We start from the raw sequence: 110,946 nt of genomic DNA, 5'->3' as shown, positions 1-110,946 counted from the left end.
CGACATGATCCAGCCGGGCATGGTGATGGTCGTGCGCGAGTTCGGTGTCGATTCGGCCTGGATTCCGACCGCAATGACCGCGTTCCTGCTCGGCGGCGCGTTGTTCCCGTGGCTGATGGGCCCGCTGTCCGACCGTGTGGGCCGCCGGCCGGTGATGCTCGGCGGCGCCTTGTTCTTCGTGCTCAGCTGCCTGGCGACGCTGGTCTCGACCGGCATCGAAAGCTTCACCGTGCTGCGGGTGCTGCAGGGGGTGGGCCTGTGCTTTATCAGCGCGGTCGGCTACACCACCGTGCAGGAAGCCTTCGAGGAGAAGGCCGCGGTGAAGGTGATGGCGCTGATGGCCAATGTCGCACTGATTGCGCCGCTGGTCGGCCCGGTGGTTGGCGCGGCGCTGATCGCCGTTTGGCCGTGGCGGATGACCTTCGCGCTGATCGCCGCAGTGGCAGCGGTGGCACTATTTGGGCTGTGGCGCAAGATGCCGGAGACGCTGGAACACAAGACCGTCGAGCTGTCGCTGCGCTCGCTGAAGGCCGACTACCTGGCGCTCTTGAAGAACCGCCGCTTCATGAGCGCCTCGCTGACGATTCCGTTGTTGGCGCTGCCACTCTTGGGCTGGATCGCGCTGTCGCCGGTGTTCCTGATCGAACAGGCCGGCATGAGCCCGGTCGAGTATGGCCTGTGGCAATTCCCGGTGTTCGGTGCGCTGATCACTGGCAACCTGGTGCTGGTGCGCATCACCGACCGTCTGCCGCTGGGGCGCTCAGTGCTGATTGGTCTCGTGCCGCTGTTGTCCGGCATGGCGCTTATGTTCGCCGGTTGTCTGTTCTCCAGCGTGCCGCACTACTTCATCATTGCCGGCATCAGCTTGATGGCCTTGGCCGAGGGCCTGTCGTTCGCGGTGCTGTACCGGTTCGCGCTGACCTCAAGCGGCGTCAGCAAAGGTGCGACCGCCGCCGCGATCGGCATGGTGGGCATGGTGGTGTACGTGCTCGGCATCGAAGGCTTCTCGCGCCTGCACCAGCATTTCGGTGACGCGGGCTTTGCCGCGATGGCGCTTTCGGTGTCGCTCTGTTACGCCTGGCTGGCGCGCCGCGTGGTGGCGCGGGCGATGGCCGATCGGGCCGAGCAGGGCGAGGCTGCACTCGAGCCCCAACTGGCCGGCCAGGACGCCTGAGCTGCAGTCAGCATCGTTGAAAAGCTTGGCCGAACCGGCTGGTTCGGCCAAGCTTTTTTCGTTTCCGGCCGTCGCGTCGAGCGCTGCCGGCTTGCTGCTATAATCGACCGCTTGAGATTCCGAAACAGGGTGTTCCTTAGATGACAACGCAACGCAAGATTCTGGTGACGAGCGCGCTGCCGTATGCGAACGGCGCGATTCACCTCGGGCATATGGTCGAACACATCCAGACCGACGTCTGGGTGCGCTTCCAGAAGATGCGTGGCCACGCCTGCCACTACGTCTGTGCCGACGACACCCACGGCACGCCGATCATGCTCGCCGCCGAGAAGCAGGGCATTACGCCCGAGCAGCTGATCGAGCGTGTGAAGACCGAGCACCTGTCGGATTTCACCGGCTTTCACATCGGCTACGACAACTACTACAGCACCAACAGCCCGGAAAACAAGCAGTACGCCGAGCACATCTACCGTACGCTGCGCGACAACGGCAAGATCGTGTCGCGCACCATCGAGCAGCTGTTTGACCCGGAAAAGCAGATGTTCCTGCCGGACCGCTTCGTCAAGGGCGAGTGCCCGAAGTGCGGCGCCAAGGACCAGTACGGCGACAACTGCGAGGTATGCGGTGCCACCTACAGCCCGACCGAGCTGAAGAACCCGTACTCGGCCGTGTCTGGCGCCACCCCGGTGCTGAAGAGTTCCGAGCACTACTTCTTCCGTCTGGGCGACTGCGCCGACTACCTGCAAGACTGGACCGCCGGCTCCAGCCTGCGCGCAGACGGCGTGACGCAACCGCACCTGCAGCCCGAGTCGCTCAACAAGATGAACGAGTGGATCGAGGGCGGCCTGCACGACTGGGACATCTCGCGCGACGCACCGTACTTCGGCTTCGAGATCCCCGACGCACCGGGCAAGTACTTCTACGTCTGGCTCGACGCGCCGATCGGCTACATGGCGTCGTTCAAGAACCTGTGCGATCGCATCGGCCTTGATTTCGACGACTACTTCCGCGCCGGCTCCGACACCGAGATGTACCACTTCATTGGCAAGGACATCTTGTACTTCCACGCACTGTTCTGGCCGGCGATGCTGAAGTACGCCGGCTACCGCACCCCGACCGGTGTGTTCGCGCACGGCTTCCTGACCGTTGACGGCCAGAAGATGTCCAAGTCGCGCGGCACCTTCATCACCGCCAAGTCCTATCTCGACTGCGGTCTGAACCCGGAGTGGATGCGCTACTACATTGCCGCCAAGCTCAACAGCCGCATCGAGGACATCGACTTGAGCCTCGACGACTTCGTGGCGCGGGTGAACTCCGACCTGGTCGGCAAGTTCGTCAACATCGCCAGCCGTTCGGCCGGCTTCATCGCCAAGCGCTTCGGCGGCAAGCTGGCCGAATCGGTCGCCGACATGGAGATCCTGGCGAAGCTGCAGGCCGAGGCCGCCGGCATCGCCGCCTCGTACGAAGCGCGCGAATACGCGAAGGCGCTGCGCGACGTGATGGCGCTGGCCGACCTGGTGAACGGCTACGTCGACGCCAACAAGCCGTGGGAGCTGGCGAAGCAGGAAGGGCAGGACGCACGCCTGCAGGAAGTCTGCACCGTGCTGATCAATGCCTTCCGCCTGCTGACGATTTACCTGAAGCCGGTGCTGCCGAAGCTGGCCGAAGGCGTCGAGGGCTTCCTCAACGTGGCGCCGTTGAGCTGGGCCGACGCCGACAGCCTGCTGCTCGGCCATACCATCAATGCCTACCAGCACCTGATGCAGCGCATCGACCCAGTGCTGATCGAAAAACTGATCGAAGCGAACAAACAAAGCATGGAAGCACAAGCACAGGCCGTCGACGCCGCCCAGTACGAACCGCTCGCCGATACCATCGGCATCGACGATTTCGCCAAGCTCGACCTGCGCGTCGGCAAGGTGCTGGCTTGCCAGTTCGTCGACGGCTCGGACAAACTGTTGCAGTTCACCGTCGATCTGGGCTTCGAGCAGCGCAACATCTTCTCGGGCATCCGCAAGGCCTACCAGGAGCCGGAGAAGCTGATCGGCCGCCACGTGATCGTGGTCGCCAACCTGGCGCCACGCAAGATGCGCTTCGGCGTGTCGGCCGGCATGATCGTGTGCGCCTCGGGCGTGGACGATGGTGAGGGCTTGTTCCTGCTGGACGTGGACGAGGGCGTGAAGCCGGGCATGCGCGTAGGCTAAGCGCCGCCGGGCCTTACCAGACAGGGCCGCATCGGCCCCGATACAACGCCCCGCCGGGATTTCCGGCGGGGCGTTGCTTTTGTTAGTCTAATGTCATTAAATGGGAGGCTGCCATCGCGCAGCTTTGCGCCAATTTGGCAATGCCACATAGTTGTCATCTTGGCTTGCTAGAGTGGCTCAGGTGAGGTGCTGTTGGCGTCTCATCGCATGGATTTTTATAAATTTGCTTGAAAATCAATGATGTAGTAGAATGTTTAATTCGAAATAAAATGAAAGGATATGAATGAAAATCAACCAACTGAAACCGGGTCATAAAATCACTGAGCATAAAGATGGCGAAGCCGCTATCCAGTTTGAAGTCGTACAGGTCAAGCCTGTCGGCCGTAAGTTCGAAATAACGTTCCTCTCGCGTCTGGGTCTCACCAGCGCCGTCTATCCCGCCGAAGCCTTCGTCGCGGCCCTGTAAGTCCGTTTTCGCACTTTCACTGTACTTCCCACAGCTTCTCCCTGATTACGTCGCGTCGACGCGGTCGATGCACGTCTTCACCGCCTATGCCCATCTGGTACGCGGCCGACGGCTCGCCTTGGCAGCCCAGTGTGATCGGCGTAGGCTGAAGACCCATCCGTAATCAGGAATCGCTAAGCAACAATGGCTGTCCTTCATCTGATCATCTACGGTAAGGTCCAGGGCGTGTACTACCGCGACAGCGCGGTAGCGACTGCGCGCGAGCTGGGCGTCAAGGGCTGGGTGCGTAATCGCAATGACGGCACGGTCGAGGCCGTGGTCTGCGGCGAGGTCGACGCGGTCCAAGCGTTTGTCGTCTGGGCGCATCGCGGCTCGCCAGCCTCGCGGGTCGAACGCGTCGAGCAGCAGGAACTGGCCGACGCGCCGGAGCTGCTCACCTTTGAGCGCCGCTCGACAGCCTAGCCGGATGAAAAAACCCGCCTTGTGGCTAATGCCGTTCACTTAAGGAAAAAGCACCGCCCACCAAGGTGGAAAAACGGTGCTTTTTTGTTACTTCCAAGCGTTCTTCGAAGCTAAAATCCGGACTGAACGGCTTAAGTGAACGGCATTACGCCTTGTGGCGGGTTTTTTGTTGGCGGGCTTACTGGCCGACAGGGGCCGGTTCGTCCAGGCGTTGGGGGCGTTTGCCCTGCCACAGCAGCAGCCAGGTCACCAGATTGAACGGCAGGGTGAAATAGGGCAGGCCGGAAGCGCCGAACAGTAGACAGGCCGGCACGCCCAGGGCGATGCCGATGAAGCGGGTGGCGACGCTCTGGCCGAACACGGTCAGGCCTTGAGCGATCAGTGCCAGGTTCACCGCGAGGCCGATCGCTTGGCCTGCGGCACCCGGCACCACCGCATCGAGCGCATAGGCTGCCAGCCAGCCGCAGGCAGCGCCGATGCCGAGCCACAGGCCCTGTTCACGCGATTGGAGGATGATCGCGAGCCACACAGCGAGGCCCCCTGACAGGCTGCCGATGAAGTTGACTTGGCCGATGCCACAGGGCAGGAATTCGGCGAGCCCCTTGGCACAGCCGCCGCCCGGCTGCGGCAGGCCGAGCAGCATCGACAGCTGCCACGCGCCCCACATCGCCACGACGAACTGGATCGTTAGTGCCGGAAGCTTGCCCCAGGCCACCCAGCGCGCACTGACGAAGGTGGTGGCGACGCTGACCAGTGCCAGGTAGCCGAACAGCGCCGGGCTGGGGGCGAACAGCGTGAAAAGGCCGGCACCGGTCAGCGCGGCATTGTAGCCGTAGAGGCCGTCGAGCGCCTTGCCGACGGGCAGTCGGGCGAGGCGGGTGGTGACGAGGGTGACGAGGCTCGCGCAGGCCATGCCGACGGCCGCCCACGGTTCGACGCTGGCGAGCGCGAGCAGGATGGCGAGGCCGGTCAGCGGGGCATCCTGAAAGTGAATCTGGCCGATCTGCTTGAGCAGTTGCGACAGCGGAGCGGGCAGCGATAGCGACTTCATTGCGGGTGACGATCCGGAAAAAGGCACAGCCGCCCAGTGCGGCCGCGTCCGGATTGTATGGAAAATGGAAATATTTTCCAAGAAAAGAATGGGGTATCGATCCAGACCCATAAAACAGACATGGCGCCATCCCGATCGGGGTATAGCGCCATGCGATGGGTTTCCGAAATGGTTCAGTGGTAAGCCGGGTCGCGGCGGAACACCCAGTGATCGCCCTGCGATGCCTCGCTGTCGAACGCGTAGCCCTCGAGGTTGAAGTCCTTCAGCGCATCTGGGGTGGTTGCGCCATGCTTTGCTGCCCAGCGCGCCATCAGGCCGCGCGCGCGCTTGGCATAGAAGCTGATGATCTTGTAGTGGCCGTTTTTCAGGTCCTGGAACACCGGAGTGATCAACCGGCCGGCCAGCCGCTTCGGTTTCACCGATTTGAAATACTCGTCGGACGCGAGGTTCACCAGCACCTGCTCTTCTTGCTCGGCGAGGCGGGTGTTCAGCTCGTCGGTGACGAGGTCGCCCCAGAACGCGTAGAGATTGGCGCCACGCGGGTTGGCGAGCCGGGTGCCCATTTCCAGACGATAGGGCTGCATCAGGTCGAGCGGGCGCAGCACGCCATAGAGGCCCGACAGGATGCGCAGGTGGCGCTGCAGGTAGTCGAGTTGTGCCGGGTTCAGCGTCGCTGCGTCGAGACCTTCATACACATCGCCCATGAACGCGAGCACCGCCTGCTTGGCGTTGGCCGGGGTGAACGGAGTGTGCCAGCTGTCGTAGCGGCCGGCGTTCAGCACCGACAGCGGCTCGCTGATGCTCATCAGCTTGCCGATCTCGGCCGGGCTCTTCTGGCGCAGTACGTCGATCAGCTCGGCGCTGTGTTCGAGGAAATCCGGCTGGCTGTGACGGTCGGTCACCGGCGGGGTGTCGTAGTCCAGCGTCTTGGCCGGTGAAATCACCATCAGCATGCTGTTGTCTCCGTTTGTCCGATAGCCACATATTGTAGCGGCGTTGCGGCCAGACTTGGATACAATGCGGCGCTGATTCAGAACATCAGGAGATGGCGATGCGGGTGCTGGTGCAGCGGGTGCGCGAGGCGAGCGTGACGGTGGACGATGAGGTGGTCGGCGCGATCGGTGCCGGGCTGCTGCTGCTGGTCGGGATCGAAGAGCCCGATGGCGACGCCGACATCGACTGGCTGGTGCGCAAGATCAGCCAGCTGCGCATTTTCAATGATGAGGGCGGCGTGATGAACTGCTCGGCGCTCGATGTCGGTGCCGAGGTGCTGGCGGTCAGCCAGTTCACCCTGTTCGCCAGCGTGAAGAAGGGCAACCGGCCCTCGTACAGCCGTGCCGCCCGTCCGGAGCTATCACAGCCGCTGTTCGACCGCTTCGTGTCCGCGCTGTCCGCCACGCTGGCGCGACCGGTGCCGACCGGCGTGTTCGGCGCCGACATGCAAGTGGCGCTCGTCAACGACGGCCCGGTCACCATCTGGCTCGACAGCCGAGCACCCGAGTGAGGTTCATGCCGAGCTCGTTCCGCTGACAACCCGGCCTTCACGCCGCTCTAGCGCGCAAGCGAAGCGCCTTGTTTGCCATGAAACCCTAGCAAGAACATGAAGGCAAACTGTCGGCGGCTTTCGTGCTTTTCGTTGGATTCGTGGCAAGGCGCTTCTCTTCAGTGAACGGTCGTGTCCTGTCGGCTTTGTTCGCGCTGAATCAGTGATGACAAAGGCTGTCTACAGCAGTAAGTAGACGCAAAAAATTAGATTTGGCAGGGGACCCCACAATGATCAGTATTTTCGATATCTTCTCGATCGGTATCGGACCGTCCAGTTCGCACACCGTCGGGCCAATGAAGGCGGCGAAGGAGTTTGTCGACGGCCTGGCCGCGCGCGGTGAGCTCGATCGCGTCGCGCGCCTGCAAGCCGAGGTGTTCGGCTCGCTGGCACTGACCGGCCTCGGTCACGGCACCTTCGACGCAGTGCTGCTCGGCCTCGAAGGCCAGCACCCGCGTACCGTCGATCCGCAGCACCTGCAGCGTCGCGCCCGCGAGCTGAAAACCGGCGACGTTGAGCTGCGACTGGCCGGTGAGCACCCGGTCGGCTTCCGCTTCGAGCGCGACTTCCTGGTGCATATGCAGGAATTCCTTCCCAAGCACTCCAACGGCATGCGCTTCACCGCCTACGGTGGCGCCGACCAGGTGCTGGCGAGCCAGGTCTATTACTCGATCGGTGGTGGCTTCATCGTCACCGACGAGGCGTACGGCCAGCCGCAGCCGGATGCGCTGCCGGTGCCTTACCCGTTCAAGACCGCCGCCGACCTGTTGGCGCACTGCCGCCGCGAGGGCAAGAGCATCGCGCAGATCATGACCGCCAACGAAATGGCGCTGGGGCGCAGTGAGGACGAAGTCCGCCGCGACGCGCTGGAGATCGCCGCGGTGATGCAGGAGTGCGTGCAGAACGGCTGCAGCCACGACGGCACGCTGCCGGGCGGCTTGAGCGTCCGCCGCCGTGCACCGGGCCTGTTCCGCAAGATGATCTCGCAGCAGCTGGCCGGCCGCCTCGACGCGATGCTGTGGCCGATGCTGTATGCGATGGCGGTGAACGAGGAAAACGCCTCGGGCGGCCGCGTGGTCACCGCGCCGACCAACGGTGCCGCCGGCATCGTGCCGTCGGTGCTGACCTACTACCGCAACTTCTATCCGGGCGCCAATGACAGCGGCGTGGTGAACTTCCTGCTGACCGCCGGCGCGATCGGCCTGCTGTACAAGATGAACGCGTCGATCTCCGGCGCCGAGGTCGGCTGCCAGGGCGAGGTCGGCGTGGCCTGCTCGATGGCGGCCGGTGCCTACGCCGCGGTGATCGGCGGCACGCTGGAACAGGTGGAGAACGCCGCCGAGATCGGCATGGAGCACCACCTGGGCATGACCTGTGACCCGGTCGGCGGCCTGGTGCAGATTCCGTGCATCGAGCGCAACGGCGTCGCAGCGGAGCAGGCGATCAAGGTCGCCCAACTGGCGCTGCTGGAGGATGGCCAGCACAAGGTGTCGCTCGACACGGTGATCGCGACGATGTTCCAGACCGGCAAAGACATGAAGCACACCTACAAGGAAACGTCGCTCGCGGGCCTCGCGATCGCGGTGCACCTGCCGGTGAACGTGCCGGAGTGCTGAACCGTTCAACGCTGGATAGTAAAAAGCCCCGCTTCGGCAGGGCTTTTTGCGTCTGGACGGCTCGCTCAGCGCAGCCACGGAATCTCGTTCGCCGCGTAGCGGTGCGCGCGGAACACGCCGTTGGTGGCGCCTGGCAGGTAGGCGCGCGCCGCTTCGTCCGGGTATTCGGCGAAGTGGGGGATGATGTATTCCCACACTACCTCGCCGGCCGGGGTCACCTCGAACAGCCGGCCGAAGTTGGACTCGGTGATGAAGGTGTTGCCATTGGCAAGTCGCTGTGCGCCGCCCATGAACGGGCTGTAGAAGGCGTAGCCCGGGGTGTCCTTGTACTGCCAGACGATGGTCTTGCTGACCGGATCGACTTCGATGATGCGCGAGTGCGGCATCGACTGATGCGGACGGAAGCTGCCGTTGTCGAAGACCAGCACGTGGCCGTTGGCCAGTTCGCTCGGGCAGTGCTGCTGGGCAACGATGTCGCTGCCGAGGCGCCACAGTACCGCGTCGGTGTGCTTGTCGATGGCGATCACGCTGCCGACGCTGCGCAGGCTGAGCAGCACCTTGCCGTTGCTGGCTGGGGTAACCGCGTTGCACATCGGCCAGTGGTAGCGCTCGAAGACCGGGTGCAGCGGGTAGTCGGCCGGGGCGAGGTGTTCCCAGCTGCGCCACTCCCACTGCGTGCGGCCCTCGCGGTCCACTTCCTTGATCACGTCGGCGTAGATCACCCCGCCTGGTGCCTCGCTGCCGGGGATGCCGCCCTGGATCTGCGCGGCGATGGCGGCCGGCAGCGGCTCGACGGTACTGTAGAGCAGGTGGCCGTTCGGCAGCCATTGCGCGTCGTGATGGTGGTAGGGGTCGGTATGCTCCCAGACGGTCTCGCCGTCCGGGGTGACCTCGGCGAAGGCGCCGCCGTGCCAGACCGCCCAGCCGGAGAACAGATCGGGCGAGTCGGGGTGGTTGCCGTTGTAGCCGAGGTTGCCGTTGGGCAGCAGCACCGCGTCGCGGCCGGGGCGGTGGGGCAGCTGCCACTGGTGGACGTCGCGGCCGTCGGCGTCGATCAGGAAGGCGCGGCCACCGGCGGTTTGCGGGGCGAACAGGGTGTAGCCGCCGGCCGAGCGGGCCGGGTCAGCGGCGATCAGGCCGGTGCCGTGACGGCGCAGCGTGATCGGGTCGAGCGTGGACATGGACTATCTCCGTGAGGAAGGCAAGGTCGGCCGAGTAGGGGACCTCTGAATGCTTCAGGTAGAGGCAGTTTTATATGGCGTGCCAATGTGGCTCGTCCAATGCCGCCTGATGCCATGCATATGGCAAATCGGTCCGAGCGGAAGGTGGATGCAAAAACGCCCGTCGCGAGGACGGGCGTTGCAGGGGATGGGGAGGGCTCAGGCGCGCTGGCCAGCCAGGCGCGGTGCCGGCTCGGTGGCCGGAGCAGTTTCCTCTTCGGGCAGCGGATGCGCCTCGGCGAGGAATTCGGTGCGCCAGCCACTGGCGACGCCCCAGCGGAAGAAGCCCAGCGCCAGCAGCGCGACCAGGCCCATGTCCCAGCCGAACGGGATCGCGCCGGTGCCGCCGAACTCGCGGCTGCCGAAGTAGGACACGGCGGCCATCGCCAGCAGATAGACCACCAACCAGCGGGTGGCACGCCAGTCGCGCGCGAAGTTCGGCCAACCGGCCTTGGCCTGGTAGTAGGCGTAGATCGGCAGGGCGAAGGCCATCAGGATGATGATCTGACCGGTTAAGGGCCAGCGCGCCCAATACAGCACCAGCGAGGCGCACACGAAGGCGAAGGCCGAGATTGCGCCGATGCCCGGCACGCGCAGCGGACGCGGCAGCTCCGGCGCAGCGCGGCGCAGCGCCATGGTGCTGACCGGCCCGGTCAGGTAGGAGATCACCGTCGCGACCGAGATCACCGCAGCCAGCGAGCCCCAGCCGCGGAAGAAGAACAGGAACACGAAGGAGATCAGCAGGTTGAACCACATGGCCGGGCGCGGCACGTTGTAGAGTGGGTGCAGGCGGCCGAAGCAGGCCGGCATGGTGCCGTTTTTCTCCATCGCGTAGATCATCCGCGCGGTGGTGGCCATGTAGGTGGAGCCGGTGCCGCTCGGGCTGACGAAGGCGTCGAGGTACAGCACCAGGCACAGCCAGTTCAGGTTCAACGCCAGCGCCAGCTGCGCGAACGGCGAGCTGAAGTTGAGGTGGCTCCAGCCCTTCGCCAGCGCCTCGGGCGACAGGCTGCCGACGAAGGCGACCTGCAGCAGCACATAGATCACCGCGGAGAGCAGGATGGAGAACACCACCGCGAACGGGATGCTGCGTGCCGGATTGCGCACTTCGCCTGCCAGGTTGATCGGGCTCTGGAAGCCGTTGAAGCTGAACACGATACCGCTGGTGGCGACTGCGGTCAGCACTGCCGACCAGCCGAACGGCGCGAAGCCACCGTGTTCGGCCGCGTGGAAGTTGCCGGTGTGGAAGCCGCTGGTGATCAGTGCGACGGCGGTCAGCGCCGGGATGGCCAGTTTGAACAGGGTGATCAGCGAGTTGGCCTTGGCAAACAGCTTCACGCCCCAGTAGTTGAGCAGGAAGTACACGATCACCAGGACTGCTGCGAGAGCGAGGCCCGGGGGGGTCAGCTCGTCATGCGCGCACAGTGCCTGTGCCCAGGCCCACGGCCAGGAGCTCATGTACTGGATCGACGCCTCGGCTTCGACCGGGATCACCGAGACGATGGCGATCCAGTTGGCCCAGGCGGCGATGAAACCGACCAGCGAGCCGTGCGAGTAGCGAGCATAGCGCACCATGCCGCCCGATTCCGGGAACATCACGCCCAGTTCGACATAACTCAGTGCGATGGCCAGAATCACCAGCATGCCGATGACCCAGGCGAAGATGGCGGCCGGCCCGGCGATCATCGCGGCCTTCCAGGCGCCGAACAGCCAGCCCGATCCGATGATCGAGCCGAGTCCGGTCATCATCAGCGGCCAGGCGCCGATGCTGCGGTGTGTGTGATGGTTCATGGTCCTCTCCTCTGGTCTCCTACCGCGGTCGGGATTGTGTCCCGATCGTTGTTTGAGCCAGTGTGCCCGCTAAGTTGCTGATATGATGGATAAATTCAGCGTTTTTTGCGGTGTTTTAAGAAATTTGAGGCGTTACTCTAGTGGAAAGCGGGGGGGAGGCCTTGTAACAATTTGTAAATGCTTATATGTAAATAAATTAAAGATTCTTTTGGTGAAATGGTCGCCCGCGTGACTATTGGTGAGATTGGAAACGACAACGCCCCGCCGGAGGGGCGGGGCATCTGGGTGTGACGTGGGGCTAGGTGTTGCTAACAAGACCCAACGAAGTGGCCTTGGTCAGGTGTGCAGGGCCGCTGGCAATGCCAAGGAGACTGTTACTTGGTGCCGGTGCTGCCGAAGCCGCCGGCACCGCGCTCGCTCTCACCGAACTCCTCGACCACGTTGAAGTCGACCTGCACCACCGGCACGATGATCATCTGCGCGATGCGCTCGAGCGGCGGCAACACGAACGGCTTGTCGCCGCGGTTCCATACCGACACGAACAGCTGGCCCTGGTAGTCTGAATCGATCAGCCCGACCAGGTTGCCCAATACGATGCCGTGTTTGTGGCCCAGGCCAGAGCGTGGCAGGATCATCGCTGCCAGTGCCGGGTCCTCGATGTGGATGGCGATGCCGGTCGGCACCAGTGTGGTCTGTCCCGGCTCGATCACCAGTTCGGCATCGACGGCGGCACGTAGGTCGAGGCCGGCCGAGCCCGGGGTGGCGTACTCGGGCAGGTTGTCCTTCAGGCGGTGGTCGAGGATCTTGACGTCTACGGTCGGTTTCATGGCTTGTATATTCCTTGCTAAAAACACAGTTCGGCCAACCTTGAAAGGTTGGCCGAACCATTAATGGGGTCGGTTTCAAGCGTCGCTGGTCAAGTCCGGCGAAGCGGTCCCGCCTGTCGCGCTGTCGTAGGCCGTATTAAGTTGTACTGCGCAGCAACGCCGGGAGGGCAGGCCTGCGGCGCTCAGCGGCGTGCGGCGAGGCGGGCGGCCAGATGCCGCACGATCGCGTGCGCCACCTCGCGCTTGTCGGCGGCAGGCAGTGGATAGGTGCCGGCATCGTCGAGCAGCACCACGTCGTTGACGTCGCTGCCCATCGCCTGCTGTGCAAGGTTGGCGACCAACAGCGGTACCTTCTTGCGGCGGCGCTTGGCGTCGGCGAACTCGAGCAGGTTCTGGCTCTCGGCGGCGAAGCCGACGCAGAACGGCGCGTTCGGCAGGTTGGCGACGAAGGCGAGGATGTCGGGGTTCTCGACCAGCTCGATCACCGGCGCCTCGTGGCCCTCCTTCTTGATCTTGTGCTCGGCGCGGTTCACCACGCGGTAGTCGGCCACCGCCGCCACACCGATGAATACCGAACAGCGGCCCACTTCGGCCAGCACCGCCTCGTGCATTTCCAGGGCGGTGGTGACTGGGATGGTGCGCACGCCGACCGGCGGCGGCAATGCGGTCGGGCCGGATACCAGCACCACGTCGGCACCGGCGTCGCGGCAGGCGCGCGCCAGCGCGTAGCCCATCTTGCCCGAGCTGATGTTGGTGATGCCACGCACCGGGTCGATCGGTTCGAAGGTGGGGCCGGCGGTCATCAGCACCGTCTGGCCGGCCAGGCGCTTCTCGGTGAACACGCCGTCGAGCAGGTCCACGATGTCCTCCGGCTCCAGCATGCGACCGTCGCCGACCTCGCCGCAGGCCTGCTCGCCGGCGGCCGGGCCGAACACCTGCACGCCGTCGGCGATCAGCTGCGCCACGTTGCGCTGGTTGGCCGGGTTCTGCCACATCTGCTTGTTCATCGCCGGCGCGACCACCAGCGGGCAGGTGCGCGCTGCGGCCAGCGTCGAGATCAGGTCGTCGCAGGCGCCATGGGCGATCTTGAACAGCATGTCGGCGGTGGCCGGTGCGATCAGGAACACGTCTGCACGGCGCGACAGCTCGATGTGGCCCATCGCGTTGTCGGTGCGCGGGTCCCATACGCTGGTGAACACCGCGTTGCCCGACAGCGCCTGGAAGGTGACCGGCGTGACGAAACGCTCGGCCGACTCGCTCATCACCACCTCGACTTCGTGACCGGCCTTCTTCAGGAGCCGGACCAGTTCGGCCGACTTGTATGCGGCGATGCCGCCGGTGACGCCAAGGAGAATCCGACGCGAGGTCATGCGGGCCTTCCTGCCACGAGGGGCTGTGTGAGAACGGGGTAAAGTGTAGCGGATTCGGGCCGCCGAGGTCAGCCGAAGCGACCAGCCGTACTCTGGAACGAATCGATTCCGTAGTCTATAACGGCTGAATTTACAAATGTTTACGATTTTGTCATGGCGGCGGGGTGGTGCGCGGTGCTATAGCAAGTCTAAGGGGGACGAGATGTCGATTGCAGAGTGGCCGCAAGACGAACGGCCACGTGAAAAACTGTTGGCCCGTGGCGCGGTGGCGTTGTCCGACGCCGAGCTGCTGGCCATTTTCCTGCGTACCGGACTGCCCGGCCTGTCGGCGGTGGACATGGCACGCGAGCTGGTCGCCGATTTCGGCTCATTAGGTGCCTTGTTTTCGGCCAGCGTACAGGACTTTTCGGCGCGGCGCGGGCTGGGGCCTGCCAAGTATGCGCAGTTCATGGCAGTGAAGGAGCTGGCGCGGCGGGTGTTGGCCGAAGAACTGCAGGCGCCCGATGCCCTGTCGAGCCCTGAGGCCGTGCGCGACTACCTGCGTTGGACGATAGGGCGGCGCGAGGTCGAGGTATTTATGGTGCTGTTTCTTACGGCACAAAATCGCATCATCGCTGTCGAAGAAGTAGCACAGGGGTCGGTCAGTGAAACCCGGGTCTATCCCCGCGAGATAGTGCGACGCGCCTTGTTGCACAACGCTGCGGCGATGATCGTGGCACACAACCACCCAGGCGGCTGTCCGGAGGCTTCGGCAGCCGACCGTGCATTGACCGCCACGCTGAAGGCGGCGCTTGAATTGGTTGATATCCGGTTACTGGATCACTTCATCGTGACCGCCGGGCACGCCGAGTCGTTCGCCGAGCGTGGCTGGTTGTAAGAGCCTGTTCCCGATTTCTAATCTAAAAGGGCGTGGGTAGGCTCCAAGAGCGGCTGACAAAGTCCCGTGACTCTCAGTCTTGGTCTGGCGTGCGGTCGCAGCGATTGCGACAACGCAGCGGTACAGGCCAAGGAGGTTTTGTCAGAGGCTCACTATCACGGCGCCGTTGCCGTGTCTTGCCACCGTCGTTGTTGCGGAGGAGGGTCGTGCCATGGATATTCTGCATTTGCTGAATCAGGCGGACTACATACAGGTGAACAACCAGTTTGTCAGCCTCGACTTTCGCTTCGATGACACCGATTTCGCCGACGACGACGACGTGGCATTGCAGGCAAGGGTCGAAGGTCAGGATCTGGTGCTGACGGTCGGCGAGCTCGAAGAGGCGACCCCGCTGGCCGACGGCGGCTTCTGGCTGGAAGGCGTCGGTTATCTGCGCTTCCTGTCCCGTGCCGGCCTGCACTGATCGTGCTTGCGCCAGTGCGCAGTTCTGCAAGGCCCAAACCGGCCGATGGCCGGCTTGGGCTGTATTTTGTCGAATGTAGTCATTCGGCTATAGATCGATTCCTTTCTGATCAAGCAGTTAGTCTTTCCGACCCGCACAGGCATTGAGTCGACGTGATGATTCTTGGACAATAGAGTCTTATTTTAGAGCATTCTAATATTGTGCCGAATGCGTAGCCATTCGGCAGGGATCGCCTTTGGCGCCCCGCAGCCATCGCCGTGACAAGCATCACTCGCTGTCACGGCGTCGCATTTGCGGGGGGCGGGCGGTTCTGCAGGAGGGACCATGCCCAAGGTAGTGGTAGTTGGTAGCATCAATATGGATCTGGTCGCCCAGGCCAGCCGTTTTCCGGAACCGGGCGAGACGCTGAGCGGCGAACGTTTCGTCACCTGCCCGGGCGGCAAGGGCGCCAACCAGGCGGTGGCGGCGAGCCGGCTCGGTGCGCAGGTGGTGATGGTCGGCGCGGTCGGTGACGACGCGTTCGGCCGTGAGCTGGTCGACGGCCTCGATCGCGAGGGCGTGGTGACGCGCCATGTGAAGACGGTTGAAGGCACGGCCACCGGTGTGGCGCTGATCACCGTGGCCGGTGGCGAGAACTCCATCATTGTCATTCCGGGCGCGAACCACGCACTCACCCCGGCCGACGTCGAGGCCGCCGAAGCCGATATCGCGTCGGCCGACGTGGTGCTGACCCAGCTGGAGGTGCCGCTCGCCACCGTCAGGACCGTCGCCATCCTGGCCGAAAAGCACGGCGTGCCGCTGATCCTCAACCCGGCCCCGGCGGCGCAGCTGCCGGCCGAGCTGCTGGCGCGCGTCACGCTGTTGACCCCGAACGAGCACGAGCTGGCACTGGCGCTGAACCAGCCGGGTACGCCGTTCCCGGACCTGTTGGCACAGCTGCCGGGCAAGGTGGTGATGACCCGTGGCGAGCACGGCGCCTATCACGTGGATACCCAGGGCGCCGTCTATCACCAGCCGGGCTTCAAGGTCGACGTGGTCGATACCACCGGCGCTGGCGACACCTACAACGCCGCGCTGGCGGCGCATCTGCAACTGGGGCTGAAGCCGGCGATGCGTGCCGCCGCCGCGGCCGCCGCCCTATCGGTGACCCGTTTCGGCGCCCAAGGCGGCATGCCGACGGCTGATGAACTCGCCGCCTTCCTCGCAGAGCAGACCGCATGAAGAAACACGGAACCCTGAACGCCCAGCTGTCGCCGTGGCCGAGCTCGGCCACGGCGACAGCGTCGTCATCGCCGACTGCGGTCTGCCGATCTCGGACGGCGTCGAGCGCATCGATCTGGCGCTGACGCCCGGCATTCCCTCGTTCTTCGATGTGCTCAAGGTGGTGCTGCAAGACATGCAGGTGGAGAGCGCGGTGCTGGCCGACGAGATCCACAGCCATAACGCCAAGGTCAGCGCCTGCGCGGGCGACATGCAGCAGGCCGGCATCGCGGTGAGGCTGGTCAGCCACGAGCAGTTCAAGGCGCTGACCCGCAACGCCCGCGCGGTGATCCGCACCGGCGAGGCCACGCCGTACGCCAACGTGATCCTCTACTCGGGCGTGGTCTTCTGATGGCGGCGCAGCAGAATCCGCTGGTCCAGATGACCGGCATCGCCAAGTCGTTCGGCCCGGTGTCGGTGCTGCGCGGCGTGTCGTTCGAGCTGGTGGCGGGCGAAGTGCACGCGCTGATGGGCGAGAACGGCGCTGGCAAGTCGACTTTGATGAAGATCCTCACCGGCCTGTACCGCGCCGATGCCGGCGAGATCCGCGTCGATGGTCGGCCGGTGACGATGAGGAACCCCAAGCAGGCCGAGGGGCTCGGCATCGCGATCATCCACCAGGAACTCAACCTGATCCCCGAGCTGACCGTCGCCGAAAACCTGTTTCTCGGCCGCGAGCTGACCCGTTTTGGCGTGCTCGACCGCGCCGCGATGCGTCGACTCGCCGGCGAATACCTGGGCCGGCTCGGTTGCACCATCGACCCGGACACCGAGGTGGCGAGCCTGTCGATCGGCCAGCAGCAGATGGTCGAGATCGCCCGGGCACTGAGCCTCGACGCGCGCGTGCTGATCATGGACGAGCCGACTGCCGCGCTGACCGAGCGCGAGATCGATGCGCTGTTCGCGGTGATCCGCTCGCTGCGCGAAGCTGGCGTCGGCATCGTCTACGTGTCGCACCGCATGGAGGAGATCTTCGCGCTGTGCGACCGCATCTCGGTGCTGCGCGACGGCGAGTTCGTCGGCACCGAGACCATCGCCACCACCGACCTCGACACCATCGTGCACATGATGGTGGGCCGCCAGATCGGCGAGCGCTTCCCGAAGCGCAGCAACGGCGTCGGCGAGGTGCGGCTGAAGGTGGAACAGCTGTGCGACGACAGCCGCATCGACGGCATCAGCCTCGACGTGCACGCCGGCGAAGTGGTGGCGATCGCCGGGCTGATGGGGGCCGGCCGCACCGAGGTCGCGCGCACGCTGTTCGGCTTGAACCGTCGCACCGCAGGCCAAGTGTGGCTGGACGGCGCACCGTTCGCGGCGAAGAGTCCGATCGAGGCGATCGAGGCAGGCCTCGGCTTCGTCACCGAGGACCGCAAGAGCCAGGGGCTGGTGCTGGAGTTGTCGGTGCGCGAGAACATCACGCTGCCGGCGGTGCCCACCGTTGGCCGAAGCGGGGTGGTGGCCGGCAAGGCCGAGAAGCATCTGGTCGCGCGTTTCATCGAGCAGCTGAAGATCCGCACCCGCGACGCCGAGCTGGAAGTGAAGTCGCTGTCCGGCGGCAACCAGCAGAAGGTGGTGCTCGCGAAGTGGCTGGCACTGAAGCCGCGCGTGCTGATCCTCGACGAGCCGACCCGCGGCGTCGACATCGGCGGCAAGGCCGAGATCTATCACATCATCAACCAGCTCGCCGCCGACGGTGTGGCGGTGCTGGTCATTTCATCAGAACTGCCGGAAGTGCTCGGCATCTCCGACCGCATCGTGGTGATGCACGAGGGTCGGGTTGCCGGCGAATTGGCGACCGCCACTGCCACGCAGGAAGCGGTCATGCACTTGGCAACAGGGGGACAGTAAGTGGCGGTCAAACAGACCCAGAAATTGATCCAGAAACTCGGGCCGCTGATCGGAAAGATGGGCGTCGACACCGCCAAGAAGCTGATCGACGGCCAGAAGGTCGAGAAGTCGATCCCGGTGCCGCTGGAGCTGGTGAAGCAATAAGCGCCGTTCGGCTCACATGCAAAAGCGCGCCCTTGGGGCGCGCTTTTTGTTGCAGCAAGGTTGACCGAATCTGCTTGCCTAGCCGAAGCCGCGTTCCTTCAGAGCCAGATAAATCATCCCTGCCGTCACCGCATCGTTCAGCGCGTCGTGCTGGGGCAGTGTGGCCGGGAGCTGCAGGTCGGACAGCAGCGTCTTCAGCCGCAGGTCGATGGTGCTGCCTGGGTTATGTTGCAGCTTGTAGTCGTAGTAGCGGCCGGATACCTCAATCTGGCGGTTGGGCAGGTTGACGCCGATCAGCGGCTTGACGATGCGATTGAGCACCGCGACGTCGAATTCCAGATAGTAGCCGACCAGCGCGCGGCCGCCGATGAAGTCGAGCAGTTGTTTCACCGCCTCGACCGGCTCGAGCGCCGCATCGATGCCACGTGTGGAGGTGCTTTGCGTCTCGTCATTGGCGCCCTCGGGCTCACGGGTCGGCTTCACCCGTACGTGAAACGACTCGCTGGTGAGGAGCTCGTTACCGTGAATCCGCACCGCGGCAATCGACAGCAGTTCGGCGTCGCGGACCTTCAGGCTGGAGGTTTCGCAGTCGAGGCAGACCAGTTCGTCTGGCTGCTCGTCAAACAGGAAGTGGTAACGCGGGTCGGTCAGCCGCCGTTCGGCCAACCTTTTTTGTAGTGAGTGCCACATCAGAAGGCTCCTAAAACGATGGTGATGGCGCACTAGGCTTTTTAAATTGTTTTACCACAGATAGAGCAATTTTTGATAGATATTGTATTGAAAATATGCAGTGCATTAGCCTGATCGCATAACCGGCCGACGAAATGACTGCTAGCGTGTGCCGGGGTCCAAGAGGGGGAAGGGACCGGCGGGCACAAGCGATGATTCAGCTTACGCCGCCGTGGAAGAAGTGGTAAGGCGTGGTTGGCGGGCCATTTGCTGCCACAACAGGGCGGCCGCTCGACGCCGCCCGTTGCGGCAAGACTTGGGTAGCGTTTCCCTTGCGGACCGCTCCGCTCAAGCGGTGAATATCGCAGGGCGGAATGGCTATGCCTGGCCTAGCTTTGCAGAAACATCGCGTTGCCGGTAACGCCTAATCGGCCAGTTCGACGAGCGCCTCTCCGAGCGCGTCGACCAGTCGGTCGACGTCGCTGCGGCGCGTGTCCGGTGCACACAGTGTCATGTTGTGGAACGGGGTGATCAGCACGCCACGGTTGAGCAGATAAAGGTGCAGCGCCGCTTCGAGCTCGTGGTCCATCGCCGCCTCAGCCTCTCGACCGGTGCGCGGGCGCTCGGCGCAGAATTGGAATTCGCAGCGCGCACCGATCTGCGTCACGCACCATGGCAGCCGATGTTGGTCGAACAGTGCAGTGAGCCGTTCGGCAAGGTAGGCGGCGGTATCCTGCATCGTCGCGTATGCGTTCGGGGTCATCACTGACTCCAGGTTGGCGCGCATCGCAGCCAGCGTAAACAGGTTGGCCGACAGCGTGGTGCCCATGCCGGAGTGGCCGGCCTCCTTCTGCGCGAGAAACGCCTCGGCGCGTTCGGCGACCGCGCGGCTCATGCCGAACACCGCCGCCGGCAGCCCGCCGGCCACCGGCTTGCCCAGCGTCAACAGGTCGGGCACGACCCTGAGTTCGCCGCTCCAGCCGCCCCAGCCCGCGCTGATCGTGTGCGTCTCGTCGAGGATCAGTAGCGTGTCGTAGCGCTCGGTCAACGCGCGCAGCCCCTCGATGAAGCCCGGCTCGGGCAGCACCATGCCGATATTGGTCAGCGCCGGCTCGGTCAGCACCGCGGCGACATCGCCTCGCGCAAGCAGTGCCTCGACGCCGGCAAGGTCGTTGAATTCGGCGACTACGGTATGCGCAGCCAGGTCGTTCACCTGACCGACCAGGCCCGGGCGCGGCACGGTGTCCCCGCCGTGCAGCCGCACCAGCGTGTCGTCGGCGGTGCCGTGGTAGCAGCCGTCGAACACCAGGATCTTGTCACGGTCGGTCAGCGCGCGTGCCCAGCGGATCACGAAGCGGTTGGCGTCGGTGGCGCTGGTGCACACCTGCCACACCGGCAGGCCAAAGCGTTCGGCGAGCAGCGCGCCGACCCGTGCGGCGTCGGGCGAGGGCAGCATGGTGGTGTAGCCGCCAGTGGCGTGCTGGGCGATGGCCGCGGCCACCGGCGCCGGGCTGTGGCCGAACATCGCGCCGGTGTCGCCCAGGCAGAAGTCGAGGTATTCATGGCCGTCGACGTCGACGAGGCGGTTGCCGGCCGCGCTGCTGACGAACAGGGAGAATGGCGTGCCCCAGTCGCTCATCCAGTGCATCGGCACGCCGGAGAGCAGATGTGGGCGGGCCTGGCTGGCCAACTCGGCCGACTTGGGGTGGGTGGTGGTGAAGCGCTCGGCTTCGCGGCGAGCGAGCGCGGCAAGGCGCTCACGGTCGATACGGTGCTCGGACATGGTGTGGTATCGCTCAATGCAGGTGGCGCGGGCGACGCCGGCATGGCGCCGCGCAAGGATGTGGCGGGCAGGGAGCGATCAGCGCGGACGTTCTGGAAGCGGAGCCGCGCAGTAGGCGGGAGGCGGCAGGCAAGGAGCACCGCCAGCGAGCGGCGGCGTTTGGATTATTAAACAGCGGTTCGACATCGGCGACTCCTTCGGAGGCGGCGCCCCTTGCTCAGATTGGCAGGGGCGCCGGTTGCCGTCAGAACCTGTTTACGATCTGCTGTACTCGGGTGATCCTGCGTTGAAATGAGGCTCAAAATGCTCATGTACTCCATGTACATTCCGCTTTTTCGCCTCATTTCGCCTTGTCTGACCCTTCGTTCGCAAGATCGTAAACAGGCTCTCAGTGGCTGTTTAATATGTTAACCGGAATTCCGGGTTGTTGGACATCCGTTGCGGCGCGCCGTCGCGGAACAGCACCAGCTGGTTGGCGGCCAGCGGCGTCCAGTGCTCGTTGTCGGTCAACGGCTGGGTGGCGATGACCGCCACGCGGTCCTTCGGCGTGGTGACAGTGGAAAAGTCCACGCTGATGTCGTCGTCGACCAGGTGGGCATTGGTGAACGGTGCCTGGCGCACAATGTAGTGCAGCTGCGTCGAGCAATGCACGTACAGCGCCTCGCCGTTGCTTAACATGAAGTTGAACACACCGAAAGCGCGGATCTCGGTGGCGATGGCGTTGATGCGTTCGAACAGGGTGTCCTCGTCCGGCTGCTCGTCGAACTCCTGGCGCAGCGTCTCGAGCAGCTGGCAGAATGCCGCCTCGGAGTCGGTGTCGCCGACCGGCCGGTAGTACTGGCCCTTGGCCGGGGCGTAGTCGATCAGGTTGCCGTTGTGGGCGAATACCCAGTAGCACCCCCACATTTCGCGGATGAAGGGGTGGGCGTTGGCCAGGTTCACCGTGCCCTGCGTCGCCTTGCGGATGTGGGCGATGACGTTTTCCGACTTGATCGGGTAGCGGCGCACCAGCTCGGCCACCGGCGAGTCGACCGACGGTCGGTCGTCGTTGAACATACGCACACCGTGGCCCTCGAAGAAGGCGATGCCCCAGCCGTCGGCGTGGTGGTCGGTCAGACCGCCGCGGCGGTGGAAGCCCTCGAACGAGAACAGGATGTCGGTCGGGGTATTGCAGTTCATGCCCAAAAGCTGGCACATCGGAGCGGCTCCAAAACTTGTAATTCGAAGGCTAGTCCCTATCTTAACGTCTTTGTCTCAATCGGGTGACGCGCATGACGACCATTGTGGTGGTCCGCAAGGGCAACGAAGTGGCGATCGCCGCCGACAGCCAGACCACGTTCGGCGACGACCACAAACTGTTGGCCGGCTATGACCGCTTCCACAACAAGATCTTCCAGGTCGGCCAGAGCCACCTGGCGATCTCCGGCTCGGCCGCCCACGACCTGGTGCTGCAGACCGCGCTGAAAGGCCTGAAGAAGAGCGACTTCGCGACCCGCCAGGGCATCTTCGACACCTTCCGCAAGCTGCATCCCAAGCTGAAGGACGCCTACTACCTGCGTCCCGAAGAGGAAGAGGACGATCCCTACGAGTCTAGCCAGATGATGGTGGTGATGGCCAACCCACACGGCATTTTCGGCGTCTACCCGATGCGCGAGGTGTACGAGTTTTCCCGGTTTTGGGCGATCGGCTCCGGCCGCAAGTTCGCGATGGGCGCGCTGTTTGCCGCCTACGACAGCGACTTGTCGGCACTCGAGCTCGCCGAGCTGGGGGTGAAGGCCGGCTGCGAGTTCGACGTCAGCTCCAGCCTGCCGATGACATCCTACGCCCTGACGCTTAGCGAGGAATCCAAATCATGACTGACAAGATCCAACACCCCGATACCCTGCAACGCTTCCTGTTCGATGGCTCGCCGGTGCGCGGCGCGCTGGTGCGCCTCGATGCGGCCTGGCAGGAAGTGCTGAGCCGCCGTGATTACCCGGCGCCCATCCGTAACGCCTTGGGCGAGCTGCTCGCCGCCGGTCAACTGTTGGCCGCCAACCTGAAGTTCGACGGCACGCTGGTGCTGCAACTGCAGGGCAAGGGTGCGCTGAAGGTGCTGGTGGTCGAGTGCAACGCCGACCGCACCGTGCGTGCCACCGCCAAGTGGGAGGGCGAGGTCGCCGACGTGGGCCTGCGCGACCTGGTCGGCGAGGGCGGCATGTTTGTCATCACGCTCGACCCGAAGAACGGCAACGATCCGTGGCAGGGCATCGTGGCGCTCGAGGGCGGCAGCATCGCCGAGATGTTGTCCCACTACATGCAGCGCTCCGAGCAGCTCGACACCTGGATGATGCTGGCAGCCGACGGCGAGACCGCCGCCGGCCTGCTGCTGCAGCGCCTGCCGGATGGTCACGGCGATGCCGACGGCTGGCCGCGCGTGCAGACGCTGGCCGATACGCTGACCCGCGAGGAGCTGCTCGGCCTCGACGCCGATGTGCTGCTGACCCGCCTCTACCATGAGGAGCAGGTGCGGGTGTTCGACGCCGAGCCGGTGAGCTTCCTGTGCAGCTGCTCGCGCGAGCGGGTCGGCGACATGCTGAAGATGCTTGGCGGCGAAGAGGTCGGCGACATCGTGCTGGAGCAGGGCAGCGTCGAGATCGGCTGCGACTTCTGCAACCAGCAGTATGTGTTCGACGAGGACGACGTGCGCGAACTGTTCGACTACGACGTGACCGAAGCGGTACGCCAGGCGCGCCACTAAGCCGGGCCAAGCTTGGTCGAACGGCCGCCCGAAAAAAACCGCCACGGCAAGCCCGTGGCGGTTTTTTTGTGCCCGGCGGGCAGGGGCGGGGAGGGGTCAGCCGAACAGCACGTCGGCGTAGGCCGCGCCCTTTTTCTTGAACACGCTGGCGGCGAACGGGCACAGCGGCAGGATCTTCATCTGCCGCTCGCGGGCGTGGACGACGGCGGCCTCGACCAGCTGGTAGCCCAGCCCCTGGCCAGCATAGGCGGGGTCGACGTCGGTGTGGTCGATGATCATGCGGTCGTCGCCCAGCGGCGAATAGCTCATCTCGGCGGCAAGCTTGCCCGCATCGAGGATCACGAAGCGGTGCTGCTCGGGCTGATGGGTGGCGGCGAGGTCGCTCATGCGGTTTCCTGGAGGAGTCGAAGGGGAACGGCGGGTTCAGAAGACATCGGCGCAGGCTTCACCTTTCTGCTTGAGCACGCTGGCGACGAACGGGCAGAGAGGCTGGATCTTGCGGCCGCTGGCCCGGGCGAAATCGACGGCGGCTTCGACCAGACGGTGACCGAGCCCCTGGCCACCGTAGGCCGGATCGACCTCGGTGTGGTCGATGATCAGCTGGCCATCACCGGTCGGCGAATAGGTCATCACGGCGACGATCTGCTGCTGGTCCTGCACCACGAAGCGGTGCAGCTCCGTTTGATGGATGATCGTCAGTGCGGTCATGCATGTCTCCTTACAGGGCGGGTCCCTCCCTTGTCGCACGTTCCGGTGCGGAACTCAACCGTGCGCGCCAGCGGAGCGGGTTTGACGTCCGCTGACGTGCTGCATCTCCGCGACAGGGAGGCCGCACCTGGCCTGAGCGGGCGGCGATCAGCCGGGCAGCGGGATGAACTCGCTCTCGCCCGGCACCGGGGCGAAGCGGCCGGCCGCCCAATCGGCCTTCGCTTCCTCGATGCGTTCGCGGCTGCTGGCGACGAAGTTCCAGTACATGTGGCGTCGTCCGTCGAGCGGCGCGCCGCCCAGCAGCATCACCCGCGAGTTGGCCTGTGCGGTCAGTGTCAGCGCCTGGCCGGGTTCAAACTGGGCAAGCTGGCCGGCCTTGATCGGTTCACCGTTCACCGATACCGCACCGCTGACCACGTACAGTCCCTGTTCCTGGTAGTCGGCGTCGAGTTCCAGCGTCGCGTCATCGTCGAGGATGGCGGTGGCGTACAGCGTCGGCGAGTAGGTGTGCACCGGTGAGGTCAGCCCGCCCATCCGGCCGATCAGCACGCGTAGCTGCACGCCGTCCTCCTGATAACCCGGCAGCTGCTCGGCCGTATAGTGCTGGAAGTCCGGTTCGACGTTCTCATACACCACCGGCAGCGCTATCCAGGTCTGGATGCCTTGCACGACCGTTTCGTTGGCGCGGATATCGGGTGGGATCCGCTCCGAATGGACGATGCCGCGTCCGGCCGTCATCAGATTGATTGCGCCCGGTTCGATGCGCTGCACCGTCCCGAGACTGTCGCGGTGCACCAGCGCACCGGAGAACAGATAGGTCACGGTGGCCAGGCCGATGTGTGGATGCGGACGTACATCGCCCTCGGTCGTATTCGGCTCGAAGTCGGCCGGCCCCATGTGGTCGAAGAACACGAACGGGCCGATGCTGCGCGTCTCGAGTACCGGCAGCAGCCGGCGCACCGGGAAGCCGATGTCGTGGACCTTGGGCTCGATCAGCAGGCGGATCGCGGTCATGGTTCATTCCCTTTCTATCGGCGGCAAGGCCGTTGAGCAATGTCGAATTGGTTCACTCACAGTGTAGCGGGCTGGTGTCGCCATGCTGCAGCCGGCCTGTATCAAGGGGGCGGCCCCCGATTCTTCCCGGCAGCGGTCTTGCGGGCCGGCTGTCAGAAACGGCCGTTGCGGAAGTCATCGATCGCTTGTTCGACCTCGTTACGGCTGTTCATCACGAACGGCCCCCACTGCGCGATCGGTTCTCTCAGCGGCCGGCCGGCAACCAGCAGCAGCCGCGCGCCGTCGGTGCTCTGTAACGTCACACCGTCGGCATCGGGCTGGTTGGCCAGCACCGCCATCTGTTGCTGGCGTACCCGCTGGCCACGACCGCCCACCAGCGCCTCGCCCTGGTAGACGTAGACGAAGGCGTTATGGCCGGCCGGAATGGTCAGCGTCTCGTGACCGTCGGCCGGCAGCGTCAGATCCAGATACAGCGGTTCGGTATCGGGGCGCTCTACCGCACCGACGTGCCCGTCGCTCTGGCCGGCGATCAGCTTGATCTCGTTGCCGGCGGCGCTGGTGTAGCGCGGAATCTCGGCGTCCGGAATATCACGATAGCCCGGTTCGGCCATTTTGTTATGCGACGGCAGGTTGACCCACAGCTGGAAGCCATGCATCAGTCCGTCTTCCTGCTCCGGCAGCTCGGAATGGATGATGCCGCGACCGGCGGTCATCCATTGTACGCCGCCGGCGGTTAGCAGCCCTTCGTTGCCGGCGTTGTCCCGGTGGCGCATGCGGCCGTCGAGCATATAGGTGACGGTCTCGAAGCCGCGGTGAGGGTGATCCGGAAAGCCAGCCAAATAGTCGTTTGGGTCATCCGAGCGGAATTCGTCGAGCATCAGGAACGGGTCGAGGCGATGTTGCAGGTCGGCGGTCAGCACCCGCGACAGCCTGACTCCGGCGCCGTCCGATACCGGCGTGCCGGTTACCAGGCGCTCCACTTCGCGGCTCTTGAAGTCAGTGGGGTTCATAGTGGGTCCTTTCTGGCCCGGGGGCCGTCGTGTCTGGGTTCAGCGTTGCGTTTCGGCCTGGCGTACCAACAGCAGCAGGCCGCCCGCCATCGCGAAGTTCTTCATCAGATTGATCATCTGGGCGTGGTCGGCGAGGTTCGTGTGAAAGATCAAGGCCGTCAGGATCGAAAAGCCCGCCAGCAGCAATGCGATCCATCGGGTCTGGAAGCCGATCGCCAGTGCGAGGCCACCGCCGAGTTCCAGCAGGATGACGAGAGGCAGCAGAAAGCCCGGCACGCCCATGTGCGCCATGTAACCCTGGGTTGCAGCATAACCCGCGCCGAGCTTGCCAAAGCCTGAGATGACGAATATCTGGGCCATCAGAATGCGGGAAACGATGGTGATCAGTCTGTCCATAGTAGGGCTCCGTGTCGATCCATCCGGTGGCCAACAGGGCGTCCGGCTGTAGAACTATTATTGGTACAGATTTATCGATAAAAAAGCGCAAAAAATGCCAGTAAACAATCTGATAATTGAATATATTTAGGGGGCCGTTTGCGGGGGTGAACAAACAAAACGGGCTGCCCATGGGGCAGCCCGTTGCGGTCGAGTCGATGGTACGTCGAGCAGCTTAGTGGTTGCGGTAGTTGTCGGGGTTGGCAGCGATCGCCTTGGCGGCGTAATTGTTGGCAGCCTGGCGCTCGGCATCGGTTTTTTGCAGTTGAACTTGCGTTTGCAGTTGGCGGCCATTCAGCGCCTGGATGCGCTCTTCGCCGTGGTCGGCGTAGGCGAAGCCGGTGGCGAGGGTCAACAGGGAAGCAGCAATCAGGGTAGCGGTTTTCATCATGATTTCCTTCAGTCAGTTTGCGGTTTGCCGCAGCGCGTAGGTTGGCCGATTGGGGTCGGTCTTTATGTATCGCACTACGATGGAGTGGACTGTACACCCTGGAAATGTGATGAAAAAAGCGCAAATTTCTGGTCAAAGTTATCGGGTTTTTAGATATGAATGAATTGTTTCCCCGTACCTCGCTGGAGCAGTGGCGGGTGTTGATGGCCATCGTCGAGTACGGCGGCTATGCCCAGGCGGCCGAAGTGCTGCATCGCAGCCAGTCGTCGGTCAGCTATGCGGTGGCGCGGCTGCAGGAGTCGCTCGGCGTGACGCTGCTCGAGCCCGAAGGGCGGCGCATGAAGCTGACGGCGGTGGGCGATGCACTGTTGCGCGACGCGCGGCCACTAATCGACGCCGCACTACGGCTGGAAGGGCGGGCGCGGGCGCTCGACCAGGGCTGGGAGCCGGAGGTGACACTGGCGGTCGACGCGCTGTTTCCGACCCGACTGCTGCTGAAAACATTGAGCGAATTCGCCGGCACCTGCACGCAGACCCGGGTGCAGGTGCACGAGGTGGTGATGTCCGGCGCCGACGAGGCGCTGTATGCCGGCAAGGTCGAACTGGCGGTGGTGCGGCGGGTGCCGCAAGGCTTCATCGGCGACTGGCTGATGGACGTGGAACTGGTGGCGGTGGCCGCGCCGGGTCATCCGCTGTTCCAGTTGGAGCGGGAGCTGAGCCTGTCGGATCTGGTGATGCACAACCAGGTCGTGCTGCGCGACTCCGGAGAGCGCCATCCGCGCAACGACGGCTGGCTTGGCGCCGAGCGGCGCTGGACGTTCGGCAACCCGCAGACCATGATCGAGGTGGTGGAGGCGGGGTTGGGCTTCGCCTGGCTGCCGATCGACAGGGCTGCGGAAGGCTTGGCTAAAGGGCGATTGGTGCAGTTGCCGCTCAAATGCGGCCAGTCGCGCAAGGGGGATTTGTCGCTAGTGTATGCCGATCCGGAGCATACGGGGCCGGCGGTGAAGGCGCTGGCGAACTGCCTGCGCTCGGTAGTGGCAGCGGAGTAAGAGTCACTAACAAAACGAAGTTTCTGCGAAGCTAAAACCCCCTGGCGTTGTTGTGCTGTCTTGCCGCCGTACTACTTGTACTGTCTGCGGCAGCACGCCTAGCCAAGGCCGCTACGCTGGAGTTTGTTAGCGACTCTACATCCTGTTCGGCCTCTGCATGAGTCGTTGGCAGGGCGAGTCCTCAGGGGACCAGCCGACGCTGCAGAAAGCGCGGGGGAACAGCTTCTGTCAGTGAAAAGGCCGCCCGGCCTACTGCCGGACGGCCGATCAACAGGAGCGAGCTGAGCGCATCATCGCTGCTGCCCCAGCAGGTATACTTCCAGTGCCTTGCCGGCCGACAGGATATGGAAGCGGATGAACTCGGCCGCTTCCTTCACCTTGCCCTGGCGGCACATTTCCAGCATCTGGGTATGTTCGGCGTGCGCCCGTTCCTTGGTGTGGGTGAACAGGATCTGCATCCGCGTGTAGCGGTCGGTCTTGTTATGCAGCTGCTCAATCAGCGCCAGCGTGTTGGGACGGGCGGCAGCACGGTACAGCGCCAGGTGGAAGCGCGAGTTCAGCTCGCCCCAGTGGCGGATGTCGTCGGTCTTCAGCGCGGTTTCGAACTCGGCCAAGGTCGCCGCTGCGGCGTCGAGGTCGGCCTTGGTCTGCTGTGGGATCGCCGCTTCCAGCAGGGAGCTCTCCAGCATGGCACGGATTTCTAGCAGTTCCAGCACGTCGCTAAGCGACAGCTTCGACACCACCGCACCCTTGTGATCGATGATCTGGATCAGTCCTTCGGCTTCGAGCTGGCGCAGCGCCTCGCGCACCGGCACGCGGCTGACGCCGTATTCATTGGACAGGGCTTCCTGACGCAGTTGCTGACCGTCGGCGAACTCGCCGGACAGGATGCGTTGACGCAGCGACTCGGTCACCGCACTGGTGAGTGTTTGCCGCTTGATAGGCTGCAATGTAGTTGTCATGGTGGGCAGTCTCTGGCTATCGGATACATGCTAATGTATTCGATCCTATACGAACTGTTGCTTGTCAGACAAGTGTCAATCTTGGATTTCTTTAGATTAAATAGTCACTTCGGTGTAGCTGAATTGCGCTTAAGGGCGGTTTTGCACGAATTGTTTGCGCATCGAACATTGTCGCCGGTTGGGTTGCTGGACTGTATACGATCGCCTGGATATCGGATTGTCTGATGGCGTTGTAAAGCCATGAGTTTCGCTGCTTGAGGCTGCCCGCCTTATGTTTGCCTTGTTTACATCTTTGCGACAAGACTTTACCAGAATGCGTCTATGTCGCTCCAGCTTGCGATAAGGTTTAGGTAGGGTGTGGCGGGAGTTGTGCCATCCTGTCCTGGCTGGTGGGTCCGTTTGGGTGGAGAAACCGGCATCATGCAAGGTGCTGTTCGTGTGGGCTGCTTCGGCGTCGATATGGGCGAGCTGCCAGAGCCATCACCATGGTTGATCGGCTGCGGCTCGCGTCGAGCGCTATCGTGGGCAGCCAGCATCGTTATTTCCGGCCAGAGGGCCGCAGGGGGAGAGGATGATATTCGCGCAGAAATGGAAAAAGCCCTTGCTGAGCAAGGGCTTTTTCTTTAACTGGGGTGGATGATGGGACTCGAACCCACGACAACCGGAATCACAATCCGGGACTCTACCAACTGAGCTACATCCACCGCTGAAACGGTGTATCGACGCGGTTACGCGACGAGTAATACTGGTGGGGTGGATGATGGGGTTCGAACCCACGACAACTGGAATCACAATCCAGGACTCTACCACTGAGCTACATCCACCACCGAAACTGGCGCACCCGACAGGACTCGAACCTGTAACCCCCGGCTTAGAAGGCCGGTGCTCTATCCGGTTGAGCTACGGGCACGTGCCCATCGAGACAACTTCAAATTCTGTGGTCGGGGCGGTGGGATTCGAACTCACGACCCTCTGCTCCCAAAGCAGATGCGCTACCAGACTGCGCTACACCCCGACAAGAGGCCGCAACTATAAGGGGCCACGAACCGGCTGTCAACACCCATTGAGGATGAAGGGCAAAAAATGCGAAAATTAGTTTTTTTACGGCTTCCTTTCCGGAAGCCTGCATCTTAGGGAAATATCAGCAATGGCGGCACAACGCATTGATGGCAAGGCAGTAGCAGCTGCTCGTATCGAACGCGTGCGCGAAGGCGTGCATCACCGGCTGAACAGCGGGCGTCGGGTTCCGACGCTGGCGGTGATTCTGGTGGGGGATAATCCGGCGAGCGCCGTCTACGTCCGTAACAAGAAACTGGCCTGCGAGAAGGCCGAGATCCGCTCGCTGTCCTACGAGCTGCCGTCCTCCACCAGCGAAGCCGATCTGCTGGCCCGCATCGACGAGCTGAACGCCGATCCGACGGTCGACGGCATCCTGGTGCAACTGCCGCTGCCCTCGCACATCGACGCGCAAGGCGTGATCGAGCGCATCGACCCAAAGAAGGACGTGGATGGCTTCCATCCGTACAACGTCGGCCGTCTGGCGATCAAACAGCCGCTGCTGCGCCCGTGCACCCCGCGCGGCGTGATGACGCTGCTGGAGGCCTATGGCATCGATCCTAAGGGCAAGAAGGCGGTGGTGGTCGGCGCGTCGAACATCGTGGGTCGTCCACAGGCGCTGGAGCTCCTGATGGCACGCGCCACGGTGACCATCTGCCACAGTGCTACCCAGAACCTGCAGGAAGAGGTTGGCTCGGCCGACATCCTGGTGGTAGGCGTGGGCAAGCCGAACTTCATCCCGGGCGCCTGGGTGAAGCCGGGTGCGGTAGTGATCGACGTGGGCATCAACCGCCTCGATGACGGCTCGCTGTGCGGCGACGTGGAGTTCTCGGCGGCGGCCGAGCGTGCCGGCTATATCACGCCGGTGCCGGGCGGGGTAGGCCCGATGACGGTAGCTACGCTGCTGGAAAACACGCTGGATTCGGCCAACCTGCGCGATTGAGCGCGGGGCTGCCGTGCTGACCGAGAAATCGGTACGGCAGCGGATCCTATACGGGTGCGCCATTGCTACCCCCGGTAGCGGTGGCGTTTTGCTATTCTAGGCCGGTGTGCCGAACACCGGCCCCAACATCGACAAAGAGAACGACAGACAATGAGTAACGCCACGCATTCGGCGACGCTGCTGATCAGCGCCCCGGACAAGAAGGGGCTGGTCGCCGCGATCGCCAACTTCCTGATGACCTACAATGCCAATATCATGCATGCCGACCAGCACCAGGACAATGTCGAGGGGCTGTTCCTGATGCGGGTGCAGTGGGACTTGCGTGGCTTTACGCTGCCGATGGACGATTTTGCCGCCGCTTTCGAGCCGATCGCGCGTGAACACGACATGAGCTGGAAAGTGTCGCTGTCGAGCCGCAAGCCACGCATGGCGATCTTCGTGTCCAAGTACGAGCACTGTCTGGTCGACCTCTTGCACCGCTGGCGCATCGGCGAGCTGGACTGCGACATCCCGCTGGTGATCTCCAACCACGAAGACTGCCGCCGTCTGGTCGAATTCAACGACATTCCGTACCACGTGATTCCGGTCACCAAGGAAAACAAGGCCGAGGCCGAGGCCGAGCAGTTCCGCCTGCTGGAGGAGGCCGGTGTCGACCTGGTGGTGCTGGCGCGCTACATGCAGGTGCTGTCGCACGAGTTCGTCACCCGTTACCCGAACAAGGTGATCAACATCCACCATAGCTTCCTGCCGGCGTTTGATGGCGCCAAGCCCTATCACCGTGCATTTGCGCGCGGCGTGAAGCTGATCGGTGCGACCAGCCATTACGTGACTGAGGATCTCGACGAAGGTCCGATCATCGAGCAAGAAGTCACCCGCATTTCGCATCGCGATGAGGTCGACGACTTGGTGCAGAAGGGCCGTGATCTGGAAAAAGTAGTGCTGTCGCGCGCGGTGCGTTGGCACCTCGACCAGCGCATCCTGTCTTATAGTAACAAAACTGTTATCTTCGACTGATCCATGCGTGCCCTGATCGACGACGCCATCAATCTGGTCCGGCTTAAAGTCGCACCGCTCGAACACTATCAGTATCCGTTCTGGAAGTTGGCCATCGCGCTGACGCTGCTCGGCGTCATCGCCGGTGCCGGTGTGCCGGAACTCGGCAGCGGCGGCGGCCGGGTGCTGTTCTTCGTGCTGTTTACCTGGCTTGAGACAGTGCTGTTCGCCCGCTTCATCGGCTGGTGGTTGCGCCAGGCCGGCTGGCGCACTCCGCTGCCTCTGTTGGGGCTGGTCGTCGCGTGTAACGGCCTGCAGCTGCTGATGCCGCTGCTCAGCTGGCTGCCCGACGATGTCGCTCAGGCGATCTCGCTGGCGTTGTCGCTGGCCAGCCTGTATGTGCTGGTCAATGCGCTGTCACGGGTGACCAAGGTCGCGCGGGTGCGCGTGGCGCTGGGGGTGCTGGCGTTCGCGCCGGTGGCGCTGGGGCTGATGATGCTGACGCTGACGTTGTCGGCCAGCCTGGGCTGGGTCAATGTGCCATCCGACCTGCTTAGTGACACCACCAGCTCTCAGGGCGCTTCCTCGGGGGCGGACGACAGCGCGCTCTGAACGGCTTCGATCAGGCCTTGCTGTGAAAACGGCGCGTTCACCCAAGCGTGAAACGCGCCGTTTTTGTATAGGACAAACGCCGGCAGGTGGAACAGTTCGAACTCGTGGGCGAGCGCGCTGCTGACCGCCACGTCGACGTAGGCGAGCGCATTGAGCTGATCGGGCCGCCAGCGCGGCAGCATACGGTACCAGGTCCTGCAGGCGCCGCAATGCGGTTGGCCGAACATCACCAGTACCGCGCCCTGGCTAGCCGCCAGGTGCGGGTGGAAGTTGAACTCGTCGAGCGGCAGCCAGTCAGGCGAGGGCGTCGGCATCCTGTGTGTCTTCTGCCGGTACGTCGAGCTTGGCGATGTAGCGGGCGAGGCCCAGGAGTGCGCGCAGCGCTTCGCCCTTTGGCCCTTCTTCGCCGCGCAGGCGGGCGTAGCGGCGCAAGATGGCGCGGCTGTCGTTGAACAGGTCGAGCGGGCTGTCCGGTGAACCGACCACCGACATGCGAGACAGCTCGCCCTGCGGGCGCGGTGTGCCTTGTGCGAGCACCAGGTAGACCTTGTGCGCGGTGTGTGGGGTGATGTGGTCGAACAGGTAAAGAATGGAGTGGGCGCGCAGGCTGGTGCTGTCGCGCAGTTCGCGCAGCAACGCCTGCGGGCGCAGCTCACCGCGGCTGGCGTTGCCGCCGGGCAGGGCGAAACGGCTGCCGGCGCGGGCGGTGACCAGCACGCCGTCGGGCAGCTCGACGATCGCCGTGGCGCGACGGGGTAGCGACGCCGGCAATCTGGGTTCGGTACGTTGTTCCATCAGTGATTCGGGGCTGTTGCGGTCAGCCCGTCCAAAAAGAGGCCGCGATACCGGGCGGCATCCGGTAGATAATCGATAATTGGTAATGCTGTCGTGGCAGACGGGCGCCCGCCACGAAAAACGGGAGGGTGTCCCCTCCCGTTCTGTCGACGGTGTCCGTGATCAGGCGCGCTTCTTGAATTCGCCGGTACGGGTGTCGATTTCGATGCGGTCGCCGATTTCCACGAAGGCGGCCACAGAGATTTCCAGGCTGGCGCCCTTCAGGCGGGCCGGCTTCATTACCTTGCCCGAGGTGTCGCCCTTCACGGCCGGCTCGGTGTATTCCACTTCGCGCACCACGGTGGTCGGCAGTTCGACCGAGATGGCCTTGCCGTTGTAGAAGGTCACGTCGCAGACGTCTTCCATGCCGTCGATCAGGTATTCCAGTGCGTCGCCCATGTTTTCGGCTTCAACTTCGTACTGGTTGAATTCGGTGTCCATGAACACGTACATCGGATCAGCGAAGTAGCTGTAGGTGCACTCCTTGCGGTCGAGCACGACGACGTCGAATTTTTCGTCGGCCTTGTACACGGCCTCGGAAGCGCTGCCGGTCAGCAGGTTCTTCATCTTCATCTTCACGACGGAAGCGTTACGGCCGGATTTGCTGAATTCGGCCTTCTGCACGACCATCGGGTCGTTGCCCAGCATAAATACGTTGCCCGAGCGGAGTTCCTGTGCGGTTTTCATTTACGTCAAAGTCCTGTTTGGAAAACGATTTCCGAAAAAACTCGCTATTGTAGCCAATTTTCGGCGTTGTGTACCAGATGCCCGGCGAGGTCGCCGTGCGCTCGCTGCCGTTTTGCCCAATCGAGGGCATGCTGGGTCAGCGCCGGCAAGGCCGCGGCAAGGTCCGGCCAGAGGGCCGAGGCGTCCCCGCCAGTGTTGAACGCAAGGTTGAGATCGCGCACCGTCGCGGCCTGCGGAGCGGGCAGACCGGCGATGTAGCGCTCGAGGAAGGCGTCGAGTTTCACCAGGTGCGCGCCTTCGTCCTGCGGGTAGATGTGCCAGACGAACGGTCGTGCCGCCCACTGCGCGCGCACGAAACTATCCTCGCCGCGCACGATGTTGGCGTCGCAACTCCACAGCAGCCGGTCGTAGCCGGGCTGGTCGGTGAACGGCAGCACTTTCACGGTGAGGTTGCCGTGCTGCACCAGCGTACCAGCCTCCAGCGCCTGGTCGAACAGCGGGGCGATGCTCGTTAGCGCCCGGCCTGTCGGCACCAGGGCGGTTACCGGCGTGGCGCTCAGGCTCCAGGTGTCGACGAGGCCGGCCAGCGCGTCGGTCTCGTAGCTGAACACGCTGACGCGCAGCTCGCCTTCGCGGCGAGGCGGGAGCCCCAGCGCCTGCCAGTACGCTGCCTGTGCAGCCTGGTCGGCCTGCCAGGCGTCGCGCGCCTCGAAGAGGCCTGCCTCGCACAGCAGTCCCCCGGTTTGTGCGGTGAAACCGGGGAAGAAGAAGCGCTTCATCAGGCCGAACCGTGGCTGTGGTGACGCGAGGTTGTGGCAGCCGTCGATCCAGTCTTCGGCGGACAGGTATTCGAGGTTGTACCAGGCGGGCGTCGGGCGGCGGCGCTGCATGGCGGCCAGATACGCGTCGGGCAGGGTGCAGGCGAACGCCTCAATCACGACCTCGGCGGCATCGACGTCGTCGGGAAAGCCGTCGCGCGGCCACAGCCTGACGGTGATGCCTGCGACCTGCTGCTCGGCCAATGCGGTGTCGAGGCTGGGGCAGAGCCGGGCGAAGCTATCCAGATCGTCGATCCACAGCCGGACCACCTGGCCGTGTTCGTGCACAAGCTGACGCGCCAGCCGCCAGGTGACGCCGATGTCGCCGAAGTTGTCGACGACGGTGCAGAAGATGTCCCAGGTGCGGGCGGAGTGGTTCATGGCAGGATAGAGATTGGCCGAAAGCGCCATTATCCGCGCTTTGGCCGGCGGCGGAAAACGTCCGCCGCCCGGCGGGATGGAAGGCTGTCGGTCGGGTGGTGAACCTGTTCCATCGTCTTTTTGCGGCTGTGGCCGGCGTCTGCCGGATGTCGCGCGAGGAGAGGGGCCGCCGCAGTTTGGAGAACGCCGCGTAGCTCGGGTTGCTCAGGAACAGCGCCACGGCATTGGCCATCGAGGAGTCGATGGTGCGACTGCGGTGCCTGCGCCACCGCCGGGGCCTTGGTCGACGCTGAAGCCGCCGCGCGGTGGATAGCGAAATGGCAAGTATTGGCCAAGGACGGGGAGGTTCACTGGAGAAAAGACGCCGACGCTATGATCGTCGACTGCTTGGAGAGTCAGCTCGCCAAGCCTGGATGACGAACCGCCCTCGAAGCAGGAGGGCGGTTTTGTTGGCAGCACCGTGTTCGGCCAACCAAGGATGACCAAGGTTGGCCGCAAGCCTTAGAACGTGTTCATGATCTGCTGCACTCGGGTGATCCTGAGTTGAAATGCCGCTCAACATGCTCATGTACTCTATGTACATTCCGCTTTTTCGCGCCATTTCGCCTTGGCTGACTCTTCGTTCGCGAGATCGTGAATAGGTTCTTACACGTGCAACAGCAGGTAGCGCCGCTCCCATGGGCTGATCACGTCGAAGAACTCGCGGTACTCGGCGTCCTTGATCGCGGCATAGGCCTTGACGAAGTGCTCGCCGAACAACTCGGCCAGCGGCTCGCAGCGGCTGAGCATCTCGATCGCATCGTCGAGGTGGCGAGGCAGCTGGTGCGGCTGCTCGTAGGCGCTGCCGGACAGCGGCTCGCTTGGCTGCAGCCGCTCGCGCATCCCCAACAGCCCGCAGGCCAGGCTGGCGGCGATCGCCAGATACGGGTTGACGTCGACGCCTGGCAGGCGGTTTTCGACGCGGCGGGCCTCGGGGCCGGAGTGCGGCACGCGCAGCCCGCAGGTGCGGTTGTCGTAGCCCCAGGACAGGTTGATCGGCGCCGAGGTGTAGCGCGACAGGCGGCGGTAGGAGTTCACGTACGGCGCGAAGAACGGCATCGCCGGCGGCAGGTAGCGCTGCAGGCCGCCGATGTAGTGCAGGAACGCATCGGACGGGCTGCCGTCGGCGTTGGAGAAAATGTTGTGGCCGGTTTCCTTGTCGATCACGCTCTGGTGGATGTGCATCGCGCTGCCCGGCTGGCCCTGCATCGGCTTGGCCATGAACGTCGCGTACATCTTGTTGCGGATCGCCACCTCGCGCACGGTGCGCTTGAACAGGAACACCTGGTCGGCCAGCTCCAGCGGGTCGCCGTGGTCCAGGTTGATCTCCATCTGCGCGGTGCCCATCTCGTGGATCAGCGTGTCGAGCGCCAGGCCCTGCGCCTCGCACCAGTCGTAGATCACGTCGAAGATGTCGTCGTATTCGTTCACCGCGTCGATGCTGAAGCTCTGCCGGCCCGCCTCGGTGCGGCCGGTGCGGCCCACTGGTGGCGACAGCGGAATATCCTCGTCCGGTTGCACCTGAACCAGATAAAATTCCATTTCCGGTGCGACAACGGCTTTTAATCCCGCGACGTCATACAGTTTCAGAATGCGTTTCAAGACGTTGCGTGGCGACAGCTCGGCCGGCGTGCCGTCGAAGGCGACGCAGTCATGGATGATCTGCGCTGTTGGCTCGTTGGCCCAGGGAACCAGACGCACTGACTTGGGGTCTGGGATCAGCCGCATGTCGGGGTCGGCGGTGGAGGTGAAGTCTTCGTCGGGGTAGTCGCCGGTGACGGTCAGCGCCAGTACGGCTTCGGGCAGGCGCAGCCCTTCGGATGGGCGGTATTTGTTGCGCGGCACGATCTTGCCGCGGGCGAGGCCGGTCATGTCCGGGATCAGACACTCGACTTCGGTGATGTGGTGTTCGTCAAGCCATTGGTCTAGCGGGTGCGGGGTCGTCATAAGGCCTCTGTGATTACGGATGGGCGCCGGCGCTGGTGTCGCGGCGGGCGTGGTTGAGCAGGCCGTCGACGCGATTGGCCAGCGTCAGGAAGGCGCGGCGCTCGTCGAGTCGGTCGGCGGTGATGAAGCGGGGCAGGCGACGGGCGCCGAGCCATGGGATGTGCAACATGAGGGTGTCCTTGGTTTGAGTCGTGGTGCGTTGCCTGACGTAAAAATTTCAACAGGCATGTCGCTATCCTAGTCAGGTGCGGCGGGCTTGGGCAATGTTTTGTGGGCAGGGGGGCTCCATGGCTGTTTGCCGCGATGCCGATCGGACTGGAGCCCTGTGCCAGCTGGCTGGAAGTGCTCGCAGCCGCCCCTTGGGCAATCTAGGCTTTGTAGAGGGAAACGGTACTTTTCGACGCTTTTCTCGGCGTGTGAAGTCGCCGTTGTATCAACGAGACACGTTTATTATTTTTTACGGTTGCCAAGGAAACGGTGCGGTGAATCGGCCCCGTTTCCTTGGCGGCCTCCTTATCAAATCGATTGCAGGCTAATTGATGAATTCAAACGAAACTCCCGCCTCCGGGCCGGCCGCCGCGCCGGTCAAACCCCATCGCTGGCGCTGGCTGCGCCGCATCTTGCTGTCCATCGTGCTGCTGGTTGCCGTGGTTGCCGGCGTGCTCGCCTGGGTCGTGCCGGACAGAGCGCGCGAGGCGGCGCACGACTGGGCGCACGGCATAGGGCGCGAGCTGACCATCGGCAAACTCGACATCAATCCGTTTACGATGACCGCGACGCTGTCCAACGTGAAGCTGGCCGAAGGCAACGGCCAGCCGCTGTTCGCCGCAAAAGAGGTGCTGCTTGAGGCGACGCCGCGCTCGCTGTTGTTGGGGCGCTGGCACGCTGCCGAGTTCCGCTTGGTCGAGCCGAAGGTCGCGGTGATGCGCGACAAGGCCGGGGTGTGGAACTGGGCGCGCTTCATCCATGACGCGAGCGGTCCGGAAAAGCCTAAGCCCAAGGAGAACAAGGAACTGCCGAAGGTCATCGTCGACCTGATCGACATCCAGAAGGGCGAGGTCAGCTACCGCGATGAACTGGCCGCGCCGGGCGTGGTGAACACGCTGAGCCCGATCCAGTTCAAGCTGACCAATCTGACGACGCTGCCGGCCAACGGCGCATACCAGCTCGCCGCCGAGCTGATGGACGGCGCCAAGCTCAACTGGCGGGGCGACCTGCGCCTGCAGCCGTTGATGTCGAAGGGCAAGCTTACGCTCGACGGCCTGCAGATGGGCACCGTGTGGCCGTTCGCCAAGCCGTTCCTCACCCTGTCGGTGCCGCCTAAGGGGCGGGCGTCGGCATCCGCCAGCTATGCTTTCTCGCTCGCCGGCGCCAAGCCCGAGTTCAAGATTGCGCCGTTCGCCGCGCAGCTCAAGCAGCTGGAGCTGTCCGCCCCGCAGACCCGCGAACCGTTGACGCTGGCTGAGCTGGCGGTGAGCGGCGGGCGCTTTGATCTGGACAAGCAGACCGTCGACATCGACCAGGTGCGGCTTGCCAACGCGCGGCTGAATGCGCGTCGCACCCCCGGCGGGCTGATCGACTGGCTGTCGGCGCTGCCGAAGCAGAAGAACACCAAGCCGACGCCACCGTCGCCGTGGCGGGTGAAGGTGAAGTCGCTGCAACTGACCGGGCTTAACGGAGAGGTGGTCGACGAGGGCTTTGCCACCCCGCTGTCTGCCAAATACACCGTCGACAAGGTCGAGGCCGGTTTCGCGATGGCGCCGGATAGTGGCTGGCAGATCGATGGGCTGACCGTGGTCGTCTCGAACGTGGCGGTCGCATCCGGCAACGGGGCGCCGCTCGCCACTGTGCGCCGCGTCGAGCTGGCGCCGAGCGTGGTGAGTTCGGCCAAGCTCGCGGTGAAGCTCGGCAAGGTGTCGGTAGACGGTGTCGAGGCGTCGGCCGAACGCGACCGTGCCGGCAAGATCAACTGGCTGCAGGCCATGAGCCCGGCAGGCGGCGCGGCTAAGCCGGCGCCGGCCAAGTCGGGCGAGCCGGGCTGGAAGGTGAGTCCGCCGCCGCTGACGCTCAGCGGCAGCCGACTCTCCTGGCGTGATGCCAGCCTGCCGCGACCGGTGACGCTGACGCTGCAGGACCTCGGTGGCGAACTGGCCGCGCAGGACAACGGCGGGGTGGCCGGCCGGCTCGCCGGCAGGCTGGGCGGTGGTCAGCTCGGCGTCGACGTGACCTTGCCGGAGAGCGGCGATGGCCGCTACGTGATCCGCGCCAACGCCGTGCCGCTGGTGCCGGTGGCGCCGTACCTCGTCAGCGGCACGCCGCTCAGGCTGACGAGCGGCACCGCATCGGCCAACCTAGACGTGCGCCAGGCCAAGGACGGCATCGGCGTCACCGGCGACGCGCGCATCAACAAGCTCGTGGTGTACGAGCCGGGCCGCAGCGATCCGCTGATCGCCTGGCGCGAGCTGGCCGCGCTAGGGCTGACCGTCAACGCTGGCAAGACGCTTAGCGCGAACATCCGCGAGTTGCGCCTGACCGACCCGCGTGCGCGGCTGATCCTCAACGAGCAGCGCCAACTCAACATAGTGACGCTGTTTAGCAAGCCGGGGCCGCCAGTGACCAAGTCGGCGCCGAGCGGCCCGACGCCGGTGGTCGACGTGCGCTCGGTGACAGTGAAGAACGGCGAGCTGGACTTCGCCGACCTGTCGATGCAGCCGCAGTTCGGCACCCGCGTGCACAATCTGAAGGGTACGGTGCAGGGCCTGTCGACCCGGCCGGGGCGGCGCGGCACCATCACGCTCGACGGTGACGTCGACCAGTACGGCGACCTGCGCGTGCGCGGCGTGCTGGCGCCGCTGGCGGTCACCAGCGACACCGACATCAGCATGCGCTTCCGCAACATTCAGATGGGCGGCCTTAACCCGTACACCACCACCTTCGCCGGCTGGCAGGTGAAGGACGGCCGGCTGTCGGCCGACCTGCGCTACAAGATCGACAAGCGCCAGCTGGACTCGCAGAACCAAGTAGTGATCAATTCCATCGTGCTCGGCGACGAAGTGCCCAACTACAAGGGCACCCACGTGCCGCTGAAACTGGCGGTCGCGCTGCTTGAGGACAGTGACGGGCGCATCGACCTGGACCTGCCGGTGAAGGGCAGTCTCGACGACCCGCAGTTCAGCTATGGCCACCTGGTATGGCAGGCGATCACCAATGTGATCACCAAGGTCGTCACCGCGCCGTTCCGTGCGCTCGGTGCGCTGTTCGGCAGCGAGGGCTTCGACGCGGTGTACTTCGTGCCGGGCGAAGCGACGGTGCAGCCGCCCGAACGCGAGAAGCTCGACAAGATCGCCCAGGTGCTCGCCAAGCGGCCGAAGGCCGCGATCGAGATCTCCGGCACTTATGATTCGGACACCGAGCACAAGGCGCTGGCGCGCGCGCGCATCGACAAGGCGATCTTCGCCAAGGCCGGCCGCAAGCTGGCCACCGACGATCCACTGCCGATCCCGGACATGGAAGACCCGGACATCCAGTCGGCGGTGCGCAGCGTGTTTGGCCAACGTATCGGTTACGCCAAGCTTGCGGCCAGGATGGTCGGCGGCGAGAGCGGCGCGGCGCGCTACCGAGCGATGCACAAGGAGATGATCGAAGCCGAGAAGATCGACGACGCGTCGCTGAAGGCGCTGGCCGACGCGCGTGCCAAGGCGACCCGCGCTGCGCTGGTGTCGGCCGATGCGAGTCTTGCACCGAGGCTCACGATTGGGGCGCCGCATGCCGATAAAGCCGGCAAGGAAGGCGTGCCGATCGGCCTGAAGATGAGCGTGCAGGCGGCGGCCGCCCCGGCTGCCAATGTGCCGGCAGCGGCGGCGCAATGAGCGGCATCACGACGAGGAAAAAACCAGATATAGTGTAATGACCGGCTTTTGATGCGGACATATTGTTGGGAGCCGGCGGCCCTCGCGATGCGAGCCTGCCGGCTTCTTCAGTGTTTGGAGCAGACAAGGAGGCGTGCGTGAAGCAGGAGAATGTGGCGGCAATGGCCGAGCAGGACATCTCGCGCGAGGTGCTGCTGGAGAAATACGCCAAGAACGGTGAACAGACCGTGTCGGAAGTCCGTCGGCGCGTCGCCCGTGCGCTTGCGGCGCTGGAGGCCGACCCGGCCCGCTTTGAGCCGCTGTTTTACGAGGCACTGGAAAACGGCTTCATCCCTGGTGGTCGCATCAATTCGGCGGCGGGCACCGACCTGCGCGCCACGCTGATCAACTGCTTCGTGCAGCCGGTCGGCGACTCGGTCAGCGAGCCCGAAGGCGGCAAGGTCGGCATCTACGAGGCGTTGTTGCAGGCGGCCGAGACGATGCGCCGCGGCGGCGGCGTCGGCTACAACTTCAGTCGCATCCGTCCGAAGGGTGCCAAGGTCCGCGGCACCGACAGCCGCGCATCCGGCCCAGTGTCGTACATGCGCGTGTTCGACCGCAGCTGCGAGACGGTCGAATCGGCCGGTGCGCGTCGCGGCGCGCAAATGGGCGTGCTCAACGTCAGCCACCCGGATGTCGAGGACTTTATCCACGCCAAGGACCAGGGCGACCTGAAGAACTTCAATATCTCGGTCGGCGTGTCGGACGAATTCATGCAGGCAGTGGTCGACGATGCCGATTGGCAGCTGACCCACCATGTCGAACCGGCCTCCGAGGCGTTCGCCGGCAGCTTCCAGCGCGAGGACGGCCTGTGGGTGTACCGCACCATCAAGGCGCGCTCGCTGTGGCAGCAGATCATGGCGTCGACCTACGACCACGCCGAGCCGGGCGTGCTGTTCGTCTCCAAGATCAACCGCGACAACAACCTGTCGTACTGCGAAAGCATCGAGTCGACCAACCCCTGCGGCGAGCAGCCGTTGCCCGACTACGGTTGCTGCGATCTTGGCTCGATCAACTTGGCCCGCTTCATCCGCCTGCCTTTCTCCGTCAAGGCGAGCTTCGACTTCAAGGCCTTCGACAAGGTGGTGCGCGCGTCGATCCGCATGCTCGACAACGTGCTTGACCTGACCGTGTGGCCGCTGAAGGAGCAGGAACGCGAGGCGATGAACAAGCGTCGCGTCGGTCTGGGCTTCACCGGTCTCGGCGACGCGCTGATCATGCTGAAGACCCGCTACGACAGCGAGGCTGGCCGCCGCTTCGCCGCCAAGGTATCCGAGGCGATGCGCGACTCGGCGTACGACGCGTCGGTGGACCTAGCGATCGAGAAGGGCTGCTTCCCGCTGTTCGATGCTGACGCCTACTTGGCCGAACCGCACTGCGCCAGCCGGCTGCCGGCGGCGATCAAGGCGCGCATCAAGCAGCATGGCATCCGCAACTCGCACCTGTTGTCGATCGCGCCGACCGGCACGATCTCGCTCGCGTTCGCCGACAACGCGTCCAACGGCATCGAGCCGCCGTTCTCGTGGTTCTACACCCGCAAGAAACGCATGGCCGACGGCTCGCAGCAGGAATACCGCGTCGAGGACCACGCCTACCGCCTGTACCGCCTTCAGGGCGGCGACGTCGACAACCTGCCGGACTACTTCGTGTCGGCGCTGGAGATGAGTGCGCTCGACCATATGCAGATGGTCGCCGCGGTCGCGCCGTACATCGACACCGCGATTTCCAAGACCGTCAACGTGCCGGCCGACTACCCCTTCGAGGATTTCGAGAGCCTGTACCTCGAGGCGTGGAAGGCCGGCCTGAAGGGCATCACCACCTACCGGCCGAACAATGTTCTGGGCTCGGTGCTGTCGGTCGAGCCGGCCGCCGCCGCGCCGCAGGATCTGTCGGCGAGCCAGGCCGACCCGGACCGCCGCATCACGTTGATCACCGCGCCGAGCCCGGCACTGGCCAGCCTGAAGTGGCCGAACCGGCCGAAGCTGAAGGACGGCAATCCGTCGTGGACCTATATGGTCGAGCACGAGAGCGGCGACTTCGCCGTGGTGGTCGGCCACATCGAGAATGGCCGCACCCATCCGTTCGAGTGCTGGGTGAACGGCAGCGAGGCCACCCGCGGCCTCGGCGCCATCGCCAAGACCTTGTCGATGGACATGCGCTGCCGCGACCGCGCCTGGCTCGGCGCCAAGCTCGACGTGCTATCGCGCACCGTCGGCGACAAACAGTACCGGATGGAGGTCGGCACGACCACGCTGTACGCCAGTAGTGCTGCCGCGGTACTTGGCCAAGTGGTGCGCTACCGCGTCGAGCAGCTTGGCGCCCTGCCGGCCAAGGCCGACGACCCGAGCCCTGTGATGGACGCGTTGTTCGCCCGCAAGGAGCCCAAGTCGGGCACCGACGGCACGATGAGCTGGTCGGTGGACGTGTCCAACCCACAGACCGACGATGACTTTGTGCTGTTCGTGAAGGAGCTGGTGCTGCCGAACGGCCAGCACCGCCCGTACTCGATCTGGATGGCCGGCAGCTACCCCCGTGAGCTGGATGGCCTGTGCAAGATGCTTAGCCTCGACATGCGCGTGATCGACCCGGCGTGGATCGGCATGAAGCTGAGGAAGCTGTTGAGCTACGCCGAGCCGCAAGGCGACTTCTTCGCCCGCGTGCCGGGCAGCGACAAGTCGGTCAGCTGGCCGTCCACCGTCGCCTACATGGCGCGGCTGGTGATTCACCGCTATGCGATGCTCGGCATCCTCACCGAGGAAGGCTTCCCGGTCGAGGAAATGGGCGTGATGGTGCCGGAACAGGGCGACCTGTTCGAGAGCGCCAGCGTCAGCGCGGTCAAGCCGGTGGCCGGCAAGCCCTGCCCGGAATGCGGCCATCACGCGCTGATCAAGAAGGACGGCTGCGAGTTCTGCACCGCCTGCGGCCATGTGGGGGCGTGCGGCTAAGGTTGGTCGGACGGTTCCCAATGAAAAGCCCTTGGATTTCACGATCCAAGGGCTTTCTAGTGTCAGATGTTAGTTACTAACTTTTCAGCTTGTAGTGTCAATTTGGCATGCTTTGCAATATTAACCAAATCAATATGTTACTCAGAGTTTAAAGTGACATTAATAGTGAAAATCTTAGTATAAAGGGAGCGAATTTAAATTAGGTGAAGGCTGGATGCAAAATATTAACAGATTTTTCATTTCAACAGAGCTCCTAAGTTATACTAAAAGACATTTTTTTGCATCCAGGCTGCAAGATCTGCGAGGGCAACTATTGCTCCATCCTTCGTATGCTCTTTGGGGTAAGCTCCAAACCCGACCCAGGATTTGCCTTCAGTCCAGCAGTGATCCTTGCTTGGGGCGTCTATCCAAGAATTAAGGCCATCATTGGTCTCTTTAGTGAATTTTACCATTGCTTCATCTAGGTTTTGTTTTTCAGAGCCTCGGCGAACATAAGCTCTGATGAAAAAGCCAACTGAGCCTTCTTCGGAGAATGTTGCATCTTGATAATAGGCAAGTACGACATTTGATTCATTTCCCCAGTTGGCAGGGAAAAAACGTAATGCCTGTATATTGTCAGTTATATTATCACCTTTCCAGGTATCAGAGCGCATTCTTATTGAAGTGTCAACTCCGATACTGGTTAGCGTTTTAGCTACAGTGGCCTGTCCTTCAATTTTTAACTCATCCTCGAATTGTGCTAACAGCTCTTCTGCACGCTTCAAGTGATGGAAGTTCTCCATGATGAATGATATGGATTCGTTTTTCATTGATGGTTGACCTGATGGATCAGAGAGGGATCGGAGGTGGAAAAGAAATTCTTGGTAAAAGAATTGCCATTTGCTCATTGGCGATGAAGCCACATCCTGACCATAGAGAGATAGAGCTTTTTTAACTAATTCACCATAGGATACTACTGGCCAAGTATTGGGGGTATCACCATCAAAGCAATTTGGGCGGAGAACACATTTAATAACTGGGCCGCCAGAAGAATACTCCTCAAGTAATTTGTCGTAGACATGGAAGGGATTGTTTCCGGCGCTGGCATAAACCTGTTCTCTATTCCCAGGACAAAATGGCCATCAGAGATAACAAGATCAAGGCGCTTTGAGGACTCTGACTCTCTGTCCCAAGCGCTTACCTCTCTTTCCGCATGAACTGAACTCCATTCAATCGAATCGAGCTGTTGGGGGTCTGCCAGTCCACGATCAACCAAACAGGAAAAAAGTGCTTTTGCAAGCCAGCGCGGCACTCCTGGTTCACTGCCCATGAACAGGGCCATGAGGTCAGAGGTGGGATTTTCTAGGTATCCAAGTCCGCCAACGTCAAAAAATTTTTTTCTGGCATTGGTGGCGTTGGCAACCCCTCTAGTTTTATTAAAAATATTTCGAATGGGCTCATGAAGTACCTCGTTTGTCGCTTTGAATTAGATCATGGAACGTAGTTAATTAAACTAAGGTTTTCACTAGTAGTTTCACTTTCAATTTTTGTAAAATGCTGATTTTGCTCAATTTACAAAACTGGTAAAAATAACGCTACAAGCTGAAAGGTTAGTGCCTGCTTGCAGATATACGGTGACCATCGCTAATTTTCCGCTACGCTCCTCCATGTGCAGTGACGCTTTGTGGATCGCGATCGTTTGGTACGGTGTGTCACCTTAAATACCTTCGCATGATGGGCGGAGCCTGATCAAAGGACTAGGCCTTGAGCCGGTAGCCGGTTTTGAAAATCCACGCGACGATCGCCATGAACAGCGCGAGAAACACGACTGTCATGCCGAGGCTGACGCCGACGTGGACATCCGCGAGGCCGTAAAAGCTCCAGCGGAAGCCGCTGATCAGATAGACCACCGGGTTGAACAGCGCAACGGTTCGCCAGAATGGCGGCAGGATATCGATTGAGTAGAAGCTGCCGCCGAGGAAGGTCAGCGGTGTGATGATCAAAAGCGGGATGACCTGCAGCTTTTCGAAATTGTCCGCCCAGATGCCGATGATGAAACCGAACAGGCTGAAAGTCACCGCTGTCAGCACGAGAAACAGCATCATCCAGAGGGGATGGACGACCTGGAGCGGCACGAACAGCCCCGCCGTCGCGAGAATGATCAGGCCGAGGATGATCGACTTGGTCGCTGCCGCCCCGACATAGCTGATCACGATCTCGAGATACGAAACCGGCGCCGACAGAAGCTCGTAGATCGTCCCGGTGAACCGGGGGAAGTAGATGCCGAAAGAGGCGTTGGCGATGCTTTGTGTCAGCAGCGACAGCATGATGAGCCCCGGCACGATGAAAGCGCCGTAGCTGATGCCATGGCTTTGGGGGATGCGCGAGCCGATGGCCGCGCCGAAGACGATGAAATAGAGCGATGTCGAGATGACCGGCGAGACGATGCTCTGCATCAGCGTGCGGCCGGTACGCGCCATCTCGAACCGGTAGATGGCGTTGATCGCGTGGATGTTCATTTTTTCTCCCTCACCAGGCTGACGAAGATGTCTTCGAGCGAGCTTTGCGTGGTCTGGAGATCCTTGAAGCGGATGCCGGACCTGTTCAGGTCTTGCAGCAGCGCGATGATGCCGGCTCGCTCGCCCTGCGTGTCGTAGGTGTAGGTCAGTTCAGTGCCGTCGCCCGACAGGTCCAGTTGGTAGCCGGCGAGTTCGGTGGGAAGGCGCTCGAGCGGTGCGTCCAGCTGCAGCGTCAGCTGTTTCTTGCCGAGCTTGCGCACCAGCTCGGCCTTGTCTTCCACCAGGATGATCTCCCCCCTGCGGATCACCCCGATGCGGTCGGCCATCTCTTCGGCTTCCTCGATGTAATGCGTGGTCAGGATGATGGTGACGCCACTGTCCTGAAGCGAACGCACCAGCTGCCACATGTCCCGTCGCAGTTCGACGTCGACACCCGCGGTCGGCTCGTCGAGAAACAGCACCGTGGGCTCGTGCGACAGCGCTTTAGCAATCAGCACGCGACGCTTCATGCCACCTGACAGCGTGATGAGCTTGTTGTCCTTTTTGTCCCACAGCGACAGCGCCCGGAGCACTTTTTCGATGTGGGCCGGGTTTTTGCGCTTGCCAAACAGGCCGCGGCTGAACGACACGGTCGCCCACACGGTTTCGAACGCGTCGGTGGTGAGCTCTTGCGGCACGAGGCCGATCATGGCGCGGGCCGCGCGGTAGTCGGTTGCGATGTCGTGGCCGTCGACGAGCACGCGGCCTTCGCTGGGGTTGATGATGCCGCAGATCGTGCTGATCAACGTCGTCTTGCCCGCCCCATTGGGGCCCAACAAGGCGAAGATCTCCCCGCGGCGGATCTCCAGGTTGACATGCTTCAGGGCCTGGAAGCCGGACGCGTAGGTCTTGGAGAGATTCGTTATGGTGATGATGGGCTGCATAGGTATGACGATAGCAGACGGCAGGCCGCGTTGGCGGCCTGGAATGGCCACCTTCTGCTTACGCGCAGCCTAAGCTCAGGCAGAACGCTGCAGCGGTGCCCATTGCTGCAGTGCACGGGTCACGTCGGCGACGACCTCGGCCCAATCGCCGCCCGGCGGCTGGCGGAACAAGCGCATCTGTTCCGGATACCACGGCGTATCGCTGCGGCCGGTCAGCCAGCGCCAGTCGGTCCGGTAGTCCGGCAGCAATACCCAGCAGGGCTTGCCCAGCGCGCCGGCGAGGTGGGCGACGGCGGTGTCGACGCTGATCACCAGGTCGAGGTTGGTCACGAGTGCGGCGGTGTCGGCGAAGTCCTGCAAGGCGGCGCCCAGCGGCAACAGCGGCAGGCCCGTGGGCGGTTGCTCGGCCTCTTGCTCGCCGGGGCCTTTCTGCAGGCTGACATACTGCACGCCGGTCACCGTCGCCAGGGGGGCCAGCGCGTCGAGGCAGGGTAGTGAGCGCTCGGCGTCGTTCTCGAAGTGCGCGTTGCCCTTCCACACCAGGCCGACGCGGGGCTGGCCCTCGGGCAGCAGGTGGGACCAGTGCGCGACCCTCTCCGGCTCGGCCGCGAGGTACGGGATGGCGGCGGGGATGTCGTCGAGGAGGTGCGTGCGGCAGTGATGGGGCAGGCTCATCGGCAGCGTCCAGAAATCCCAGCCGGAGGAGGGCACGGCGTCCTGGAACGACAGCACCTCGTCCGCGCCGGGCAGGCTGGCGAACAGGGTCTTCAGGCCGGGGTGACAGACGACGGTGACTCGCGTCGCACCCATCCGCTTGAGCACGGCGGTGTAGCGGCAGAACTGGATCATGTCGCCGTGGCCGGCCTCGAAGCCGACGACGATGGACTTGCCGGCCAGAGGCTCGCCCTGCCAGCGCGGGCAGGCGAAGAATGCTTGCTGCCGGAGCAGCGCGTGGTTGGTGCGCGCTTCGAGGCAGTGCCAGCCTTCCTCGAAGCGGCCCTGGCGCAGCAGCACATAGCCCAGGTTGAAGCGGGCCTTCTCATCGGTGCTATCGAGTGCCAGTGCGGTGCGGTAGCAGCGCTCCGCCTCGTCTTCCCGCTTGGCGCAGGCCAGCAGCACGCCCAGGCTGGACCAGACGGCAGACGAGTCCGGCGCCACCGCCAGCGCCTGCCGGTAGATTGTCTCGGCGTCGGCAAAGCGCTTGCGGTTCATCAGCAGCACGCCAAGGTTCAGGTAGACCTGGATGCAATCGGGGCTGCTCGCGATCGCCTGCCGGTAGCAGACCTCCGCGTCTGCCACGGCGCCGGAAAGCTCGTACAGGTAGCCCAGATTGGCGAGCGCCTCGGCGAAGCCAGGCGCGAATCCCAGCGCCCGGCGGAAACTGGCCGCGGCTCCCTCGGCGTCCCCGGCCTCCATGCATTGATTGCCTTCGTGGAACGCGGCTTCGGCCTGGGCGAAATGAGCTGACATTGGGTTGTGATCCGGGTGAGGTGGCGGTACGCACGAGAGCCTGCCAGTGTATCAGCGCCAGTAGTGCGTCGCCGCTCTCGGCGGCAAGCGGGAAGGAAAGGCTATCCGGCCGTCAGGAGAAGTCGACCAGCATCGGCGGCACGTGGCGGCGCAACAGCGCGTTGCGCGCGCTCCATTGTTCCTGCGCTTCCAGGACTTCGATGAAGCGCACTTCGCCGGCGGCGAACACGGCGATCGGCACGCCGTCGCGGTACAGCACGCGGTTGCCGGTCAAGGCCGGGAGCTTGGGGCCCGGCGTGAGGATGCCGACCAGGTTCAGCGGGTCGGCGCCCGACAGCGATAGCCACTCACCTTTGTGCGGCGTGCGGCGCACTTCGCGCAGCAGCCCCACCGCCTCGGGCAGCGCGTACTGCTCGCCGGAGAAGCCGGCGACGAAGCGGCCGCCGCGCAGTTCGCCGCGCGCCTCGAGCCGGCGGTAGACGCGCAAGAGGTCGCGCCATGGCGGCAGCCAGTCGGCCTCGCGCTCCAATAGCCGCCAGAACACCACGCCGTAGCGGCGCAACAGGGTGCGCGCGACATGTTCGGTCGCCTCCGCATCGTTGGCCGAAGCAGAGCTGCGCCGCGCCAGCGCCCAGCGGCCGGCGTCCGCCATGCCGAACTGCACGGTGCGGTGGTGGCGCCGGCGCGTGCTGCCGCCGCTCGGCCGTCGCCGCTCGGACGGCACGAGCAGGGCGCGTAGTCCGCCGAAGCTGTCGGCGTTCACCAGGCCCACCGCGACCAGCTCGGCCAACGCTTCCTCGACCTGCACGCCGAGCAGGTGGGTGGCGTCGACCAGTTCGTCGAAGAACGACGCGCCGTGTTCCCGGATGGCATCGGCCACGGCCTGCGCGCGCACGCTCAAGGCCGGCGGCTCGGGGGGAGCCGAGAGCTGTGTCCACAGCTGACCGTTGCGCCGCGCGAACAGGGTAATCGGGGTGGTGCGGATCGGCCCGGCGCCCTTGGTCTTACCTGGCCTGTCCGGACTCACCGAGCGCGGGGTCAGCCGCGCCCACGACAGGCGCCCGGCCAGGCACAGGTCGTCGAGCCAGGAGGGCTCGTAGGCGGGGATGCGCGAGGGCAGCAGCTCGGTCTCCCAGGCGCCGGCCGGCGCCTCGTAGCCTTCGAGCTGTGCGGCCATCGCCGCGACCGCGTCCGGCCCCTCCATGCGGGTGTCCGGCGTGACGTGCTGCCAGTCGAACAGAAAGCGCAGGAAGTCGCGCGCGGCGACCGGCTCGATCTGCTCGCGCAGCTGCTTGACGGTGTAGCGGTGGATGCGTGCCAGCAGCCGCCGTTCGCACCATTCGTCGTCGACGGCATCGTCGCTGAAACGGCCGCGCAGCGCGAAGCCTTCACCTTCGAGCGCGGCGAGCGCGATCTCGATGTCGCTCGACGCCATGCCGAGCGAGGCGGCGCAGGCGGCAAGCCGGACCGGGCCGAGGCCCTCGAGCCGGCCACGGACGATCTCGACCAGCGCGGTGTCGGGCGACAGGTCCTGCGCCACCTCGCTGGCCGGCGGGGTAATCGCCGGCTGCGGGGCGAGGTCGGGCCACTGCGCCCGGAACTGGCTCAGCCGCTCGGCAGTGATCCACAGCGTTGCGCCGCCGTGCTGCACTCGTGCTACCCGCCGCTGCTTGGCGAGCGCTGTGAGCCAGTCGTGCCAGTTCGGCTGCGCGGCGACCTCTGCCTCGGTGACGAAGCCGAGCCAGACTAGCGCGTCGTGCAGTTCGTCGGCATTGGCTGCATCCGGCCAGGCCTCCTCGCGCACCCGCGCGATGGCGGCCGGATCGAGGCGGCCGAGGTCGGCGGCGGTTTCCGGGTCAAGCCAGCGCCGGCTCATCACCGCCTGGGTGCGGCGCTCCTCCAGTGGTGCGTCGTCGAGGAAGGCGTAGGGCTTGGCGTTGAGCACCTCGAACGCGAGCGGCGACGGTTCGGTCAGCTCGCGCGCCACCACCCTGATCGCGCCGGACTCGATGCCGGCCAAGAGCCGCTCGAAGCCTTCCACGTCCATCGCGTCGTTCAGGCAGTCGGCGAGGGTCTGACGCACCAGCGGGTGGTCGGGAATCTCGCGTTCGCCAGCCAAGTTCTCGGCGCAGGCGAGCTGGTCGGGGAAGATCGCCGCGATCAGGTCTTCCGCATCCATGCGCATGAATTGTGGCGGCACCTTCTTGCCGCCGCGAAAACGCGGCAGCGCCAGCGCGATCGATGCCACCCAGCGCCAGCGCGTGATGAACATCGGTGCGTCGAGCAGTGCCTGGATCAGCACCAGCCGTGCAGTGGCCGAGTGCAGGTAGCGGGCCACCTCGGCAAGGTCGAAGCTGTGCGCGGTGGTGAGCGACAGCACGATGTTGTCCTCGGTGGCGGCCGCTTGCAGCTCGAAGTTGAACCTGCGGCAGAAGCGCTTGCGCAAGGCCAGCCCCCAGGCGCGGTTGACGCGGCTGCCGTATGGCGAGTGGATCACCAGCTGCATGCCGCCGACCGCATCGAAAAAGCGCTCGAAGATCAGGGTGTCCTGCGTCGGCAGCGCGCCGAGCGCGGCGTGCGCGGATGCCAGATAGTCGGCGAGCTGGCGTGCGGCCGGCTCGCTGATGTCCAACTCGTCGACGAGCCAGCGCAGCACGGACTCGCCTGACGCATCGTCCGCCAGCCGGGCGGCCGCGTCGGCGTGCAGCCGTGCAACCGACTGCGACAGCTCGTCGCTGCGGCCCGGCGCCTCGCCGAACCAGAACGGGATAGTCGGCGGCAGGCCGTGGGCGTCTTCGACCCGCACCGTGCCGCGCTCAATGCGCAGGATGCGGTAGGCGTTGTTGCCTAGCTGGAAGATGTCGCCGGCCGCGCTTTCGACTGCGAAGTCCTCGTTCACCGTGCCGATGAACTGGTTTTCCGGCTCCAAGATCACCTGATAGTCGGCGTTGTCCGGGATAGTGCCGCCGCTGGTCAGCGCGGTCAGCCGCGCGCCGCGTCGGCCGCGCAGCACCTTGTTGACCGCGTCGTGGTGGATCAGCGCACCGCGTCTGCCGCGCCGGGTGCTGTAGCCTTCGGCCAGCATCTTGAGCACCGCGGCGTAGTCGTCGCGCGCCAGCGCCCGGTACGGCCAGGCGCGGGTAAAGCGCGCGTATAGTTCGTCCTCGCCCCAGTCCAGCGCGGCGACCTCGGCGACGATCTGCTGCGCCAGCACGTCGAGAGGTTGCGGCGGGACGATCAGCCGGTCGAGCTCGCCGCGTTGCACGCAGGCGAGCAGCGCGGTGCATTCGGCCAGATCGTCGCGCGACAGAGGGAACAGTCGCCCCTTCGGCGTGCCGCTTACCGCGTGGCCGGAGCGGCCGACCCGCTGCAGGAACGCCGCGATCGAGCGCGGCGAGCCGAGCTGGCATACCAGGTCGACATCGCCGATGTCGATGCCGAGTTCCAGCGAGGCGGTGGCGACCAGCGCGCGCAATGCGCCGCCCTTGAGGCGCTGCTCGGCGTCGAGTCGCGCCTCCTTCGACAGGCTGCCGTGATGGGCGCTGACCTCGGTTTCGCCGAGACGCTCGGACAGGTGCCGCGTCACCCGTTCGGCCAGCCTTCGCGTGTTGACGAAGATCAGCGTGGTGCGGTGCATCAGAATCAACTCGGCAAGCCGGCCGTAGGTCTGCTGCCACACCTCGCCCGACATTACCGCCTCGAGCGGCGAGTCCGGCACCTCGAGCGCGAGGTCCCGCTCGCGCACGTGGCCGGTGTCGATGACGGTGCAGCCGGGTTCCGACCCCTCGTTCGCGGTGGCGCCGACCAGGAAGCTCGCGACCTCGGCGATAGGCTTTTGCGTTGCCGACAGGCCGACCCGCACCAGGCGGTCGCCGGCCAGCGCGGCGAGGCGTTCGAGCGACAGCGCCAGGTGCGAGCCGCGCTTGTTTGGCGCGAGCGCGTGGATCTCGTCGACGATCACCGTGCGCGTGGTCGACAGCATCTTGCGGCCGGACGCGGAGCCGAGCAGCACGTATAGCGACTCGGGCGTGGTGACGACGATGTGCGGGGGGCGACGGCGCATCTGCTCGCGCTCCGCCTGCGGGGTGTCGCCGGTGCGCACCAGCGTGCGGATCGCCACGTCGGGCAAGCCCTGCGCCTGCAAGGCGTCGCGGATGCCGGCGAGCGGGATGTCCAGGTTCTTCTGGATGTCGTTCGACAGCGCCTTGAGCGGGGAAACGTAGACCACCTGTGTTTCATCCGGCAGATCGCCGGCAAGCCCTTCGCGCACCAGCGCGTCGATCGCGGCGAGAAAGGCCGCCAGCGTCTTGCCCGAGCCGGTCGGCGCGGCGATCAGCACATGTCGGCCCGACTGGATCGCCGGCCAGGCCTGCGCCTGCGCGGGGGTGGGCGTGGCGAAGGTGTCGACGAACCATTGCGCCACCGCCGGATGGAAGTAGGGAACCGGATTCACGAGTCAGTCCGCTGCGCCAGAAGGTGACTTCATAGTAGTGCAGCGGGGAGGGCGGGGCTCTCGTGTCTCGGCGCCGGTGCCGGCCTAGGCGGCGATCGGCTGGCGCAAGGCGGGAGCGGCCAGACCCGAGAGCGCGTCGCCGACCAGGATGATCGCCGGGCTGCCGAGGCCGGCCGCGTGCGCGTCGGCGGCGAGGTGCTCCAGCGTCGTCACCAGCCGCTGTTCGCGCTCGGTGCTCGCCCACTGCACCACCGCTGCCGGCGTGGCCGGCGACAGCGTGCGGCCGAGTCCGGTAGCGACGCTGGCGATCCGGCTCATGCCCATATAGATCACCAGCGTGGTGCCGGTCGCGGCGAGCGCGTCCCAATCTGGCTCGGAATCGTCCTGCGCGTGCGCGGTGACGAAGGTGACGCCGCGGCAGTGGTCGCGGTGCGTCAGCGACACGCCAAGGCTCGCGGCCGCAGCGAGGCCGGAGCTGATGCCATTGACGACTTCGACCGCGACGCCGGCCGCCTCGAGGTAGGCGATCTCCTCGCCGGCGCGGCCGAACAGCAGCACCTCGCCACCCTTTACCCGCACCACCGTCTTGCCCTGCAGCGCGTAGCGGCGCATCAGCCGCTGGATGAAGTCCTGCGGCGTCGACTTGCAGCCGCCGCGCTTGCCGACGCGGACCACCCGCGCCTGGGGCGCGAGGGTGACGATCTCGGCGTTGGCGAGGTCGTCGAGCAGCAGCACGTCGGCCGACGCGAGCGCCTTTACCGCCTTCAGCGTCAACAGGTCCAGATCGCCCGGGCCGGCTCCGAGCAGAATCACTTTGCCTTGTTTCATCGTCTCATCTCCCATTACGCCGCCTGCGGCGCGGTTGTCGTGTACAGGCGTTTCAGCTCCGGTACGCACGATCCGCAGACGCTGCCGCAGCCGAGCGTGGTTTTCAGTTCGTTGACATCGGCGCCGCGCTCGATCGCGGTGCGGATCTGCGATTCGCCGACCTGTTTGCAGTTGCAGACGATGCGTTCACGCGGCGTAGTGGCGACACCCTTCGGCGTGAACACCGCGAGGCGCGGGCCCTGCCACGGCTCGCCGGCGAGCAGCGTGTCGAGCAGCGCGTCGCCGCCTGCCGCATCGCCGGCGAACACGAAGCCGGCGAGTCGCCCATCGAGCCAGCCGACCCGCTTCACGACGCCGCGGCGGGCGTCGCGGTATTCGAGCACGTCCGGCCCCGGCTGCAGGCCGAGCGCGGCGAACAGGCGTGCTAGCCAGCCGGTGGGGGCGTTCTCGCAGGCGACGCGCAGCACCAGCGTGTCGTCGCCCTGCAGGCTGATCGCAGCGTAGTCGCAGTCGGCGAGCAGCGGCTGTACCGCCGCTTGCAGCCCGAGCACGTCGGCCGAGCGGCAGGCGGCGAGCGCGCGCCACGACAAGAGCGCGCGTTCGACGCGCACCGCCGCGTGCTTCAGTTCCGGCTGAAATGACTTGCCGTCGACCTTGGGCAGGCTCGCCGTATTGATGCCGCCCGAGTTGAGGAACTGGCCGTTCCAGTGCATGGCGGCGAACACGCTGCCGCTTTGCACCTCGTCGGATACCGCGAGTGGCAGTACGAGGCCACCGCGCTTGCTCTCGACGCGTACCAGCTCGCCGGCCTTCAGGCCGCGCCGCTCGGCGTCGTTCGGGTGCATTGCAAGCGAAGGTTCCGGCGTGTGCGAGAACAGCTGGGGCACGCGGCCGGTGCGGCTCATGCCGTGCCACTGGTCGCGTAGCCGGCCGGTCAACAGATGGAACGGATAGCGTGCGCTGGTCGGCTCGGCGACTGGCTTGTACGGCGTCGCGTGAAAGTGCGCGCGCCCGTCCGCCGTCGCGAACACGCCGTCGGTATAGCGGCGCGCCAGACCCGTCGTCGCGCCGACCGGTAATGGCCATTGCTGCGGGCCGTCCGCTTCGAGCCGGGCGTAGCTTAGGCCGCCGATGTCGAGATCGCGGCCGGTGGTGAGGCCGGCGTGCTCGTCGAATATCTCGATCGGGTTCTGGTACGGGAACAGCGATGAGGACTCGGGGTAGAGCTCCGCCTCGATGCGGCGCGCCGCTTCGGCGGCGATCCACCAGTCCGGCTTCGCCTCTCCGGGCGCGGCGACAGCGGCTCGCACCCGCGAGATGCGCCGCTCGGAGTTGGTCACTGTGCCGCTCTTCTCGCCCCACGTCGTCGCCGGCAGCAGCAGGTCAGCGTAGGGCACGGTGTCGGTATTGGCGAACGCTTCCTGCACCACGACGAACTCGGCCGCCGCCAGCGCCTCTGCGACGTTGCCGAGGTCGGGCAGCGAGTGCGCCGGGTTGGTGCAGGCAATCCAGACCGCCTTGATCCGGCCGCCGCGGATCGCGTCGAACATCGCCACAGCAGGCAGGCCCGGTTCGGCCGACAGCCGCTCGACCGGCATGCCCCAGGCGTCGGCCACCTCGGCGCGGTGTTCGGCGTTGCCGATGTCGCGGTGCGCGGCGAGCATCGTCGCCATGCCGCCGACCTCGCGCCCGCCCATCGCGTTGGGCTGGCCGGTTAGCGAGAACGGCCCGGCACCGGGCTTGCCGATCTGGGCGGTGGCCAGGTGCAGGTTGATCAGCGCCAGGTTCTTGTCGGTGCCGTGGCTCGACTGGTTTAGGCCCATGCAGTACAGCGACAGGCTGGATGGGCTGCGGCCGAACCACTCGGCGGCGGTGATCAGGTCGGCCTCGAGAATGCCGCACAGCTCGGCGGCCATCTTCGGCGTGTAGTCGCGCACCAGCGTCTTCAGTTCGGTGAAGCCGTCGGTGTGCGCGCCGATGTAGTCGTCGTCGATGAGCCCCTCCCAGATCAGGTGGTGCAGCATGCCGTTGAACAGCGCGACGTCGGTGCCGGGCTGGATGGCGAGGTGCAGGTCGGCCATCGCCGCGGTGTCGGTGCGGCGTGGGTCGACGACGATCCATTTCATGTCGGGGCGTGCGGCCTTGGCGGCTTCGAGGCGACGGAACAGCACCGGGTGCGCGTACGCCATATTGCTGCCGGCGAACAGCACGCAGTCGGCCAGCTCCAGGTCCTCGTAGCAGGTCGGCGGGCCGTCGGCGCCGAGCGCCTGCTTGTACGCGGTCACCGCGCTCGACATGCACAGCCGCGAATTGGTGTCGATGTTGTTGGTGCCGATCAGCCCCTTCGCGAGCTTGTTGAAGACGTAGTAGTCCTCGGTCAGCAGCTGCCCCGACACGTAGAACGCCACCGCATCAGGGCCGTGGCGGCGGATGATGTCGGCGAAGCGTTCGGCCACCGTGTCGAGCGCGGCGTCCCAGTCGACCCGCTGGCGTTCGGCATCGCGGGTCAGCCGCAGCTCGGGGTAGAGCGCCCGGCCGGTGGTGCTGGCGGCGGTGGCCGGCAGGTTCATGCCCTTGGTGCACAGCCGGCCGAAGTTGGCCGGATGCGAAGGGTCGCCCTGGATGCCGGTGATGCGGTCGCCGTCCGACTCGATCAGTACGCCGCAGCCCACGCCGCAGTAACAACAGGTCGATTTGGTGACGGTTTTGCTCATGATCCGACCCTCAGCTCAAGGCGAGGTAAACGTCGCCGTTCTCGACTTTGACGGGAAAGCGCCGTGCGCAGCCGACGTCCGGTGCCTTCGCTTCGCCGCTTGCCAGATCGATGTTCCAGCTGTGCAGCGGACAGGTCACCGTCTCGCCGTGGACGATGCCCTGCGACAGCGGCCCCGCCTTGTGCGGGCAGCGGTCTAGCAGCGCGAACACAGTGTCGGCAGCGGTGCGGAACACCGCGACATTGCCGGCGTCGCGTTCGACCACGCGGCTGCCAAGCAGCGGGATGTCGTCGACGGCGCAGACGCGCAGCCAGGGTTTTTCAACGGGCATGTTCATAATGTCTCTCCTTCGAGCCGGCTCAGAGTCTGTCGCGAGCGGCCCTCAGCGGGGTGAAGAGCAGCGCAGAAACCGGAATGGACTTGATGTCCATGAGGATTTCGAGCAGCGCATGAGCCCCGATCAGGGCCGCGCAGTAAGGCTCTGGGTCGGCGCTCATGCGATGGCCTTGATCGGGATATATTCATTCTTCTGTGCACCGGCAATGCGCGCGGCCCACGGGTCGGGCAGGCCTTCGAGCGAGTACAGCAGCCGCTCGAAGAGGGCCTGGCGGTTGGCCGCATCGTCGACGACCTTTGCCTTGATGTAGTCGAGGCCGACACGGGCGATGTAGTGGACGGTGCGGTCGAGGTAGTACGCCTCCTCGCGATAGAGCTGCAGGAAGGCGCCGCTGTATTCCTTGACCTCGTCAGCGGTCTTCACCTTGCAGAGGAACTGCGCGACCTCGGTCTTGATGCCGCCGTTGCCGCCGACGTAGAGCTCCCAGCCCGAGTCGACCGCGATCACGCCCACGTCCTTGATGCCGGCCTCGGCGCAGTTGCGCGGGCAGCCGGACACGGCGAGCTTCACCTTGTGAGGGCTCCACATGTTCGCCAGCATCGTTTCGAGTTCGATGCCCATCTGCGTGCTGTTCTGCGTGCCGAAGCGGCAGAACTCGCTGCCGACGCAGGTCTTCACCGTGCGGATCGACTTGCCGTAGGCGTGGCCCGACTGCATGCCCAGATCCTTCCAGACGTTGACCAGGTCTTCCTTCTTCACGCCCAACAGGTCGATGCGCTGGCCACCGGTCACCTTGACCATCGGCACGTGGTACTTGTCGGCGACGTCGGCGATGCGGCGCAGCTCCTCCGAGTTGGTGACGCCGCCCTTCATCTGCGGGATCACCGAGAAGGTGCCGTCCTTCTGGATGTTGGCGTGCACGCGCTCGTTGACGAAGCGGCTTTGCGGGTCGTCGACCGCCTCGTGCGGCCAGGTCGACAAGAGGTAGTAGTTCACCGCCGGCCGACAGGTGGCGCAGCCGTTCGGCGTGCGCCATTCGAGGAAGTCGTACACCGCCTTGTGGTCGAGCAAGTGGTGTTCGCGGATTGCCTTGCGTACTTCGGCGTGGGTGCGGTCGGTACAGCCGCACACCGCCTTGGTCTTCGGGGTCTCCTGGAAGCTCGAGCCGACCGTGCTCATCAGGATCTGCTCGACCAGACCGGTGCACGAGCCGCAGGAGCTCGCCGCCTTGGTGTGCTTCTTCACGTCGTCGACGGTGAACAGGCCCTTGTCCTTGATCGCTTTGACGATTGTGCCTTTGCACACGCCGTTGCAGCCGCACACCTCGTCGCTGTCCTGCATCGCGGCGGCGCGGCTCTGGCCCTGCACGCCAGCGTCGCCGATCGCCGATTCGCCAAACATCAGCGTGTCGCGCAGGTCGTTGATGGTGCGGCCCTCGCGCAGCAGCTTGAAGTACCAGGCGCCGTCGGCGGTGTCGCCGTACAGGCACGCGCCGACCAGCTTGTCGTCCTTGATCACCAGTTTCTTGTAGACACCGCCGGCCGGGTCGGACAGCACGATGTCCTCGGTGCCGTCGCCGCCGATGAAATCGCCGGCGGAAAACAGGTCGATGCCGGTGACCTTGAGCTTGGTCGACAGCACCGAGCCCTTGTACTGGCCGATGCCCAGCTGCGCCAGGTGGTTGGCGCAGACCTTGGCCTGCTCGAACAGCGGGGCAACCAGGCCGTAGGCGACGCCGCGATGGCTGACGCATTCGCCGACCGCGTAGATGCGCGGGTCAAATGTCTGCAGCGCGTCGCTGACAACGATGCCGCGATTGCAGTGGAGGCCGGCCGATTCGGCCAATGTGGTGTTTGGGCGGATGCCGACCGCCATCACCACCAGGTCGGCTTTTTCCTCGCCACCGTCCTTGAAGCGCACTGCGGCGACATGGCCCGTGCCGTCGTCGACGAGCTCGGCCGTCTGCTTGCCGAGCAGGAAGGCAAGGCCGCGTTCTTCCAGCGACTTCTGCAGCAGCCGGCCGGCGGTCTCGTCGAGCTGGCGCTCGAGCAGCCAGTCGCCCAGGTGTACGACGCTCACGTCCATACCGCGCAGCTTCAGGCCGTTGGCCGCCTCCAGCCCCAAGAGGCCGCCGCCGATCACCACTGCGTGCTGCTTCGTCTTCGCCGCTTCGATCATCGCCTCGGTGTCGTAGATGTCGCGGTAGCTGATCACGCCTTCGAGGTCTTTGCCCGGTACCGGCAGGATGAACGGCGACGAGCCGGTGGCGAGCAGCAATCGGTCGTACGGTTCTTCTGTGCCGTCGTCGGCGACAACGACGCGGCGCACGCGGTCAATCTCGGTCACTGTCTTGCCCAGATGCAGGCGGATGCCGTTGTCGGCGTACCACGACAGCGGGTTGAGGATGATGTCGTCGAATGCTTGTTCGCCCGCCAGCACCGGCGAGAGCAGGATGCGGTTGTAGTTCGGGTGCGGCTCCGCGCCGAACACGGTGATTTCGTACAGCTCCGGCGCCAGCGCCAGCAGTTCTTCGACGGTGCGGATACCGGCCATGCCGTTGCCGACGACGACGAGTTTCAGTTTCTTCATGATGCTTTCCTTGACCTTGTTGGATCGCCTGCGCGGCAGATTCAGACCCGTGCCGCGGCGGCGGACCAGCTGCTGCGCCACCGCTGCTTTACTCCTGTCAGGCTCGCCCAGCCGAGCAGCGCCAGGCAGGCGAACAGCCACAGCCCGCCGGCATAGCCGCCGGTCGCCTGCTTGATCGCGCCCAAGCTCGCCGCCAGCGCGAAGCCGCCGACGCCGCCGGCCATGCCGATCAGCCCCGTCATCACGCCGATCTCCTGGCTGAAGCGCTGCGGCACCAGCTGGAACACCGCTCCGTTGCCGGCACCGAGGCAGAGCATCGCCAGGATGAACAGCGCTACCGCGCCGGTGGCGCCGCCGACGTTGAAGCCGGCCGCCGCGATCAGGCAGGCGGTGGCGGTGTAGACGACCAGCAGCGAGCGGGTGCCACCGATGCGGTCGGCAAGCACGCCGCCGAGCGGGCGCATCACCGAGCCGGCGAACACGCAGGCGGCGGTATAGAGGCCGGCGGTCTTGGCGTCGAAGCCGAACTGGTCGTGGAAGTAGCCGGGCAGGGCGCTGGCGAAGCCGGAGAAGCCGCCGAAGGTGATCGCGTAGAAGAACATGAAGAGCCACGCGTCCTTCGCACTGAGCACCGCGACATAGTCGGCGAGGCGTTTCTTCGGCGCAGCGCCCGGCGCGTCCTTGGCATTCAGGGCGTAGATGGCCAATGCGATGGCGAGCGGGATGCAGGCGAGGCCGAACACGTTCTGCCAACCGAACATCACAGCGAGCGTCGGCGCGAACAGCGCGGCGAGCACGGTGCCCGAGTTACCGGCGCCGGCGATGCCCATCGCGGTGCCCTGGTGCTGCGGCGGGTACCAGCGCGACGCCAAGGGCAGTGCGACCGCGAACGATGCACCGGCGACGCCGAGGAACACGCCGAGCGCCAGCGCGCCTTCGAGGCTGGTGAAACCGACGCGCCATGCGGTCAACAGCGCGGCGATCACGATCGCCTGGCCGATCAGGCCGGCACGCTTGGCGCCGATGCGGTCGACCAGCACGCCCATCGCGAGACGCAGCAGGGCGCCGGCGAGGATAGGCGTCGCGACCATCAGGCCCCGTTGTTGCGCGGTGAGGCCCAGGTCGCCGGCGATCTGCACCTGCAGCGGGCCAAGCAGGTACCACACCATGAAGCTGAGGTCGAAATAGAGAAAGGCGGAAAACAGCGTGGGCTTGTGTCCTGCCTGCCAGAACGAACGGTCCATCTTGTATCTCCCGGTGCCGGGGGTTCCCGGTGGCTGTGGCCTTGCTCGGCCCAAAATAAAAACGGCGTCCGCTCATGTTCTTTGGAACACGAGGGGACGCCGTTGTCCTTGTGAGCGAAGACCGCCGTTGGTCTTGCCCATTTAGAGCCGCTAACCAAACCCTCCCAGCGTTGTTGCGCTGCCTGGACGTACTGCGTGTACAGTCTGCGGCAATGCGCCTAGCTGGGATCACTGCGCTGGGTTTGTTTAGCTGCTCTTGTTTCTCTGGCCGGCGCGCCGTTGCGCCGGTCACTGTCTATTTAGCAAGGCCTGTGCCAGCGGGCGGTATCCGCACGGAGGCACCATTTCGTTGGGAAAGGCGTGAGAGGCGCTGGATTCTTCGCACCGCATCGGTGCGATTTTGCCGATCACGCACAAGCATTGTGCGCCGCAGCACGGTTAGGCGTGCTCGGTCGCGCGGATCGCGAAGCCGTCCGCGTAGCGCTCAGGGGCGCGACCATCCCAGGCGACGCCGTCGATCAGCACGCTGGTGCGATGGTCGCTGTCCGGTACGTTGATGCCGAGCGCGGCCGCCGCCTCACGGTACAGCGTCGTCTGGTTGATCGCGGTGGCGATGGCTTGCAGGTTGGGCAAGTCGCCAAGCAAGCCCCACCGCCGGTACTGGCTGAGAAACCACAGGCCGTCTGACAGATAGGGGTAGTTGACCTCGCCGTCGCCGAAGAAGCGCAGCGGCGCGCCGGGCAGTCTGCTGTCGCCGAGCAGCCGCGGCAGGATCAGCGCCCGTGCGCGGCCGATGCAGTTCGGGCAGGACAGCCAGCCGGCGGCCTCGGCGCGGTGCGCCGGGTCGTCGAGCCAGCAGCAGGCGTCGAGTAGCGTCATCGTCAGCGCACGAGCGGCGTGCGGCCTTGCCGAGACGAAGTCGCGCCGGCACGCGAGCACCTTCTCCGGGTGATCGGGCCAGATCTCGCCGCTGGCGATCACCGTTCGACCCACCCCCTCGGCCTCGGCGATCGCGTTCCACGGCTCGCCGGCGCAGAAACCGTCGAGCACGCCCGCCGCCAGCGCGTCATTCATCTGCGGCGGGGGGATCACCACGCTCTTCACGTCGTCGAGCGGATGGATGCCCTGAGCTGCCAGCCAGTAGTACAGCCACATCGCGTGCGTGCCGGTCGGGAAGGTATGCGCGAGCACCGGGCGGCGCGGCGCGGCGGCCAGCACCTCGCGCAGCGGCCGGCCGCTGGCCAGTGCCGTCGCAAGCGGAGCGGACAGCGTGATCGCCTGGCCGTTGCGGTTTAGCGTCATCAGCACCGCCATGTCGGCCTGCGGGCCGCCGAGGCCCAGTTGCACCCCGTAGACCAGGCCGTACAGCGCGTGCGCCGCGTCGAGCTCGCCGGACAGCAGCTTATCGCGCACCGCCGCCCAGGACGGCTGTCGGTGCAGTTCGAGCGTGATGCCGTGGCGCTCGTCGAAGCCCATCCGCTGGGCGACGATGAGGGGTGCGCAGTCGGTCAGCGGCACGTAGCCGAGCCGCAGAACGGTGGTGCCCGATGCATTCGAGCCGGCGACTCGGTGGGGGGGGAACAGCTGGAACATCGTCTTTCCTCTTTATCCTGCGCTGCTAATCAAACCCTTCCGCGTTGTGGCACCGCACTTAGTCTGAACCGCTCTGCCGGGTTTTGTTAGCGGCTCTTCTCAACCGAGCAGGTCCGCCATCGCGATCAGCTGCCGTGCCACCTCGGCGATCCGTTCGCCCTGGCGCATCGCCTGGCGGCGCAGCGTCTCGTATGCCTCGGTCTCAGACAGGCCGCGCTTGTCCATCAGGATGCCCTTGGCACGGTCGATCAGCTTGCGATCGGCCAGGCGTTGCTCCGCATCGGCCAGGCGTTTCCTGAGCCTTGCCTCCTCCTCGAAGCGCACCAGCGCCACCTCGATGATCGGCGCGAGCCTGTCGGCCGTCACTTGGTCGACCACATAGGCGGTGACGCCGGCGCCTACCGCGTCGCGGATCGCCTGCGGTTCGCTGCGATCGGCGAACATCACCACCGGCCGTGGTGCGGCGTGGCCCATTACCGCGAGTTGTTCGAGGGTGTCACGCGATGGCGATTCGGTGTCGATGATCACCACGTCCGGGCTCAACTCCTCGACTGCGCGCAGCAGCGCGGCCGCGCCATCGACCTCGGCGACGACCGCGTAGCCGGCGCGCGACAAGGCCTCGCGCAGTTCGCCGATGGGCTTGTCGGTATCGTTGACGAGAAGGATGCGCAGCATGGGCGGTGCCGTGGTTAAGAGCCTGTTCACGATCTTTTTGCTGCCCCGGAGGGCCAGCGCAGTCCGTGCAAAGATCGTGAACAGGCGCTAAGGGTTAAGGGGGCAGCAGGGCCGGCTCGTTGCACGCTCGCGGATGAAGCGGGCTGTGAACGGTTCGCTTAGCCAGATATGAGCAAGATGTGTGCCATATGGTTGGGCAAGACCGGATGGCCGGTCGGCGGATGGGGGCTTCGCGGGCTGGATATCCGCCGTGATCTGGGCTTTGTTTACCTCATCGAGGCAGGATGTCGCGCCGTTGCGAACGCGCTTGTGCGGCATCCGGGCGGATGATTCCGGCCCCGCCGGCTTTTTAGAACAGGTTCTTAGAGAGCCTGTTTACCTTCTTGCGAATGAAGGTCGGCCGGGGCAACACATCATGTGAGGAAGGCACGATGGATTATCGCAAACTTGGTAAAACCGACCTCGACGTCGCACCGCTGGCATTTGGTGGCAATGTCTTCGGATGGACGCTGGACGAAACCGCGGCATTCCGCCTGCTCGACGAGATGGTCGACGTGGGGCTCAACTTTATCGACACGGCCGATGTGTACTCCAGCTGGGTGCCCGGAAACCAGGGCGGCGAGTCCGAAACGATACTCGGGCGGTGGTTCAAGAAGGGCGGTAAGCGCAAGCATATCGTGCTGGCGACCAAGGTCGGCTCCGAGATGGCGCCAGATCAGAAGGGGCTGTCGAAGGCGTATATCCGCAAGGCCATCGAGGCGTCGCTGCGCCGTCTGCAGACCGACTACATCGACCTCTACCAGGCTCACCTGGACGACCCCGCCACGCCGCTCGAAGAAACGCTGTCCGCCTTCGACCAATTGGTCCGCGAGGGCAAGGTGCGCGCGATCGGTGCATCGAACTACAGTGCCGCCCGACTAAGCGAGGCGCTGGCGGTCAGCAAGGAGAACGCGCTGGTGGGCTACGCCACCATCCAGCCGCTCTATAACCTGTACGATCGCGCCGACTTCGAAGCCGACCTGGCACCAACTTGCGAGGAGAAGGGTATTGTGGCGATCAGCTACTTCTCGCTCGCAAGCGGCTTTTTGAGCGGCAAGTACCGTTCTGCGGCCGACCTGGTCGGCCATGCCCGCGGAGGGATGGTCGGCAAGTACCTGGACCCGCGCGGACTGCGCATCCTCTCGGCGCTCGACGAGGTGGCGAACGCGCTCGGCAGCACGCCGGCTACCGTGGCGCTGGGCTGGCTGATGAAGCGGCCAGCGGTCGCCGTGCCGATCGCCAGCGCCACGTCGTCTGCCCAGCTGAAGGCGTTGATCGCTGCGACGGAGCTCCGGCTGTCGCAGGCCGAGATGGATTATCTAACCGAGGCCAGTGCCTGACCCAAAGGGGCGGGGGTATCCGCCGCCGCCCCTGTCATGTTGTCCTGCTAGCAATGATGATTGCCCATGCCACCGAATCGCTGATGGATTGATCGTCATCAAGGTGAGTAGTAAAATTACATAATTGTCTTTTTGCTCGGCCTATCGTCGGCCGCATTTTGGCGGCTATCTACCGTCTATTGCTTCGTAATTCCACCTATAGCATTTCATGGCATCGTGAGCTGTCTGATGTCGGGGAACGATTTTGCCTTTTAAGTAGTTTTATTACTTTTTTGGCGGCAATGAGAGGGCGGAAGATTGGCCGGAAGACAAAACAACAGCGCGATCCCTATAACGGATGAGGTTGCCATGCAGACGCATGGCGAGGGCATCGGTAATGGATCGACGCGCGCAGGGCCCGCCATGCCAGCGACCAGGGGGGACGAAGGCTAGGGCGGCACGCCGGGCTCGGGGGAGCCGACGGCGTGGGGCTGGGGTAGTAAACCCCAGTCTGCTTTTCTGACAAAACGATGGCGCTGCGGCCGTTCGGCCAGGCAGCGCCGCCAAGGAGTCGCTATGTCCACTCATGGTCGTGACGACGCTCGGCGTGCGGGGCAGCTGCCCGCGATGCCCGAGCGTCGTCGCTTGTTGATCGGTGCCGGCCTTGTCGCCGGCACGCTGGCGCTGTCCGGTAGCTGGGTACGCACCGCGCTGGCGCAGAGCGCCGCTGCTGCTGATGTCGCACAGAACGCCAACTTCCTCGCACTGTCCCGTCTGCTGACCGGCTGGCCGGCGCTCGATGCGCGCATGGGCGAGCGGCTGTACGCAGCGCTGTCGGGTGAGGACCACCGCTTCGCCAGCCAGGTCGCGGCGCTCGCCGACTTTGCCAAGAAGGGCGGCCACGCCAACGTGGAGGCGCTGACCGCCGCACTCGACGCGCAGCAGGACGAGCTCGCCAAGACGCTACGCCGCATTGTGGCGGCCTGGTACACCGGCGTGGTTGGTGAAGGTCCGAACGCCCGGGTGGTGATCGCCTACGCCGACGCGCTGATGTTCCAGCCGGTGAAGGACGTGCTGATGCCGCCCACCTATTGCCAAGCCGCGCCCAACTACTGGGTTGCCAAACCCCCGATGGCCTGAGGTCTTCCATGAGTGACAATCTTTCCGCCGACGTCGTCGTGATCGGTTCCGGTGTGGCCGGCGCGCTGGTCGCCCACCAATTGGCTTCGGCCGGCGCCTCGGTACTGATGCTCGAAGCGGGCCCGCGCCTGGAGCGCTGGCGCATCGTCGAAAACTTCCGCAACCAGGCCGACAAGGACGACTTCCAGCGTCCGTACCCAGCGGCCAAGCATGCACCGCATCCGGAATACGCGCCGGACAACGACTACCTGATCCTGAAGGGCCCAGACGCCAAGTCCTACGCCTCGCAATACCTGCGCGTGGTCGGCGGCACCACCTGGCACTGGGCCGCGTCGGCGTGGCGCTTCCTGCCGAACGACTTCACCATGAAGTCGACCTACGGCGTCGGCCGCGACTGGGGCATCAGTTACGACGATCTGGAGCCGTACTACTACCGCGCCGAGGTCGAGCTGGGGGTGTCCGGCCCGAACGATGGCACCGATCTAGGCTCGCCGCGCCACCAGCCGTACCCGATGGATCACCTGCTGTTGTCGTACAACGACCAGCGCTTCTACGACGTACTCAACGCCAACGGCTTCAAGCTGGTGTCTGAGCCGGTGGCGCGCAACAGCCGCCCGTATGACCAACGCCCGACCTGTTGCGGCAACAACAACTGCATGCCGATCTGCCCGATCGGCGCGATGTACAGCGGCATCCTGCACGTGGACAAGGCCGAGCGTGCCGGCGCCAAGCTGTTGACCAACGCGGTGGTGTACCGGCTGGAGGTGGACGCCCAGGACCGCATCGTCGCCGCCCACTACAAGGACCCGGACGGCAACTCGCACAGGGTCACCGGCAAGTACTTCGTGCTGGCCGCCAACGCGCTCGAATCGGTGAAGATCCTGTTGATGTCGGCCACCGACAAGTGGAAGAACGGTCTGGCGAACAGCTCGGACCAGGTTGGCCGAAACTTGATGGACCACCCGGGCACCGGCGTGACCTTCCTCGCCGACGAGCCGCTATGGCCGGGCCGTGGGCCGATGGAGATGACCTCGATCGTCGACCACCGCGACGGCGAGTTCCGCCGCGAATGGGCATCGAAGAAGCTGCACCTGAACAATCAGGTGCAGACCCGCCACGCCACGCTGAAGGCGCTGTCGATGGGGCTGACCGGCAAGGCGCTGGACGACGAGATCCGCTACCGCAGCGCGCACACCGTCAACATCAACAGCTTCCACGACATCCTGCCGGAGCCGAACAACCGCATGCGCCTGTCCGACCAGAAGGACGCGCTCGGCCTGCCGCGCCCGGAGATCACCTACGCCATCGGCGAGTACACCAAGAAGAGCGCGGTGCACACGCACGAGGCGTACGCCAAGATCGGCAAGCTGTTTGGCTGCCGCGAGATCGAATTCAACGACACCTTCGCGCCGAACAACCACCTGATGGGCTCGGTGATCATGGGCAGCGATCCGCGCGACTCGGTGGTGGATGGCCATTGCCGCGCGCACGACCACGCCAACCTCTACATGGCGACCAGCGGCGTGATGGCGTCGGCCGGCAGCGTCAACTGCACGTTGACCATCGCCGCGCTGTCGCTGCGCATCGCCGACACCCTGAAACACGCGCTGGGCAAAGCGTCCTGAGTTGAGCGGAGACCGAGACGTCATGAAAGCACATTCCCTGATCCGCTCCGCAGGCTTCGTCGGCCTCGCGCTGGCGCTGCACGGCACAGCGGCCCGCGCCGATGCCGACACCGACCTCGTCAAGCGCGGTGAGTACCTGGCGCGCGCCGCCGACTGCGTGGCCTGCCACACCGCGTCGGGTGGCCAGCCCTATGCCGGCGGCTACGGCATCGAGTCGCCGCTGGGCACCATCTACTCGACCAACATCACCCCGTCGAAGAACGGCGGCATCGGCAACTACAGCGAGGCTCAGTTCGATGCCGCGCTGCGCCACGGCATCCGCGCCGACGGCGCGCATCTATATCCGGCGATGCCGTATACCAGCTACGTCAAGCTGGCGCCGGACGACGTGAAGGCGCTGTATCAGTACTTCATGCACGGTGTGGCACCGGTGGACGGCGCGGCCAAGGCCACCGAGCTGCCGTTCCCGTTTAGCGTGCGCTTGGCGATGGCCGGCTGGAACATGCTGTTCCTGGACAAGGCGCCGTTCCAGCCCGACCCGGCCAAGAGCGTGGAGTGGAACCGCGGCGCTTACCTCGTCGAGGCGCTGGAGCACTGCTCGTCCTGCCATACCCCGCGCAACGCGTTGATGGCCGAGCAGAGTGGGCAAGCCTATGCCGGCGGTGCGCTGGGCGCCTGGTTCGCGCCGAACATCACGGCCGATCCGGTCAGCGGCCTGGGCGGCTGGAGCGAGTCCGAGGTGGTCGAGTACCTGAAGACTGGCCGGGTGCCCGGCAAGGCGCAGGCCGCCGGCCCGATGGCCGAGGCGGTCGAGCATAGCCTGCAGCACCTGAGCGACGCGGACCTGAAGGCGATCGCCGTGTACGTGAAGGACCTGCCGGCGATCCGCGATGTGCACGACCAGCAGCCGGGCCATGTCTTCGGTTCATCCAACAGCGACGAGGCGACGCTGCGCGGCGTGGCCGGCGTGTCGGCCAGCAACAGTGCTGGAGGCGCCGAGCTGTTCAGCGCGGTATGCGCGAGCTGCCACCAGCCGGCCGGCAGCGGCAGCAAGGATCAGTATTACCCGTCGCTGAGCCACAACACCACGCTGGGCCGCGGCGATACGCGCAACCTGATCGCGGTGATCCTGCACGGTGTGGCGCGCAAGGCTGACGGCAAGGACGTGTTCATGCCGGGTTTCGGCGCCGACAGCCTGGTCAACCCGCTGAGCGACCAGCAGATCGCCGATGTGGCCAACTACACGCTCAAGCAGTATGGCAACCCGGCCCTGAAGGTCAGCGCGCACGACGTGGCAGCCGCGCGAGAGGGCGGCGAGCCGCCGCTGTTGGCGAAGCTACCCCGGCTAATGCCGTGGCTGATCGGCGGATTGGTCGTGATACTGGGCCTGGTGGCCTGGCTGTTCGGCCGGCGGCGTAAGGGCTGATCCTCATCCGTAGCAAGAGAATGCCGTTCCCACTGGTGAACGGCATTTTTTTAGCGTTCGACTCGAGGGCGAGAGGGGCTGCAGGTATGGCCTCAGGCCAGCACCACCGGTGCCTCCGCCACGGCTGCTTCGCCCACCACCCGGCACAGCTCCATGCCCGGCTGGGCGTAGCGTTGCAGATGGCGTGCGTACAGCATGCCGGCGATGCGGCTGACTACTGGCACCACGCGATTGTCGAGCGGGTCGACGATCTCGGCGATGGTGTCGCCGGCTTCGACGTGCTCGCCGACGTCGCGGGTATAGACGACTAGGCCGGCCTGCGGGGCGGTGGCGCTAATCATGCCCTCCCAGTAGCGCGGCGCGTCGACCGGCAGGGGCAGCGGCGGCGCTTCGCCGGCGAGGTGGCCGCGTCGCTGCAGGAAGGCGTAGATCGCCAGCGCGTCCTTGATCGCTTGATCATGGCGGAGGTCGCGCTGGCCTCGCAGCTCGACGGTGGCCGACATGCAGCCGTGCGGGACGGCCGGGCCGAACTCGTGGGCGAGCCGCCACCACGCCTGCCCGCAGGATTCCTCGAAGGTGGTGCCGCCGTGGCCGCGGCCGAGCACGGTGAGCGCGACGCCCAGGTCGCGCGCCAACGGTTCGAACGCCGGCCAGAACGGCTCGTCGGTATAGAGGTGCAGCACCGCTTCTCGGTCGCAGTGCAGGTCGAGCACCAGGTCGCTGTCCAGCGCCAGGGTGGCGAGGGTGTGGCGCAGCGAGGCGAGCTCGCTCTCCGGTGCGACGGCGGCCAGTGCATCGCGCAGCGCGGCTCGTACCACTGTGCGGTTGGCGTTCGCATCGGCGGTCAACAGCGGCGCGACCGCGTCGCGCACCAGCGGGTAATAGTCGGGAAAGCGCCGGTTGAAGTTTTCGCCGCCGGCCAGTTCGAAGCGGCCGCCCGGTTCGTGCAGCACCCGTTGTGCCAGGCCGATCGGGTTGGCCAGCGGTACCAGCACGATCTCGCCTCGCACCTCGCCGGCCTCGTCGGCGCGGTCGAGCAGCTTGCGCAGGTGGTGCAGCACCAGCATGCCCGGCAGCTCGTCGGCGTGCAGGCTGGCTTGTAAATAAGCCTTGGGACCGGTGCCCTCGCGGCCATAGTGCACGCTGACGAGCTGGCGCTGGGTGCCGAGACTGGGGGAGAGCAACGGGTGCGACCGGGTGTGCGTGACCACATCGTTTCCTTCATAAAAAGAGGGTTCTGCCACGGATGGGGCGAAAACCCGAGATAGCGTTCGCAAGCATCGGGCCTGGCGCGTTGTTCGTGGCGGGAAAGCCCCACGTCCCGAGTGCCGGCGGTGTGGCGCGGGCCCGAACCCTTTGTCGGGCATCTTGACAGCTCGCCGGGGCGGCAGCTCCAATCGAAGCCTTTCCACCCAGCCTTAGCGAAGCGACACGCCGTAGCCGAATGGACAAGAACGCGACTCTCGACCGGATCGACCTGAAGATCCTGGCGGTCCTGCAGCAGGATGGCCGCATCCCCTTCCAACGCCTGTCCGAACAGGTGAACCTGACGCCGCGACCCTGTCTGGAGCGGGTGCGGCGGCTGGAGAAGGCCGGCATCATCAAGGGCTATACCGCCATCGTCGAGCTGCCGGAGCCGCGTCATGCGGTGGTGGTGCAGGCGCAGATCGCGCTGGCCGACCATGTGGTGTCGCAGCAGGCGTTCACCCGCGAGCTGATGGCCACCCCGGAGGTGCTCGACTGCTGGCTGGTCAGCGGCAGCTTCGACTTCCTGGTGCGCATTGGCTGCAAGGACATCAACCAGTATCGCGAGCTGGCCGACCGCTGGCTCAGTAGTAGCGCTTTCAAGATCGACCGCATCATCACCACTACCGAGTTGCAGCAGCTCAAGCGCGACGCGGCGGCCGTCATCGACGCCTGACGCCGACAGCCCCTTAGAACCTGTTTACGATCTCGCGAACGAAGGGTCAGCCAAGGCGAAATGGTGCGAAAAAGCGGAATGTACATGGAGTACATGAGCATTTTGAGCGCCATTTCAACGCAGGATCACCCGAGTGCAGCAGATCGTAAACAGGTTCTTATAAGCCCCCATCAAGCGGCCCGCCCCGCAGGCACCATGATCCGGCGTTTACGACTGGCGTGGCCGTAGGAAGGCCAGCCAGCGTCGCTCTGCACCACGGAACAGCGCCAACAGTGCGAAGGTGCAGCACAGGTACAGCGCCGCCGCCATCAGGAACGGGTAGAACGGTGAGTAGGTGTCGGCGTACAGCGTGCGCGCGACGCCGGTCATGTCCATCAGCGTTACCGTCGACGACAGTGCGGTGGCGTGCAGCAGGAACACCATCTCGTTGCTGAACACCGGAATCACCCGGCGCAGTGCGCCCGGCAGCACGATGCGGCGGATGGTGGTCCAGCGCGACATGCCATAGGCCTCGGCGGCGGCGATCTCCTCCTTCGGATACTGGGCGAACGCGCCGGCCAGGATCTCCAGCGCGTAGGCGGCCGTGTTGAGCACATAGGCGAGCACCGCGCAGAAGGTGGCGTCGCGGAACAGCAGCCAGAAGCGATTGCCGTCCTGCCAGCCGTTGCTGACGATGTCGAACTGCGACAGCCCGTAGTAGATCAGCATCAGCTGCAGGAACAGCGGCGTGCCGCGAAAGAAGTAGCTGAACGCGCCGATCGCCCAGCTTACCGGCTTCGGGCCGTAGACTTTCAGCAGCGCCAACAGCACCGCCAGCGTCATGCCGATCGCCCCGGCGTAGAGGAACAGCTTGGCGGTCACCACCAGCCCGGTCCATTGCGTGCCGTCGCTCCACAGGAAGGACGGCACCGCCTTGATTACATCGTCCATCAACATCGCGGATCCTCAGTAGTTGTAGCGGCGGCCCAGCCAGCGGAACGCGCCGCCGGAGGTGGCGGTGATCGCCAGATAGATCAGGCACACCACGAAATAGAACAGGAACGGCTGCTGGGTGGCGCGGCCGGCCTGCTCGGCCAGCCAGCCCATGTCCTCCAGGCCGATCAGCGACACCAGCGCCGCCGACTTGAGCAGCGCTAGCCAGTTGTTGTTGATGCCGGGCAGGGCGTAGCGCAGCATCTGCGGGAACAGGATGGAGCGGAACACCCGCCATGGCGACATGCCGAACGCAAGCCCGGCCTCGAGCTGCCCCTTGGGCACCGCGAGGAAGGCGCTGCGGAAGGTTTCGGTGTAGTAGGCGCCGTAGATGAAGCCGATGGTCAGCACGCCGGCGGCGAACTTGTTGAATTCGACGGCCGGCAGGTCGAGCGCTGCAAGCCCCAGGTTGAACAGCTTTTCGCCGCCGAAGAACAACAGCAGCATCATCACCAGTTCCGGAATGCCGCGGATCACCGTGGTGTAGGTGACTGACACTGCGCGCAGCCAGGGCGGGCCGAATAGCTTGATCGACGCGTTGGTCAGGCCGAACAGCAGCGCTAGCAAGAGGGAAGCCAGCGCGACGCGCAGGCTAAGTAGGGCGCCGCCGAGAATCAGCGGCAGATAGGAGGACACCATGCGGATTTCCCCTCGGAGCGGCTAACAGAACCTTCCCGGTGTTGTTCGCGGCCTTGCCGTGCAACGGGTATTGCAGCGGCCGGGCGCTTGGCCGGGACCGCTTCGCGGGGCTCTGTTAGCCGCTCCTGACATTGGCCGAACGAGGGGGAAGGGCCGCTGGGCGGCCCTTCCGGCGGCTTAGTTGTAGATATCGAAGGCGAAGTACTTCTTCTGGATCTTGTCGTAGGTGCCGTTGGCGCGGATGTGGGCGATGGCCTGGTTGATCGCGGCCTTCAGCTCTGGGTCGTTCTTGCGCAGCGCGATCGCTACCGGGGTAGCGTTGCCGCCGAGCTTGGGTCCGGCGAACGCGAAGTTCTTGCCCTTGTCAGTGCGCAGGAAGCTGGTCTCGGCTTGGATATTGTCCTGCAGCGAGGCGTCGATGCGGCCCGAGGCCAGGTCGAGGAATACATTGTCCTGGTTGGCGTAGGTAGCGATCTTCACACCCTTGCCCGCCCAGTGGGTCTTGGCATAGGTCTCGTGGATCGAGCCGGACTGCACGCCCACGACCTTGCCTGAGAGCGAGGCGACGGTCGGCTGCAGCGGGCTGCCCTTGCGGGCGACCAGGCGCGGCGACGAGGAATAGTACTTGTCGGAGAAGTCGACCTCTTTCAGGCGCTCGGGGGTGACGTTCAGCGAGGCGATCACCGCGTCGTACTTATTGGCGTTGAGCGCGGCGATCATGCTGTCGAACGGCTGCTTCACGAACACGCAGCGCGCCTTCAGGTCGGCGCAGACCGCCTTGGCGATGTCCGGGTCGAAGCCGGTGATCTCGCCACTCGGCGAGATCACGTCGAATGGCGGGTAGCCGCCGTCGACGCCCCAGCGAATTTCCTTGATCTCCTTGGCGAACGACGGGGCGGCAGCGACGGCCAGCAGGCCGGCCAGGCATAGGGTGGTGAACTTGGTGTTCATCTCTAATTTCTCCTTTGTTGTTCCCGATCTAGCGCTTGTGAAAAAAATCCGTTGCGAGCGGGCCGAGGTCGAGGTGAGAAGCGCAGCGGTACAAGGGGTACCGCGAGCATCGCCGCGTCGAGATCGACCCGCGCAGCAGGATTTTTACAAGCGTTTAGAAACGCAGCGACATGCAGGTGAGCCCGCCGTCCATCTTGCGGATCTCGCTGGTGTCGGTCTCGATGATCGGCAGGCCCAGCGTCTTGAGTTTCTTCAGCGTGTCCGGGTAGCCGGTCGGAGTGATCAGCGTGTCGTTGATCCACAGCGTGTTGCCGGCGTATTCCTCCTCGGGGTTCAGCACGATCTGGTTGAAGCCCTTGAACACTGGGTTGTCGACGCTGTCCTCGGACAGGATCAGCGTGTTTCGGCCCACGTAGTTGACGATGGACTTCAGGTGCAGGCCGGCGCCGACCTCCACCGCGCTGACGGTGTAGCCGAACTTCTCCACCGCAGTGGCGAACTCGCGTATGCCCGCCTCGTTGGTGCGGCTGGTCAGGCCGATGAAGAAGCGCTTGTCGACCATCAGCACGTCGCCGCCATCCATGTGGGCACCTTCGCCCATCCACACGGTGTGGCGAAAGCGCGAGATCACCGGAGCGATGCTCTCGACCTCGCCACGGCGCGATGGCGCGCCCGGATTGGTGATCACCGCCAACTCTGGCATCAGCACCGCGGTGTCCTCGACGAAGTGCGCGTCCGGGTAGTCCGGCTGCGCGGGCAACGTGGTCACAGTCAGGCCCAGCGACAGCAGGATGTCCACGTAGTCGCGGAACTGGGCACGGGTCAGTTCGGCATCCGGGGCACCGGCGTTGGCGGTGGTCAGGCCGCTGGCCACGGTGTCGGCCGGCAGGCGGGTGATGGCATGGGTGAAGTACATACGACGAACACTCCCGTTTCAGGTTGCGAACAAGTGGGGCAGGCCGGTACAGAGGGTTATGCGACCGGGTTGGGCTTTACGTGCCCCGTCCTGCAAACCATTCTAAGTAGGTGTGCCGGTGGGCTTTTGTCGTATGAAGGTGTCGCGACAGCCGGGAATGGCTGAAATGGGCAGGGCGGACAGCGCAATTCGGTTTCGAGTCGGCAGGCGGTGCAACCACATGGCCTGTGCCGGACAACGGCTTGGCGCCGGGCGGTTTATGCTGCAGCGATTCGGACAGAAACGCCACGCTCCGGCTATATCTCTTTCATGAAGCCTGCTGAGGCTGCGGCAGGGCTTGCGATAGTTCGACGGGAGGCGTTGATGAGGAATCTGCTAGTGCTTTGCATCATGGTGGCTTGCCTGAGCGGCTGCCAGGATTTCATGAGCACCCTTCAGGGCTTGTTCCAGAGTACGCCGCCCCATACTCCAACCGAAGCGATGGAGGTCAAGAGGCTCAAGGTGAATCACACCGAACTCTCGTATGTGGAAGACGGCGAGGGCGATACGGTCGTGTTCGTGCACGGCGCATCGGGCGACTGGCGCACCTGGGAGGGCTTACGCCCGTTCATCGCGCAAAAGTATCATTACATCGCGCTGAGCCGCCGCTACCATTACCCGAACTCCTGGGCCGACGAAGGCCAGCACTATTCGCTGACGCAGCATGTGGAAGACGTGGCCGCATTCATCCGTAGACTTGACGTCGGTAAGGTCCATCTGGTGGGGGGCTCGTATGGCGGGCGCGTCGCGGGCTATGTGGCGCTGAAATATCCGGAACTGGTGCGCAGCGTGGTGATGAGCGATCCTGACCTTATCGACCCGACTACGGCCCAGGGGGTAGCGGCGCTGCTCGACTACCAGAAGGATGTTGCCAAATCCTCTGCCGCCGCGAAGGCCGGCGATTCGTGGGAGGCGTCAATGCGCTTGTACGATGCCGTGCTCGATGACCCCGGCGCCTTCCAGCATGCGCCTGTCGTCCAGCAGCAACGCTGGCTCGATAACGCCGACACGGTGCCCCTGATGCTCGCGGCCAAGCCTCCTCGTCCTCCCAGTTGCGAGCAGTTGGCCGCGCTGAAAGTGCCCGCGCTGGTGATGAGCGGGGAGAAAAGCCGTGCCGTCTTCAAATACAGCAACAAGAAGCTGCTTGACTGTCTGCCGAAGGGAACGGAAACGGCCGTGGTTCCCGATGCCCCACACCTCTGGTATCCGGTGAATCCCAAGGCCGGCGCACGAGAGATTCTGGCCTTCCTCGCCGAGCATTAGAAAGGCCAGGGCCGCGGGGCGATGCAATACTCAGTCGGGCGTCGGCTCAGGCTGGGTGAGGCCATGTTCGCGGACCCAGTCGAGGAACAGCCGTGCCGGGCCGGACAGGCTCACCTTGCGGTGATAGGCAAGCATGATGGTACGGCTCGGCTCATAAGGCTGCAGCGGCAGGCGCACCAGCTCCGGCGTGATCATCACCAGTGGCAGCGCGCTCCAGCCCAGGCCCGTTTCGGCCAGCATGCGCAGCGCCTCGAGGTAGTTGGACGGCTGGCGCACGTCGAGCGCCAGGCCCTGCTCGCTGAACAGGTTCTCGATCAGCCGCCGAAAGCGGGTGTTCGGACCGGGTAGCAGTGCCGGGTGCAGCGTCAAATCGTGCAGCGTCACCTCGGGCTGCAGCGCTAGCACATGGTTGGCCGACACGGCGAAGCAGAGCCGCTCGTCGAGCACCGGGATGTATTCGAGCGACTGCTCGTGCAGCGGCGGCTCGGACATGAAGCCGAGTTCCATTTCGCCGGCGCTCAACAGCCGGTGCGATTCCACCGAGGTCTTGAAGTCCACCTCAATGTCGATGCCGGGGTAGTGGCGAACGAACTCCCCGAGCAGTGGTTTCAGGTAGTAGAGGCCGATGTGCTGGGTGGTCGCGAGGTATAACCGGCCGGTCTGCGCTGGCTGCAAGGCTTTGAGCGCCTGCCCGGCCTGGTCGGCTTCGTTGAGGATGCGCAGCGCGAACGGCAGAAAAGTGCGGCCTGCCTCGGTCAGCACGGTGCGCCGCCCGATGCGGTCGAACAACTGGACGCGCAGCGAGTCCTCCAGGCCAGCGATCCGCTTGCTCAGCCCTGGCTGGGTCAGGTGCAGTTGGTCGGCCGCGCGCGAAAACGACGACTCTCGGGCGGCGCAGACAAAGGCGCGCAGGGCAGGGATGTTCATGATCCATTCCAGATCATTATGGTTTGGGAAAACAAATCCAACTTTTTGTTTGGATTGGGCCGCCGCTACTATAGCAGCTCTGTCACCCACCGAACCGCCATCCACCATGGGACAACTGCAAATACCTTGGGAAGAAGAACTTGCGCAACTGCGCGCCCCGTCGCCACAACTCGCCCGCGCGGTGGTGATGGTACGCCCCGTCGACTTCGCGTTCAATGAAGAAACCGGCGCCGACAACGTCTTCCAGCACCGGCTGGGCCTTGCGCCGCAGGAGGTGACGCGTCGCGCGCTCGCCGAATTCGACGCGATGGTGGAGCGGCTGTGCTCGCACAATCTCGACGTGCTGGTGATGGACAAGCGTCACGATGAGCACGTGACACCGGATGCGGTGTTTCCGAACAACTGGTTTTCCACCGGTCACGACGGCTCGGTGTACGTCTACCCGATGCACACCCCGAACCGCCGACGCGAGCGCCGCGTCGAGCAGCTCTCCCGGCTGCTGCTCGACAACGGTTTTCGCATCGACCAGCTCAGTTGGGCCGGCCACCCGCTCGAAGAGGAACTGATCCTCGAGGGCACCGGCGTGATGATCTTCGACCACCCGCGCCGCCGCGTATACGCCGCGCGCTCGCACCGCTGCCACCCGACCGCGCTGTACCGCTACGCGCGGCTGCGCGGCCTCGACGACGTGGTGCTGTTCGACACCGCCGACAGTCATGGCGTGCCGATCTACCACACCAATGTGATGATGAGCGTCGGCGAGCGGGTCGCGGTGATCTGCGGCGAGAGCCTGCACCGCGACGACGAGCGCGCCAGCGTGCTCGCCAAGCTGGCCGAGCACCACGAAGTGATCGACATCAGCTTCGAGCAGGTCGAGCAGCACTTCTGCGGCAACATCCTGCAGCTGGCCGCCCGCGACGGCACGCCGCTGATGGTGATGTCGGAACAAGCGTGGAACGGCTTCACGCCCGAGCAGCAGCGCACCCTCGAGCGTCACGGCCAGCCGGTGGTGAACCCGATCCCGACCATCGAGGCGGTCGGCGGCGGCAGCTGCCGCTGCATGCTGGCCGAGGTGTTCCTGCCCCGGCAATAAGCCGGACTGTTGGACGTCAAAAAGCCGCGCATTGCGCGGCTTTTTGTATTTGCGGCGTTTGCTGAACGGCTGAGGACGGCTATCTGGCCCGTTTCGGAGGGGACTTCCCGCAATCCGGTCAAGGACTTGGCCAACCTTCGTCAAGGTTTACCGAACAAGGCGGCGGGTCAGTGCGGTGCCGCTCCGTCGACGGGCAGTGGCGTCACCAGCGGCGTCTTGCCGTCCGACAGCAGCCAGGCGACAAGGCGCGCCGGCCGGGTCTTGCTTGCGTTGCGTGTGACGGAATGCACCTGGCCGGGCGCCTCGTACCACGTGTCGCCGGCCTTGTAGTGCACGACGGGGCCGCCGTCGAGCGCGGACTCGACCTCGCCGTCGACCACGACGACAAAGACCGGGCCGGGATGGCGATGCGGCTTCGACGTGGCGCCGGGAGCGAAGTCGACGCGCAGCGCCTGGGCTTGCGTGCCGGGCGCGTCGGGCAGTGCCGCCCGTGCCAGCGGGGTGACATTCTCGTCGCCGGCACCGTCGTGCGCTAGCGCGACGGCACTCGCGCAGACGAGGAGGAGGGCGGCGATGCCGCCGCGTGTCGATTGTTCCATGGCCGTTACTCCGGCTGCATCGCAAGGCCGATGCCGATGCGGTTCCACGCGTTGATCGTCGCGATCGCGAAGGTGAGCTCGGCCAGCTCGCGCTCGTTGAAGTGCTCGGCGACCTGCTGGTAGATCTCGTCCGGAGCGTGTCGTTCCGAAACCAGCGTCAGCGTCTCGGTCCACAGCAGCGCGGCGCGTTCACGCGCGCTGAAGAATGGCGTCTCGTGCCAGGTGGTGAGCGACAGCAGCCGGCGTGTCTGCTCGCCCGCCTTCAGTGCATCGGACGAGTGCATGTCGACGCAATAGGCGCAACCGTTCAGCTGCGATGCGCGGATCTTCACTAGCTCGCGCAGTGAAGGTTCGAGTTGCGTCTCGGCCAGCGCCTTTTCCAGCCCGAGCATTGCTTTCAAAACATGCGGGGCGACCTCGTCGTAACGGATGCGTTGCGTGCTCATTTGCTTCTCCCTATGGGGCAACCCCGGCGACGTGTCGAGGTCATGGCCAAACTGTATTGCACGCTGTTTTATTGATAAACGGCTATATTTGGAATTATTTGTACGAATAAACGGATAATCATGGCGTTCGACCGACTCGATGCGATGCGTGCGTTCTGCCGCATCGTCGAACTGGGCAGCTTCACCCGCGCTGCCGACGCGCTCGCTGTGCCCAAGACCACGATGTCGGGCCAGGTGCAGGCGCTCGAGGCGCAACTGGGCGTGAAGCTGCTGCACCGCACGACGCGGCGCGTGTCACCGACCACCGACGGCACCGCCTACTACGAGCGCGCCCGCGTGCTGCTCGACGACATCGAGGAACTCGAGGCGACGGTGTCGCAAAGCCGCAGCGTCGTGCGCGGTAAGGTGCGCGTCGAGATGCCGTCGCCGGTCGGCCGCTTTCTGGTGATCCCGGCACTGCCCAAGTTCGTTGCGCTCAATCCGGAGGTCAGGCTCGACATCGGCTGCAGCGAGCGCGTCGTCGATCTGGTACAGGAGGGCGTCGATTGCGCGATCCGCGGCGGCCCGGTTACCGACCCCGATCTGGTGTGCCGGCCAATCGGCCAGATGCACTTCGTGCTGTGCGCGTCCCCCGGCTACCTGGCCAGCGCGCCGCCACTCGAATCGCCCGACGATCTGGTCCGCCACCGCTTTCTCGCCTTCGTCTTCCCCGCCAGCGGACGCCAGTACCGCATCGTGCTGAACCGGGGCGAGGAGCGCTTCGAGATCGAGCAGCCGCCGGCGATGCGCTTCAACAGCGGCGGAGCCTATCTCGCGGCAGCCGAGGCCGGGCTCGGGCTGGTGGCGGTGCCGCGCGTCGAGGCCCAGCCACTGCTGAACGATGGCCGGCTCGTCGAGCTGTTACCGGATTGGACACCGTCGAGCATGCCGATGAGTCTCGTCTACCCATATTCGCGCCACCTGTCGGCACGCGTGCGCGCCTTTACCGACTGGGTGAGTGCGCTGATGCAGGCCGATCCCGCATGGTCACGGGACCTGCCCGGGCCGGGGCGCTGAGGGAGGGGCAACTGGCCGAGGTATTCCTGCCCGCCAGTGACAGGCAGCCCCCTGGTTCGCGGACCGCATTATGAGAGGCCAGGCAAAGAGCCGCGCATGCGCGGCTCCTGTTCTATCCGGGTTCGACTAACCTACAAAGGGAGATGATGAGGCGGATGTCCCGCTTCAGGGTGATAGCCGCTGTCAGGAGGGGCCGATGGTCACTGCCAACAGGCGCCCGCGTTATGTCTACATCATTCTTGCGCTTTGCGTTAGCGCGATCGAAGTCGGCTGCGCCATGGAATCATTCGCCACGCAAGGCCAGCCTGCAGATCATGGCGTGCCAAACTTCCGTACCGTGGACAGCGGGGTATATCGAGGTGGCCAGCCCACTGCCGAGGGATGGGCATACCTGAAGTCGCTCGGTGTCAGGACAGTGGTAAAGCTTGATCTGCCATCCGAGGGATCTGACGAGGAGGCCGCAAGGTTAGGAATGACCGTGGTGGATGCATCGGGTCCGCCGTCCGACTTGAAGAATTTCTACGAGGCGCCGAATCCTGCACGAATCAGGCTGGCAGTTGAGACGCTGGAAGACGAGAACCGCTGGCCCATCTATGTTCATTGCCTTCATGGCCAGGATAGGACTGGCCTGATAGTCGGACTCTTTCGCGTCCGGCATGATCACTACACCAAATCACAGGCGTTCACGGAAATGCGCGAGAACAACTTCCACTGGGCGTTGTTCCCCGGTCTGGTTGACGTTTGGGAGGACTTCGACGGTAAGACGTTGCCGTGACTTGTCGCTCGGGGGGGGGGGGCTGTCGGTGAGGTAGCTCCTTCTGACATATAAGGTCGTATAGCAAACGCTCCGGTGTTGTCGAATAGCGGCTCGAATGCGATCCATTGATGGGCGCGTCATAGAGTATGGACATCACGGCGATGCTGTCAGCCTTGACCGTGCGCTTAAGAGCCTGTTCAAAGTCTCCTGAGGAGCAAGGCGAGAAAGGCCGGGTGGATGAACGGCAGACTGGTATTGAGTTGGTGCTCGCAGTTCTTCCATAGCCTGCGATGCTTCTCCAGCCACGCGAAGCTACGCTCGACCATCCTGCACTTGGGCATCGGCTGTGTCGTTCTTGTTGGTCATCACGAACGGGCGCACAAACTACGGGGGGATCAATTGGACCGCGTTCCCAGCTGTTGACGTTGCCGTGACCAGGGGGGCTCCGTAGGCTTTCAGCACAACACGAGAGGGCTGTTGCAGTCTGAAGAACGTTTTCACCTGCGCCTGCTTCTGATTCTTGCGGTGCATCTATAGATTAAAGCGAAATTGGCACTCAGTACACATGGCAACCCTAGTAACGGCTAGCTCATTAAATAGGGATTTTTTGGCCTGGCGAGATTGATAGGGAGATAATGAATGAGTGACTTGCTAGAAGCAATTGGGCTTGGCGTGGCAGTGGTTTTGCCTTTGGCTAATCCGCTGAGTTCCGTGGTATTGTTTTTGGCTCTGTCTGGCGGCATGAGCGACAAGGAACGAAATCATCAGGCGATGATGGCTTCTGTTTATGTGTTTCTCATCATGTTTATTGCCTTTTACGCCGGTGAGTTGGTCATGGGGACTTTCGGCATTTCCATACCAGGGCTGCGTATCGCAGGTGGACTCATCGTTTCCTACATTGGCTTTCGCATGCTTTTCCCGGATCACAAAATTGAGGAAATACCTGAAGTAGAAGACAAATCAGAAGAGTTACGTAGCCAGCCGGTCGTAAATATTGCTTTTGTCCCTATCGCCATGCCAAGTACTGCGGGACCAGGGACTATCGCATTGATCATCAGCTCGGCCTCTACTGTAAAAAATAATACCATCTTTCCTGTCTGGGTTATTACTGCAGCTCCACCTATTATATTTTTAATTATAAGTCTTATTCTGTGGGCTTCTCTACGAAGTGCAGGTCCAATCATGAATTGGATTGGAAAGGGCGGCATCGAGGCTATTTCGCGCCTGATGGGCTTTTTGCTTGTCTGCATGGGGGTCCAGTTTGTAATTAATGGTGGGGTGGAAGTTGTAACGAAATACCATTAGAGTGCTGCGGCTAAAGAATTCGTTGTGTCTATGGCTATATTTTTCTAAGTCATCACATTGGGCACGTTTTATCGATCGGTTCTGTTAGCGGCGCTAAGCAGGGTGGAACCCTGTGGTTGCCGCCACGGGAAGCCGCTCTGTCTGCCGTCTTGTGAAAGGAGCACCCGCATGCAACTGAGCACCGTGAAAATCGACAAGCCGGACACGATCAACTTCATCCTCGGCCAGACGCACTTCATCAAGTCGGTCGAGGACCTGCACGAGGCGCTGGTTGGCGCGGTACCGGGCATCCGTTTCGGCCTCGCGTTCTGCGAGGCATCAGGTGCCTGTCTCGTGCGCTGCTCGGGCACCGATGCGGCGATGGTCGAGCTGGCGCAGCGGAACGCGCAGGCCATCGGCGCCGGGCACAGCTTCATCGTCTTTCTCGGCGACGGCTTCTACCCGCTGAACGTGTTGAACACCGTGAAGATGGTGCCGGAGGTCTGCCGCATTTTCTGCGCTACCGCTAATCCGACCGAGGTGCTCATCGCCGAGACCGAGCAGGGGCGGGGCATCCTCGGCGTGGTCGACGGCTTCTCTCCGAAGGGCGTCGAGGGCGATGACGGCGTGCGCTGGCGCAAAGACCTGCTGCGCCAGATCGGCTACAAGCTGTGACAGGGTGTTTCGCTGCCCCGAACCGGTAGAACCACTGCGCTGTATAGAGGCGGAGGCAATGCTCGACTTCGCACAATTTGTCGCGACCCTGTGCAGCAGCCTGTTCGCCGGGGCGGCCATCTACATCAGCCTGGTCGAGCACCCGGCGAGGATGGCCTGCGACACAAAGACCGCGGCCCAGGTGTGGGCGCCCAGCTACGGGCGGGCGACGGCGATGCAGGCGCCGCTGGCGGTCATCGGCTTCATCGCCGGCGTGGCGACATGGCTACTCGGAGGGGAGAGGTTGTGGCTCGTCGGGGCCGTGCTGATCGGCCTGGTCGTGCCGTTCACGTTTATCGTGGTCATGCCGACGAACAAACGGCTCCTCGATCCGGGGCGGAACCTCGCGTCGGCAGAGACAAGGGCGTTGCTGCAGCAGTGGGGCCGGCTTCACGCGGTGCGCAGCGTACTGGGGCTGCTGGCGACCTTGGTCGACTTGGGGCTATCGCTCAAGCGTTGATGCCCGCACGGCCCGGATCGGCATCACCGCTGGGCGAGGCGGGCCGTACGGCAAGGCAATCACGCGGGAAGCGGCCGGCGGCGCTATTCGACGATTCTGAATATCTCCCACTTGGGGCTGCCCGACACGATATAGGGCTCCAGCTCCTTGCTCCAGTCCTTGTGTGCGTCGAGTTTGGCGAGCTTGTCCCAGGCGGCGCTCAGTTCGGCGAGGTCCTTGAGCTGGATCTCAGCCTGGATGGTGGATTCGTGAGCCCCCACCGAGCCGGTGAGTATCCTCGCGTTCTCCTCCGTCCAGCCGATTTGCGAGCCGATTTCGCGTAGCCAATTTCTCATATGCTCTATGGCGATCGGCTTGTAGCCAAACCGTACATCGATACTCCAGCGTGCGATGATCATGATGCGATCCTCCAGGCGGGCGCCACCGTCTTAAAAGCCTAGACCATGTCGGGACGACGATTGAGCGCCGCCGACAAAAGCATCAGCGCTGGCCAACGGCCACTCGGACTAGCCATCGTTCGGCATCCCGGTCGATCTGGCGGAGTGGCAGTGCCGACAGGTGATCTGAGGCGCAGCCGGAGGCACCGGCGATTCGGCCAACGCGGGCCGAATCGTCAGGAGGCTTATCCGCCCAGCGGCTCCTAATACCGGGCCGCGCGCCAGAGATTGGCCGACTCCGCGGTGAGATGGCGCAGGCCACTGCGCTCCAGCATGCGCTCCGACTCCTCTTGCACCGCCTCAAGCACGGCGTGCTCGTCTACCGTGCGCACGACATAGTTTTCCATCAGGATCTTGCCGTCGACGATGGTGGTGCAGACATCCCCGCCGTTGGCGAAGCAGGTCACGCGGTAGACGGGCATGTTCATCGGCATCAGGTGCGGCTTGAACAGGTCGACCAGGATGATGTCGGCTTTCTTGCCGACTTCCAGCGAGCCGATCTCGTGATCCAGCGACAGCGCCTTGGCAGCGTCGATGGTGATCATTTCCAGCACTTTGCCATGCGGCAGGATGTCCGGATCGCGGAAATGGCGGCGGTGATAATGCATGCACTGGAACATGTGGCGGAACAGGTCATAGCCGCGATCGGGAGCCGCGCCATCCGAGCCGATGGCGACCGTCACCCCGGCCTCGATCAGCTCCGGCACCGGGCAACGCCCAAGGATAGACATGATGGCGCTGGGGTTGTGAACGATCTTGGTCTGTGTCTCACGGCACAGCGCGATGTCCTCTTCGGTCAGGTCGATGCTGTGCGACATGAAGGAGGTCGGGCCGAGCAGGCCCAGCTCGCGATGCGCTAGCGTCAGTGTCCCGCCACGGTGGCCGTCCTGGGTGAAGGTCAGGCCATGGCGCCGCGCCAGGCCCATGTAGTCCTGCGCCTGCTGACGAAACTCCGCGGCGAGCGCCTGGTGGCTTTGTTCGTACTGCGGCGCATACACCGGCAGCGTGATGGCGATGCGCACCCGGCCGTCCCCTTGGCCGTCACAGGTCCTGACGATCTCCTCGCACACCTCGAACATGGCGGCAGCATCGACCTCGCGTCGCCGCGGCGGCTCGGTCGACCAGTCCACGTAGGCGAGCGGCGCCGGCAGTCGCGACGGCCCGACCGCCACCACCGAGCGGGTGCCGGTTTCGGCGACGGCTAGTGCGTGTCGCTGCGCGTAGATCGGGTCGTCGACCCGCATGATCGAGTCCCCGCCGCCCAGCATCGAGACGCCGGTGGTGGTGCCACATTTGAGCCGCTCCAGCGCCGACAGCCGGGCATCCACCTCCCAGAACTCCGGGCCGGAGGCCGACGTATAGATGGTCTGGCAGGCCTCCATCCAGGCATCGCCATCGCCACCGCCGAGGGTCTTCAGCATGGCGTGGCCGGCATGGGCATGGCTGTCGATCAGGCCCGGCAGCACCGCCTTGTGGCGGGCGTTGATGATCTTGTCCGCGGTATAGCGCGCACGCAGATCATCGGTGCACCCCACCGCGACGATGCGGTCGCCACGGACGGCTACTGCGCCGTCTTCGATCACCCGGCGCGTCTCATCCACGGTGATGACGATGCCGTGTTCGATCAGCAGGTCTACGTGCATCGTGGCCGTGTTCTGGTCATTCCGAATGGTCATAGCGATATCCATGCGTGAGAGGGGTAAAGCGGATTGTCGAGGAAGTCCTGTCTCACAGGCGGCTCTCCAGCAGGCGCCCATTCCGAGCGACCACGACACCGCGGCTGATCACCGTTCTTGCCGCGGGGCGAGCGACAACGGCCTCGCTCAGCGTCTCCGCTGGCAACAGCAGCAGGTTGGCGGGGCGCCCCGTTTCCAGACCATAGTCATCGCGACCGAGCGCTGCTGCACCGTAGCGGGTCGCGGCGTCAAAAGCGGTGCAAATTCCCTCGTCCCGTCTCATGCCACAGCGCAAGGCAAGCAACATGGCGCGCTCGAGCATGTCGCCGTTGCCCATCGGCGACCAGGCGTCGCGTATGCCGTCGGAGCCGAGGCAGATGTTGACGCCCGCGGCAATCAGCTCGGTAAAGGGGGGCATGGCGATCTCGGCAGGCGCCGTGGTCATCAGCGAAATCCGGTTGGCCGCCAGCCGCTCGGCGAGCGGGCGGATCTCGGCCCAGCTCTTCATGCCCAGGCAGAAGGCATGGCTGATCATGACCTTGCCCTGTAGCCGATAGCGCTCGGTGAACGCGATGATGCGGTCGATCTGCCATAACCCCAGCTCACCGCCGTCATGCAGGTGGATATCGACGCCGCGACCAAAGCTCTCGGCCAGCTCGAACACCGTGGTGAGATGGGCGATGGGGTCATTGTCGATGCCGCAAGGATCCAAGCCGCCCACAACTTCAAGTCCCAGCTTCAACGCTTCACGCAGCAACGCCTCGGTGCCAGGGTGGCGGATGAGGCCCGCCTGTGGAAAGGCCACGAACTCCAGGTCCACCAGATCGGCATACCGTTCGCGCAACGCCAGCATCGCTTCGATATGCATCAGCCCCAGCTCGGGGTCGGCATCCACATGGCAGCGAAACGTAAGGGAGCCACGGGCGATACATTGCTCGAGCAGTGCGCCGGCACGCTCGGCGATGGGCGATTCGAGCTCACGGAGGATCCGACGCTCGTTTCCAATGCGGTCTTTCAGCGTCGGCCCGGCGCTGTGCGGCCGCCAGGGCAGCCCCCACAGGGTCTTGTCCAGATGGATGTGGCCCTCCACCAGCGCCGGGGTCAGCAGCTGGCCCTGGCCATCGATGTCGGTGCCCGTTACCGGCTCTGCACTGGCGGGGCGACGCTCGGCGATCCGGCCATCGGCAATGCGGATGTCTTCAGAATTTCCGCCAAAGGGGCGGACATTGCGCAACCAGTACGATGTGGTCATTTAATTCTCATGATTGTGTGAGCGGGCCTCCCGCAAGCTGACGGCAAGCGGGGACGCTTCTTTAAACTGTTGCCCGACGGTATCCGCGGCAGCCTGGGGCTTTCGCCATTCCGAACCCGTCCGGGCCGAGCGGCCTCGCCCTTGGCGGCGGAGCCAATCGCTACGGCTTATTGATTCGCTTAGTTGTAGACGTCGAAGGAGAAGTACTTCTTGGAGATGCTCTGATAGGTACCATCCTTGAGCATCTCGGCGAGCGCTTTATTGATCTGCTGGCGCAGTTCGTTGTCTTCCTTGCGCACACCGATCGCGGCACCGACGCCGAGCGTCTTCGGATCGTGCAGCGCAGGGCCGGCAAAGGCATAGTCGTGGCCGCGCGCGGTCTTCAAGAAACCCAGATCGGCCTGAACCGACGACTGCAGGGACGCATCCAGGCGGCCGGCCACCAGGTCCTGGTATACCTGGTCTTGGGTCTGGTACGTCGTGACGACCACGCCTTTCGGCTCCCAGTACGCCTTGGCGTAGGCCTCCTGCGTCGAGCCCTGCTCCATCCCCACGCGCTTGCCCTTGAGCGATTCGGCCGTCGGCAGCAGAGTGGCACCTTTTTTCGCGACCAGGCGCGGTGGAACATTGTCGATCTTGTCAGTGAAGGCAATCTGCTCCTGACGCTTCTCGGTCACGCTCATCGAGGAAAGAATGCCGTCGAATTTCCTGGCCCTCAATGCGGGGATGATGCCGTCGAAGGAGGTCTCGGCCCAGACACATTTGGCTTTCAGCTTGTCGCAGATCGCGTTACCAAGATCGATGTCGAAGCCCACCAACTTACCGTCGGGAGCCTTCGATTCGAACGGGGCATAGGTGGGGTCAACGCCAAAGCGGAGGACCTTCGCCTCCTTCGCATACACGCCATTGGCCGCCAGGGCCAGAACAACAGCAATCGCAAGCTTCTTCATGGGATCTCCGTAGACTACACAAGTGGTACTGCGGTTAACGATGGCCACGCCGTTGTATTGTTTTTTCTGGCGATGGCCGGCCCTGCATCACACCCTGCGGCAAACCAGCACAAGCGGTGGTGCTGCAAGATGCACGTACAAGCGATACAAAGAAAAAAGCCTGCAATCCGTCTTGGGTTCAGCGACCTCGAAAAACGGCTTGAGGAGGCGTCAGCCGATGTCGCGAATGGCTGTCTATTCCAACCGGACCGCACCGGGAATGCTGCCCGGCTATTTACGCCACAGCCTTGCCATCGGATTCATCCGAGACCCTCGACATCAAATTGCATCTACTGCCACCACAACAGCTTAAGAACAGCCGCCATCATGTTGAAATGAAATGTTCAAATGCCCATCAGTGGGAAAAGCAATAATGTCGGCACTGATTGACTCCGGCCTGCCCAAGGGGTGCGTTGCGGAAGTGAGGAGTGGTCGCTTCACGCGAGCCGGTGAACGCGTGGTTGGAGTCGGTCGACCGTCAGCCGGCCCAGAGACGTGTGGAGGAACAACGAGAGACGATGGCCTCGCCGATCGAGACAGGCTCTTAAGGGCTTGGGCTTCGCTAAAAGAGCGGCGGTTGGCATGTTTCCGGTCTCCACCCGCTAACAGTCGTTAACAAAGCTTTCTCGGTTTTGTCGCTGTGTCCAGCCCAACTCCTTGTAGAGTTTAGGGTAGGGGGTTGGGGCCAAAATCCCGGCTGAGTGGCGGAGACCCGCAGCTTGTCCGCCGTCCAGCGCGCTGCATCAACGGCTGTTCATCGTGCCCGCCATCGGTGTTGCGCGATTGAGGGTGGTGGTCCCATCTCAGTAAAATTGACGGATTTTGCCGCTGTTACAGCGGTACTGTTTTTGTGTCTGGAGTAAGCAATATGTCTGACGTGGCAAACCGCGAACTGGAGCTGGAAGTGGCCGGCCTGATCGTCGACGCCCTGAATCTGGAAGTGAGCGCGGCCGAGATCGACCCGAACGAGCCGCTGTACGGCGAGGGCCTGGGGCTTGATTCGATCGACATCCTCGAGATCGCGCTGGTGGTCTCCAAGCGCTACGGCTTCCAGCTGCGTTCCGATAGCGAAGACAATGCGCGCATTTTCGCGTCGCTGGCCAATCTGACCGCGCATATCGCAGCTCATCGCACCTGTTGATGAATTTCAAGGTACTGCTTGTTGCACTGCTGTTTGGCGCCTATCTGCTGGTGTCGCATTGGGTGCTGGCTGACCCGGTGCAGCATGCCCAGCTCGGCGTTGCGCTGGCGTTGGCGCCGCCCCTGATTGCCTTGGTGCTGTTCTGCCTGGCGTCGGGCTGGCATCGCCTGATCGCACCGCTGATGGCCGGCGTCGTCGTGCTGATCTGGCAGACATCGGCCTGGCTTTCCACGCATTTCTCCTGGTTGTATTTCCTGCAGGATGCCGGCACTCAACTGTGTCTCGCGCTGATGTTCGGGCGCACGCTACTGGCCGGTCAGCGGCCGCTGTGCGGCCAGATCGCTGCACTGATCCACGGCGGTCTCGATGCGGCGCTGGCGCGCTACACCCGCCGCGCCACCAAGGCGTGGACGGGCTTTTTCCTTGCGATGTTCACGGTGTCCTCGCTGCTGTTCCTGTTCGCGCCGCTGACCGCCTGGTCGGCGTTCAGCAATCTGTTGGTGCTGCCGCTGACCGGGCTGATGTTCGTGGCGGAGTACGCCGTACGCCTCCATTGCCTGCCGCAGCGGCGCAGCGAGATGCGTTTTACCGATACTTTCCGCGCCTACAGCGCGCTGCAGCGCAGCCCGGCGGGCGACACGACCGGAGAGCGTTGAGATGACCTCTTATCCGCTGATCGGCCACACCGGGCCGACTCAGCCGCTCGCGTATTTTCGCGGGCGGGTGCGCAGTGCGGCGCAGTTTCTCGCCGACGCCGCAGCATTGGCCGAGCGCCTGCCGGACGGCGACGCCGTATTCAACGCCTGCCAGAACCGCTACCTGTTCGCGGTGGCGCTGGCCGCGTGCGTGCTGCGCGATAAGGTGTGCCTGCTGCCGGCCTCGCGCAGCGCTGACAGCGTCGCCCAGCTGCGCGAAGAGGCCCCAGAGCTGTGCTGCGTGAGTGATCAGCCCGACGGCGAGCCGACCTTGCCGACGCTACAAATCGACGACGCGAGCCTGGCGCCCGACGGTGCCGCGCACTGGCCGCCGCCGGCCATACCGGCGCAGCAGCGGGTCGCGCGGCTGTTCACCTCGGGCTCGACCGGGCAGCCTCAGGGCCATGACAAGCACTGGGGCGAGTTCGTACCGGCGATGCTGGCCGGTGCCGCGCGACTGGGGCTGGAGCGCTTGCCGGGCTTTGTGGCGCTCGGCACCGTGCCGCCGCAGCATATGTACGGGCTGGAGTCGACGGTGCTGCGGCCGCTGCTCTGCGGCGGCGTGCTTGTCGATGCCAGCCCGTTCTTCCCGGCCGACATCAAGGCCGAGCTGGCACGGCTGCCGGCTCCACGCGTGCTGGTGTCGACACCGTTCCATCTGCACACGCTGCTCGAGAGCGGACTGAGCCTGCCAGAGTTGGCGCTGATGACCAGCGCGACTGCGCCGCTGGCCAGCGACCTGGCCGGTCGCCTGGAGGCCCGCTTCGGCGCGCCGCTGCTGGAAATCTACGGCTCGACCGAGACCGGCCAGCTGGCGACGCGGCGCAGTGCCGAAACCGAACAGTGGGAATGCCTCTCCGGGGTGACGTTGCGAGAGGATGGCCCCGAGGGCGCCATTGCGGAGGGCGGCCACCTGTGGCAGCCGCAGCGGCTGAACGACCGGGTGCTGCTGGATGGGGCACGGCGCTTCAGCCTGCTCGGCCGCAACGCCGACCTCGTCAACGTGGCCGGTAAGCGCAGTTCGCTCAGCTACCTGACCCAGCAGCTGCTGGCGGTTCCCGGCGTGGACGACGGCGTGTTTTTCCTGCCCGAAGAGGAAGGGGGCGCCGGCAAGGTGGCGAGGTTGGCGGCGCTGGTGGTGGCACCGACGCTGGAACGCGAGGCGCTACTGGCGGCGCTGCGCGAGCGCATCGATGCAGCCTTCCTGCCGCGCCCGCTGAAGTTCGTCAGCCGATTGCCGCGCAACGCGATCGGCAAGCTGCCGATCGATGCGCTGCGCGCGGCGCTCGATGGAGCGAATGATGAATGAACGTCTGCAATTGGCGTTGACCGCCCCGGTCGACCACCCGGCGTTTCCCGGCCATTTCCCGGGACAACCCATCCTGCCCGGCGCCGCCTTGCTCGACCTGGCGATCGTGGCGCTGCAGCGGGCACTCGGTGTCGAGGCCGGCACGGTGCGGATCGCTTCGGCCAAGTTTCTGAAGCCGGTCGGGCCGGGCAGCGCGCTTGCGCTGTCGGCCGAGGCGGCGAAGGCCGGGAGCTGGCGCTGCACGCTGAGCGACACGGCCGGCGCAACGGTGGCGCAGTGCGAGCTGTCGCTGGAGACGGCGGAGTGAGCAGTGTGCGTGCCGTACAACTGGTTCAACTTCTATGACTTCTGGGCTGACCATGACTAGACGCTTCCTGGCGCTGCTGCTGTGCGCGCTGCCGCTGATGGCGAGCGCCGCCGACTTCGATCTCGACCGGCTGCTCGGCCAGCTGGCGCAGACGCGTTCCGCGCACGCCACCTTCACCGAAAAGCAGTACCTCACCCTGCTCGACAAGCCGCTGGAGTCGTCCGGCGAGCTGGCGTACGAGGCACCCGGCCATCTGGAGAAGCGTACCCTGCAGCCTAAGGTCGAGTCGCTGGTGCTCGACGGTGGCACGCTGACGGTCGAGCGGGGCGGCAAGCGCCATGTGCTGAAGCTGCAGGACTACCCGGAGATCGCTGCCTTCATCGACAGCATTCGCGCCACGATGGCGGGTGACCGGCGTGCGCTCGAAGCCGCCTACCGTACCGAGCTCGACGGGCGCTACGAGCGCTGGACGCTGCAGCTCACTCCGACCGCGCCGAAGATGCTCGCCAAGGTCAGCCGAGTGAAGATCAGCGGCGTGCGTGCCGACTTGCGCCAGATCGAGATCGTCCAGGCCGACGGCGACCGTTCGGTGATGAGCATCGCCAGGGCGGCACCGTGATCCAACGCCGGGGTCTGATCGTCGGCGTGTGGCTGCTCGCGCTCGTGCTCGGGCTGGCCCTGCTGACGCGCGCACGCTTTTCCGCCGACATGTCGGCGTTCCTGCCCGCCGCGCCATCGGCCGAGCAGCAGATCCTGGTCGATCAGCTCAAGGACGGCACCGTGTCGCGGTTGATGCTGGTCGGCATCACCGGCGCCAGTTCCGACGCGCGCGCCGAGCTGTCGCGCCGGCTGGCGGCGCGGTTGCGCACCAGCCACGACTTCGCCAGCGTCGCCAACGGCGAGGCCGGCGGCTTCGAGCGCGAACGCAAGCTCTTGTTCGACAACCGCTACCTGCTGAGTCCGGCGGTGACGTCGCAGCGTTTCTCGACGGCCGGCCTGCATGCGGCGATCGCCGACAGCATCGCCGCGCTGGCTCTGCCGTCCGGCGCCTGGACCAAGGCACTGCTGCCCGCCGACCCCACCGGCGAGACGCTGCAGCTGATCGACATGATGTCCGGTCGCGACAGTGCGACGATCAGCGACGGGGTATGGGCGTCGCGCGACGGCAAGGAGGCCTTGCTGATGCTGTACACCCGCGCGGCCGGCTCCGACACCGATGCGCAAGAGGCGGTGCTCGCGCGGCTCAACAACGACTTCGCCGCCGTGCGGGCGGAGCTGCTTGGCCACTATCAGGTGCTGGCCGGCGCCCGCCTGCAGGCCACCGGCCCCGGCGTGTTTGGCGTCGAGGCGCGCGAGCGCATCCGTGGCGAGGCGCTGCGTTTTTCCATACTCGGCAGCCTGATCATCGTCGCCCTGCTGTGGTCGGTGTACCGCTCGTGGCGGGTGCTGCTGCTTGGTCTCGTGCCGGTCGCCAGCGGCGTGCTCGCCGGCGTGGTGGCGGTCAGTCTGGGTTTCGGCATGGTGCACGCGATCACCGTCGGCTTCGGCGTCACGCTGATCGGCGAGGCGGTCGACTATTCGATTTACCTGTTCATCCAGTCCGGCGCCGGTGGCGTCGGCAGCGCCCGAGAGTGGCAGCGGCGCTTCTGGCCGACGATCCGCCTCGGTGTGCTGACCTCGGTGTGCGGCTTCGCCGCCTTGCTGTTCTCCGGCTTCCCCGGCCTCGCGCAGCTCGGTCTCTATTCGATCGCGGGCCTCGCCGCTGCCGCGCTGGTGACGCGCTGGGTGCTGCCGTTGCTGCTGCCGGCGGGCTTCGCGGTGCGCGACCTGAGCGTCTTGGCCGAACGGCTGGCGTGGGGCCTGAGGTGCTTGCGTCGGCTGCGCGCGCTGGTGCCGGTGCTCGCGCTGCTGTCGCTGGCTTTGCTGATCGTGTTACGTCAGCCGTTGTGGAACCACGACTTGGCGGCTCTCAGCCCGGTGCCCGCCGAGCAGCAGCGGCTTGATGCTGCGCTGCGGGCGGAGCTTGGTGCGCCCGATGTGCGTTACCTGGCCGTAGTCAGCGGGGCCGACCGCGAGGCGGTACTGCGCGAGACAGAGCGGCTCGCACCCAAGCTCGACGCGCTGGTCGCGCGCGGCCTGTTGGCGGGTTACGAGAGCCCGAGCCGCTACCTTCCGAGCCAGGCGGCGCAGGCAGCACGCCAGGCCAGTCTGCCCGACGAGACGACGTTGCGCGCGCGCCTGGCTACGGCGCTGGCCGGCCAGCCGATCCAGCCGGCCAAGCTCGAGCCGTTCGTCGCGGCGGTGGAGGCGGCGCGGCAGGCGCCGCTGTTGAGCCCGGCAAGCTTCCGTGGCACCTCGCTGGCGCTGCTGCTCGACGGCCTGCTCGTCGAACAGGGTGGACGCAACCTGGCCCTGCTGCCGCTGCGCGCTCCGGCGGGTGGCATCGACGCGGCGGCGCTGTCCAAGGCGCTCTCCGGCGCGCCGCTGCAACTGGTCGACCTGAAAACCGCGTCGAACCGCCTGTATGGAGCCTATCTCGACGAGGCAATCCACCTCGTCGGCTTCGGCATGCTCGCAATCGTGCTTTTGCTGGCGCTGGCGCTGCGTTCGCCGGCGAAGCTCGGGCGCGCGCTGCTGCCGCTCGTGACCGCGGTGCTGGTGGTGACAGCCGGCCATCTGCTCGTCGGCGGCACGCTGAACCTGCTGCACTTGGTCGGCCTGTTGCTCATCGTGGCGATCGGCTCGAACTACGCGCTGTTCTTCGTCGGCAGCGAGCGCTCGGCCAGCGTGCTGTTGTCGCTGCTGATCGCCAACCTGGCGACGCTGGCCGGCTTCGGGCTGCTGGCGTTCTCCAGCGTGCCGGTGCTCGCCGCGCTCGGCAGCACCGCCGGGCCGGGCGCTTTGCTGGCGCTGCTGTTCGCCGCCGTATTGGATCGCCATGAAGACGCCTGAGTGGTCGCCGCCGGCTCAGCCCGGCAATGCGCTGTTCATCCCTGCGGCCCGGCCGGGTGGCCCGCTCGTGGTAGTGCTGCCCGGCGCGTACGGCACGCCCGACGATGTTGTCGAACAGGGGCTGGCCGAGATGCTGGCGGTTCGCCATCCTTCGGCCAACCTGCTGGCACTGCCCGTCGATCCGCTGGCCGTCACGCAGGGCGTGGCGCTGGACAGGCTAACCGCCGAGCTTGCGCCGTGGTGTGAGCTTTTCGGACCCGTGTGGCTTGTCGGGATTTCGCTCGGCGCACTGCTGGTGCTGGCGTATCTGGCCGAAAAGGGAGAGGGCGTGCGCGGCGCGGTGGCGCTGACCCCGTACCTCGGCAGCCGCGCGCTCGAACAGGACATCCGCCGGGCCGGTGGGCCGGCTGCCTGGGCTGGGAACCAACGACCCGACTGGGACGCGCGCCACCTTGAAGAACGCGTCTGGCACTGGCTGGCCGGCGGTGGTGCGCAGCGGGTGCCGGTGATGCTGGGGCTCGCCAAGTCCGACCGTTTCCATTCGAGTCAGCAGTTGGCAAGTGGCTGCTGGCCGGCCGAGCGCTGCTTCAGCGTCGCGGGCGGGCACGATTGGGCCGCGTGGCGGGCGCTGTGGGGCGCCTGGCTCGATCGTGTGCAATCATTGGATAAGGGACGCGATGAAGCCCCCACACCGGCGACCGAGCCCGTTGTTGTTCGCCCGCTGCGGGCCGCCGCGTGGTAGTTCCGCCCTGAGACGTGGCCTTGGTGGTTAGTACTGCGGGAAGCCGCCGTGGCGCTGACGATAGACGACGGACCCGATCCAAAGGTGCTCGATCTGCTCGACGCTGCCGGCGCGCGGCCAACCTTTTTCTGCATCGGTCGGCAGGCGGCGCACCGCCCAGAGCTGTGCCGCGAGATCATCGCGCGCGGCCACGCGCTGGAAAGCCACAGCTAGCACCATCATTACAGTTTCTCGGTACGCTGACCGTGGGCACCGGCGCGCGAGCTCGGCGCGGCGCAACGCACGTTATCGGGCATCACTGGCGTCGCCCCGCGCTGCTTCCGCGCACCGGCCGGGTTGCGCAACCCGTCCCTCGATCCGCTGCTGCATCGCAGCGGCCTACCCCTGGCGAGCTGGACGCGGTGGGGGGGACACCTGTCAGCGCGGTCCGGAGAAGGTGCTCTCGGCGTTGCGCGACAAGCTCGCCGCGCATACCCGCTCGGGTGAGCCGGTGATTCTGGCGGTGCTGCCGGCGCTGCTGGCCGAAATCCGCGCGCGGTCTCAATACCGTCACGCTGCCGCGGCCGAGCGCTTATGAAGGATTAGCGATGTATCCCTTGCATCTGACTGCATTCACTGCGACGAGCGCGCTGGGCGCGGGCCTGGCACCGACGTTGGCAGCGCTCGAAGCGAACCGCAGCGGCCTTGCGCCATGCGCGTTCGAAACGGTCGATCTTCCGGCCTATGTCGGCGAGGTCGCCGGGCTGGATGATGTGACGCTGCCGGCGGCGCTGGCCGACTACGACTGTCGCAACAACCGCCTTGCTCTGCTGGCGTTGCAGCAGGACGGCTTCGCCGATGCGGTGCGCGGGGCAGTGATGCGCTACGGTGCCGAGCGGGTCGGGGTGTTCCTCGGCACCAGCACGTCCGGCATCCTCGAGACTGAACTCGCCTATCGTCGCCTCGACGAGTCCGGCGCCTTCATCGCACCGCCGAGCTACCGCGGCAGCCACACGCCGCAGGCGGTCGCGGACGTGGTGGCGCGCTCGCTAGGGCTCGGCGGCCCAGCCTTTGTTGTGTTGACCGCCTGTTCGTCCGGCGCCAAGGTGTTCGCCAGCGCCGCGCGGTTGATCGGCGCCGGCATGATCGACGCGGCGGTGGTTGGCGGAGTGGACAGCCTGTGCCTGACCACGCTGTACGGCTTCAACTCGCTGGAACTGGTGTCGCCGGAGCCGTGCCGGCCGTACGACGTGGCGCGGTGCGGCATCTCAATCGGCGAGGCGGGGGCATTCGCGCTGTTGGAGCGTCCGGCCCAGGACTTGCCGGGCGATGCGGTGCTGCTCGCCGGTGTCGGCGAGGCGAGCGATGCCTACCACATGTCGTCGCCACCACCGGACGGGCACGGCGCGTTCGCTGCGATGCAGGCGGCACTGCAGAGGGCCGGCCTGATGCCGTCCCAGGTCGATTACCTGAACCTGCACGGCACCGCCACGCCTAGCAACGATGCGGCCGAGGGCCAGGCGGTGATGCAGCTGTTCGGCCGCAGTGTGCCGGCGAGCTCGACCAAGGGTGCGACCGGCCACACGCTCGGCGCAGCCGGTGCCTTGGAGACGGTGATCGCCGCGCTGGCCTTACAGCATGGCTTGATCCCGGGCAGCCCGGGCAGCCGCGAACTCGACCCGGCTCTCGATCTCGATTACGTATTCGTGCCACGCCACCAGGCGCTCGGCGTGGTGATGAGCAATTCCTTCGGCTTCGGCGGCAGCAACGCCAGCGTGGTGCTGCGCCGTGCCGACGCTAGGATGGACGCATGAGCGGACTGTTTGGCTATCTGGACGGGGTGGCGGCGCTCGGCCCCGGTTTCGACAACTGGGCCATGCTCGCTGCGCAACTTACGGGTGAGCAGCCTTGGCAGGATGCGCCAACCCGGCTGACCGCGCCGCCGGGGCTGCCGCCGGCCGAGCGGCGCCGCGTCGGCAAGCCGGTACGCCTCGCGCTGGCGCTGGGCTTCGAGGCGGTGGCGATGGCCGGTGCCGATGCGGCTGAGCTTGCGACCGTATTCACCGCCTCGGGCGGCGACGGCGACAATCTGCACGCGCTGTGCACCACCTTGGCCGAGCCCGCTCGGCTGGTGTCGCCGACCCGCTTTACCAACTCGGTGCACAACGCACCAGCCGGCTACTGGGGCATCGCAGCCGGGGCGACCGCGCCGAGCAACGTCCTCAGCGCTTACGATGCGAGCTTCTCTATGGGCCTGATCGAAGCGCTCGGTCAAGTGCAGGGCGAGGCGCGACGCGTGCTGTTGATCGCGTACGACAGCCCCTACCCGGGGCCGCTCGCCGCGCTGCGGCCGCTGCCCGAGCCCTGCGGGGTGGCGCTGCTGCTGAGCCCTGAGCGAGGGCCCGCATCGCGGGCTCGCCTGGCGGTGGTGGGGGGCGAGACTGCCGCTGAGGGCAGCACCGGCATCGCGGCGCTGGATGCGCTGGCGCGTTCTGCCCCCTCGCTGCGCGCCTTGCCGCTGTTGGCGGCGCTCGCGCGCGGCGAGGGCGGTCGCTATGGGCTCGAGATGCCGCTCGGCGGCTTGCTGGTGGTGGAGCTGCAGCCATGCGTGTGAAGTTGATCGGGAAGACGCCGGGTTGATCCCGCATCAGGAGGCGATGTGCCTGCTTGCCGAAGTGAGCGACTGGGACGTGCAGCACCTCATGGCGCGTGCCGATAGCCACCGCGATACGGTCAACCCCTTGCGCCAGCATGGCCGTCTAGGCGGCACCTGCGCGATCGAGTACGCCGCACAGGCGATGGCGCTGCACGGGGCGCTGAGTGCCGGCCGCGACGAGGCGCCGCGAGCTGGTTAACTGGGTCAGCGTGCGCGACGTGAGGCTCGACGTCTGCGAAGGCCAGCCTGCACGGTGCGACCAAATCGCTGGCGCTTGCCAGCCGCGGCATCACGGTGAACGCGGTGGCGCCCGGCATCATCGACACCGAGATGAGCGAGCAGGCTTCGACGCTGCCGCGATCAAGCAACTGTTGCCGATGCAGCGCGCCGGCCGTTTCGACGAGGTGGCGGCGCTGGTGGGCTTCCTGTACTTGGACGACGCGGCGTATATCTCGGGGCCGGTGCTGTCGATCAACGGCGCTATGTATTAGCCGGTGAAACCCACAGGACGTAAGCCATCATCAGCACTGCGCTGCGCCCATCTATAGGGGTGGTTAGTGGCTGGTGCGCATTGTCAGCTGCCGCCACAGCAGCCAAGGCAGCCGCAGCAGGAAGCCTGCGAACAGCCGGGTATGCATACGAGCCAGCAGTAGGTTGTCGCGTAGATAATTGAAATGCGACACGCCGCCTTCCCCGGGCTCAAAATAGCGTACCGGGCAGGGCAGGTTCACTGGAGGAACGCCGCGCCAGCATAGCCGCACCGCCGCCTCCGGGTCGAAGTCGAAGCGGCGCATGCCGTGCTGCTTCTCCATCACTGCGATCAATGGCGCAACCGGGTAGACGCGAAAGCCGAACAGCGAGTCGCCAATGCCCATCCACAACGTTTCCAGGTTGGCCCAGCTGTTCGAGATCTTGCGTCCCCACACCCGCAGGCGCGGTGCACTGGCGTCGAACTGCGGCAGGCCCAGCACCATGGCGCTGGGCTCGGCCGCCGAGCGCGCCATGAACACGGGAATCTGCCCGGCCGGGTGCTGGCCGTCCGAGTCCATCGTCAGCGCATGCGTGAAGCCGGCCGCTTTAGCCAGCCTCAACCCATGGAGTACCGCCGCGCCCTTGCCGCAGTTTTCTGGCAGCACCTCCACGCGTAGGCCCGGGTCGCCCTCCGCCATTGCCAGCAGGCCCTCGGCGCTGCCGTCGTCGCTACCGTCGACGATCACCCATACCGGGTTCCACGCCGCGCGCGCGGCGCGCACCGTGTCGTAGACTTTGGGGCCGGGGTTGTAGCTGGGGATCAGGACCAGATGGCTGGTGGACGGGTTGTCAGATGGCTTCATGCGAGGCTCGCGAGGGCGCCGGCACCATTGCCCTCATTCGGAATATAGCCGGCCAGTCGCAGTGCATTGTGCGGACGGCACAGTAGATCGGACAGGGGCTGGCGGCGGGTCATGGTCTTCGAGTAGCGCTCGGCAAAAGAAAATCCGCCGATCAATGTGCCATTGAAGCGGCGGATTATCGAATAGAGTGCGGTAAGCATGCCTTGGATGGATGTCAACCCGGTGACTCCGGCAGCACGGCTACCGACTGAGCGAAAAATTATCTGGGCCCCCGCAAGTTGCTGTCAAGCGTGCGCCGTGCTCCGGGCAAGACAAGCGGTCTTGTTGGTTCACTTGATCTCGATCTTTCGCACCGTGGATTCGGCCTGAGCGATCTTCGGCAGGCGTAGCGTCAACACGCCCTTGTCGAACGTCGCGTCCACCTTGTCGACGTCGACGTTATCAGGCAACGGAATACTGCGCACGAACGCGCCGTATGATCGTTCCAGACGATAGCAGCCGTTTTCCTCGCTGCGGACGTCCTGTTTTTTCTCGCCGCGCAGAATCAGCGATCCCCCCTCGATGGACATCTGCAGGTCCTCGCGTTCGATGCCAGGCAGCTCGGCCGTGATGCGCAGCGTCTCGCCATCGTCGACCACATCGACGCGCGGCAGGAAACGGGCGGAGCTGAAGTCGCCGAACCACCGATCACTACCGAGGTTGGTGAATGGCTCATGCAGGAGTTCGCTCATGGCACGCCACGGCTCGCTCGAAAACAGCCGCGAGAAGTCCGGCCAATCGCTAGGCCATTGCCGCGTATCCGGTGGTGGGGCACTTTCCGTCGCTTGCTTGTCGCTTGTCGATTTCCGTAGAAACTTGAACAGATCCCATTTTTTCAGTTCGGTACTCATCTTAATTCCCCAACGATATGGTTTTGGGCCGTTCTTGATAAAGAGCGGCCGGAACACGCGACCAGTAGGCATTGGAGCATCGGCCGTGATGTCACCCATGCCCGCTTCACCGTCGCCCCGGCGACCTAGTCGATGCGCACCTCGATCCGGCGCGGATGGGATTCTTCCCGGCGCGGGATAGTCAGCTTCAACACGCCGTCCCTCAGGCTCGCCTCGATCTTCGACGTATCGAAGTCGGGACTCAGGGAGAACGAGCGTGCGAAGCGCGACCCACGGATTTCCGCGTGTTGCAGGTGCAGGCCGGCCGGTGTGGGCACAACGGCTTCCGCTTCGATGGTGAGCGTGCCGTCATGGACCTTTACCTCGAGCTTGTCCGTTGTCACGCCCGGCAGGTCGGCCCAGAGAATGATGCCGTTCTTGTTCTCGACGATGTCGATGGCAGGGACCACCGTCGGTGTCCGGTCCTCTTCGCTTTGTGCGACGGCATTTCCTTGGCGTTCAACGACTTGGGTCGTGTCGCTCATGGCATTCTCCTTCCTTTACTGAACCGTGATAGCCCGTGGCTTCGAAGACTCGCGCTTGCCGATGCTGATTGACAGGCAGCCGTTCGCATAGCGCGCCTGCACCTTATCGGGGTCGGCATTCTCGGGCAGCTCGATGGCGCGCCGGAACGTGCCGACGAAGCGCTCCTGCGCATACGGACGCGTCTCGGTGTCGGACTCCGACAGTATCGGCTTGCGTTCGCCGCTGATCGTCAGCAGGCCTTTGTCGATCGAGATGTCGAATTCGTCTGGTTTGATACCCGGCGCGAACGCAACGATTTCGATCGAGTCATCAGTGGTGCCGATATTCACCGGTGGGAAGGCCCCGAGGTGGGCGGAGCGGAGGCTGGATGGGGTGCCAGGGAACAAGCTCGGCATCTGCTGGTGCAGGCGGTTGAGCTCATTGAAGAGATCGGTCCCGAAATAGAAATGGCTCATGGTCGTACCCTCCTTTCACAACAAGGAGGCGGACGGGCCCAGGCGCTCCCGCTCGCCTGCCAAGCAGTTGAGATACAAAGAGAAACACCAACAATGAAACGGGCTAAGCGGATGTAAAAATAGTGCTGGCAGTGATCGTTTTCAAGAGAGGGAATGGGGCGCTGTCAACCCGATCACTGCATCGCCGCGGGCGGTTTTGGTGGTCGGTACGCGACCACTACGCTACGGTCGCGTTCCTACGCGCGCCTCGGGGCGCCCGCCGCCATCGCGCAGGCCGTGCCGCAGACCCATGCCGCAGGAAATCAGGGCTTGGCGGAGGGCTCAGTTGACGGCTTCGCGCGGGATTCGAGAGGTGGCCGGCTGCGGGGTGAGCGCGTCGGTGATGTGCTGCTCCAATTGGCGGGTCAACCGGCGCACGTCGTCGTCGGGGGCGAAGCGTGCCCCCAGCCTGACTCGGTAATGCACCGGCAGCAACGGCAGCTTCAGGGCTGGCCAGCCTTTGGACAGATAGGGGGAATCGGTCTCGATGATCAGCGTCTGCACCGGTACCCCGGCGCGCTTGGCGATCAGTGCCGCGCTCGGCACGAAGGGGCTGATCGGGTGGTGACGGCTGCGCCCGCCCTCGGGAAACAGCAGCACCTGGCCGCCACGTTGCAGTTCCTGGCAGGCTCCCAGCACCATCGCCAGCGGCTCATCGTTCGGAATATAGCCAGCCAGCCGCGAGGCGGCCCCGAACAGCGGGTTGCCGAGTAGGCTTGCCTTCATTACACAGGCGGTGTCCGGCAGGCGCGAGATCGGCATCAGCGCATCGAGCAGGCCTGGGTGGTTGGCCACCAGCACCAGTGGGCCGGCATCGCGCAGCGCGTCCAGTTCGTCCAGCTCGAAACGGAAGATGCCGAGCCGGCGCAAGGCGCCCAGATAGAAATGAAAGCCGCGCATCGCTGCGCGGCGGCCGACGCGCCGGCCTGTATCGGCGTTCAGCAGCGGGCGCAGCGGCAGTGCGATGCCGCTCCACGATAGGCAGATCAGCGCCAGCAGCAGCCAGCCGAGCGCCAGCCGCAACGCATCGTGAGGACGGCGCAACAGGTCGGGCAGGGGGGAGAGCAGGCGGCGAATCATGGTGGGCAGGGCTTCTGGTACGGCACTAGACAAAAGAAAATCCGCGGATCAATGTGCCATTGGGCGGGCGGACTGTTCGGATAGGCTGGCGGCTAGCATGACGCGAATCGATGACAATCTGGTTATCCGACGACCAAGTGCAGCAGCAGGGCCCATATTTTAGCAAAAAATCATCCGGTTGCAGGTGATGTGCTGCCAAACGTACACCCGGCCCGCCGCTTTAGCCGGCGGACATTGCCTCGAGGGCGGACTTGAGGTGCTCGACAGCCGTGGTGGACTCCACCTCGATGCGCCGGCGCAGCACCAGCTGGTTGAGCAGGGCATAGAACGGCGTCGGTGCACTTCCATAGACGAACACCCGATCGAAGCGGGTGCCAGCGCTGGTCGGCGTCAGCGTATAGCTGACAGTGCCGGCCTGCCAGCCGTGGATCCGACCAACGATGACCCAAAGCCGTGGACGCTCATACTGGATGACGGTCCAGACCACCTGGCCGCGTCGCCCGGCGACCAGATAGTCCTCGGTGACGCGCTCTCCGAGCCGTAATGGATGGTCGGTGGCGCCGTGCACTGCCAGCGAGGACGGGTGCCAGCGCGGCCAGTTGCCTGGCGTCGTCACATAGTCGAACACTGCGTCGGGTGGGCGGCCGATGTCGACCGTATTGTCTATGCGGGTGCCCGCCACCCAGGGCAGCGGCAGCCAGAAGAAAGCCGCCAGCAGCACGGCAAGCCACACGACCCAGCGCCAGCGTTTACGTTTCATGCCGCCTCTCCCGCGTGAACTTGTCGTTTCAGTCTAGTCGGCACGAATCAGCTTCAGTCGTGCCGGACCCGGTAGGGTGGGGACGGGTGGAGTCGCGAGGGTTATGACCGGAAGAGGACGAGGGCGTCAGCGTTCGGGGGAGTCTGCTGCATCGTGTGTGGAGGCTCCTGCTTCAGCCAGACTGATGAACTGCCGCAATGCCGCCGACCCGGCATCCTCCCGATACGCCAGCCCGATCGGCGCGCGCGGCGCCACGCCTGCGATCGACAGGTAGCGCACCCCCGGCGTGTCGATCTGGCTCACCGCGCGCGGTACCAGTGATACGCCGAAGCCGGCGGCGACCATCGGCACGATCGAGACGATCTGCGGCGCCTCCAGACCCAGCTTCGGCATGAAGCCCGCCTGCTGGAACGCCACGATCAGCCGATCGTACAACCCGGGGCTGATGTCGCGTGGTAGCAGGATGAAGGTGTCGTCGGCCAGTGCGGACAGGGGCACCGCAGCCTCTTCGCTGAGTGGATGGTTGGCCGGCAGCGCCAAGAGCATCGCCTCGTCGACCAGCGGCAGGCAGGCTAGCTCCGGGGCGGAGCCGATCGGCGTGTGTACGAAGGCGGCATCGACCGAGCCGTCGATCAGCGCCTGTACCAGCTCGGCGGTGTTGCTCTGCTGCGGCTGCAGCTGCACGTCCGGATAGCGCGCCCGATAGTCGCGAATCAGCGCCGGCACGGCCGGCTCGAAATAGGTGGCACCGGCAAAGCCGATGCGGATGCGCCCGGCCTCGCCGCGCGACAGGCGCTGGATGTGGGTCTTGGCCTGCTCCACCCGCTCCAGGAGCTGGCGCGCTTCCTCTACGAAGGTGGTTCCGGCCTCGGTCAGGTCCACGCCACGGCTGTGCCGCACGAATAGCGGCGTGCCCAGCTCCTCTTCCAGCTGCTTGATCTGCAGGCTCAGCGGCGGCTGCTGGATGCCGACGCGCTCGGCGGCGCGGGTGAAGTGGCGTTCCTCGGCGACGGCGAGGAAGTAGCGCAGGTGGCGAAGTTCCATAGTGGGGTCTGGCAAATAAAGAACGAGTATTCAAAACATACATAAAAGATATGGAATGTTCAATTTCAATATATTGGAAGTGTAGCCGCTAGGTGAATACACTTGGTCTTGGGTGGTGCCGCTTACCCGCCCCGTCAGATTCCGGCCCACGGCTTGCCCGCCGGCCCGTTCGATCCGGCGGGGCCGACCGAGCGGGCCAGGCTCTAAGAACAGAGTGTGAAGGGCAGGGCGATGATCAAGCACATCACGGGGTTGAAGCCGCGTGTGGGCGGCATCCGCTATGTCTGCTTCGAGCGGCCCAGTTCGCTGAGCCCGCAGCCGGGAGACATGGCCTGGGTCGAGACCGAGGCAGGCTGTCATTTCTGCCTGTGCATCGAAGCGATCGACAACGACGGAGTGCTGGTGGGGACAGTCGTGTCGATTCGCCCGGTGGAGCGGCTGGAAGTCGACGGCATCCGCCGCCACGACCGCGTCAGCGTCCCCCGCGACGCAGTCTGGCAGATCGTCCGTACGCTCGCGCCGCGCAGCTAGGCGCCACCCGCCAGACATCACAGGACGCGTCAGTACGCGTCAAGTACACGCGGCAACCAGAACAAGAAGCCGCACAGGAGAGCCCGGCGTCGGTCGTTCGGCCAGTGTCGGTAGCGATAGCAATGGAGGAGAGACCAATGTACGAAGACCGTATCCGCCTGGCCGCACTGCGCGACCGGGTCATGAGTGCCGATGAAGCCGCCTGTCTGGTGGACGACGGCATGGTGGTCGGCATGAGCGGCTTTACCCGCGCCGGCGACGCCAAGGACATGCCAGCCGCGCTTGCGAAGCGCGCTGCGCAGCACCCAATGAAATTCACCCTGATCACCGGCGCCTCGCTTGGTCACGACTCGGACAAGACGCTGACCGAGGCCGGCGTGCTGGCCAAGCGCCTGCCGTTCCAGGTCGACGCCACGCTGCGTGGCGCAATCAACCGCGGCGAGGTGATGTTCGTCGACCAGCATCTCTCGGAGACGGTGGAATTCCTGCGTGCCGGCCAGTTTGGCAAGCTCGATGTGGCGGTGATCGAAGCGGTGGCCATCACCGAGGACGGAGGCATCGTGCCGAGCTCGTCGGTAGGCAACTCGGCCAGCTTCGCCATCCTGGCCGACAAGGTGATCGTCGAGATCAACCTGGCGCAACCGCTCGGCTTCGAGGGCATGCACGACATCTGGATCCCCGGCCGCCGCCCGCACCGCGAGCCGCTGCCCATCGTCGGCGTGAGCGACCGCGTCGGCAGCACCACGGTGAAGATCGACCCGGCCAAGATCGCCGCCATCATCATCACCGACACCCCGGACAGTGCCTCCAACGCGTTGCCGCCCGATGCGGAGACGCAGCAGATCGCCGGCCACCTGATCGAATTCTTCCAGCACGAAGTGAAGCGCGGTCGCCTGTCCACCACGCTGCCGGCCATCCAGTCCGGCATCGGCACCATCGCCAACGCCGTGCTGTCCGGCTTCCTCGACTCGCCGTTCGAACACCTGACCATGTATTCCGAGGTGCTGCAGGACTCCACCTTCGAGCTGATCGACGCCGGCAAGATGGACTTCGCCTCCGGCTCGTCGATCACCGTGTCACAGCGCATGCAGGACCAGGTGTTCGGCAACCTCGAGCGCTACCGCGACAAGCTGGTGCTGCGCCCGCAGGAGGTCAGCAACCACCCCGAGGTGATCCGTCGCTTAGGGCTCATCGCGCTCAACACCGCCTTGGAGGCCGACATCTACGGCAACGTCAACTCCACCCACGTTGGCGGCACCCACATGATGAACGGCATCGGCGGCTCGGGCGACTTCGCCCGCAATGCGAGCATGGCGATCTTCGCCACCAAGTCGGTCGCGAAGGGCGGCAAGATTTCCAGCATCGTGCCGATGGTCGCGCACGTGGACCACAACGAACACGACGTCGACATTCTGGTTACCGAGCAGGGCCTGGCCGACCTGCGCACGCTGGCGCCGCGCGAGCGGGTCAAGCTGGTGATCGACCATTGCGCCCACCCGAGCTATCGCGAGCTGCTGCGCGACTACTACCAGGATGCGCTGCGCTACGGTGGTCACACCCCGCACGCGCTGGAGCGCGCATTCGAGATGCACATCAACCTGCGCGATCGCGGGTCGATGCTGGCCGGACAGGAGGCCTGATACCACGCAGTTGTTTGTCTCCGTTGTCGGAACTTAGCCGTTCTTCCAACGCTCATCCTTTTGGGCCGCACTGAGTGCGGCCGTTTTTTTCCATTTTAATGATGCTCTGACCTAGTCATTCCACACCATGATCACCATGCCAACCTGGCGTGATTGGCTGTTTTCGGCCAAGGCCTTTACTGCCGCCATGCTGGCACTCTATATCGCGCTGATGCTCGACTTGCCGCGTCCTTACTGGGCGATGGCGACCGTCTACATCGTGTCGCACCCCTTGACCGGTGCCACCCGGTCCAAGGCACTGTACCGAGTCTGTGGCACTCTGCTCGGGGCCGCGGCAGCCGTCGTGTTCGTGCCACTGTTCGTCAACGCCCCGGTGCTGCTCAGCCTGGTGGTGTCACTGTGGATGGGCACCTTGCTCTCCATATCGCTGCTGGATCGCACCCCGCGTAACTATGTCTTCATGTTGGCGGCCTATACGCTGCTGATCATCGGCCTGCCTTCGGTGTTTCAGCCTGAGACGGTGTTCGACACTGCGGTGGCACGTAGCGAAGAAATCCTGGTGGGGATCGGCTGCGCCAGCGTGGTCGCCACGCTGATCTTCCCCAACAAGGTGGCACCTGTGCTCAGTGCCCGCCTGGACGCCTGGCTGAAAGACGCGGCGCTGTGGGCGGCCGAGTCGCTGTCGCCCGCTTTGGCCGCAGCCAGCGATCGGCCCGCCAGTCGCCATCGCCTGGCGGCCGACATCCTGGCACTCGACCACCTCATCACCCAGCTCACCCATGATTCGGGCAGTGCCAGCACGGTACGGCATGCCCGCGAGCTGCGCGGCCGCATGAGCATGCTGCTGCCCATCCTGTCGTCACTGACCGAGACGACCGTCACGTTGCGCAAGCTGCCACAGGGCATACCGTCCGAACTGAGCCGGCTGATGGATGACATCGCGCTCTGGATGACCCGGGGGGGCGATGCCGCGCGCTTGTTGCACGAGCTGGAGGACGCGACCAAAACCGGAGAGCCCGGCTGGGATGCGCTGCTCGTTTCACATGCCAAGACGAGGCTGTGCTCGCTGATTCATCTGTGGCAGGACTGCCTGTCGCTGCAGCGAATGATCGCCGTGGGCGAGGCGGGCGAGCATTGGCAGCCGGCGTACCGGCGCTGGGAAGTCGGCGGCAAGACGCGCCACTACGACTATGGCATGTTGTTGTTTACCGCCGGCATGGCCACGCTGGGCATCTTTTGCATGTGCCTGATCTGGATCGGCCTGGGCTGGGACGACGGCGTCAGCGGCGTCATCCTCGGCGCGATAGTCTGCTGCGTCTTCGCGTCACTGGACGAGCCGGCTCCGTTGATCAAGGCCTTCTTTACCCTGACGTGCGTCAGCATCGCCCTCTCGGCGGTGCTGCTGTTCGCGATGATACCGGCCGCGCACGAATTCGAAATGCTGGTGGCGATGCTGGCGCTGCCGTTCCTGGGCATCGGGGTGCTGATGGTCCAACCTCAGTTCGGCGTCTTGGCGATGTTGCTGGCAATGAACACCGCAAACTTCCTGGGCCTACAGGACACCTACAGCGCCAACTTCACCGTCTTCATTAACAGCAATCTCGCCGGGGGAGCCGGGGTGCTGTTTGCCTTGGTCTGGACGCTGGTGACCCGGCCGTTCGGCACCGAGCTGGCGATTCGTCGCCTGGTGCATTCGAGCTGGAAGGCGCTGGCGCAGATGGCGGCGGGTGCCCGTCTCGACAATTACGCCAACCTGATCGCGTGGATGCTCGACTGCCTATCTTTGCTGATGCCCCGGCTGGCCGCCAGTGGCCACGACACGCTGACCGACGGTTTCAGCGAGCTGCGCGTGGGCTTCAGCGCGCTCGACCTGCAGCGCGACGAGCATGGCTTGGACGAACCGGCCCGGAGCCTGATCCAGCAGGTGTTGCAGTCGGTGGCCGAGCATTACCGGTGCTGCGCCGACGAGCGCCGGGCACTGACGGTTTCCCCCCGCTTGGCCGCCAATATCGATGCGGCGCTGCGAGCCGTCAGCCGTGAAACTGGTCCGGCCGCGCGTGAGGCGCTCCAGGCGCTGGTCGAACTGCGCATCACGCTGTTGCCAGACGCCGCGCCCCTCACTGCAGATCATTCCGGACCGCACGACGTAGAGCGGCAGCCCATTGCCGAGCAAGGCGAGCAACGTGTCGTGGGCCGTGCTCTCCAGATCATTCCGAGCAAGTAAGTAGGACGGCAAAAGCGTGTACGCCGTAACCTAATCAAATCGGCGCGGTGTGATGGCTTTTTGATGGGTTTCACTGCACTTCACCCATCCTACCCTGTAGGTCTTGTACTGACCGTTGTCTACGATTAGTACCGTGCCTCTGCGGCAGTGCCGACGCATTTGTCCCTACGCTTGCGCAGCCCTCATGGCTCGTCGTATGACACGCTTTCCTGCGATTAAGGAGGAACATCGACATGAGCATGTCCGAGGTCAAGATTGGCCAGCTAGTCATCCGCTATATCCTCGACGGTTCCAAGACCATGAGCTTAGGCATGTTTGAAATGACTGTTCCGGCCAATTCGATCGTGCCGCCGCCGCACAGCCACTCGAACAACGAGGAGTGTGTCTACATCCTTGACGGCACCCTCCGATACACCGTTGGAGCGACCTCTCGTGACTTGGGGCCCGGTGACAGTATGCACACCCCGAAGGGCGTCGTTCACGCCTTCTCGAACCCATTCGAGGCAACCGTCCGAGCGTTGATCATCCTGTCGCCGGACATAGGGGAGCAATATTTTCGAGACATCGCCGCGCTGTTTAAAGGGGAATGCCCGCCAGACAAGGCTGAGGTGGTGGCAGTGATGTCTCGCTACGGCCTGGTTCCCGCAGCTCCAAGTGCCGCCTAAGTGTCCAGTCCCGGATGACTCTCGTCCGCTTGGGGGCGGTTACTGCGTACCACCAAACAAGTCCTGAAGTGTAACGAGGAGAGGTGAAGGCGTTAACGTCTTCACCCATCAAATACCGGGACTGAACACCTGGAAACCATGACAGGCTGAAGTGTGGGCTGGCTGCTCAGTCACGCAGCAGGCAGGGCATTCTGGTTCTGCCAACCTTTCCTACCTGTCGACGCAACTCATCGGAATTTGCTATCCGTTTAGTCTATTCTTTGTACTTGCATTGGTCATTTGGGTATGTCGCTCCGACGCTCCCCTTTTCGGAAAGGGGATAGGGGGAGGGCGAGTGGGTGGGGCTCGCTGAGGCCTCCGAAGGGGAAAAAGATTAAGGGGGATATAAACGGCCCCTAGAACAAAACGCTCATTTCCTTGCACAAAGCCTGGCCCTGAGCCGAGGAGGGTTTCAAGGTGCCCTGCCTATGGCGCAGTAATTTACAGTGGTTGTCTAAAAGGCAGAAGGAATTAATCGATGAAAAAGATTTTCTATCCAGCCCTTGTTGCTGCTGTGTGTGGAATTGTAGCGTCAAATCTATCCTGGGCTGAGAAAGTAAGTAAAAGTGCGGATCTGCAGAAAAATAAGAGAACTGCTGACTATCTTTACTCACGCCCGCTGCTGGAAGCAATGTATCAGCTTGGGGTGATGCAGGATAAGCGACTCGGTCTTCAAACAAGCTGCAATGCTAACTTCGAAGTGAAGCCGCTGGGTACGGTCATCCTATCGACGATCGATTATCCGAAGGGCCTGCCGCATCCAAGTAAGGGTGCATGGCTTTCCCGTTACCAGTTCAAGCGCTGTGGCGAAATGAAAGTCTATAACACTCTCTTCACGACAAACGGGGCAGGCAAGGTGCCAACGGCACATATCTACTATCCCGGTTCTAGCAGTGCTGGGCCCGGTTTAATAAAGGATGCCCTGCCATCGGCTACTAGCGATGCGCTGATCCGAGCTGGGCTGAAAGACTGCAAAGATGTCAACGTCTTCGACATGCGGGTCTCTGAGCGCGACCACGATGTCGAGGAAGGGGGGAAAACAATCAAGGGTGTTTGGAATGAAGTCTGGACATTCCAGGCATGTGGCAAGATGGTTGATACCGCGATGACGTTCATTCCGGGGGACAAGGGTGGGGGAACGACGTTTACTGTCGGTCAGCTAAAACCATCAGATGCTGTGGCAAAACCCTAGTTGGTTGATCGAGTGTCCTCGGACATTCGAAGTTGTAACCTGTAAGGCGTCCCGCCGCTTGCTCGCCAATCTGGCAGGTTTGGCGGAACGCCTCATATTCCTTCGCGATGCTTCGCTTGCCTGGCCCAATCCGCAGGTAGACGGGTGGAGGCATCTATGCTGCAACTCATCAATCTCTGTCGTGCGATGCTTTGATGGGTTGCGCTGCGCTTCACCCATCCTACCGTGCTCAAAACCTCCCCTCCCCAAAATACTGCTCGAAGAACTCGACGCACACCCGCAGCTTGGCCGAGCTGGACAGGCGTGCCGGGTACACCGCCCAGATGTCCGCTTCCTGGCGGTAGTCGGGCAGCACCTGTATCAGTTTCCCGTCCTCCAGCTCCCTGCCCACATCCCATAGCGACCGCAGCATGATGCCGTGGCCGGCCAGCGCCCATTGGTGGACGATTTCGCCGTGGTTGGACGACAAGGGGCCAGTCACCTTGACCGTTTCGTCGCCGACCGGTCCGGCGAGGCGCCATAGGCCGAAGGGGTGGTCGCGTTCCTTGATCGGCAGGCAGTCGTGGCTGGCGAGTTCTTCCAGGCTCTTGGGCACGCCACGCCGCGCGAGGTAAGAGGGCGCCGCGCACAGGATGCGGCGGTTGGTGGCGAGCTTGCGGGCGATCAGCTGTGGGGCGATTTCGTTACCGATGCGGATGTCGAGGTCGATGCCTTCGGCGGCCAGGTCGACCAGTTTGTCGAACACGTCGAAGCGGATTTCCAGCTGCGGGTAGCGTTCGGCCAAGGTCGACAGCGCCGGGGCGACGTGGTGGCGGCCGAAGCCGAAGCTGCTGCTGATGCGGATCAATCCGCGCGGGTTCTGGCTGATTTCCGACACTTCGTCGACCAGGTGGTCGACGTCGGCGAGGATGCGCTGCGCCCAGCGGTATACCCGCTCTCCGTCTTCGGTGATGGCGACGCGCCGGGTGCTGCGGTGCAAGAGCTTCACCCCCAGCGTCTCTTCCAGAATGCGTAGGCGCTTGCTGACAAAGGCGGGGGAGGCGCCCAGCTCTTCGGCGGCGGCGACGAAGCTGGAGCGGCGGGTGACCAGACAGAACACGCGCAGGTCGTCCAGTTGCGGGTCATTCTTCACGATTCGTGTCTTATGTGTGCACAGATGCGGAGATTATTGCCAGAATGTTTTGCGGCATGCTAGCGCTCAATCGAATTCAACTTTGGATCGGTTTCGTTCAAGCCGCTC

General features: G+C 64.5%; 108 protein-coding genes, 4 tRNA genes and 1 pseudogene (1 of these 113 cut by a window edge). 51 read left to right on the top strand and 62 right to left on the bottom strand.

Annotation, left to right across the window (positions count from 1 at the left end; all coding sequences use genetic code 11):
* The 4 genes from QU481_RS02835 to QU481_RS02820 form a co-directional block, all read left to right on the top strand.
* Positions 1 to 1,174 carry the 3' portion of an MFS transporter gene (locus tag QU481_RS02835; RefSeq protein ID WP_289828371.1) on the top strand. 86 nt of this gene lie to the left of the window's left edge, so 1,174 of the gene's 1,260 nt are visible here — the last part of the coding sequence; the start codon falls outside the window, past its left edge; its stop codon occupies positions 1,172 to 1,174.
* Between the two features lie 140 nt (positions 1,175 to 1,314).
* On the top strand, positions 1,315 to 3,378 hold the full coding sequence (gene metG, locus QU481_RS02830; RefSeq protein WP_289828370.1) for a methionine--tRNA ligase: 2,064 nt from the start codon (positions 1,315 to 1,317) through the stop codon (positions 3,376 to 3,378).
* A 283-nt stretch (positions 3,379 to 3,661) separates the two neighbouring features.
* Positions 3,662 to 3,844 carry a hypothetical protein gene (locus QU481_RS02825; protein ID WP_289828369.1) on the top strand — a complete coding sequence of 61 codons (183 nt, stop codon included), beginning with the start codon at positions 3,662 to 3,664 and terminating at the stop codon, positions 3,842 to 3,844.
* A 183-nt stretch (positions 3,845 to 4,027) separates the two neighbouring features.
* Entirely contained in the window at positions 4,028 to 4,306 is a 279-nt protein-coding gene (locus QU481_RS02820) for an acylphosphatase (RefSeq protein WP_289828368.1), read from the top strand.
* A 178-nt stretch (positions 4,307 to 4,484) separates the two neighbouring features.
* On the opposite strand, the gene QU481_RS02815 is transcribed toward QU481_RS02820, so the two are convergent.
* Both QU481_RS02815 and yaaA read right to left on the bottom strand, forming a co-directional pair.
* Entirely contained in the window at positions 4,485 to 5,357 is an 873-nt protein-coding gene (locus QU481_RS02815; RefSeq protein WP_289828366.1) for an urea transporter, read from the bottom strand.
* 173 nt (positions 5,358 to 5,530) lie between these two features.
* Entirely contained in the window at positions 5,531 to 6,310 is a 780-nt protein-coding gene (gene yaaA / locus QU481_RS02810; RefSeq protein ID WP_289828365.1) for a peroxide stress protein YaaA, read from the bottom strand.
* 98 nt (positions 6,311 to 6,408) lie between these two features.
* Between yaaA and dtd the strand changes: the two genes are divergently transcribed.
* Together dtd and QU481_RS02800 are read left to right on the top strand one after the other, a co-directional pair.
* A complete protein-coding gene (gene dtd / locus QU481_RS02805) occupies positions 6,409 to 6,861 on the top strand; it encodes a D-aminoacyl-tRNA deacylase (protein WP_289828364.1) in 453 nt (150 codons plus the stop codon).
* 269 nt (positions 6,862 to 7,130) lie between these two features.
* A complete protein-coding gene (locus tag QU481_RS02800) occupies positions 7,131 to 8,516 on the top strand; it encodes an L-serine ammonia-lyase (protein WP_289828363.1) in 1,386 nt (461 codons plus the stop codon).
* Positions 8,517 to 8,581: 65 nt separating this feature from the next.
* On the opposite strand, the gene QU481_RS02795 is transcribed toward QU481_RS02800, so the two are convergent.
* The 4 genes from QU481_RS02795 to coaBC form a co-directional block, all read right to left on the bottom strand.
* A complete protein-coding gene (locus QU481_RS02795) occupies positions 8,582 to 9,697 on the bottom strand; it encodes an aryl-sulfate sulfotransferase (protein WP_289828362.1) in 1,116 nt (371 codons plus the stop codon).
* Positions 9,698 to 9,895: 198 nt separating this feature from the next.
* Entirely contained in the window at positions 9,896 to 11,527 is a 1,632-nt protein-coding gene (locus QU481_RS02790; protein WP_289828361.1) for an APC family permease, read from the bottom strand.
* A gap of 374 nt (positions 11,528 to 11,901) precedes the next feature.
* Positions 11,902 to 12,354: a dUTP diphosphatase gene (dut, locus tag QU481_RS02785; RefSeq protein ID WP_289828359.1), complete on the bottom strand. Its 453-nt coding sequence runs from the start codon at positions 12,352 to 12,354 to the stop codon at positions 11,902 to 11,904.
* Between the two features lie 182 nt (positions 12,355 to 12,536).
* A complete protein-coding gene (gene coaBC / locus QU481_RS02780) occupies positions 12,537 to 13,724 on the bottom strand; it encodes a bifunctional phosphopantothenoylcysteine decarboxylase/phosphopantothenate--cysteine ligase CoaBC (RefSeq protein WP_289828357.1) in 1,188 nt (395 codons plus the stop codon).
* Positions 13,725 to 13,926: 202 nt separating this feature from the next.
* Here coaBC and radC point away from each other — a divergent pair, with 202 nt between their 5' ends.
* From radC to QU481_RS02750, 6 genes are all read left to right on the top strand, one after another.
* Positions 13,927 to 14,601: a RadC family protein gene (radC, locus tag QU481_RS02775; protein WP_289828355.1), complete on the top strand. Its 675-nt coding sequence runs from the start codon at positions 13,927 to 13,929 to the stop codon at positions 14,599 to 14,601.
* 211 nt (positions 14,602 to 14,812) lie between these two features.
* On the top strand, positions 14,813 to 15,064 hold the full coding sequence (locus QU481_RS02770; protein ID WP_289828354.1) for a hypothetical protein: 252 nt from the start codon (positions 14,813 to 14,815) through the stop codon (positions 15,062 to 15,064).
* A 324-nt stretch (positions 15,065 to 15,388) separates the two neighbouring features.
* Positions 15,389 to 16,285: a ribokinase gene (rbsK, locus tag QU481_RS02765; RefSeq protein ID WP_289828353.1), complete on the top strand. Its 897-nt coding sequence runs from the start codon at positions 15,389 to 15,391 to the stop codon at positions 16,283 to 16,285.
* Between the two features lie 34 nt (positions 16,286 to 16,319).
* The gene (gene rbsD / locus QU481_RS02760; protein ID WP_346432415.1) at positions 16,320 to 16,676 is read left to right on the top strand and encodes a D-ribose pyranase; all 357 of its coding nucleotides are present in this window, start codon (positions 16,320 to 16,322) and stop codon (positions 16,674 to 16,676) included.
* Entirely contained in the window at positions 16,676 to 18,172 is a 1,497-nt protein-coding gene (locus QU481_RS02755) for a sugar ABC transporter ATP-binding protein (RefSeq protein WP_289828352.1), read from the top strand. The genes rbsD and QU481_RS02755 overlap by 1 nt, the downstream gene beginning before the upstream one ends.
* Entirely contained in the window at positions 18,173 to 18,316 is a 144-nt protein-coding gene (locus QU481_RS02750; RefSeq protein WP_289828351.1) for a hypothetical protein, read from the top strand.
* 78 nt (positions 18,317 to 18,394) lie between these two features.
* Here the strand turns inward: QU481_RS02750 and QU481_RS02745 are convergent, their stop codons facing one another.
* From QU481_RS02745 to QU481_RS02735, 3 genes are all read right to left on the bottom strand, one after another.
* Entirely contained in the window at positions 18,395 to 19,006 is a 612-nt protein-coding gene (locus tag QU481_RS02745; RefSeq protein WP_289828350.1) for a 3'-5' exonuclease, read from the bottom strand.
* 403 nt (positions 19,007 to 19,409) lie between these two features.
* Positions 19,410 to 20,768 (bottom strand): aspartate aminotransferase family protein, encoded by a 1,359-nt coding sequence (locus QU481_RS02740; protein WP_289828349.1) that lies wholly within the window; start codon positions 20,766 to 20,768, stop codon positions 19,410 to 19,412.
* 399 nt (positions 20,769 to 21,167) lie between these two features.
* On the bottom strand, positions 21,168 to 21,965 hold the full coding sequence (locus QU481_RS02735) for a class II glutamine amidotransferase (RefSeq protein ID WP_289828348.1): 798 nt from the start codon (positions 21,963 to 21,965) through the stop codon (positions 21,168 to 21,170).
* 74 nt (positions 21,966 to 22,039) lie between these two features.
* Between QU481_RS02735 and QU481_RS02730 the strand changes: the two genes are divergently transcribed.
* On the top strand, positions 22,040 to 22,624 hold the full coding sequence (locus QU481_RS02730) for an Ntn hydrolase family protein (RefSeq protein WP_289828347.1): 585 nt from the start codon (positions 22,040 to 22,042) through the stop codon (positions 22,622 to 22,624).
* On the top strand, positions 22,621 to 23,508 hold the full coding sequence (hslO, locus tag QU481_RS02725; RefSeq protein WP_289828346.1) for an Hsp33 family molecular chaperone HslO: 888 nt from the start codon (positions 22,621 to 22,623) through the stop codon (positions 23,506 to 23,508). The genes QU481_RS02730 and hslO overlap by 4 nt, the downstream gene beginning before the upstream one ends.
* Before the next feature lie 96 nt (positions 23,509 to 23,604).
* On the opposite strand, the gene QU481_RS02720 is transcribed toward hslO, so the two are convergent.
* The 6 genes from QU481_RS02720 to QU481_RS02695 form a co-directional block, all read right to left on the bottom strand.
* The gene (locus QU481_RS02720) at positions 23,605 to 23,895 is read right to left on the bottom strand and encodes a GNAT family N-acetyltransferase (protein ID WP_289828345.1); all 291 of its coding nucleotides are present in this window, start codon (positions 23,893 to 23,895) and stop codon (positions 23,605 to 23,607) included.
* Between the two features lie 36 nt (positions 23,896 to 23,931).
* A complete protein-coding gene (locus QU481_RS02715; RefSeq protein ID WP_289828344.1) occupies positions 23,932 to 24,216 on the bottom strand; it encodes a GNAT family N-acetyltransferase in 285 nt (94 codons plus the stop codon).
* Between the two features lie 147 nt (positions 24,217 to 24,363).
* Positions 24,364 to 25,230, bottom strand: coding sequence for a pirin family protein (locus tag QU481_RS02710; RefSeq protein WP_289828343.1), 867 nt, complete (start codon positions 25,228 to 25,230; stop codon positions 24,364 to 24,366).
* A gap of 152 nt (positions 25,231 to 25,382) precedes the next feature.
* Positions 25,383 to 26,240, bottom strand: a complete 858-nt coding sequence (locus QU481_RS02705; RefSeq protein WP_289828342.1) for a pirin family protein — start codon at positions 26,238 to 26,240, stop codon at positions 25,383 to 25,385.
* Between the two features lie 39 nt (positions 26,241 to 26,279).
* Positions 26,280 to 26,636, bottom strand: a complete 357-nt coding sequence (locus QU481_RS02700; protein WP_289828341.1) for a DoxX family protein — start codon at positions 26,634 to 26,636, stop codon at positions 26,280 to 26,282.
* Between the two features lie 214 nt (positions 26,637 to 26,850).
* Positions 26,851 to 27,063, bottom strand: a complete 213-nt coding sequence (locus QU481_RS02695) for a hypothetical protein (protein WP_289828340.1) — start codon at positions 27,061 to 27,063, stop codon at positions 26,851 to 26,853.
* A gap of 158 nt (positions 27,064 to 27,221) precedes the next feature.
* Here QU481_RS02695 and QU481_RS02690 point away from each other — a divergent pair, with 158 nt between their 5' ends.
* Positions 27,222 to 28,118, top strand: coding sequence for a LysR family transcriptional regulator (locus QU481_RS02690; protein ID WP_289828339.1), 897 nt, complete (start codon positions 27,222 to 27,224; stop codon positions 28,116 to 28,118).
* Positions 28,119 to 28,408: 290 nt separating this feature from the next.
* On the opposite strand, the gene QU481_RS02685 is transcribed toward QU481_RS02690, so the two are convergent.
* Positions 28,409 to 29,080: a GntR family transcriptional regulator gene (locus tag QU481_RS02685; protein WP_289828338.1), complete on the bottom strand. Its 672-nt coding sequence runs from the start codon at positions 29,078 to 29,080 to the stop codon at positions 28,409 to 28,411.
* Between the two features lie 420 nt (positions 29,081 to 29,500).
* Here QU481_RS02685 and QU481_RS02680 point away from each other — a divergent pair, with 420 nt between their 5' ends.
* Complete coding sequence (locus tag QU481_RS02680) at positions 29,501 to 29,707, top strand: hypothetical protein (protein WP_289828337.1); 207 nt, start codon at positions 29,501 to 29,503, stop codon at positions 29,705 to 29,707.
* A 1-nt stretch (position 29,708) separates the two neighbouring features.
* On the opposite strand, the gene QU481_RS02675 is transcribed toward QU481_RS02680, so the two are convergent.
* From QU481_RS02675 to QU481_RS02660, 4 genes are all read right to left on the bottom strand, one after another.
* Positions 29,709 to 29,784 (bottom strand) — tRNA-His (locus QU481_RS02675).
* A 45-nt stretch (positions 29,785 to 29,829) separates the two neighbouring features.
* A tRNA-His gene (locus tag QU481_RS02670) sits at positions 29,830 to 29,904 on the bottom strand.
* Positions 29,905 to 29,913: 9 nt separating this feature from the next.
* Positions 29,914 to 29,990 (bottom strand) — tRNA-Arg (locus QU481_RS02665).
* Between the two features lie 28 nt (positions 29,991 to 30,018).
* Positions 30,019 to 30,095, bottom strand: a tRNA-Pro gene (locus tag QU481_RS02660).
* A gap of 132 nt (positions 30,096 to 30,227) precedes the next feature.
* On the opposite strand from QU481_RS02660, the gene folD reads away from it, so the two are divergent.
* From folD to QU481_RS02645, 3 genes are all read left to right on the top strand, one after another.
* Positions 30,228 to 31,079 (top strand): bifunctional methylenetetrahydrofolate dehydrogenase/methenyltetrahydrofolate cyclohydrolase FolD, encoded by an 852-nt coding sequence (gene folD, locus QU481_RS02655; RefSeq protein WP_289828336.1) that lies wholly within the window; start codon positions 30,228 to 30,230, stop codon positions 31,077 to 31,079.
* A gap of 150 nt (positions 31,080 to 31,229) precedes the next feature.
* Entirely contained in the window at positions 31,230 to 32,093 is an 864-nt protein-coding gene (gene purU / locus QU481_RS02650; protein ID WP_289828335.1) for a formyltetrahydrofolate deformylase, read from the top strand.
* 3 nt (positions 32,094 to 32,096) lie between these two features.
* A complete protein-coding gene (locus QU481_RS02645; RefSeq protein ID WP_289828334.1) occupies positions 32,097 to 32,684 on the top strand; it encodes a hypothetical protein in 588 nt (195 codons plus the stop codon).
* On the opposite strand, the gene QU481_RS02640 is transcribed toward QU481_RS02645, so the two are convergent.
* The 6 genes from QU481_RS02640 to QU481_RS02615 all read right to left on the bottom strand — a co-directional run bounded on the left by QU481_RS02640 (position 32,645) and on the right by QU481_RS02615 (position 37,559).
* Positions 32,645 to 32,998: a thioredoxin family protein gene (locus QU481_RS02640; RefSeq protein ID WP_289828333.1), complete on the bottom strand. Its 354-nt coding sequence runs from the start codon at positions 32,996 to 32,998 to the stop codon at positions 32,645 to 32,647. The two genes, QU481_RS02645 and QU481_RS02640, sit on opposite strands and share 40 nt — an antisense overlap.
* A complete protein-coding gene (locus QU481_RS02635) occupies positions 32,979 to 33,479 on the bottom strand; it encodes an NUDIX domain-containing protein (protein WP_289828332.1) in 501 nt (166 codons plus the stop codon). Before QU481_RS02635 ends, QU481_RS02640 begins: the two co-directional genes overlap by 20 nt.
* Before the next feature lie 162 nt (positions 33,480 to 33,641).
* A complete protein-coding gene (gene efp, locus QU481_RS02630; protein ID WP_289828331.1) occupies positions 33,642 to 34,205 on the bottom strand; it encodes an elongation factor P in 564 nt (187 codons plus the stop codon).
* A gap of 44 nt (positions 34,206 to 34,249) precedes the next feature.
* Positions 34,250 to 35,404 carry an elongation factor P maturation arginine rhamnosyltransferase EarP gene (gene earP / locus QU481_RS02625; protein ID WP_289828330.1) on the bottom strand — a complete coding sequence of 385 codons (1,155 nt, stop codon included), beginning with the start codon at positions 35,402 to 35,404 and terminating at the stop codon, positions 34,250 to 34,252.
* A 645-nt stretch (positions 35,405 to 36,049) separates the two neighbouring features.
* Positions 36,050 to 37,390, bottom strand: a complete 1,341-nt coding sequence (locus QU481_RS02620) for a glutamine synthetase family protein (protein ID WP_289828329.1) — start codon at positions 37,388 to 37,390, stop codon at positions 36,050 to 36,052.
* A gap of 13 nt (positions 37,391 to 37,403) precedes the next feature.
* Complete coding sequence (locus tag QU481_RS02615) at positions 37,404 to 37,559, bottom strand: hypothetical protein (protein WP_289828328.1); 156 nt, start codon at positions 37,557 to 37,559, stop codon at positions 37,404 to 37,406.
* Between the two features lie 370 nt (positions 37,560 to 37,929).
* On the opposite strand from QU481_RS02615, the gene QU481_RS02610 reads away from it, so the two are divergent.
* Both QU481_RS02610 and QU481_RS02605 read left to right on the top strand, forming a co-directional pair.
* Positions 37,930 to 41,259, top strand: coding sequence for a DUF748 domain-containing protein (locus tag QU481_RS02610; protein ID WP_289828327.1), 3,330 nt, complete (start codon positions 37,930 to 37,932; stop codon positions 41,257 to 41,259).
* Between the two features lie 137 nt (positions 41,260 to 41,396).
* Positions 41,397 to 44,243: an adenosylcobalamin-dependent ribonucleoside-diphosphate reductase gene (locus QU481_RS02605; RefSeq protein WP_289828326.1), complete on the top strand. Its 2,847-nt coding sequence runs from the start codon at positions 41,397 to 41,399 to the stop codon at positions 44,241 to 44,243.
* A 263-nt stretch (positions 44,244 to 44,506) separates the two neighbouring features.
* On the opposite strand, the gene QU481_RS02600 is transcribed toward QU481_RS02605, so the two are convergent.
* The 14 genes from QU481_RS02600 to QU481_RS02540 all read right to left on the bottom strand — a co-directional run bounded on the left by QU481_RS02600 (position 44,507) and on the right by QU481_RS02540 (position 63,567).
* Positions 44,507 to 45,052 (bottom strand): hypothetical protein, encoded by a 546-nt coding sequence (locus tag QU481_RS02600; RefSeq protein WP_289828325.1) that lies wholly within the window; start codon positions 45,050 to 45,052, stop codon positions 44,507 to 44,509.
* A gap of 143 nt (positions 45,053 to 45,195) precedes the next feature.
* Positions 45,196 to 45,666 (bottom strand): PD-(D/E)XK nuclease family protein, encoded by a 471-nt coding sequence (locus tag QU481_RS23820; RefSeq protein ID WP_353962178.1) that lies wholly within the window; start codon positions 45,664 to 45,666, stop codon positions 45,196 to 45,198.
* Between the two features lie 313 nt (positions 45,667 to 45,979).
* Positions 45,980 to 46,741: an ABC transporter permease gene (locus QU481_RS02595; protein WP_289828324.1), complete on the bottom strand. Its 762-nt coding sequence runs from the start codon at positions 46,739 to 46,741 to the stop codon at positions 45,980 to 45,982.
* Positions 46,738 to 47,664 carry an ABC transporter ATP-binding protein gene (locus tag QU481_RS02590; protein ID WP_289828323.1) on the bottom strand — a complete coding sequence of 309 codons (927 nt, stop codon included), beginning with the start codon at positions 47,662 to 47,664 and terminating at the stop codon, positions 46,738 to 46,740. The genes QU481_RS02595 and QU481_RS02590 overlap by 4 nt, the downstream gene beginning before the upstream one ends.
* 75 nt (positions 47,665 to 47,739) lie before the next feature.
* A complete protein-coding gene (locus QU481_RS02585) occupies positions 47,740 to 49,134 on the bottom strand; it encodes a tetratricopeptide repeat protein (protein WP_289828322.1) in 1,395 nt (464 codons plus the stop codon).
* A 112-nt stretch (positions 49,135 to 49,246) separates the two neighbouring features.
* A complete protein-coding gene (locus QU481_RS02580) occupies positions 49,247 to 53,587 on the bottom strand; it encodes a DEAD/DEAH box helicase (protein WP_289828321.1) in 4,341 nt (1,446 codons plus the stop codon).
* A gap of 84 nt (positions 53,588 to 53,671) precedes the next feature.
* Positions 53,672 to 54,415, bottom strand: a complete 744-nt coding sequence (cobA, locus tag QU481_RS02575; protein ID WP_289828320.1) for a uroporphyrinogen-III C-methyltransferase — start codon at positions 54,413 to 54,415, stop codon at positions 53,672 to 53,674.
* Positions 54,416 to 54,429: 14 nt separating this feature from the next.
* Positions 54,430 to 57,129, bottom strand: a complete 2,700-nt coding sequence (locus QU481_RS02570) for a nitrate reductase (RefSeq protein ID WP_289828319.1) — start codon at positions 57,127 to 57,129, stop codon at positions 54,430 to 54,432.
* A gap of 10 nt (positions 57,130 to 57,139) precedes the next feature.
* Positions 57,140 to 57,466, bottom strand: coding sequence for a nitrite reductase small subunit NirD (gene nirD, locus QU481_RS02565; protein ID WP_289828318.1), 327 nt, complete (start codon positions 57,464 to 57,466; stop codon positions 57,140 to 57,142).
* A gap of 22 nt (positions 57,467 to 57,488) precedes the next feature.
* Positions 57,489 to 57,626 carry a hypothetical protein gene (locus QU481_RS02560; protein WP_289828317.1) on the bottom strand — a complete coding sequence of 46 codons (138 nt, stop codon included), beginning with the start codon at positions 57,624 to 57,626 and terminating at the stop codon, positions 57,489 to 57,491.
* Positions 57,623 to 60,055, bottom strand: coding sequence for a nitrite reductase large subunit NirB (gene nirB / locus QU481_RS02555; RefSeq protein WP_289828316.1), 2,433 nt, complete (start codon positions 60,053 to 60,055; stop codon positions 57,623 to 57,625). The genes QU481_RS02560 and nirB overlap by 4 nt, the downstream gene beginning before the upstream one ends.
* A 41-nt stretch (positions 60,056 to 60,096) precedes the next feature.
* On the bottom strand, positions 60,097 to 61,299 hold the full coding sequence (locus QU481_RS02550) for a nitrate/nitrite transporter (protein ID WP_289828315.1): 1,203 nt from the start codon (positions 61,297 to 61,299) through the stop codon (positions 60,097 to 60,099).
* 438 nt (positions 61,300 to 61,737) lie between these two features.
* Positions 61,738 to 62,892, bottom strand: a complete 1,155-nt coding sequence (locus QU481_RS02545) for a CmpA/NrtA family ABC transporter substrate-binding protein (protein ID WP_289828314.1) — start codon at positions 62,890 to 62,892, stop codon at positions 61,738 to 61,740.
* Between the two features lie 99 nt (positions 62,893 to 62,991).
* Positions 62,992 to 63,567, bottom strand: a complete 576-nt coding sequence (locus tag QU481_RS02540) for an ANTAR domain-containing response regulator (protein WP_289828313.1) — start codon at positions 63,565 to 63,567, stop codon at positions 62,992 to 62,994.
* A gap of 431 nt (positions 63,568 to 63,998) precedes the next feature.
* On the opposite strand from QU481_RS02540, the gene QU481_RS02535 reads away from it, so the two are divergent.
* The 4 genes from QU481_RS02535 to QU481_RS02520 all read left to right on the top strand — a co-directional run bounded on the left by QU481_RS02535 (position 63,999) and on the right by QU481_RS02520 (position 69,116).
* Positions 63,999 to 64,946, top strand: a complete 948-nt coding sequence (locus tag QU481_RS02535) for an aldo/keto reductase (RefSeq protein ID WP_289828312.1) — start codon at positions 63,999 to 64,001, stop codon at positions 64,944 to 64,946.
* Between the two features lie 555 nt (positions 64,947 to 65,501).
* On the top strand, positions 65,502 to 66,065 hold the full coding sequence (locus QU481_RS02530; protein ID WP_289828311.1) for a sugar dehydrogenase complex small subunit: 564 nt from the start codon (positions 65,502 to 65,504) through the stop codon (positions 66,063 to 66,065).
* Positions 66,066 to 66,073: 8 nt separating this feature from the next.
* Entirely contained in the window at positions 66,074 to 67,690 is a 1,617-nt protein-coding gene (locus tag QU481_RS02525; protein ID WP_289828310.1) for a GMC family oxidoreductase, read from the top strand.
* Positions 67,691 to 67,712: 22 nt separating this feature from the next.
* Complete coding sequence (locus QU481_RS02520) at positions 67,713 to 69,116, top strand: c-type cytochrome (RefSeq protein ID WP_289828309.1); 1,404 nt, start codon at positions 67,713 to 67,715, stop codon at positions 69,114 to 69,116.
* A gap of 92 nt (positions 69,117 to 69,208) precedes the next feature.
* Here the strand turns inward: QU481_RS02520 and QU481_RS02515 are convergent, their stop codons facing one another.
* Complete coding sequence (locus tag QU481_RS02515; RefSeq protein ID WP_289828308.1) at positions 69,209 to 70,327, bottom strand: succinylglutamate desuccinylase/aspartoacylase family protein; 1,119 nt, start codon at positions 70,325 to 70,327, stop codon at positions 69,209 to 69,211.
* A 233-nt stretch (positions 70,328 to 70,560) separates the two neighbouring features.
* Between QU481_RS02515 and QU481_RS02510 the strand changes: the two genes are divergently transcribed.
* Entirely contained in the window at positions 70,561 to 71,037 is a 477-nt protein-coding gene (locus tag QU481_RS02510) for an Lrp/AsnC family transcriptional regulator (RefSeq protein WP_289828307.1), read from the top strand.
* A gap of 207 nt (positions 71,038 to 71,244) precedes the next feature.
* Here QU481_RS02510 and QU481_RS02505 read toward each other — a convergent pair whose 3' ends face one another.
* The 4 genes from QU481_RS02505 to QU481_RS02490 form a co-directional block, all read right to left on the bottom strand.
* Entirely contained in the window at positions 71,245 to 71,973 is a 729-nt protein-coding gene (locus QU481_RS02505; protein ID WP_289828306.1) for an ABC transporter permease, read from the bottom strand.
* Between the two features lie 9 nt (positions 71,974 to 71,982).
* Entirely contained in the window at positions 71,983 to 72,648 is a 666-nt protein-coding gene (locus tag QU481_RS02500) for an ABC transporter permease (RefSeq protein ID WP_289828305.1), read from the bottom strand.
* Positions 72,649 to 72,825: 177 nt separating this feature from the next.
* Positions 72,826 to 73,599, bottom strand: coding sequence for an ABC transporter substrate-binding protein (locus QU481_RS02495; RefSeq protein ID WP_289828304.1), 774 nt, complete (start codon positions 73,597 to 73,599; stop codon positions 72,826 to 72,828).
* Positions 73,600 to 73,753: 154 nt separating this feature from the next.
* The gene (locus QU481_RS02490) at positions 73,754 to 74,515 is read right to left on the bottom strand and encodes a dimethylarginine dimethylaminohydrolase family protein (RefSeq protein WP_289828303.1); all 762 of its coding nucleotides are present in this window, start codon (positions 74,513 to 74,515) and stop codon (positions 73,754 to 73,756) included.
* Between the two features lie 363 nt (positions 74,516 to 74,878).
* On the opposite strand from QU481_RS02490, the gene QU481_RS02485 reads away from it, so the two are divergent.
* Entirely contained in the window at positions 74,879 to 75,817 is a 939-nt protein-coding gene (locus QU481_RS02485; protein WP_289828302.1) for an alpha/beta fold hydrolase, read from the top strand.
* 30 nt (positions 75,818 to 75,847) lie between these two features.
* On the opposite strand, the gene QU481_RS02480 is transcribed toward QU481_RS02485, so the two are convergent.
* Positions 75,848 to 76,744 (bottom strand): LysR family transcriptional regulator, encoded by an 897-nt coding sequence (locus QU481_RS02480; RefSeq protein ID WP_289828301.1) that lies wholly within the window; start codon positions 76,742 to 76,744, stop codon positions 75,848 to 75,850.
* Positions 76,745 to 76,850: 106 nt separating this feature from the next.
* Here QU481_RS02480 and QU481_RS02475 point away from each other — a divergent pair, with 106 nt between their 5' ends.
* On the top strand, positions 76,851 to 77,837 hold the full coding sequence (locus QU481_RS02475) for an arginine deiminase-related protein (RefSeq protein WP_289828300.1): 987 nt from the start codon (positions 76,851 to 76,853) through the stop codon (positions 77,835 to 77,837).
* 167 nt (positions 77,838 to 78,004) lie between these two features.
* Here the strand turns inward: QU481_RS02475 and QU481_RS02470 are convergent, their stop codons facing one another.
* A complete protein-coding gene (locus tag QU481_RS02470) occupies positions 78,005 to 78,436 on the bottom strand; it encodes a cupin domain-containing protein (protein WP_289828299.1) in 432 nt (143 codons plus the stop codon).
* Positions 78,437 to 78,441: 5 nt separating this feature from the next.
* A complete protein-coding gene (locus tag QU481_RS02465; protein ID WP_289828298.1) occupies positions 78,442 to 78,882 on the bottom strand; it encodes a carboxymuconolactone decarboxylase family protein in 441 nt (146 codons plus the stop codon).
* A 120-nt stretch (positions 78,883 to 79,002) separates the two neighbouring features.
* On the opposite strand from QU481_RS02465, the gene QU481_RS02460 reads away from it, so the two are divergent.
* Positions 79,003 to 79,938, top strand: a complete 936-nt coding sequence (locus tag QU481_RS02460; RefSeq protein WP_289828297.1) for a LysR family transcriptional regulator — start codon at positions 79,003 to 79,005, stop codon at positions 79,936 to 79,938.
* A 196-nt stretch (positions 79,939 to 80,134) separates the two neighbouring features.
* Positions 80,135 to 80,713 (top strand): fused DSP-PTPase phosphatase/NAD kinase-like protein, encoded by a 579-nt coding sequence (locus tag QU481_RS02455; RefSeq protein WP_289828296.1) that lies wholly within the window; start codon positions 80,135 to 80,137, stop codon positions 80,711 to 80,713.
* A gap of 179 nt (positions 80,714 to 80,892) precedes the next feature.
* Here QU481_RS02455 and QU481_RS02450 read toward each other — a convergent pair.
* Positions 80,893 to 81,036 (bottom strand): annotated as a pseudogene (locus tag QU481_RS02450) (IS5/IS1182 family transposase); the annotation flags it as partial.
* 298 nt (positions 81,037 to 81,334) lie between these two features.
* Here QU481_RS02450 and QU481_RS02445 point away from each other — a divergent pair.
* The 3 genes from QU481_RS02445 (at position 81,335) to QU481_RS02435 (ending at position 83,153) form a co-directional block, all read left to right on the top strand.
* Positions 81,335 to 82,000 (top strand): MarC family NAAT transporter, encoded by a 666-nt coding sequence (locus tag QU481_RS02445; RefSeq protein WP_289828295.1) that lies wholly within the window; start codon positions 81,335 to 81,337, stop codon positions 81,998 to 82,000.
* Positions 82,001 to 82,168: 168 nt separating this feature from the next.
* Positions 82,169 to 82,654, top strand: a complete 486-nt coding sequence (locus tag QU481_RS02440) for an adenosine-specific kinase (protein ID WP_289828294.1) — start codon at positions 82,169 to 82,171, stop codon at positions 82,652 to 82,654.
* A 58-nt stretch (positions 82,655 to 82,712) separates the two neighbouring features.
* On the top strand, positions 82,713 to 83,153 hold the full coding sequence (locus tag QU481_RS02435) for an anthrone oxygenase family protein (protein WP_289828293.1): 441 nt from the start codon (positions 82,713 to 82,715) through the stop codon (positions 83,151 to 83,153).
* A gap of 83 nt (positions 83,154 to 83,236) precedes the next feature.
* Here QU481_RS02435 and QU481_RS02430 read toward each other — a convergent pair whose 3' ends face one another.
* The 4 genes from QU481_RS02430 to QU481_RS02415 form a co-directional block, all read right to left on the bottom strand.
* Positions 83,237 to 83,551 (bottom strand): hypothetical protein, encoded by a 315-nt coding sequence (locus QU481_RS02430; RefSeq protein WP_289828291.1) that lies wholly within the window; start codon positions 83,549 to 83,551, stop codon positions 83,237 to 83,239.
* Positions 83,552 to 83,793: 242 nt separating this feature from the next.
* Positions 83,794 to 85,266: an amidohydrolase family protein gene (locus tag QU481_RS02425; RefSeq protein WP_289828289.1), complete on the bottom strand. Its 1,473-nt coding sequence runs from the start codon at positions 85,264 to 85,266 to the stop codon at positions 83,794 to 83,796.
* 52 nt (positions 85,267 to 85,318) lie between these two features.
* Positions 85,319 to 86,518: an amidohydrolase family protein gene (locus QU481_RS02420; RefSeq protein WP_289828288.1), complete on the bottom strand. Its 1,200-nt coding sequence runs from the start codon at positions 86,516 to 86,518 to the stop codon at positions 85,319 to 85,321.
* Positions 86,519 to 86,697: 179 nt separating this feature from the next.
* Positions 86,698 to 87,468 carry an ABC transporter substrate-binding protein gene (locus QU481_RS02415; RefSeq protein ID WP_289828287.1) on the bottom strand — a complete coding sequence of 257 codons (771 nt, stop codon included), beginning with the start codon at positions 87,466 to 87,468 and terminating at the stop codon, positions 86,698 to 86,700.
* Positions 87,469 to 88,375: 907 nt separating this feature from the next.
* Here QU481_RS02415 and QU481_RS02410 point away from each other — a divergent pair.
* From QU481_RS02410 to QU481_RS02350, 13 genes are all read left to right on the top strand, one after another.
* Positions 88,376 to 88,648, top strand: coding sequence for a phosphopantetheine-binding protein (locus QU481_RS02410; RefSeq protein ID WP_289828286.1), 273 nt, complete (start codon positions 88,376 to 88,378; stop codon positions 88,646 to 88,648).
* Entirely contained in the window at positions 88,648 to 89,304 is a 657-nt protein-coding gene (locus QU481_RS02405; RefSeq protein ID WP_289828285.1) for a COG4648 family protein, read from the top strand. The genes QU481_RS02410 and QU481_RS02405 overlap by 1 nt, the downstream gene beginning before the upstream one ends.
* A gap of 1 nt (position 89,305) precedes the next feature.
* Entirely contained in the window at positions 89,306 to 90,652 is a 1,347-nt protein-coding gene (locus QU481_RS02400) for an AMP-binding protein (RefSeq protein ID WP_289828284.1), read from the top strand.
* Positions 90,645 to 90,959 carry an ApeI family dehydratase gene (locus QU481_RS02395; RefSeq protein ID WP_289828282.1) on the top strand — a complete coding sequence of 105 codons (315 nt, stop codon included), beginning with the start codon at positions 90,645 to 90,647 and terminating at the stop codon, positions 90,957 to 90,959. The genes QU481_RS02400 and QU481_RS02395 overlap by 8 nt, the downstream gene beginning before the upstream one ends.
* 52 nt (positions 90,960 to 91,011) lie before the next feature.
* Positions 91,012 to 91,578 carry a LolA-related protein gene (locus QU481_RS02390; protein WP_289828280.1) on the top strand — a complete coding sequence of 189 codons (567 nt, stop codon included), beginning with the start codon at positions 91,012 to 91,014 and terminating at the stop codon, positions 91,576 to 91,578.
* Positions 91,575 to 93,911, top strand: coding sequence for an MMPL family transporter (locus tag QU481_RS02385; protein WP_289828278.1), 2,337 nt, complete (start codon positions 91,575 to 91,577; stop codon positions 93,909 to 93,911). Before QU481_RS02390 ends, QU481_RS02385 begins: the two co-directional genes overlap by 4 nt.
* Positions 93,898 to 94,653: an alpha/beta fold hydrolase gene (locus tag QU481_RS02380; protein WP_289828276.1), complete on the top strand. Its 756-nt coding sequence runs from the start codon at positions 93,898 to 93,900 to the stop codon at positions 94,651 to 94,653. The genes QU481_RS02385 and QU481_RS02380 overlap by 14 nt, the downstream gene beginning before the upstream one ends.
* 48 nt (positions 94,654 to 94,701) lie before the next feature.
* Complete coding sequence (locus QU481_RS23815; protein ID WP_353962023.1) at positions 94,702 to 94,866, top strand: polysaccharide deacetylase family protein; 165 nt, start codon at positions 94,702 to 94,704, stop codon at positions 94,864 to 94,866.
* Between the two features lie 223 nt (positions 94,867 to 95,089).
* Positions 95,090 to 95,230 carry a hypothetical protein gene (locus QU481_RS02370; RefSeq protein WP_289828273.1) on the top strand — a complete coding sequence of 47 codons (141 nt, stop codon included), beginning with the start codon at positions 95,090 to 95,092 and terminating at the stop codon, positions 95,228 to 95,230.
* 10 nt (positions 95,231 to 95,240) lie between these two features.
* Complete coding sequence (locus tag QU481_RS02365) at positions 95,241 to 96,446, top strand: beta-ketoacyl-[acyl-carrier-protein] synthase family protein (RefSeq protein ID WP_289828272.1); 1,206 nt, start codon at positions 95,241 to 95,243, stop codon at positions 96,444 to 96,446.
* A complete protein-coding gene (locus QU481_RS02360; protein WP_289828271.1) occupies positions 96,443 to 97,246 on the top strand; it encodes a beta-ketoacyl synthase chain length factor in 804 nt (267 codons plus the stop codon). The genes QU481_RS02365 and QU481_RS02360 overlap by 4 nt, the downstream gene beginning before the upstream one ends.
* 22 nt (positions 97,247 to 97,268) lie before the next feature.
* Positions 97,269 to 97,487: an ApeP family dehydratase gene (locus QU481_RS02355; protein ID WP_289828270.1), complete on the top strand. Its 219-nt coding sequence runs from the start codon at positions 97,269 to 97,271 to the stop codon at positions 97,485 to 97,487.
* A gap of 47 nt (positions 97,488 to 97,534) precedes the next feature.
* The gene (locus QU481_RS02350; protein ID WP_346432416.1) at positions 97,535 to 97,786 is read left to right on the top strand and encodes a hypothetical protein; all 252 of its coding nucleotides are present in this window, start codon (positions 97,535 to 97,537) and stop codon (positions 97,784 to 97,786) included.
* A 56-nt stretch (positions 97,787 to 97,842) separates the two neighbouring features.
* Here QU481_RS02350 and QU481_RS02345 read toward each other — a convergent pair whose 3' ends face one another.
* The 8 genes from QU481_RS02345 to QU481_RS02310 form a co-directional block, all read right to left on the bottom strand.
* The gene (locus tag QU481_RS02345; RefSeq protein WP_289828269.1) at positions 97,843 to 98,622 is read right to left on the bottom strand and encodes a glycosyltransferase family 2 protein; all 780 of its coding nucleotides are present in this window, start codon (positions 98,620 to 98,622) and stop codon (positions 97,843 to 97,845) included.
* Positions 98,619 to 98,840, bottom strand: a complete 222-nt coding sequence (locus tag QU481_RS02340) for a hypothetical protein (RefSeq protein WP_289828268.1) — start codon at positions 98,838 to 98,840, stop codon at positions 98,619 to 98,621. The genes QU481_RS02345 and QU481_RS02340 overlap by 4 nt, the downstream gene beginning before the upstream one ends.
* Positions 98,841 to 98,951: 111 nt before the next feature.
* On the bottom strand, positions 98,952 to 99,353 hold the full coding sequence (locus QU481_RS02335; RefSeq protein WP_289828267.1) for an Hsp20/alpha crystallin family protein: 402 nt from the start codon (positions 99,351 to 99,353) through the stop codon (positions 98,952 to 98,954).
* 284 nt (positions 99,354 to 99,637) lie between these two features.
* Positions 99,638 to 100,036: an Hsp20/alpha crystallin family protein gene (locus QU481_RS02330; protein WP_289828266.1), complete on the bottom strand. Its 399-nt coding sequence runs from the start codon at positions 100,034 to 100,036 to the stop codon at positions 99,638 to 99,640.
* Positions 100,037 to 100,051: 15 nt separating this feature from the next.
* Complete coding sequence (locus QU481_RS02325) at positions 100,052 to 100,492, bottom strand: Hsp20/alpha crystallin family protein (protein ID WP_289828265.1); 441 nt, start codon at positions 100,490 to 100,492, stop codon at positions 100,052 to 100,054.
* A gap of 321 nt (positions 100,493 to 100,813) precedes the next feature.
* Positions 100,814 to 101,611: a lysophospholipid acyltransferase family protein gene (locus QU481_RS02320; RefSeq protein ID WP_289828264.1), complete on the bottom strand. Its 798-nt coding sequence runs from the start codon at positions 101,609 to 101,611 to the stop codon at positions 100,814 to 100,816.
* 220 nt (positions 101,612 to 101,831) lie between these two features.
* Complete coding sequence (locus tag QU481_RS02315; RefSeq protein ID WP_289828263.1) at positions 101,832 to 102,371, bottom strand: SRPBCC family protein; 540 nt, start codon at positions 102,369 to 102,371, stop codon at positions 101,832 to 101,834.
* 126 nt (positions 102,372 to 102,497) lie between these two features.
* Positions 102,498 to 103,415: a LysR family transcriptional regulator gene (locus QU481_RS02310; protein ID WP_289828262.1), complete on the bottom strand. Its 918-nt coding sequence runs from the start codon at positions 103,413 to 103,415 to the stop codon at positions 102,498 to 102,500.
* A gap of 231 nt (positions 103,416 to 103,646) precedes the next feature.
* Here QU481_RS02310 and QU481_RS02305 point away from each other — a divergent pair, with 231 nt between their 5' ends.
* The 5 genes from QU481_RS02305 (at position 103,647) to QU481_RS02285 (ending at position 109,706) form a co-directional block, all read left to right on the top strand.
* Entirely contained in the window at positions 103,647 to 103,946 is a 300-nt protein-coding gene (locus tag QU481_RS02305) for a hypothetical protein (protein WP_289828260.1), read from the top strand.
* Positions 103,947 to 104,083: 137 nt separating this feature from the next.
* A complete protein-coding gene (gene scpC / locus QU481_RS02300) occupies positions 104,084 to 105,586 on the top strand; it encodes a succinyl-CoA:acetate CoA-transferase ScpC (protein ID WP_289828259.1) in 1,503 nt (500 codons plus the stop codon).
* A gap of 136 nt (positions 105,587 to 105,722) precedes the next feature.
* Positions 105,723 to 107,810: an FUSC family protein gene (locus QU481_RS02295; protein ID WP_289828258.1), complete on the top strand. Its 2,088-nt coding sequence runs from the start codon at positions 105,723 to 105,725 to the stop codon at positions 107,808 to 107,810.
* Positions 107,811 to 108,043: 233 nt separating this feature from the next.
* Entirely contained in the window at positions 108,044 to 108,475 is a 432-nt protein-coding gene (locus QU481_RS02290) for a cupin domain-containing protein (RefSeq protein WP_289828257.1), read from the top strand.
* A gap of 517 nt (positions 108,476 to 108,992) precedes the next feature.
* Positions 108,993 to 109,706: a hypothetical protein gene (locus tag QU481_RS02285; RefSeq protein WP_289828256.1), complete on the top strand. Its 714-nt coding sequence runs from the start codon at positions 108,993 to 108,995 to the stop codon at positions 109,704 to 109,706.
* 229 nt (positions 109,707 to 109,935) lie between these two features.
* Here QU481_RS02285 and QU481_RS02280 read toward each other — a convergent pair whose 3' ends face one another.
* Positions 109,936 to 110,838: a LysR substrate-binding domain-containing protein gene (locus QU481_RS02280; protein ID WP_289828255.1), complete on the bottom strand. Its 903-nt coding sequence runs from the start codon at positions 110,836 to 110,838 to the stop codon at positions 109,936 to 109,938.
* Between the last annotated feature and the right edge of the window lie 108 nt (positions 110,839 to 110,946).

Source organism: Crenobacter oryzisoli, assembly GCF_030385785.1.
Lineage (GTDB): Bacteria > Pseudomonadota > Gammaproteobacteria > Burkholderiales > Chromobacteriaceae > Crenobacter_A > Crenobacter_A oryzisoli.
Note: the sequence above shows the minus strand (reverse complement) of the source record. Positions and strands in the feature narration are given on the sequence as shown.

Bases quoted from the DNA above. Each gene is read 5' to 3' on its own strand.
- metG (WP_289828370.1), top strand. From the start codon at position 1,315: ATGACAACGCAACGCAAGATTCTGGTGACGAGCGCGCTGCCGTATGCG.
- QU481_RS02825 (WP_289828369.1), top strand. From the start codon at position 3,662: ATGAAAATCAACCAACTGAAACCGGGTCATAAAATCACTGAGCATAAA.
- QU481_RS02820 (WP_289828368.1), top strand. From the start codon at position 4,028: ATGGCTGTCCTTCATCTGATCATCTACGGTAAGGTCCAGGGCGTGTAC.
- QU481_RS02815 (WP_289828366.1), bottom strand. From the start codon at position 5,357: ATGAAGTCGCTATCGCTGCCCGCTCCGCTGTCGCAACTGCTCAAGCAG.
- yaaA (WP_289828365.1), bottom strand. From the start codon at position 6,310: ATGCTGATGGTGATTTCACCGGCCAAGACGCTGGACTACGACACCCCG.
- dtd (WP_289828364.1), top strand. From the start codon at position 6,409: ATGCGGGTGCTGGTGCAGCGGGTGCGCGAGGCGAGCGTGACGGTGGAC.
- QU481_RS02800 (WP_289828363.1), top strand. From the start codon at position 7,131: ATGATCAGTATTTTCGATATCTTCTCGATCGGTATCGGACCGTCCAGT.
- QU481_RS02795 (WP_289828362.1), bottom strand. From the start codon at position 9,697: ATGTCCACGCTCGACCCGATCACGCTGCGCCGTCACGGCACCGGCCTG.
- QU481_RS02790 (WP_289828361.1), bottom strand. From the start codon at position 11,527: ATGAACCATCACACACACCGCAGCATCGGCGCCTGGCCGCTGATGATG.
- dut (WP_289828359.1), bottom strand. From the start codon at position 12,354: ATGAAACCGACCGTAGACGTCAAGATCCTCGACCACCGCCTGAAGGAC.
- coaBC (WP_289828357.1), bottom strand. From the start codon at position 13,724: ATGACCTCGCGTCGGATTCTCCTTGGCGTCACCGGCGGCATCGCCGCA.
- radC (WP_289828355.1), top strand. From the start codon at position 13,927: ATGTCGATTGCAGAGTGGCCGCAAGACGAACGGCCACGTGAAAAACTG.
- QU481_RS02770 (WP_289828354.1), top strand. From the start codon at position 14,813: ATGGATATTCTGCATTTGCTGAATCAGGCGGACTACATACAGGTGAAC.
- rbsK (WP_289828353.1), top strand. From the start codon at position 15,389: ATGCCCAAGGTAGTGGTAGTTGGTAGCATCAATATGGATCTGGTCGCC.
- QU481_RS02755 (WP_289828352.1), top strand. From the start codon at position 16,676: ATGGCGGCGCAGCAGAATCCGCTGGTCCAGATGACCGGCATCGCCAAG.
- QU481_RS02745 (WP_289828350.1), bottom strand. From the start codon at position 19,006: ATGTGGCACTCACTACAAAAAAGGTTGGCCGAACGGCGGCTGACCGAC.
- QU481_RS02740 (WP_289828349.1), bottom strand. From the start codon at position 20,768: ATGTCCGAGCACCGTATCGACCGTGAGCGCCTTGCCGCGCTCGCTCGC.
- QU481_RS02735 (WP_289828348.1), bottom strand. From the start codon at position 21,965: ATGTGCCAGCTTTTGGGCATGAACTGCAATACCCCGACCGACATCCTG.
- QU481_RS02730 (WP_289828347.1), top strand. From the start codon at position 22,040: ATGACGACCATTGTGGTGGTCCGCAAGGGCAACGAAGTGGCGATCGCC.
- hslO (WP_289828346.1), top strand. From the start codon at position 22,621: ATGACTGACAAGATCCAACACCCCGATACCCTGCAACGCTTCCTGTTC.
- QU481_RS02720 (WP_289828345.1), bottom strand. From the start codon at position 23,895: ATGAGCGACCTCGCCGCCACCCATCAGCCCGAGCAGCACCGCTTCGTG.
- QU481_RS02715 (WP_289828344.1), bottom strand. From the start codon at position 24,216: ATGACCGCACTGACGATCATCCATCAAACGGAGCTGCACCGCTTCGTG.
- QU481_RS02710 (WP_289828343.1), bottom strand. From the start codon at position 25,230: ATGACCGCGATCCGCCTGCTGATCGAGCCCAAGGTCCACGACATCGGC.
- QU481_RS02705 (WP_289828342.1), bottom strand. From the start codon at position 26,240: ATGAACCCCACTGACTTCAAGAGCCGCGAAGTGGAGCGCCTGGTAACC.
- QU481_RS02700 (WP_289828341.1), bottom strand. From the start codon at position 26,636: ATGGACAGACTGATCACCATCGTTTCCCGCATTCTGATGGCCCAGATA.
- QU481_RS02695 (WP_289828340.1), bottom strand. From the start codon at position 27,063: ATGAAAACCGCTACCCTGATTGCTGCTTCCCTGTTGACCCTCGCCACC.
- QU481_RS02690 (WP_289828339.1), top strand. From the start codon at position 27,222: ATGAATGAATTGTTTCCCCGTACCTCGCTGGAGCAGTGGCGGGTGTTG.
- QU481_RS02685 (WP_289828338.1), bottom strand. From the start codon at position 29,080: ATGACAACTACATTGCAGCCTATCAAGCGGCAAACACTCACCAGTGCG.
- QU481_RS02680 (WP_289828337.1), top strand. From the start codon at position 29,501: ATGCAAGGTGCTGTTCGTGTGGGCTGCTTCGGCGTCGATATGGGCGAG.
- folD (WP_289828336.1), top strand. From the start codon at position 30,228: ATGGCGGCACAACGCATTGATGGCAAGGCAGTAGCAGCTGCTCGTATC.
- purU (WP_289828335.1), top strand. From the start codon at position 31,230: ATGAGTAACGCCACGCATTCGGCGACGCTGCTGATCAGCGCCCCGGAC.
- QU481_RS02645 (WP_289828334.1), top strand. From the start codon at position 32,097: ATGCGTGCCCTGATCGACGACGCCATCAATCTGGTCCGGCTTAAAGTC.
- QU481_RS02640 (WP_289828333.1), bottom strand. From the start codon at position 32,998: ATGCCGACGCCCTCGCCTGACTGGCTGCCGCTCGACGAGTTCAACTTC.
- QU481_RS02635 (WP_289828332.1), bottom strand. From the start codon at position 33,479: ATGGAACAACGTACCGAACCCAGATTGCCGGCGTCGCTACCCCGTCGC.
- efp (WP_289828331.1), bottom strand. From the start codon at position 34,205: ATGAAAACCGCACAGGAACTCCGCTCGGGCAACGTATTTATGCTGGGC.
- earP (WP_289828330.1), bottom strand. From the start codon at position 35,404: ATGAACCACTCCGCCCGCACCTGGGACATCTTCTGCACCGTCGTCGAC.
- QU481_RS02620 (WP_289828329.1), bottom strand. From the start codon at position 37,390: ATGACGACCCCGCACCCGCTAGACCAATGGCTTGACGAACACCACATC.
- QU481_RS02615 (WP_289828328.1), bottom strand. From the start codon at position 37,559: ATGTTGCACATCCCATGGCTCGGCGCCCGTCGCCTGCCCCGCTTCATC.
- QU481_RS02610 (WP_289828327.1), top strand. From the start codon at position 37,930: ATGAATTCAAACGAAACTCCCGCCTCCGGGCCGGCCGCCGCGCCGGTC.
- QU481_RS02600 (WP_289828325.1), bottom strand. From the start codon at position 45,052: ATGAAAAACGAATCCATATCATTCATCATGGAGAACTTCCATCACTTG.
- QU481_RS02595 (WP_289828324.1), bottom strand. From the start codon at position 46,741: ATGAACATCCACGCGATCAACGCCATCTACCGGTTCGAGATGGCGCGT.
- QU481_RS02590 (WP_289828323.1), bottom strand. From the start codon at position 47,664: ATGCAGCCCATCATCACCATAACGAATCTCTCCAAGACCTACGCGTCC.
- QU481_RS02585 (WP_289828322.1), bottom strand. From the start codon at position 49,134: ATGTCAGCTCATTTCGCCCAGGCCGAAGCCGCGTTCCACGAAGGCAAT.
- cobA (WP_289828320.1), bottom strand. From the start codon at position 54,415: ATGAAACAAGGCAAAGTGATTCTGCTCGGAGCCGGCCCGGGCGATCTG.
- QU481_RS02570 (WP_289828319.1), bottom strand. From the start codon at position 57,129: ATGAGCAAAACCGTCACCAAATCGACCTGTTGTTACTGCGGCGTGGGC.
- nirD (WP_289828318.1), bottom strand. From the start codon at position 57,466: ATGAACATGCCCGTTGAAAAACCCTGGCTGCGCGTCTGCGCCGTCGAC.
- QU481_RS02560 (WP_289828317.1), bottom strand. From the start codon at position 57,626: ATGAGCGCCGACCCAGAGCCTTACTGCGCGGCCCTGATCGGGGCTCAT.
- nirB (WP_289828316.1), bottom strand. From the start codon at position 60,055: ATGAAGAAACTGAAACTCGTCGTCGTCGGCAACGGCATGGCCGGTATC.
- QU481_RS02550 (WP_289828315.1), bottom strand. From the start codon at position 61,299: ATGGACCGTTCGTTCTGGCAGGCAGGACACAAGCCCACGCTGTTTTCC.
- QU481_RS02545 (WP_289828314.1), bottom strand. From the start codon at position 62,892: ATGTTCCAGCTGTTCCCCCCCCACCGAGTCGCCGGCTCGAATGCATCG.
- QU481_RS02540 (WP_289828313.1), bottom strand. From the start codon at position 63,567: ATGCTGCGCATCCTTCTCGTCAACGATACCGACAAGCCCATCGGCGAA.
- QU481_RS02535 (WP_289828312.1), top strand. From the start codon at position 63,999: ATGGATTATCGCAAACTTGGTAAAACCGACCTCGACGTCGCACCGCTG.
- QU481_RS02530 (WP_289828311.1), top strand. From the start codon at position 65,502: ATGTCCACTCATGGTCGTGACGACGCTCGGCGTGCGGGGCAGCTGCCC.
- QU481_RS02525 (WP_289828310.1), top strand. From the start codon at position 66,074: ATGAGTGACAATCTTTCCGCCGACGTCGTCGTGATCGGTTCCGGTGTG.
- QU481_RS02520 (WP_289828309.1), top strand. From the start codon at position 67,713: ATGAAAGCACATTCCCTGATCCGCTCCGCAGGCTTCGTCGGCCTCGCG.
- QU481_RS02510 (WP_289828307.1), top strand. From the start codon at position 70,561: ATGGACAAGAACGCGACTCTCGACCGGATCGACCTGAAGATCCTGGCG.
- QU481_RS02505 (WP_289828306.1), bottom strand. From the start codon at position 71,973: ATGTTGATGGACGATGTAATCAAGGCGGTGCCGTCCTTCCTGTGGAGC.
- QU481_RS02500 (WP_289828305.1), bottom strand. From the start codon at position 72,648: ATGGTGTCCTCCTATCTGCCGCTGATTCTCGGCGGCGCCCTACTTAGC.
- QU481_RS02495 (WP_289828304.1), bottom strand. From the start codon at position 73,599: ATGAACACCAAGTTCACCACCCTATGCCTGGCCGGCCTGCTGGCCGTC.
- QU481_RS02490 (WP_289828303.1), bottom strand. From the start codon at position 74,515: ATGTACTTCACCCATGCCATCACCCGCCTGCCGGCCGACACCGTGGCC.
- QU481_RS02485 (WP_289828302.1), top strand. From the start codon at position 74,879: ATGAGGAATCTGCTAGTGCTTTGCATCATGGTGGCTTGCCTGAGCGGC.
- QU481_RS02480 (WP_289828301.1), bottom strand. From the start codon at position 76,744: ATGAACATCCCTGCCCTGCGCGCCTTTGTCTGCGCCGCCCGAGAGTCG.
- QU481_RS02475 (WP_289828300.1), top strand. From the start codon at position 76,851: ATGGGACAACTGCAAATACCTTGGGAAGAAGAACTTGCGCAACTGCGC.
- QU481_RS02470 (WP_289828299.1), bottom strand. From the start codon at position 78,436: ATGGAACAATCGACACGCGGCGGCATCGCCGCCCTCCTCCTCGTCTGC.
- QU481_RS02465 (WP_289828298.1), bottom strand. From the start codon at position 78,882: ATGAGCACGCAACGCATCCGTTACGACGAGGTCGCCCCGCATGTTTTG.
- QU481_RS02460 (WP_289828297.1), top strand. From the start codon at position 79,003: ATGGCGTTCGACCGACTCGATGCGATGCGTGCGTTCTGCCGCATCGTC.
- QU481_RS02455 (WP_289828296.1), top strand. From the start codon at position 80,135: ATGGTCACTGCCAACAGGCGCCCGCGTTATGTCTACATCATTCTTGCG.
- QU481_RS02445 (WP_289828295.1), top strand. From the start codon at position 81,335: ATGAGTGACTTGCTAGAAGCAATTGGGCTTGGCGTGGCAGTGGTTTTG.
- QU481_RS02440 (WP_289828294.1), top strand. From the start codon at position 82,169: ATGCAACTGAGCACCGTGAAAATCGACAAGCCGGACACGATCAACTTC.
- QU481_RS02435 (WP_289828293.1), top strand. From the start codon at position 82,713: ATGCTCGACTTCGCACAATTTGTCGCGACCCTGTGCAGCAGCCTGTTC.
- QU481_RS02430 (WP_289828291.1), bottom strand. From the start codon at position 83,551: ATGATCATCGCACGCTGGAGTATCGATGTACGGTTTGGCTACAAGCCG.
- QU481_RS02425 (WP_289828289.1), bottom strand. From the start codon at position 85,266: ATGACCATTCGGAATGACCAGAACACGGCCACGATGCACGTAGACCTG.
- QU481_RS02420 (WP_289828288.1), bottom strand. From the start codon at position 86,518: ATGACCACATCGTACTGGTTGCGCAATGTCCGCCCCTTTGGCGGAAAT.
- QU481_RS02415 (WP_289828287.1), bottom strand. From the start codon at position 87,468: ATGAAGAAGCTTGCGATTGCTGTTGTTCTGGCCCTGGCGGCCAATGGC.
- QU481_RS02410 (WP_289828286.1), top strand. From the start codon at position 88,376: ATGTCTGACGTGGCAAACCGCGAACTGGAGCTGGAAGTGGCCGGCCTG.
- QU481_RS02405 (WP_289828285.1), top strand. From the start codon at position 88,648: ATGAATTTCAAGGTACTGCTTGTTGCACTGCTGTTTGGCGCCTATCTG.
- QU481_RS02400 (WP_289828284.1), top strand. From the start codon at position 89,306: ATGACCTCTTATCCGCTGATCGGCCACACCGGGCCGACTCAGCCGCTC.
- QU481_RS02395 (WP_289828282.1), top strand. From the start codon at position 90,645: ATGAATGAACGTCTGCAATTGGCGTTGACCGCCCCGGTCGACCACCCG.
- QU481_RS02390 (WP_289828280.1), top strand. From the start codon at position 91,012: ATGACTAGACGCTTCCTGGCGCTGCTGCTGTGCGCGCTGCCGCTGATG.
- QU481_RS02380 (WP_289828276.1), top strand. From the start codon at position 93,898: ATGAAGACGCCTGAGTGGTCGCCGCCGGCTCAGCCCGGCAATGCGCTG.
- QU481_RS02365 (WP_289828272.1), top strand. From the start codon at position 95,241: ATGTATCCCTTGCATCTGACTGCATTCACTGCGACGAGCGCGCTGGGC.
- QU481_RS02360 (WP_289828271.1), top strand. From the start codon at position 96,443: ATGAGCGGACTGTTTGGCTATCTGGACGGGGTGGCGGCGCTCGGCCCC.
- QU481_RS02345 (WP_289828269.1), bottom strand. From the start codon at position 98,622: ATGAAGCCATCTGACAACCCGTCCACCAGCCATCTGGTCCTGATCCCC.
- QU481_RS02335 (WP_289828267.1), bottom strand. From the start codon at position 99,353: ATGAGCGAACTCCTGCATGAGCCATTCACCAACCTCGGTAGTGATCGG.
- QU481_RS02330 (WP_289828266.1), bottom strand. From the start codon at position 100,036: ATGAGCGACACGACCCAAGTCGTTGAACGCCAAGGAAATGCCGTCGCA.
- QU481_RS02325 (WP_289828265.1), bottom strand. From the start codon at position 100,492: ATGAGCCATTTCTATTTCGGGACCGATCTCTTCAATGAGCTCAACCGC.
- QU481_RS02320 (WP_289828264.1), bottom strand. From the start codon at position 101,611: ATGATTCGCCGCCTGCTCTCCCCCCTGCCCGACCTGTTGCGCCGTCCT.
- QU481_RS02315 (WP_289828263.1), bottom strand. From the start codon at position 102,371: ATGAAACGTAAACGCTGGCGCTGGGTCGTGTGGCTTGCCGTGCTGCTG.
- QU481_RS02310 (WP_289828262.1), bottom strand. From the start codon at position 103,415: ATGGAACTTCGCCACCTGCGCTACTTCCTCGCCGTCGCCGAGGAACGC.
- QU481_RS02305 (WP_289828260.1), top strand. From the start codon at position 103,647: ATGATCAAGCACATCACGGGGTTGAAGCCGCGTGTGGGCGGCATCCGC.
- scpC (WP_289828259.1), top strand. From the start codon at position 104,084: ATGTACGAAGACCGTATCCGCCTGGCCGCACTGCGCGACCGGGTCATG.
- QU481_RS02295 (WP_289828258.1), top strand. From the start codon at position 105,723: ATGCCAACCTGGCGTGATTGGCTGTTTTCGGCCAAGGCCTTTACTGCC.
- QU481_RS02290 (WP_289828257.1), top strand. From the start codon at position 108,044: ATGAGCATGTCCGAGGTCAAGATTGGCCAGCTAGTCATCCGCTATATC.
- QU481_RS02285 (WP_289828256.1), top strand. From the start codon at position 108,993: ATGAAAAAGATTTTCTATCCAGCCCTTGTTGCTGCTGTGTGTGGAATT.